The sequence below is a fragment of the Cupriavidus sp. 01T418 genome, from assembly GCF_056398885.1.
This window is the reverse complement of the sequence record NZ_JBFTQG010000005.1, coordinates 171,680-285,952: the sequence shown is the minus strand read 5'-3', so window position 1 is coordinate 285,952 and position 114,273 is coordinate 171,680. Positions and strand designations below refer to the sequence as shown.

103 protein-coding genes and 1 pseudogene (1 of these 104 running past the window's edge) are annotated in these 114,273 nt (G+C 62.9%); 55 read left to right on the top strand and 49 right to left on the bottom strand.

Translation table 11 applies throughout. From position 1 onward, the window contains the following. The first annotated feature begins 151 nt into the window (after positions 1-151). From AC1DQ3_RS08740 to AC1DQ3_RS08720, 5 genes are all read left to right on the top strand, one after another. A complete protein-coding gene (locus tag AC1DQ3_RS08740; protein ID WP_477119780.1) occupies positions 152-1,906 on the top strand; it encodes an FAD-dependent oxidoreductase in 1,755 nt (584 codons plus the stop codon). Positions 1,907-2,112: 206 nt separating this feature from the next. Next, positions 2,113-2,520 carry a DoxX family protein gene (locus AC1DQ3_RS08735; RefSeq protein WP_477119779.1) on the top strand — a complete coding sequence of 136 codons (408 nt, stop codon included), beginning with the start codon at positions 2,113-2,115 and terminating at the stop codon, positions 2,518-2,520. A gap of 25 nt (positions 2,521-2,545) precedes the next feature. Further along, positions 2,546-2,776, top strand: coding sequence for a hypothetical protein (locus tag AC1DQ3_RS08730; protein ID WP_477119778.1), 231 nt, complete (start codon positions 2,546-2,548; stop codon positions 2,774-2,776). A gap of 118 nt (positions 2,777-2,894) precedes the next feature. Next, on the top strand, positions 2,895-5,021 hold the full coding sequence (locus AC1DQ3_RS08725) for an FUSC family protein (RefSeq protein WP_477119777.1): 2,127 nt from the start codon (positions 2,895-2,897) through the stop codon (positions 5,019-5,021). Continuing rightward, on the top strand, positions 5,008-6,510 hold the full coding sequence (locus AC1DQ3_RS08720) for an MdtP family multidrug efflux transporter outer membrane subunit (protein ID WP_477119776.1): 1,503 nt from the start codon (positions 5,008-5,010) through the stop codon (positions 6,508-6,510). The genes AC1DQ3_RS08725 and AC1DQ3_RS08720 overlap by 14 nt, the downstream gene beginning before the upstream one ends. A gap of 68 nt (positions 6,511-6,578) precedes the next feature. On the opposite strand, the gene AC1DQ3_RS08715 is transcribed toward AC1DQ3_RS08720, so the two are convergent. The 3 genes from AC1DQ3_RS08715 to AC1DQ3_RS08705 form a co-directional block, all read right to left on the bottom strand. Beyond that, entirely contained in the window at positions 6,579-7,427 is an 849-nt protein-coding gene (locus tag AC1DQ3_RS08715; protein ID WP_477119775.1) for a helix-turn-helix domain-containing protein, read from the bottom strand. Between the two features lie 37 nt (positions 7,428-7,464). Further along, the gene (locus AC1DQ3_RS08710; protein WP_477119774.1) at positions 7,465-8,022 is read right to left on the bottom strand and encodes a carboxymuconolactone decarboxylase family protein; all 558 of its coding nucleotides are present in this window, start codon (positions 8,020-8,022) and stop codon (positions 7,465-7,467) included. Positions 8,023-8,221: 199 nt separating this feature from the next. After that, positions 8,222-8,908 (bottom strand): MarR family winged helix-turn-helix transcriptional regulator, encoded by a 687-nt coding sequence (locus AC1DQ3_RS08705; RefSeq protein WP_477119773.1) that lies wholly within the window; start codon positions 8,906-8,908, stop codon positions 8,222-8,224. 297 nt (positions 8,909-9,205) lie between these two features. Between AC1DQ3_RS08705 and AC1DQ3_RS08700 the strand changes: the two genes are divergently transcribed. The 3 genes from AC1DQ3_RS08700 to AC1DQ3_RS08690 all read left to right on the top strand — a co-directional run bounded on the left by AC1DQ3_RS08700 (position 9,206) and on the right by AC1DQ3_RS08690 (position 13,047). Then, on the top strand, positions 9,206-10,942 hold the full coding sequence (locus AC1DQ3_RS08700) for an AMP-binding protein (protein ID WP_477119808.1): 1,737 nt from the start codon (positions 9,206-9,208) through the stop codon (positions 10,940-10,942). A gap of 74 nt (positions 10,943-11,016) precedes the next feature. Continuing rightward, the gene (locus AC1DQ3_RS08695) at positions 11,017-11,922 is read left to right on the top strand and encodes a hydroxymethylglutaryl-CoA lyase (RefSeq protein ID WP_477119772.1); all 906 of its coding nucleotides are present in this window, start codon (positions 11,017-11,019) and stop codon (positions 11,920-11,922) included. Positions 11,923-12,042: 120 nt separating this feature from the next. Then, positions 12,043-13,047 (top strand): zinc-binding alcohol dehydrogenase family protein, encoded by a 1,005-nt coding sequence (locus tag AC1DQ3_RS08690; RefSeq protein WP_477119771.1) that lies wholly within the window; start codon positions 12,043-12,045, stop codon positions 13,045-13,047. Between the two features lie 39 nt (positions 13,048-13,086). Here the strand turns inward: AC1DQ3_RS08690 and AC1DQ3_RS08685 are convergent, their stop codons facing one another. Further along, positions 13,087-14,016 carry a LysR family transcriptional regulator gene (locus AC1DQ3_RS08685; RefSeq protein ID WP_477119770.1) on the bottom strand — a complete coding sequence of 310 codons (930 nt, stop codon included), beginning with the start codon at positions 14,014-14,016 and terminating at the stop codon, positions 13,087-13,089. 276 nt (positions 14,017-14,292) lie between these two features. Between AC1DQ3_RS08685 and AC1DQ3_RS08680 the strand changes: the two genes are divergently transcribed. The 3 genes from AC1DQ3_RS08680 to AC1DQ3_RS08670 are packed head-to-tail and all read left to right on the top strand — an operon-like array spanning position 14,293 to position 16,658. Continuing rightward, positions 14,293-15,198 carry an NmrA/HSCARG family protein gene (locus AC1DQ3_RS08680; protein ID WP_477119769.1) on the top strand — a complete coding sequence of 302 codons (906 nt, stop codon included), beginning with the start codon at positions 14,293-14,295 and terminating at the stop codon, positions 15,196-15,198. Further along, a complete protein-coding gene (locus AC1DQ3_RS08675; protein ID WP_477119768.1) occupies positions 15,159-15,758 on the top strand; it encodes a carboxymuconolactone decarboxylase family protein in 600 nt (199 codons plus the stop codon). The genes AC1DQ3_RS08680 and AC1DQ3_RS08675 overlap by 40 nt, the downstream gene beginning before the upstream one ends. A gap of 45 nt (positions 15,759-15,803) precedes the next feature. Then, on the top strand, positions 15,804-16,658 hold the full coding sequence (locus tag AC1DQ3_RS08670; protein ID WP_477119767.1) for a pirin family protein: 855 nt from the start codon (positions 15,804-15,806) through the stop codon (positions 16,656-16,658). A 55-nt stretch (positions 16,659-16,713) separates the two neighbouring features. Here AC1DQ3_RS08670 and AC1DQ3_RS08665 read toward each other — a convergent pair whose 3' ends face one another. From AC1DQ3_RS08665 to AC1DQ3_RS08635, 7 genes are all read right to left on the bottom strand, one after another. Further along, positions 16,714-17,502, bottom strand: a complete 789-nt coding sequence (locus AC1DQ3_RS08665) for an enoyl-CoA hydratase/isomerase family protein (RefSeq protein WP_477119766.1) — start codon at positions 17,500-17,502, stop codon at positions 16,714-16,716. A gap of 79 nt (positions 17,503-17,581) precedes the next feature. After that, positions 17,582-18,526, bottom strand: coding sequence for an alpha/beta hydrolase (locus tag AC1DQ3_RS08660; protein ID WP_477119765.1), 945 nt, complete (start codon positions 18,524-18,526; stop codon positions 17,582-17,584). Between the two features lie 5 nt (positions 18,527-18,531). Then, entirely contained in the window at positions 18,532-19,359 is an 828-nt protein-coding gene (locus AC1DQ3_RS08655) for an SDR family NAD(P)-dependent oxidoreductase (protein WP_477119764.1), read from the bottom strand. An 11-nt stretch (positions 19,360-19,370) separates the two neighbouring features. Then, positions 19,371-20,639, bottom strand: coding sequence for a Rieske 2Fe-2S domain-containing protein (locus AC1DQ3_RS08650; protein ID WP_477119763.1), 1,269 nt, complete (start codon positions 20,637-20,639; stop codon positions 19,371-19,373). Positions 20,640-20,675: 36 nt separating this feature from the next. Further along, entirely contained in the window at positions 20,676-21,965 is a 1,290-nt protein-coding gene (locus AC1DQ3_RS08645) for a Rieske 2Fe-2S domain-containing protein (protein ID WP_477119762.1), read from the bottom strand. Between the two features lie 37 nt (positions 21,966-22,002). Then, positions 22,003-22,965: a PDR/VanB family oxidoreductase gene (locus tag AC1DQ3_RS08640; protein ID WP_477119761.1), complete on the bottom strand. Its 963-nt coding sequence runs from the start codon at positions 22,963-22,965 to the stop codon at positions 22,003-22,005. Between the two features lie 44 nt (positions 22,966-23,009). Beyond that, positions 23,010-23,453, bottom strand: a complete 444-nt coding sequence (locus AC1DQ3_RS08635) for a bacteriohemerythrin (protein ID WP_477119760.1) — start codon at positions 23,451-23,453, stop codon at positions 23,010-23,012. Positions 23,454-23,904: 451 nt separating this feature from the next. Here AC1DQ3_RS08635 and AC1DQ3_RS08630 point away from each other — a divergent pair, with 451 nt between their 5' ends. Then, positions 23,905-25,068: a porin gene (locus AC1DQ3_RS08630; RefSeq protein ID WP_477119759.1), complete on the top strand. Its 1,164-nt coding sequence runs from the start codon at positions 23,905-23,907 to the stop codon at positions 25,066-25,068. Positions 25,069-25,219: 151 nt separating this feature from the next. Continuing rightward, the gene (locus AC1DQ3_RS08625; protein ID WP_477119758.1) at positions 25,220-26,023 is read left to right on the top strand and encodes an enoyl-CoA hydratase/isomerase family protein; all 804 of its coding nucleotides are present in this window, start codon (positions 25,220-25,222) and stop codon (positions 26,021-26,023) included. A 57-nt stretch (positions 26,024-26,080) separates the two neighbouring features. Here AC1DQ3_RS08625 and AC1DQ3_RS08620 read toward each other — a convergent pair whose 3' ends face one another. Next, positions 26,081-26,779 carry a pirin family protein gene (locus AC1DQ3_RS08620; protein WP_477119757.1) on the bottom strand — a complete coding sequence of 233 codons (699 nt, stop codon included), beginning with the start codon at positions 26,777-26,779 and terminating at the stop codon, positions 26,081-26,083. Positions 26,780-26,983: 204 nt separating this feature from the next. Between AC1DQ3_RS08620 and AC1DQ3_RS08615 the strand changes: the two genes are divergently transcribed. Next, the gene (locus tag AC1DQ3_RS08615; RefSeq protein WP_477119756.1) at positions 26,984-27,925 is read left to right on the top strand and encodes a LysR substrate-binding domain-containing protein; all 942 of its coding nucleotides are present in this window, start codon (positions 26,984-26,986) and stop codon (positions 27,923-27,925) included. Between the two features lie 132 nt (positions 27,926-28,057). On the opposite strand, the gene AC1DQ3_RS08610 is transcribed toward AC1DQ3_RS08615, so the two are convergent. Both AC1DQ3_RS08610 and AC1DQ3_RS08605 read right to left on the bottom strand, forming a co-directional pair. Beyond that, positions 28,058-29,077, bottom strand: coding sequence for a Bug family tripartite tricarboxylate transporter substrate binding protein (locus AC1DQ3_RS08610; RefSeq protein WP_477119755.1), 1,020 nt, complete (start codon positions 29,075-29,077; stop codon positions 28,058-28,060). Positions 29,078-29,405: 328 nt separating this feature from the next. Beyond that, entirely contained in the window at positions 29,406-29,921 is a 516-nt protein-coding gene (locus tag AC1DQ3_RS08605; RefSeq protein WP_477119754.1) for a MarR family winged helix-turn-helix transcriptional regulator, read from the bottom strand. A 190-nt stretch (positions 29,922-30,111) separates the two neighbouring features. On the opposite strand from AC1DQ3_RS08605, the gene AC1DQ3_RS08600 reads away from it, so the two are divergent. After that, a complete protein-coding gene (locus tag AC1DQ3_RS08600) occupies positions 30,112-31,083 on the top strand; it encodes an amidohydrolase family protein (RefSeq protein ID WP_477119753.1) in 972 nt (323 codons plus the stop codon). 82 nt (positions 31,084-31,165) lie between these two features. Here the strand turns inward: AC1DQ3_RS08600 and AC1DQ3_RS08595 are convergent, their stop codons facing one another. Further along, complete coding sequence (locus AC1DQ3_RS08595; RefSeq protein WP_477119752.1) at positions 31,166-32,053, bottom strand: LysR family transcriptional regulator; 888 nt, start codon at positions 32,051-32,053, stop codon at positions 31,166-31,168. Between the two features lie 195 nt (positions 32,054-32,248). Here AC1DQ3_RS08595 and AC1DQ3_RS08590 point away from each other — a divergent pair, with 195 nt between their 5' ends. From AC1DQ3_RS08590 to AC1DQ3_RS08570, 5 genes are read left to right on the top strand one after another with little or no spacing between them, the layout of a single operon-like run. Further along, positions 32,249-33,286, top strand: coding sequence for an Atu2307/SP_0267 family LLM class monooxygenase (locus AC1DQ3_RS08590; protein ID WP_477119751.1), 1,038 nt, complete (start codon positions 32,249-32,251; stop codon positions 33,284-33,286). 4 nt (positions 33,287-33,290) lie between these two features. Beyond that, on the top strand, positions 33,291-34,295 hold the full coding sequence (locus AC1DQ3_RS08585) for a glutathione S-transferase family protein (RefSeq protein ID WP_477119750.1): 1,005 nt from the start codon (positions 33,291-33,293) through the stop codon (positions 34,293-34,295). After that, complete coding sequence (locus AC1DQ3_RS08580) at positions 34,276-35,100, top strand: aldo/keto reductase (RefSeq protein WP_477119749.1); 825 nt, start codon at positions 34,276-34,278, stop codon at positions 35,098-35,100. The genes AC1DQ3_RS08585 and AC1DQ3_RS08580 overlap by 20 nt, the downstream gene beginning before the upstream one ends. Positions 35,101-35,156: 56 nt before the next feature. Continuing rightward, on the top strand, positions 35,157-36,245 hold the full coding sequence (locus AC1DQ3_RS08575) for an alkene reductase (protein WP_477119748.1): 1,089 nt from the start codon (positions 35,157-35,159) through the stop codon (positions 36,243-36,245). A gap of 11 nt (positions 36,246-36,256) precedes the next feature. Then, on the top strand, positions 36,257-37,762 hold the full coding sequence (locus AC1DQ3_RS08570) for a DHA2 family efflux MFS transporter permease subunit (protein WP_477119747.1): 1,506 nt from the start codon (positions 36,257-36,259) through the stop codon (positions 37,760-37,762). A 14-nt stretch (positions 37,763-37,776) separates the two neighbouring features. Here the strand turns inward: AC1DQ3_RS08570 and AC1DQ3_RS08565 are convergent, their stop codons facing one another. From AC1DQ3_RS08565 to AC1DQ3_RS08550, 4 genes are all read right to left on the bottom strand, one after another. Beyond that, on the bottom strand, positions 37,777-38,964 hold the full coding sequence (locus tag AC1DQ3_RS08565; RefSeq protein WP_477119746.1) for a thiolase family protein: 1,188 nt from the start codon (positions 38,962-38,964) through the stop codon (positions 37,777-37,779). 245 nt (positions 38,965-39,209) lie between these two features. Continuing rightward, positions 39,210-40,748 carry a DHA2 family efflux MFS transporter permease subunit gene (locus AC1DQ3_RS08560; protein ID WP_477119807.1) on the bottom strand — a complete coding sequence of 513 codons (1,539 nt, stop codon included), beginning with the start codon at positions 40,746-40,748 and terminating at the stop codon, positions 39,210-39,212. A gap of 77 nt (positions 40,749-40,825) precedes the next feature. Then, positions 40,826-41,935, bottom strand: a complete 1,110-nt coding sequence (locus AC1DQ3_RS08555) for an HlyD family secretion protein (protein WP_477119745.1) — start codon at positions 41,933-41,935, stop codon at positions 40,826-40,828. A 15-nt stretch (positions 41,936-41,950) separates the two neighbouring features. Next, complete coding sequence (locus AC1DQ3_RS08550; RefSeq protein WP_477119744.1) at positions 41,951-42,448, bottom strand: winged helix-turn-helix transcriptional regulator; 498 nt, start codon at positions 42,446-42,448, stop codon at positions 41,951-41,953. A gap of 145 nt (positions 42,449-42,593) precedes the next feature. Here AC1DQ3_RS08550 and AC1DQ3_RS08545 point away from each other — a divergent pair, with 145 nt between their 5' ends. Continuing rightward, positions 42,594-44,054, top strand: a complete 1,461-nt coding sequence (locus AC1DQ3_RS08545; RefSeq protein WP_477119743.1) for an efflux transporter outer membrane subunit — start codon at positions 42,594-42,596, stop codon at positions 44,052-44,054. Positions 44,055-44,221: 167 nt separating this feature from the next. On the opposite strand, the gene AC1DQ3_RS08540 is transcribed toward AC1DQ3_RS08545, so the two are convergent. Beyond that, a complete protein-coding gene (locus AC1DQ3_RS08540; protein WP_477119742.1) occupies positions 44,222-45,016 on the bottom strand; it encodes an SDR family NAD(P)-dependent oxidoreductase in 795 nt (264 codons plus the stop codon). A gap of 698 nt (positions 45,017-45,714) precedes the next feature. Here AC1DQ3_RS08540 and AC1DQ3_RS08535 point away from each other — a divergent pair. Beyond that, positions 45,715-46,695 carry a quinone oxidoreductase family protein gene (locus tag AC1DQ3_RS08535; RefSeq protein ID WP_477119741.1) on the top strand — a complete coding sequence of 327 codons (981 nt, stop codon included), beginning with the start codon at positions 45,715-45,717 and terminating at the stop codon, positions 46,693-46,695. Positions 46,696-47,071: 376 nt separating this feature from the next. On the opposite strand, the gene AC1DQ3_RS08530 is transcribed toward AC1DQ3_RS08535, so the two are convergent. Together AC1DQ3_RS08530 and glaH are read right to left on the bottom strand one after the other, a co-directional pair. Beyond that, positions 47,072-48,322: an alpha-hydroxy acid oxidase gene (locus AC1DQ3_RS08530; protein ID WP_477119740.1), complete on the bottom strand. Its 1,251-nt coding sequence runs from the start codon at positions 48,320-48,322 to the stop codon at positions 47,072-47,074. Between the two features lie 63 nt (positions 48,323-48,385). Continuing rightward, on the bottom strand, positions 48,386-49,315 hold the full coding sequence (gene glaH / locus AC1DQ3_RS08525) for a glutarate dioxygenase GlaH (protein ID WP_477119739.1): 930 nt from the start codon (positions 49,313-49,315) through the stop codon (positions 48,386-48,388). Between the two features lie 15 nt (positions 49,316-49,330). Between glaH and AC1DQ3_RS08520 the strand changes: the two genes are divergently transcribed. Continuing rightward, a complete protein-coding gene (locus AC1DQ3_RS08520; protein ID WP_477119738.1) occupies positions 49,331-50,323 on the top strand; it encodes a LysR family transcriptional regulator in 993 nt (330 codons plus the stop codon). Positions 50,324-50,501: 178 nt separating this feature from the next. Here AC1DQ3_RS08520 and AC1DQ3_RS08515 read toward each other — a convergent pair whose 3' ends face one another. After that, a complete protein-coding gene (locus AC1DQ3_RS08515) occupies positions 50,502-51,797 on the bottom strand; it encodes an MFS transporter (RefSeq protein WP_477119737.1) in 1,296 nt (431 codons plus the stop codon). Between the two features lie 80 nt (positions 51,798-51,877). Next, on the bottom strand, positions 51,878-52,144 hold the full coding sequence (locus tag AC1DQ3_RS08510; RefSeq protein WP_477119736.1) for a hypothetical protein: 267 nt from the start codon (positions 52,142-52,144) through the stop codon (positions 51,878-51,880). Positions 52,145-52,412: 268 nt separating this feature from the next. Here AC1DQ3_RS08510 and AC1DQ3_RS08505 point away from each other — a divergent pair, with 268 nt between their 5' ends. Next, positions 52,413-53,408: a Bug family tripartite tricarboxylate transporter substrate binding protein gene (locus AC1DQ3_RS08505; protein WP_477119735.1), complete on the top strand. Its 996-nt coding sequence runs from the start codon at positions 52,413-52,415 to the stop codon at positions 53,406-53,408. A gap of 301 nt (positions 53,409-53,709) precedes the next feature. Here AC1DQ3_RS08505 and AC1DQ3_RS08500 read toward each other — a convergent pair whose 3' ends face one another. Then, on the bottom strand, positions 53,710-54,270 hold the full coding sequence (locus tag AC1DQ3_RS08500) for an RBBP9/YdeN family alpha/beta hydrolase (protein ID WP_477119734.1): 561 nt from the start codon (positions 54,268-54,270) through the stop codon (positions 53,710-53,712). A gap of 9 nt (positions 54,271-54,279) precedes the next feature. After that, positions 54,280-55,131: a TauD/TfdA dioxygenase family protein gene (locus AC1DQ3_RS08495; protein ID WP_477119806.1), complete on the bottom strand. Its 852-nt coding sequence runs from the start codon at positions 55,129-55,131 to the stop codon at positions 54,280-54,282. 198 nt (positions 55,132-55,329) lie between these two features. On the opposite strand from AC1DQ3_RS08495, the gene AC1DQ3_RS08490 reads away from it, so the two are divergent. From AC1DQ3_RS08490 to AC1DQ3_RS08460, 7 genes are all read left to right on the top strand, one after another. Then, positions 55,330-56,373 carry an AraC family transcriptional regulator gene (locus AC1DQ3_RS08490; protein ID WP_477119733.1) on the top strand — a complete coding sequence of 348 codons (1,044 nt, stop codon included), beginning with the start codon at positions 55,330-55,332 and terminating at the stop codon, positions 56,371-56,373. Between the two features lie 547 nt (positions 56,374-56,920). After that, positions 56,921-57,118, top strand: a complete 198-nt coding sequence (locus tag AC1DQ3_RS08485) for a hypothetical protein (RefSeq protein ID WP_477119732.1) — start codon at positions 56,921-56,923, stop codon at positions 57,116-57,118. 101 nt (positions 57,119-57,219) lie between these two features. Then, positions 57,220-58,062 carry a GntR family transcriptional regulator gene (locus AC1DQ3_RS08480; RefSeq protein ID WP_477119731.1) on the top strand — a complete coding sequence of 281 codons (843 nt, stop codon included), beginning with the start codon at positions 57,220-57,222 and terminating at the stop codon, positions 58,060-58,062. Positions 58,063-58,146: 84 nt separating this feature from the next. Then, positions 58,147-60,213 carry an amidohydrolase gene (locus tag AC1DQ3_RS08475; protein ID WP_477119730.1) on the top strand — a complete coding sequence of 689 codons (2,067 nt, stop codon included), beginning with the start codon at positions 58,147-58,149 and terminating at the stop codon, positions 60,211-60,213. A 766-nt stretch (positions 60,214-60,979) separates the two neighbouring features. Further along, positions 60,980-62,215: an ABC transporter substrate-binding protein gene (locus AC1DQ3_RS08470; RefSeq protein WP_477119805.1), complete on the top strand. Its 1,236-nt coding sequence runs from the start codon at positions 60,980-60,982 to the stop codon at positions 62,213-62,215. Further along, on the top strand, positions 62,212-65,157 hold the full coding sequence (locus AC1DQ3_RS08465) for a bifunctional diguanylate cyclase/phosphodiesterase (protein WP_477119729.1): 2,946 nt from the start codon (positions 62,212-62,214) through the stop codon (positions 65,155-65,157). The genes AC1DQ3_RS08470 and AC1DQ3_RS08465 overlap by 4 nt, the downstream gene beginning before the upstream one ends. Positions 65,158-65,397: 240 nt before the next feature. Next, on the top strand, positions 65,398-66,129 hold the full coding sequence (locus AC1DQ3_RS08460) for a sulfite exporter TauE/SafE family protein (RefSeq protein ID WP_477119728.1): 732 nt from the start codon (positions 65,398-65,400) through the stop codon (positions 66,127-66,129). A 37-nt stretch (positions 66,130-66,166) separates the two neighbouring features. Here the strand turns inward: AC1DQ3_RS08460 and AC1DQ3_RS08455 are convergent, their stop codons facing one another. Beyond that, positions 66,167-67,162: a LysR family transcriptional regulator gene (locus AC1DQ3_RS08455; protein WP_477119727.1), complete on the bottom strand. Its 996-nt coding sequence runs from the start codon at positions 67,160-67,162 to the stop codon at positions 66,167-66,169. A gap of 278 nt (positions 67,163-67,440) precedes the next feature. On the opposite strand from AC1DQ3_RS08455, the gene AC1DQ3_RS08450 reads away from it, so the two are divergent. From AC1DQ3_RS08450 to AC1DQ3_RS08420, 7 genes and pseudogenes are all read left to right on the top strand, one after another. Beyond that, positions 67,441-68,418, top strand: a complete 978-nt coding sequence (locus tag AC1DQ3_RS08450; RefSeq protein WP_477119726.1) for a Bug family tripartite tricarboxylate transporter substrate binding protein — start codon at positions 67,441-67,443, stop codon at positions 68,416-68,418. A 25-nt stretch (positions 68,419-68,443) separates the two neighbouring features. Next, the gene (locus AC1DQ3_RS08445; RefSeq protein ID WP_477119725.1) at positions 68,444-69,952 is read left to right on the top strand and encodes a M81 family metallopeptidase; all 1,509 of its coding nucleotides are present in this window, start codon (positions 68,444-68,446) and stop codon (positions 69,950-69,952) included. 26 nt (positions 69,953-69,978) lie between these two features. Next, positions 69,979-70,977 carry a tripartite tricarboxylate transporter substrate-binding protein gene (locus AC1DQ3_RS08440; protein ID WP_477119724.1) on the top strand — a complete coding sequence of 333 codons (999 nt, stop codon included), beginning with the start codon at positions 69,979-69,981 and terminating at the stop codon, positions 70,975-70,977. Between the two features lie 103 nt (positions 70,978-71,080). Next, positions 71,081-71,450: pseudogene (locus AC1DQ3_RS08435) on the top strand (MarR family winged helix-turn-helix transcriptional regulator). Positions 71,451-71,583: 133 nt separating this feature from the next. After that, on the top strand, positions 71,584-71,874 hold the full coding sequence (locus AC1DQ3_RS08430; protein ID WP_477119723.1) for a nucleotidyltransferase family protein: 291 nt from the start codon (positions 71,584-71,586) through the stop codon (positions 71,872-71,874). Beyond that, positions 71,871-72,257, top strand: a complete 387-nt coding sequence (locus AC1DQ3_RS08425; protein ID WP_477119722.1) for a HepT-like ribonuclease domain-containing protein — start codon at positions 71,871-71,873, stop codon at positions 72,255-72,257. The genes AC1DQ3_RS08430 and AC1DQ3_RS08425 overlap by 4 nt, the downstream gene beginning before the upstream one ends. A gap of 129 nt (positions 72,258-72,386) precedes the next feature. Next, a complete protein-coding gene (locus AC1DQ3_RS08420; RefSeq protein WP_477119721.1) occupies positions 72,387-72,956 on the top strand; it encodes a recombinase family protein in 570 nt (189 codons plus the stop codon). Positions 72,957-73,253: 297 nt separating this feature from the next. Here AC1DQ3_RS08420 and AC1DQ3_RS08415 read toward each other — a convergent pair whose 3' ends face one another. The 3 genes from AC1DQ3_RS08415 to AC1DQ3_RS08405 all read right to left on the bottom strand — a co-directional run bounded on the left by AC1DQ3_RS08415 (position 73,254) and on the right by AC1DQ3_RS08405 (position 75,892). Beyond that, positions 73,254-74,315: a beta-keto acid cleavage family enzyme gene (locus AC1DQ3_RS08415; RefSeq protein WP_477119720.1), complete on the bottom strand. Its 1,062-nt coding sequence runs from the start codon at positions 74,313-74,315 to the stop codon at positions 73,254-73,256. Beyond that, the gene (locus tag AC1DQ3_RS08410; RefSeq protein WP_477119719.1) at positions 74,302-74,532 is read right to left on the bottom strand and encodes a hypothetical protein; all 231 of its coding nucleotides are present in this window, start codon (positions 74,530-74,532) and stop codon (positions 74,302-74,304) included. Before AC1DQ3_RS08410 ends, AC1DQ3_RS08415 begins: the two co-directional genes overlap by 14 nt. Before the next feature lie 319 nt (positions 74,533-74,851). Next, positions 74,852-75,892, bottom strand: coding sequence for a PDDEXK nuclease domain-containing protein (locus tag AC1DQ3_RS08405; RefSeq protein ID WP_477119804.1), 1,041 nt, complete (start codon positions 75,890-75,892; stop codon positions 74,852-74,854). Positions 75,893-76,180: 288 nt separating this feature from the next. On the opposite strand from AC1DQ3_RS08405, the gene AC1DQ3_RS08400 reads away from it, so the two are divergent. Further along, the gene (locus AC1DQ3_RS08400; protein WP_477119718.1) at positions 76,181-76,711 is read left to right on the top strand and encodes a MarR family winged helix-turn-helix transcriptional regulator; all 531 of its coding nucleotides are present in this window, start codon (positions 76,181-76,183) and stop codon (positions 76,709-76,711) included. 22 nt (positions 76,712-76,733) lie between these two features. Here the strand turns inward: AC1DQ3_RS08400 and AC1DQ3_RS08395 are convergent, their stop codons facing one another. The 10 genes from AC1DQ3_RS08395 to AC1DQ3_RS08350 form a co-directional block, all read right to left on the bottom strand. Beyond that, on the bottom strand, positions 76,734-77,258 hold the full coding sequence (locus tag AC1DQ3_RS08395; protein ID WP_477119717.1) for an aromatic-ring-hydroxylating dioxygenase subunit beta: 525 nt from the start codon (positions 77,256-77,258) through the stop codon (positions 76,734-76,736). Between the two features lie 17 nt (positions 77,259-77,275). Then, a complete protein-coding gene (locus AC1DQ3_RS08390) occupies positions 77,276-78,565 on the bottom strand; it encodes a Rieske 2Fe-2S domain-containing protein (RefSeq protein ID WP_477119716.1) in 1,290 nt (429 codons plus the stop codon). Positions 78,566-78,598: 33 nt separating this feature from the next. Beyond that, the gene (locus AC1DQ3_RS08385; protein WP_477119715.1) at positions 78,599-79,873 is read right to left on the bottom strand and encodes an NAD(P)/FAD-dependent oxidoreductase; all 1,275 of its coding nucleotides are present in this window, start codon (positions 79,871-79,873) and stop codon (positions 78,599-78,601) included. 9 nt (positions 79,874-79,882) lie between these two features. Continuing rightward, the gene (locus tag AC1DQ3_RS08380) at positions 79,883-80,200 is read right to left on the bottom strand and encodes a non-heme iron oxygenase ferredoxin subunit (RefSeq protein ID WP_477119714.1); all 318 of its coding nucleotides are present in this window, start codon (positions 80,198-80,200) and stop codon (positions 79,883-79,885) included. 74 nt (positions 80,201-80,274) lie between these two features. After that, a complete protein-coding gene (locus tag AC1DQ3_RS08375; protein ID WP_477119803.1) occupies positions 80,275-81,318 on the bottom strand; it encodes a branched-chain amino acid ABC transporter permease in 1,044 nt (347 codons plus the stop codon). Continuing rightward, positions 81,318-82,202, bottom strand: coding sequence for a branched-chain amino acid ABC transporter permease (locus AC1DQ3_RS08370; RefSeq protein ID WP_477119713.1), 885 nt, complete (start codon positions 82,200-82,202; stop codon positions 81,318-81,320). The genes AC1DQ3_RS08375 and AC1DQ3_RS08370 overlap by 1 nt, the downstream gene beginning before the upstream one ends. A gap of 12 nt (positions 82,203-82,214) precedes the next feature. After that, complete coding sequence (locus tag AC1DQ3_RS08365) at positions 82,215-82,946, bottom strand: ABC transporter ATP-binding protein (RefSeq protein WP_477119712.1); 732 nt, start codon at positions 82,944-82,946, stop codon at positions 82,215-82,217. Beyond that, positions 82,943-83,722: an ABC transporter ATP-binding protein gene (locus AC1DQ3_RS08360; RefSeq protein WP_477119711.1), complete on the bottom strand. Its 780-nt coding sequence runs from the start codon at positions 83,720-83,722 to the stop codon at positions 82,943-82,945. The genes AC1DQ3_RS08365 and AC1DQ3_RS08360 overlap by 4 nt, the downstream gene beginning before the upstream one ends. A gap of 44 nt (positions 83,723-83,766) precedes the next feature. Further along, positions 83,767-84,984: an ABC transporter substrate-binding protein gene (locus AC1DQ3_RS08355; protein WP_477119710.1), complete on the bottom strand. Its 1,218-nt coding sequence runs from the start codon at positions 84,982-84,984 to the stop codon at positions 83,767-83,769. A 61-nt stretch (positions 84,985-85,045) separates the two neighbouring features. Continuing rightward, entirely contained in the window at positions 85,046-86,650 is a 1,605-nt protein-coding gene (locus AC1DQ3_RS08350) for an MFS transporter (protein ID WP_477119709.1), read from the bottom strand. A 291-nt stretch (positions 86,651-86,941) separates the two neighbouring features. Here AC1DQ3_RS08350 and AC1DQ3_RS08345 point away from each other — a divergent pair, with 291 nt between their 5' ends. The 8 genes from AC1DQ3_RS08345 to AC1DQ3_RS08310 all read left to right on the top strand — a co-directional run bounded on the left by AC1DQ3_RS08345 (position 86,942) and on the right by AC1DQ3_RS08310 (position 95,887). Continuing rightward, positions 86,942-87,904, top strand: a complete 963-nt coding sequence (locus AC1DQ3_RS08345) for an amidohydrolase family protein (RefSeq protein WP_477119708.1) — start codon at positions 86,942-86,944, stop codon at positions 87,902-87,904. A gap of 23 nt (positions 87,905-87,927) precedes the next feature. Beyond that, the gene (locus tag AC1DQ3_RS08340; RefSeq protein ID WP_477119707.1) at positions 87,928-88,680 is read left to right on the top strand and encodes a maleate cis-trans isomerase family protein; all 753 of its coding nucleotides are present in this window, start codon (positions 87,928-87,930) and stop codon (positions 88,678-88,680) included. Between the two features lie 24 nt (positions 88,681-88,704). Then, on the top strand, positions 88,705-89,556 hold the full coding sequence (locus tag AC1DQ3_RS08335) for an alpha/beta fold hydrolase (RefSeq protein WP_477119706.1): 852 nt from the start codon (positions 88,705-88,707) through the stop codon (positions 89,554-89,556). Positions 89,557-89,579: 23 nt separating this feature from the next. Next, positions 89,580-90,626: a 2,5-dihydroxypyridine 5,6-dioxygenase NicX family protein gene (locus AC1DQ3_RS08330; RefSeq protein WP_477119705.1), complete on the top strand. Its 1,047-nt coding sequence runs from the start codon at positions 89,580-89,582 to the stop codon at positions 90,624-90,626. Beyond that, complete coding sequence (locus AC1DQ3_RS08325) at positions 90,623-91,252, top strand: N-carbamoylsarcosine amidohydrolase (protein ID WP_477119704.1); 630 nt, start codon at positions 90,623-90,625, stop codon at positions 91,250-91,252. Before AC1DQ3_RS08330 ends, AC1DQ3_RS08325 begins: the two co-directional genes overlap by 4 nt. Before the next feature lie 217 nt (positions 91,253-91,469). Continuing rightward, positions 91,470-93,881, top strand: a complete 2,412-nt coding sequence (locus AC1DQ3_RS08320; RefSeq protein ID WP_477119703.1) for a xanthine dehydrogenase family protein molybdopterin-binding subunit — start codon at positions 91,470-91,472, stop codon at positions 93,879-93,881. Between the two features lie 6 nt (positions 93,882-93,887). Further along, positions 93,888-94,715 carry an FAD binding domain-containing protein gene (locus tag AC1DQ3_RS08315; RefSeq protein WP_477119702.1) on the top strand — a complete coding sequence of 276 codons (828 nt, stop codon included), beginning with the start codon at positions 93,888-93,890 and terminating at the stop codon, positions 94,713-94,715. An 8-nt stretch (positions 94,716-94,723) separates the two neighbouring features. Further along, positions 94,724-95,887 carry a xanthine dehydrogenase family Fe-S subunit gene (locus tag AC1DQ3_RS08310; RefSeq protein ID WP_477119701.1) on the top strand — a complete coding sequence of 388 codons (1,164 nt, stop codon included), beginning with the start codon at positions 94,724-94,726 and terminating at the stop codon, positions 95,885-95,887. Positions 95,888-95,978: 91 nt separating this feature from the next. Here the strand turns inward: AC1DQ3_RS08310 and AC1DQ3_RS08305 are convergent, their stop codons facing one another. Beyond that, positions 95,979-96,326, bottom strand: coding sequence for an FKBP-type peptidyl-prolyl cis-trans isomerase (locus AC1DQ3_RS08305; RefSeq protein WP_477119700.1), 348 nt, complete (start codon positions 96,324-96,326; stop codon positions 95,979-95,981). 579 nt (positions 96,327-96,905) lie between these two features. On the opposite strand from AC1DQ3_RS08305, the gene AC1DQ3_RS08300 reads away from it, so the two are divergent. Further along, positions 96,906-97,355: a mobile mystery protein A gene (locus AC1DQ3_RS08300; RefSeq protein WP_477119699.1), complete on the top strand. Its 450-nt coding sequence runs from the start codon at positions 96,906-96,908 to the stop codon at positions 97,353-97,355. Continuing rightward, the gene (locus AC1DQ3_RS08295) at positions 97,343-97,942 is read left to right on the top strand and encodes a mobile mystery protein B (protein ID WP_477119698.1); all 600 of its coding nucleotides are present in this window, start codon (positions 97,343-97,345) and stop codon (positions 97,940-97,942) included. The genes AC1DQ3_RS08300 and AC1DQ3_RS08295 overlap by 13 nt, the downstream gene beginning before the upstream one ends. Before the next feature lie 104 nt (positions 97,943-98,046). Here the strand turns inward: AC1DQ3_RS08295 and AC1DQ3_RS08290 are convergent, their stop codons facing one another. Both AC1DQ3_RS08290 and AC1DQ3_RS08285 read right to left on the bottom strand, forming a co-directional pair. Further along, the gene (locus AC1DQ3_RS08290; protein ID WP_477119697.1) at positions 98,047-99,624 is read right to left on the bottom strand and encodes an MDR family MFS transporter; all 1,578 of its coding nucleotides are present in this window, start codon (positions 99,622-99,624) and stop codon (positions 98,047-98,049) included. After that, a complete protein-coding gene (locus AC1DQ3_RS08285; protein ID WP_477119696.1) occupies positions 99,617-100,768 on the bottom strand; it encodes an HlyD family secretion protein in 1,152 nt (383 codons plus the stop codon). Before AC1DQ3_RS08285 ends, AC1DQ3_RS08290 begins: the two co-directional genes overlap by 8 nt. A 105-nt stretch (positions 100,769-100,873) precedes the next feature. Here AC1DQ3_RS08285 and AC1DQ3_RS08280 point away from each other — a divergent pair, with 105 nt between their 5' ends. Together AC1DQ3_RS08280 and AC1DQ3_RS08275 are read left to right on the top strand one after the other, a co-directional pair. Then, positions 100,874-101,590: a CerR family C-terminal domain-containing protein gene (locus AC1DQ3_RS08280; protein ID WP_477119695.1), complete on the top strand. Its 717-nt coding sequence runs from the start codon at positions 100,874-100,876 to the stop codon at positions 101,588-101,590. A gap of 224 nt (positions 101,591-101,814) precedes the next feature. Continuing rightward, positions 101,815-102,939, top strand: coding sequence for a helix-turn-helix transcriptional regulator (locus AC1DQ3_RS08275; RefSeq protein WP_477119694.1), 1,125 nt, complete (start codon positions 101,815-101,817; stop codon positions 102,937-102,939). Positions 102,940-102,975: 36 nt separating this feature from the next. Here AC1DQ3_RS08275 and AC1DQ3_RS08270 read toward each other — a convergent pair whose 3' ends face one another. From AC1DQ3_RS08270 to AC1DQ3_RS08260, 3 genes are all read right to left on the bottom strand, one after another. After that, positions 102,976-104,094 (bottom strand): aromatic ring-hydroxylating dioxygenase subunit alpha, encoded by a 1,119-nt coding sequence (locus AC1DQ3_RS08270; protein WP_477119693.1) that lies wholly within the window; start codon positions 104,092-104,094, stop codon positions 102,976-102,978. A gap of 168 nt (positions 104,095-104,262) precedes the next feature. After that, positions 104,263-105,168: an SDR family NAD(P)-dependent oxidoreductase gene (locus AC1DQ3_RS08265; RefSeq protein ID WP_477119692.1), complete on the bottom strand. Its 906-nt coding sequence runs from the start codon at positions 105,166-105,168 to the stop codon at positions 104,263-104,265. Between the two features lies 1 nt (position 105,169). Beyond that, positions 105,170-106,531, bottom strand: a complete 1,362-nt coding sequence (locus AC1DQ3_RS08260; protein ID WP_477119691.1) for a spinster family MFS transporter — start codon at positions 106,529-106,531, stop codon at positions 105,170-105,172. A gap of 210 nt (positions 106,532-106,741) precedes the next feature. Here AC1DQ3_RS08260 and AC1DQ3_RS08255 point away from each other — a divergent pair, with 210 nt between their 5' ends. From AC1DQ3_RS08255 to AC1DQ3_RS08245, 3 genes are all read left to right on the top strand, one after another. After that, a complete protein-coding gene (locus tag AC1DQ3_RS08255) occupies positions 106,742-108,184 on the top strand; it encodes a coniferyl aldehyde dehydrogenase (protein WP_477119690.1) in 1,443 nt (480 codons plus the stop codon). Between the two features lie 114 nt (positions 108,185-108,298). Next, positions 108,299-109,072, top strand: coding sequence for an SDR family NAD(P)-dependent oxidoreductase (locus tag AC1DQ3_RS08250; RefSeq protein WP_477119689.1), 774 nt, complete (start codon positions 108,299-108,301; stop codon positions 109,070-109,072). A gap of 184 nt (positions 109,073-109,256) precedes the next feature. Beyond that, a complete protein-coding gene (locus AC1DQ3_RS08245; protein ID WP_477119688.1) occupies positions 109,257-109,751 on the top strand; it encodes a hypothetical protein in 495 nt (164 codons plus the stop codon). Positions 109,752-109,868: 117 nt separating this feature from the next. On the opposite strand, the gene AC1DQ3_RS08240 is transcribed toward AC1DQ3_RS08245, so the two are convergent. Then, on the bottom strand, positions 109,869-110,501 hold the full coding sequence (locus tag AC1DQ3_RS08240) for an IS607 family transposase (RefSeq protein ID WP_477119687.1): 633 nt from the start codon (positions 110,499-110,501) through the stop codon (positions 109,869-109,871). 84 nt (positions 110,502-110,585) lie between these two features. Then, positions 110,586-112,706 carry an oxidoreductase gene (locus AC1DQ3_RS08235; protein ID WP_477119686.1) on the bottom strand — a complete coding sequence of 707 codons (2,121 nt, stop codon included), beginning with the start codon at positions 112,704-112,706 and terminating at the stop codon, positions 110,586-110,588. Positions 112,707-112,896: 190 nt separating this feature from the next. Between AC1DQ3_RS08235 and AC1DQ3_RS08230 the strand changes: the two genes are divergently transcribed. After that, positions 112,897-113,688 (top strand): SDR family oxidoreductase, encoded by a 792-nt coding sequence (locus tag AC1DQ3_RS08230; protein ID WP_477119685.1) that lies wholly within the window; start codon positions 112,897-112,899, stop codon positions 113,686-113,688. A 67-nt stretch (positions 113,689-113,755) separates the two neighbouring features. Here AC1DQ3_RS08230 and AC1DQ3_RS08225 read toward each other — a convergent pair whose 3' ends face one another. After that, on the bottom strand, positions 113,756-114,273 hold the 3' portion of the coding sequence (locus tag AC1DQ3_RS08225; protein WP_477119684.1) for an enoyl-CoA hydratase. It continues 268 nt past the right edge of the window; only the last 518 of its 786 coding nucleotides appear in the window; its start codon lies beyond the right edge, outside the window — the gene reads right to left on this strand; its stop codon occupies positions 113,756-113,758.

The following is a 114,273-nucleotide window of genomic DNA, read 5'->3' as shown; positions in this document are numbered from 1 at the left end:
TGGCGCAGCACATGAGACTGTGGACTCCCTTGCATGTGCTGCCTCTTTTTCACGGACGGACAATAGCGCACCGGTCCCCGACGGCCGGTGAGTCATGTTTGTAGCTGCCCCGGGATAAGGGTGACAGCACTTATATAGTAGGAGATGAAGTATGCCTGAAGTAAAGACAGATGTGCTTATCATTGGAACGGGACCGGCTGGTTCCGCCTGTGCAGCACTGCTCTCGACCTACGGTATCGAGAATATGGTCGTCAACAACTATCGGTGGTTGGCCAACACGCCTCGAGCGCATATCACAAACCTGCGCACCATGGAGGTTCTTCGCGATCTTGGAACGGACGTGGAACAGGAGGCTTACCTGCACGCGACCGATGAGGATCTGATCGGAGGAACAGTATTCTGCGAGAGTCTCGTGGGGGAGGAAATTGGTCGCGTGCCGAGTTGGGGCGCGCATCCACTCTCCAGAGCCGAGCGCAGATTGTCGAGTCCTGCAAGGATGAACGATCTTCCGCAGACTTTCATGGAACCGCTTCTGTTCAAGACGGCTTGCGCCCGCGGTACGCAGGCACGGATGAGTACGGAGTACCTGAGCCATACGCAGACCGACGACGGCGTTGTTACGCTATGCCTCGACAAGTTGACCGGAGAGCAATTTACCGTCCGTTCAAAGTACCTGGTCGGTGCGGACGGAGGGAACTCCAGTGTCGCAAGGAACGCGGGTCTGCCATTCGAAGGGCAGATGGGTGTGCGAGGTTCCATGAACATCTGGTTCCGAGCCGATTTGTCCGAATTTGTCGCGCATCGACCCGCCGTTCTTTATCCGATCATGCAGCCGGGCGCCGAGGTAGGCGGAATCGGCATGGGCCTGATTCGTATGGTCCGACCCTGGAACGAATGGTTGATCGTTTGGGGCTACGACATCAACGAGCCAACCCCTGTAGTCGACGCGGCAAAGGCCACTGCGATCGCGCGCCAGCTGGTAGGAAAGCCGGATCTCGAGATCGAGTTGCTGGGCACCAGTACGTGGACGGTGAACAATATGTATGCGACCCGCATGCAGGATGGGCGCGTATTTTGCATGGGCGATGCCACGCACCGGCACCCACCGTCCGGTGGACTCGGGTCCAATACCTCGATTCAGGACGCATTCAATCTTGCGTGGAAACTTGCGGCAGTGATCAAAGGGCAAGCCGGAGATGCGCTCCTGGAGAGTTATTCAACGGAGCGCGCCCCGATCGCGAAGCAGGTGGTCACGCGCGCAAACCAGTCGATTGCCGAGTTTTTGCCGCTCTATAACGCGCTCGGCATTGCCGACTCGACGGATGCGGAAGCCATGCAGTCCAATATGCATGCTCGTAGTCAGTCGACCAAGGCTGCGGCAAAGCAGCGTGAGGCAATTCGCGAAGCCCTGGCGCTCAAGCGATATGAGCTGGACGCCCAGGGGGTGGAGATGAACCAGCGGTACCAGTCGAGTGCGGTGGCGACTGACGGGAGCAACAAACCGGCCTTCGAGCGCGACCCGGAACTGCATTACCAGTCGACAACATACCCGGGTGCGCGACTGCCACATGCGTGGGTGTTTGACGCACGGGGTCGGCAGCATTCAACGCTGGACCTGACGGGCCACGGTCGTTTCGCCATCCTCACTGGTTTGGGAGGAGAAGCATGGGTGGAGGCTGCCTCGGAGGTGGGCAAGAAGCTGGGCGTACAGATCGATGTACGCATTATCGGCCCGCGCCAGCAGTATGCAGACCACACCGGCGATTGGGCTCGTGCCCGCGAAGTCAGTGACAGTGGCTGCGTGTTGACGCGCCCCGATCATCACGTCGCCTGGCGTAGTCTTGATTTGCCGGCGGACCCCGCCACAGAGCTTCTCCAGGTAATGCTTGGCGTGCTTTCGAGATAGTGGCCGAAGACAGTCAGACTTTGATGAGAAAATAAGGCGGCGTATCGAGATGCAGGGCATGCCCGACCCATCCGGTGCGCCCTGCAGCGTGAAATGACTGCGTTCCGCTCCACCATTCCCTGGTCCGGTTCCATCGTGTCAACCTTGGAGGTACGCAGCCAATCCGCTGGTCGTGCCATTCATTCCGCTGCCTATGGAGGATTTATATGGGAAACACAAGCAAATCGTACGCCGAAACCGCTGCTCGTCTATTGATGTCTGCGCTATTTTTGATCTCGGGTGCTCGCAAACTGATGATGTGGCAAGCGACAACGGCGTACTTTTCCGCAATCGGTCTTCCTTTTAGTGAGATTCTGGTGCCAGCCGTGATTCTTGTTGAGCTCGGTGGCGCAGTCGCTTTGATTTTTGGGTGGCGTGTCCGCGATATTTCGATCATTCTGGCTATCTATACGCTCGGCACCGCATTCGTCGCGCACCGATTTTGGAGCGTGGACGCTGCACAGTTCAATGCGCAGTTGAATAATTTTCTCAAGAATATTGCCATTGTCGGTGGCTTTCTCTTGCTAATGGCAAGTCGGGCAGCGAACGGCCAGGAATCGTCGCGGAGCGCTTGAAGGGTCACGGATCTCGCAGCTCACGATGATGTCGCCAGGCGAAGGCGTCACGACTTCGCCGATGGTGGAGATCCGGCTTGAACGCAACGTCACGCCGACTGCGCCGAACCTCATCGTGTCCGGTGCGCCCATCGGTTTACAAGTGATCAGAAATTCACAATTGTGGAAGAAGCTTGGAGACGAGCGTGTTGTCGCCGAGAATGGACTCTGGCGTTTGGAGAATCCAGTGATTCAGCCGTGGCCTACCTTCCATTGACCATAGAACTCGAGCAAGATGCATAAAGACATTCGGTGGCCTATCCGGCACTCACTACACTGTCCTCCCTTGTTGCCTGGTTGATCCTGTTCCGGCATTGACCCGTCCGGGAAAAATCGTGACAGCAACGGACAGCAAGAAAAAAGAGAGCAACTACTTGCCGGACAGCGTGCTGCGGGCGGGGGCATACCTGCGCAGCCAGCTTGCCCCCTATCCGGGACGCGTCAACATCATGCTGCGCTGCATGCTCACCAGCGCCATCGTGATCGTCGTATCGATGGCGCTGCAGGTCCCTTCCCTGGCGCTCTCGCTGCTCGTGGTGTTCTATGTCACGCAGTCCAACGTCGTGGTCACCCGGCTGGTGGGCGTCATGTTCATAGCGGGATCGACGCTGGCCATCGGCCTTTCGATCCTGCTGCTCAAGCTGACGTTTGACTATCCCCTGCTGCGCATCGTGGCGGCCAGCCTGCTGTTCTTCGGCAGCGTCTACCTGATGCGCATCCTGAAGATTGGCAGCATCTTCTTTCTCGTCGCCATCGTCGTCATCTATGTGCAGACGTTCGTCGATCGCACCGGCGAGGCCGAGCTGCTGATCCGGGCTGTCCTCTGGGTCTGGGTCGCAATCAACTACCCGATTGCGCTGACGCTGCTGATCAACACGTTGCTGCTTCCTGCCGAGCCACAGCGCCAGCTCAAGGCCGAAATCCGCCGGCAGCTGGGCGCGGTCGATGCCCATCTGGCCTGCCTGATCGACGGTACGCCGGTGGCCGAGCCCATCACGCCGCTGGCGATCCAGCAAGGCGCGCTGACGCTGCAGAAGCTCCTCAAGTTCGCCACCATGCGGGACGCGCGCTACCGGCATGACATGCCGCATCAGTTGGCCTGCATTGCCACCGTGTCGCGCCTGTATTGGGCAGCGGCCGACTTGCCGGGCGACATGCCTGCCCGTTCCGCGGCGCCGCTGGTCGCGCTGCGGCAGCTGCGCACGAATTGCCTAGCCCTGGATGCCGCCTTGGCCGCCGACACCCGGTATCAGTACACGCCGCCCGCCGCACCCGCTCGGGACGGTGGCGCGCCCTTGCCGGCCGTCGCGCAAGACATGCAGCGGGCGCTGGTGGCGCTGTCCGATGCGGATTCGGCCGCCGGCGCAGCCGCCAGAGCGCCGGCGGAGCCGCCGATGGTGGTGCCGGATGCCCTGACCAACCCGACATACCTGAGGTTCGCGCTCAAGACCCTGCTCGCCGTCCTGATTTGCTATGTCTTCTATACCGCCGTCGACTGGCAGGGAGCGCACACGATCATGCTGACTTGCGTGATCATCGCCCTGCCCAGCCTCGGCGCGTCGACGCAGCGGGCGCTGCTGCGCGTCGGCGGCGCACTTGCGGGCAGCGCGCTCGCGCTTTTGATGGTGGTGTTTGTCGTTCCGCATCTCGACAGCATCGTGGACCTGCTGCTGATGACGCTTCCGGTGGTAGCGCTCGCCGCATGGATCGCCGCCGGATCGGAGCGGATCGGCTATGCCGGGACCCAGATCCTGTTCACCTTCTCCCTTGCCCTGCTCGAGCGGTTCGGCCCCACCATCGATCTCACGGAAATCCGCGACCGCATGGCCGGCATTCTGCTTGGCGTTGCCATTTCCACCCTGGTGCAGATGTCGCTCTGGCCGGAAGCCGAAGGCGATGCCCTGAGGCAAAAGCTGGCAGGCATGCTGCGCGCGGTCGCCAGGCTGCTGGAGCCTGCCGGGACCGGCACAACGGCGGCCGGGCATCTGACCTCTTCCCAGCAGCAACTGCGGACCTGGGCCGTGTTGGCCGATTGCGAGGACACGCTCGCCCGCGTGGCGCTCGAACCAAACTGGCAGGAAGGAGAACAGGCACTGCCCACGCTGCGTGCGCAGGCAGTGCTTGCGCAGGGACGGGAGATCATGCTGGCGGCCAATGCACTCCACAATGCACTGGAGACCAGCGAGGCTCGCCTGGCCAGCGCGGATAACGACAAGGTGCTGGCGTTCCAGGCGCAGGCAGCCGCGCTGCTCGGGCACTATGCCGACGCCCTGGTTGCCAGCCCCCCCTCGGCGCGGGCGCCGCGGCCCGTCGAGATCCCCGTGCCCGGCGATGCGCACCTTTCGGCGCCGGTGCTCCCGGCGATGCACGACCTGGTTCGTCAATTGTGCGGCCTGCCCGACTGGCAATCGGCGGCGGCACCTTTCTCCATGGTGCTTCGTGAATCCCATGATGCCGGTTGACTGCAGGCCGACCTGCCGGCCTTATTCGCCCAGTCGGCTCGCTGTCAAGCTGTTGGCTGTCGGGCTCCTGCTCGTCGCGGGCGGCTGCGCCCTGATCCACAAAAACGGGGTGCCCGCACCGGAAATCTCCGTGGATCAGATCCGCCTGGCCGACGATATCCGCCTGGCGCGTGATGGCTGGCCAGCGGCGCGCTGGTGGACGCGCTACGATGATCCCCAGCTCGCCGCCCTGATCGAGCGCGCGCTGGCGGATGCGCCGGGCATGGAGGTCGCACGCAGGCGCGTCGCACAGGCTAAAACGGATGTTGAACTGGTCAAGTCAGGTACGAGCCTGCAGGCGGTGGCAATTGGCGCGATCGATCGCGAGCACGTTTCCGCCAACGGATTCCTTGGTCCTTTCGCGAAGAACGAGCCGGCGCTCGGGCTCGACGGCCCCTGGTATACGGAGGGCATCGTCGGGGTCGGCGCCAGTCTCGACATCGACCTCTGGGGTCTGCGCCGCGCGGAAGTTGCCTCGTCGATCGGGCTCAGCAATGCGCGCCTGGCCGAAGCGTACGCTGTCGAGCTGGAACTCTCCACCGATGTGGCGCAGTTGTACTACGGCATCCAGACCAACCACCAGTTGATCGAACTGCTGGAGCAATCCCGAGAGGTGGCTGGCTTCTCGGTGCAGACACACCAGGCTCGCGCAGCACGCGGGTTGGAATCTCGCACCCTCGTCGAGGACGCGCAGGCGCAAGAGTTGGCGGTGGAACGCCAGCTTGTGACGGCGCGCGGCACCGGAAGGCAGTTGCGCGAATCGCTGCGGGCACTGATCGGCGCCGGGCCGAGCGACATGCCGGAGGTCCGGCCAGTGCCGCTGCCCCGGATCAGCGCTGGCGTGCCGGAAACGCTGTCGTATGAGCTGTTGGCGCGTCGTCCGGACCTGCAGGCCTTGCGGTGGTTGGTGCAAGCCTCCTTCGACCGGATCGATGCCGCCAAGGCCGCCTTTTATCCGAACATCGACCTCCGGGCTTTCTTCGGCTTCAATGCCCTTCACCTGTCGGACTTGTTCACCCGCGCGAGCCAGCAGATCAATCTGCTCCCCGGCCTCACCCTGCCGATCTTCGATGGCGGGCGGCTGAACGCGAACCTGGGGGGTGCCCGCACGGCGAGCAACACGCTGATCGCGCAGTACAACCAGGCCGTGCTCAATGCGGTGCGGGACGTGGCCATTACCGGCACACGCCTGGAAGTCCTGGACAACGAGGCACAACTGCAACGACGCAAGGTTCAGGCGGTTTCTTTCGCCAGCGACAGTGCCGAAGCACGGCACCAGCGAGGGCTCGGCAGCCGGTACCTGGCCATGGAAGCGCGCCAGCCGCTGATTGCCGAACAGATTGCGCTGCTGACTGTCGATGGCCAGAAGCTCAGCCAGGAAATCGCGCTGGCCAAGGCGCTTGGCGGCGGCTACCACGCCGATGCGCCAGTTGAACTGAAGCCGCGCTGAGTGCCCGGGTGCCAGCATCTTGCGAAGTCCGCTTGAACGTATCGATCCTGCCCGCCGTTACAAGCCGCTCAGCGTTCCCTCGAATGCGCTGCAAGCAGTTGCTGATGGCGTGCTTCGGTTGCATCGTCGGCGGGGAACATGCATTCCAGGCGTAGTTCCTGCGCGGCAACATTTTGTGGTGTTCCGACGGTCGTGACCATCGAGAAATAGCGAAGTACGACCCCCTCGCTGACGAAACCCATCGGAATGACGGGCATCGCGGGCGCGAGGGCCGGCCCATGATGCGTCGTCTTCCAGTCGCGCGGCACATCTGGATAGGCAAGCAGTTCATCGAGCAGACGCCCGGTGTTGCCGTCAATAACGTGACCGACCGATTCGCGATACACCCGTTGAAGCAGGCTTCGGGAGACATTATCCCAATCGGCCACGAACGGACGCATCCCCCGCGGATCGAAGATCAGATGCAGCATGTTGCGCGGGCCTTCGCGCGACGCCATGTCGATGAAACAGTTGAAGAAGCGCGATGCTGCGTCGTTGGTCATCAGAACGTTCCAGTGGCGGTCCATCACGATCGCCGGAAACGGTTCATGCTGGCGAAGGACCCGTTCGAGAGCGCGGATGACACTATGCATTTCCTGTGCGTTCCACGGCGCCTCCGAATATACGGGAGCGTATCCAGCGGCGAGCAGCAGTGCATTGCGCTCGCGCAGCGGTACGTCGAGCGTCTGCGCAAGGGTCAGCAGCGTGTCCCGACCCGGCACGCTGCGTCCGCTTTCAATGAAGCTGATCTGCCGCTGCGAGACCCCGGCCTCGAGCGACAGATCGAGTTGACTCACGCCACGCACGTCTCGCCAATAGCGCAACAAGCTGCCGAGTTCACTCGGCGGCACTTTCGGGTCGGGACTGGTGACGCTCATCGGATTTCCCTGTTCGAGACGGATGATTATGGCGGACTCAGGGCGCGGGAGCATGCCAGGCAAACTCCTCGAACGGCGTTTCGAGTGCTGGCTGTGTAACGCTACCGGTGTAGTTCGTCATAGTCGATGCGGCGACCACCGCAATGACCTCCAGGATCTGCTCGGAGCGGAACCCGGCTTCGAGGAAGCGTTTCTGGTCCGATTCGGCAAGGCGGCCGCGCTTTTCGATCAGCGTGCGCGCCAGCATGGACAGCGCGGCCAGCTCGGCGTCATCGGGCAGGACGCCGTGTCGGATCGCGTCGACATCGGCGGGATGTACGCCTTGCTTCAACGCGAGCGCCGTGTGAAACGCGACCGGCCATTCGCTGGCGTTCGTGACCGCGTTGGTCAACAGCAGCGTCTGAATCTGTGGCTCCGTCAGACTGCTCGCATGCACGCGCTCGAACAGGCCGATGAACCCATTGATCAGCACCGGTGAAGCGGCCATCTTGGCCGCGATGTTCGGGATCAGGCCGAACGCCTGTTGCAGTTGCCGGAGTACGGACTTCGATTGCGCGGGAGCGGATTCGATGGTGTGAACGGGATAGCTGGACATGGCATCTCCTTGGCGGTGGGCGCTACCGGATTGGTGGCGCGACAGCCAAAGACTAGAGGCGGTCGTTCCGGACGCCAATTACATCGGATGTAATCGCCGGACGGCGAAGCAAGTTGGCGCCGCGTGGACTCGCTCCGTGCGTGCCATGTGCAAGACGACCTGCAATCCGGCGGCGGGGCGGATCTGCTGTACGGAACCCTCAGCGGATGCGCGGAGGCCGTCGGCCTGCCGCCTTGGATCGTGGAGCCGATGGCTCGCTGTCGGTTTCGTCTTCCAGATCCGGAAGCACCAATTCTTCCATCAAAGCCAGCGTCCGAAGGCAGAACTCGTTCCCGGCAGCACGTTCATCCTCTGTGAAGCGCGCCATTGCCGGTGCGATCGACGACTCTTCAGCAAGCTTCACTACCGCTTGCTCGACCGCTTCGAGCCCCTTCTTCGTAAGATGAACGATGAATCCACCGGCGTGGCCGGGATCGATCATGCGCTCTACCATACCGTGACTGGCAAGCCTGTCAATCTTCTTGGTAATTGCCCCGGAGGTCACGATAAGAGCGCGATACAGGTCCGTGGGGCGCTTTGCATAGGGGGGCCCCCCCCGGCGCAGTGCAAGCAACACGCGCATGTCGGAGCCGCTGATGCCCCATAAGCGCTGGCACATCCGGTCAAAAGCGCGTTCTACGAGCGTACCCAGCCGCATGAAATAGATCGCGAGCAGGAAGTTTGAAAGATCGAGATCGCTTCGCTCATGCTGCCACTGCATCGTAATGAGTTCGATGTGACTGCTGCCAGACAAACGTGGCTTTCGCTTCGATTCCGGCGACGTCGCTGATGCCGGCTTCTTGCGCGTTCGGACGGGTGTAGGTTGTTTCGCGACGGCGGCGCTCATCGATTTTGCTTCCTTGGAAGGACGAAGTTTGGTTGCTGCCGCTTGTTACCCAAGCCACGGCTGCGCTCCATTGTACGTAATTTCCCAGACTCGACGAAGCGGCGGTCAAGCGCTGTTGTTCGAACCATAAGCCGCTCCCATCAGCCTCTTCGCGCTGTATCGAGGCAACTCCGTACGAAACAAGCTGACGCTGCAACCGAACATTTGTTGGCACTTTACTTTACGGTCGTATAAGATAGTAATCTACATGGTTAGGGGTTGAGCAGCACGCTCGCCCGCAGCACTCTGGAGACGAGTATGACGATGCAGCCTGGGACGTCCCGGCACGAGACTGACGCGACCCTGCCCGCCAACGGGCTGTCTTATGTGAAGGGTGACACCACCACGACGCTTAGCGAACGGACCATACCGGCTCTGCTGGCGGAAACGGTTAAGCAGCATGGTCAGCGTCCCGCGGTCGTTTTCCGCGAACAGGGCATCCGCTGGAACTGGCAGGAGTTCTCCGACGCCGTGAATGCCATGGCCGCAGGTCTTCACGCACTCGGCCTGCGCCGGGACGATCGTATTGGCATCTGGTCGCCTAATCGCTTTGAGTGGACGGTGACGCAGTTCGCCACGGCCCGCCTTGGCTTGGTATTGGTCAATATCAATCCCGCCTATCGACTGGCCGAACTGGAGTACGCGCTTAACAATGTGGGCTGTAAGGCGATCATCGCACCAGCGTCTTTCAAGGCTTCGCGTTATCTTGAGATGCTGCAGACCCTGGCACCCGAACTCCAGCACTGCGAGCCAGGCGCGTTGCAGGCGGCAAGGCTCCCGGCGCTGCGCTGGGTAATCCGCATGGAGGATGTGCCTACGTCCGGCATGCTGACCTTTCGGGACGTGAATGCGCGCGGGGTGGGGGTGGAAGTCAGCGAGATGGACGCAATATCCGCTCAACTCGATCCCCACGATCCGATCAACATCCAGTTCACCAGCGGCACGACTGGCGCACCAAAGGGTGCCACCCTGACACACCGGAACATCATCAACAATGCACGCTTCGTAGGCATGGCCATGAAGCTGCAGGAGGAGGACCGGTTATGCATCCCGGTGCCGCTGTACCACTGCTTTGGCATGGTGATGTCTGTCCTGGTGTGCACCATCACCGGCGCCTGCATGGTCTTCCCGGGCGAGGCGTTCGACCCGGTGGCGACAATGGCCGCAGTCAGCGAAGAGCGGTGCACCGCTCTTCACGGTGTGCCGACCATGTTCATCGCCCAGCTTGAGCACCCGGACTTCGCTACTTACGATTTCTCCAGCCTGCGCACCGACATCATGGCGGGTGCCCCCTGCCCGATCGAAGTCATGAAGCGGGTGGTGGCCGACATGCATATGACGGAGATCACCATCGCCTACGGCATGACGGAGACGAGCCCGGTCTCTTTCCAAAGCGCCACGGATGATCCGCTCGACAAGCGGGTCGCAACAGTGGGACGGGTGCAGCCGCATCTGGAGTGCAAGGTGGTTGACACGGACGGCAGGATCGTACCGGTCGGCGCTACGGGTGAGCTGTGTACACGCGGCTACTCGGTCATGCTCGGCTATTGGGACGATGAAACACGCACACGTGAATCGATCCGCGACGGCTGGATGCACACTGGTGACCTGGCCACGATCGATGCTGATGGATACTGCAATATCGTTGGCCGGGTCAAGGACATGCTGATCCGCGGCGGCGAGAACGTCTACCCTCGCGAGATCGAGGAATTCCTGTTCCGCCACCCGAAGGTGCAGTCGGTGCAGGTATTCGGCGTGCCCGACCCCAAGTATGGCGAGGAAATCTGCGCATGGATCGTGCTCAAGCAGGGGCAGGGCGCCACCGAGGAGGAGATCCGCGATTTCTGTCGGGACCAGATCGCTCACTACAAGATCCCGCGCCATATCCGGTTCGTGAAGGAAATGCCGATGACTATCACTGGCAAGGTGCAGAAATTCGTCATGCGCGAAAGCATGACCCGTGAACTCAATCTCAGCGAAAGCAAGACCGCCTGACGCCAGGCAAGGCCCCGCATCGAGGAAGAACGCAATCATGACGAACTGCCCGGCCGCAAAACCAGGACATTGACATGCCCCGCAACGTGAAAATCGTCGAAGTTGGTCCCCGCGACGGACTGCAGAACGAAAAGACGCAGGTAGCCACCGACGTCAAGGTCGAACTGGTCAACAGGCTGTCCAACGCGGGCATCGTCAATGTCGAGGCCGCATCGTTCGTGTCGCCGAAGTGGGTGCCGCAGATGGCCGATGGCATCGATGTGATGGCGCGAATCGACAGGCGCCCCGGCACGCTGTACTCGGTACTGACGCCGAACATGAAGGCCTTCGAAAGCGCCATCGCTTCCGGCGCCGACGAGGTGGTGATCTTCGGTGCGGCGAGCGAGGCGTTCTCGCAGAAGAACATCAACTGCTCGATCGCCGAATCCATTGCACGCTTCGAGCCCGTGGCCGCGGCAGCAAAGGAAGCCGGCGTGCGACTGCGCGGCAGCATCTCGTGTTCGCTCGGTTGCCCGTATCAGGGCGAGATTCCGGTCCACGCCGTGGTGGACGTGGTGCGCCGCATGCGCGAACTCGGCTGCGACGAAATCGATATTGCCGATACGATCGGGGTTGGCACGCCGGGCAAGGTACAGGAAGTGATGCGCGCTGCTGCTACCGAGTTTTCGATCGATGGCCTGTCGGGCCATTTCCACGACACCTACGGCCAGGCGCTGTCGAACATCCTGGCCAGCCTCGAAGTCGGCATCGGCATCTTCCACGCATCTGTAGCAGGCCTTGGCGGCTGCCCCTATGCCAAGGGCGCTACCGGCAACGTGGCGACCGAGGACGTGCTGTACATGTTGCACGGCATGGGTCTGCACACCGGTATCGAACTCACTGACGTGGTGCGTGCCGGCGACTATATTTCGCAGGCGATTGGCCGCCCCAACAACTCGCGCGTCGGCAAGGCGCTGCTCACGAAGTGGGCGTCCCGCTAGAGCGAGTCAGCTTGCGTGTAGCGCCGGCCTCGCCGTCGCCTGGCCTTGCCACAGAGACATGCGCACAGGTTCGCCGGAGGCAGCAGTTTTCGGTACCCGGATATGGAATTGGAGAAGCTTATGAAGGCTGTTGGATACAACCTGAAGGGCGGGCTCGAGGTCTTGACCGATATTGAACTTCCCAGACCCGAGCCTGGCCCGCGCGATCTTCTGGTCAGAATAAAGGCGGTCTCGGTGAATCCCGTCGACGTCAAGCGCCGTCGTTGGGAAGATCCTTCCGAGGGCACGCTTTACAGGGTGCTGGGCTATGACGCGGCAGGCATCGTCGAAGCGGTTGGAAGCCGGGTTACCCTCTTCAAGCCTGGCGATGCGGTCTTCCACGCGGGTGCGATGGACCGGCCCGGTACCAACGCGGAATTTCACCTTGTTGATGAGCGGATTGCCGGTCCCAAGCCCAGTTCATTGTCGTTCGCCGAAGCTGCGGCCTTGCCGCTCACTTCCATCACCGCCTGGGAGATGCTTTTCGATCGCATGAAGCTGCCTTACGGCTCCCGAAGGCCGTGCGGAACACTGCTCGTACTGAACGGTGCCGGTGGGGTGGGATCCATGATGATCCAGCTTGCGAGCCGCCTTACCGGCCTGATCGTCATCGCAACGGCGTCTCGCCCGGAGACCGCCGAGTGGGTGCGCAAGCTCGGCGCCACGCATGTGGTAGATCACAGCAAGCCAATTGATGAAGAGATAAGGGCAATTGGTCTTGATGGCGTCGACTATGTCGCGGCAATCACCTCGACGCCAGGGAGCGTTCACAGCATCGTCCGCGCGATGAACCCCCAGGGCCATATCTCGCTGATCGACAACTTTGACGATAGCATCGCGCCCTTCAAGGAGAAGAGCATCACGGTGTCCTGGGAGATGATGTTCACACGCTCCCTGTTCCAGACAGCAGATATGGACGCGCAACATCGGTTGCTATGCGAGGTATCGGCACTGGTCGATGCCGGCGTACTGAAAACGACGCTCACGCACGCAAGCGGTCCTATTAACGCCGAGAAACTCCGCATTGCTCACAAAGCGATCGAGACGGGCAGAGCAATCGGAAAGACGGTGCTCGAAGGCTTCTAGCACCGGCCGCCCCGAAGCCCAGGCGCCGCCGCGAGCCGCTCAGTCTGGTCGGCTGGCATGATTCCGTGAGGGGTTTGTCATCGCTTCGCCCAGTTTCTCCACGAGAAATTCGGCGAAGACCGCTACTGCGGGCGGCACCGGTGGGCGGCTCGTGTAGACGAGTTGCAGACAGAAACCGGAGCTGGCGCGCCGATAGGTCGGCAGCACGCGTACCAGTTTCCCCTGCGCGATGACTGGCTCAACGATTAACTGCGGCAACAGCGCAATACCCAGTCCAGCGATACAAGCCTGCGCCAGCACTCGCATGTCGTTGACCGCGAACAGGCTGTTGATCGACACTTCCTGACTACCACGTGGACCCTGCAGGCGCCACGTGTTGCGACCCTCGCGATTGGAAATCGTCAGACAGTCGTGTCCGGTCAGTTCACGCAGCGTCCGTGGGGCAGCGCGCCGTTCCAGATAGGCCGGACTCGCCGCGAGGATCATTGCACTCGGCGCCAGCCGACGTACCTTGAGGCCGCTTCGGGTCTCGACGCCCATGCGCAAGGCAAGATCGATGCGCTCGGCGATCAGATCGGACGGCGTATCGTCGAGCAGAAAGTCGATGCTGATGCGTGGATGGCGCGCGTAGAACTCGACCAACCATTCCATGCGGAAGAATTCGAACAGGCCGGCCATCGCGGTGACGCGAACCGAGCCGGACGGTGCCCCCTCATCTGCATGGAGTCGCCCGATCTCGAGGATCTGGTCAAGCGCCGGCGCATAGCGCTCGAACAGCGCCTGACCTTCCGTGCTCGGCGCGAGTTTGCGCGTCGAGCGATGCAGCAGACGTGTGCCGAGTTGCCCTTCGAGTTGATCGATGCGCCGGCTCAGCGTATTTGCCGGCATGCGCAGACGCCGCGCCGCCTCGGAAAAGCTGCCGGCACGGACGACCTGGACGAACATCGCCAGGTCATTCAGATCAAGCATGATATTTCTCCATAAATGGATTAATCAAATCCTATTTTACCGTCTAGTGCGAAGCGAATCTAATCTGGATACTTGAGGTGTCACACAGGAGGCGACCATTCGATGCTCAAGCGCGAAGTGTGCGGCGTCGACATGGTGGGCGGATTCGATCGCAGCGACTTCGGCATCCCGACCTTGCGATCACTCGTCTCGACCTTGCCTCGGCGAAGAAAGAGACCGCCGTGAGCGCTGCGTGAGGTAGCACCGCCCTGACAAAATACTCCCCGGAGAACAACCATGTCGAACACTCAGAAGCGCATCGCCGTCGTGGGCGCAACCGGCCAGCAAGGCGGCGCCGTTGTGCGCGCGCTGCAGGCCAGCGGTCAATTCAAAGTGCGCGCGTTGACGCGCAATCCGGCCAAGCATCCGAAGCTGGGTGACGAAGTCGTTCCGGCGGATTTCAATCGTCCGGAAACGCTTGAAGCCGCATTTTCCGGAGCACACGGAGTTTTCCTGGTGACCAACTCCTGGGAAGCGGGTACGGACGAACCCAGGCAGGCACGCGCCGCCGTCAACGCGGCGAAAGACGCCGGCGTACAGCACTTCATCTGGTCGACGCTCCCAAACGTGGAGGCGATCAGCCGCGGCAAGATCGATGTCCCGCATTTCACGGGCAAGGCGAAGGTCGAGCGTATCGTGAGCGAAGCCGGATTTGCCCACCACACGTTTGTGATCGTTTCGTTTTACTATCAAAACCTGCTCGGCGTAATGGCCCCGCAGAAACAAGCCGATGGCACCGCGGGTTGGGCGCTGCCGCTTGATCCCGAGCGGCGGGTCATCCATATGGGCGACATCACCGAACTCGGCCGCATCGTGGTTGGTGCATTCGCGCAGCCGGAACTCGCGGGGCACGGTGAACATTTGCCGCTTGTCGGCGATTTCCTGAGCTTCAACGAGATCATCGCCACCCTGAATCGTCAAGGAAACAAGTTCTCGTTCAAGCAAGTCCCGCGCGAGGTTTTTGCTGGCTCGTTCCCGGGCGCCGAGGCAGTCGCGGCGATGCTCGCCTACTTCGAAGCGCACACGTATCTCGGCTCGGAATCGCGCGACGCGATCGCGCTCGCCAACAAAGTCGCTGGCCAGCAGCCGACGAAATTTGCCGCATGGGCCAAAGCGAACTTCGCGATCCCGGCGGCCACCTGAAAACACATCTCACGAAGGTGCTAATACCCATGAGCCGGATTGCTACCCACACAGTCGAAGACGCACCCGGTGCGTCGCGCCCGCTTCTGCAAAAGATTGCCCGGTCTTCGCCTACGGGACGTCCCCTGAACGTGCATGCCCAGATGGCGCATTCTCCGGCGGTGCTGGCGGCGTACACATCGCTGCGCGCCGTGACCGCCGAGCACGGCACCTTGGATCAGAAGGTGAGCTGGGCGCTGAATCTCGCAACGGCGGCCACGATCGGGAACGACTACATGATTGGCATCGCCAGTCGATTCGCCGGCATGAATGGTTGGACCGAAGCACAGATCGCCGCCCTGCGGACAGGCAAGACGACGGGCGACGCCAAGGTCGACGCGCTCACCCGCGTAGTCAGCGAAGCGACTGCCAATTCGGGAAACGTCACCGACGCCACGTGGAAGGCCGGTCAACAAGCCGGCTGGAGCGATGAGCACCTGACCGAGGCGTTCGCGTTCCTGGGGCTGACGATGTTCACGGGATACTTCCTCAATTACGCGCAAACTGATACCGACATCTGATCAGGCACCTCATCAATGGCAAGTCACATACTTGGAGAACGCCCCATGAATGCCGTCATCCAAACGCCGCCCACCCCCCTCGTCGGTGTCGGCCGTAACGTGATCTTTCGCACGCGTGGTTACGCGCACGGACCGGTCGTCCGCATGGTCAGTCCCTCCGACGTCGGCAAGATGCTCAAGCCGTTCGTATTTCTCGATCTCGTCGATACGCAAGAGGCGCTTGGCCAACAGGGTTTCGGCTGGCATCCGCATTCGGGCATCGCTACGTTGACCTTGGCGGTGGAAGGGCAAGGTCGCTATGTCGAATCCATCGGCCACGAAGGAACGATGATGGCGGGCGACATCGAATGGATGAGCGCCGGTCGCGGCGTCTGGCATTCCGGCTTCGCCGTACCCCCGATCAAGGCCTTCCAGCTGTGGGTCGCCTTGCCGCCAGAGCGCGAACTGGCTCCCGCGTTCAGCCAACATCTTTCGGTCAACGAAATCCCGTCGGACGGCCCGGCCCGCGTGCTGCTCGGCCGTAGCGGCGAGGCGGTCAGCCCGATTGATGCACCTCCGGGGCTCAACTATTTCGTTGTACAGCTCAAGGCCGGCCAGCGCTGGACCTACCAGCCGCCGCGGGGCTACCTGGTCGGTTGGATCGCAATGTTGGACGGTAGCCTGTGCACGCCGGACCCAGTCGACAAAGGTGAGCTGGCCGTATTCGACCAGTCCGATGCGGCGATCGAATTCGAAGCTGTGACCGATGCGCACTTCGTGCTCGGTACGGCAATCCCGCATCCGCACGATCTCCACCTTGGCCACTACTCGGTGCACACCAGCCCCGCGGCGCTGAGCGAGGGCGAGCGCGAAATCGCGCGCATCGGTCGCGAGCTGCGCGCCAAGGGCGTGGTGAGTTGATCCGCCCTTTCGTAGTCGGAACGGGATTTACCCGTTCCGTAGCCCGCGCAGACTCTCAGCGGCCGATAAAAGTGACGGGAGCCGGCTCTGCACCGCGCTTGAATGCTTCCGCGCGTGCGGTGCGCCCCATCCTGGCATCTTCGGTGGTGTGAAGGCCCATGGTGATGTCGTGAAGCAGTGAGTCTGCTCCCGGCACGCCACCTGCCGACCAGGCCTTGAGCAATGCGCGAATGGCGGCGTAGGAGCGGGTAGGGCCGTTGCCGAGTCGACGCGCGAGATCAACGGCGAAGTTCTCGACATCATCCTCGGGCGCCACGAAAGCGGCAACGCCGAGTTGGCCCGCCTGGGCTCCCGACATCGGCTCACTGAGCATCGCATAACGCGCCGCCATGGCTCGGCCGGCTCGCTCAGCCAATCGCTGTACAGCGCCGGCGACGGGCGCCGAGCCCACGGACGCCTCGATACATCTGAAGGTGGCATTTTCCGCTGCGACAATGAAGTCGCAGGCCAACGCCAGTTCGAAAGCGCCGCCGAACGCTGCACCGCGCACCGCTGCAATCGTCGGGATTTGCAGCGCTTCGATGGATCGGTACGCGAGATGGATCTCGGAAATAAAGGTGCGCCAGGAATTGAAGTCCTTGTCAATGAAATCGAGGACATCGCCGCCCTGACTGAAGTTCGGCCCTTCGGCGCGGATCAGCAGTCCGCGAATGTCGGTTTCGCTTGCCTCATGGACAGCATCTCGCAGGCGGTCCGAAAAATCTGTCGCGATCAAATTCGACGGTGGATTTGCCAGGACTATGTGCCCAACGGATTCGTGTCGCTCAAAACGGATGGCTTTCATACGGTCTCCTCATAAAGATGGATGCTTATTTGCGTCGAAGCTAACGACTGGAATTCCCGCGGATGCCTGGCCGACATGACTAGCCGCTTTCAACCGCGGTGCGCAACATGTCGGCCACCTGGCGCTGGGCCAGTGCTGCCGCGTCGAGCTTGCCGCGCATGCTGTAGAACGTGTGCACCATGCCCTGGTACCGTACGCAGGTCGCGGCAACGCCCGCTTCAGCCAGCTTCATGGCATAGGCTTCCCCATCGTCGCGTACGGCATCGCACTCGGCGGTGATCACGATGGCCGGCGGCAGGCCGGCATGGCTGTCGGCAAGCAGTGGCGATAGCTTCCACGCAGACGGAGGCACGCCGTGATTGAGCGCGTATGTACGGAATGCATGCGCCACGTCGTCCTTGCGTTGCATAAATCCTTCTGCGTAGCCGGACAAGGAGTCCGCTTCCTGACGCGCGTCCGTGGCGGGATAGACAAGCGCTTGCGCGAGTAGCGGAGGGTTTGCGTGGTCCCGAGCGAGCAGGCAGACGACGGCGGCAAGGTTGCCGCCCGCCGATTCGCCAAACACTGTCATCCGCGCAGCTTGAAGTCCGTGCTGGTGGCCGTGCCTGGCGACCCAGCAGGTGGCCGCCCAGGCATCGTCCAGCGCTGCGGGGAAGGGATGTTCCGGCGCAAGTCGGTAGTCAACACTAACCACAGCCAGCCCGGAGTCCTTGGCCAGGTTTCGGCACACGGCGTCGAAGCTGTCGAGGTTCCCCATCAGCCATCCGCCGCCGTGAAAGGCCATCGTCACGCCGGCGGCGCCGTCCGGCTGGTAGATGCGCAAGGGGACCTCGCCATGAGGCCCGGGAACCGCCAGATCGAAGACGTTGTCGATGCTCGGACCAGGCACGCGCGCTGCAGTGCGCGCGGCCATGTCGGCACGCGTTTCCTGAACGCTCATCTGCGCCATGCTCGGCTTCGTCGCGGCAGCCAGGGCGATGGGCCGCAGCAACGGATGGATCTGATCTTGGGGAGAAGATGTCATCGTGCTCAGGGAGTCGGGGTTTCCGAGGGGCCGAACGTCACTTTGGGAAACTTGGCCATGACCCCAACGCCACCATCGACTTCAATGATTTCGCCAGCCATATGGGCACTCAGATCGGAAGCCAGGAACAAGAGCGGGCCCGCGATCTCCGCCGGCGTCGCGGGCCGTCCCAGCGGAATCACTTCGCTAATGGCCGCCCATGCCGCTTCGCCGAGGCGCTGGTTCAGTCTTGGCGTCCGAACGAATCCTGGCGACACGGCGTTGATGCGTACGTTGTAGGGGGCGTACTCGGCACCGGCGCACCTCACCAGGTGATGCAAGGCCGCTTTCGAGGTCGCATAGGCTGTCTCATTCGGGATCGCGCGATTGCCAGCAAGGGAGCCGACAAACGCGAAGCTGCCTCCGCCGTCGGCTTTCATCATCTCCCCACCGATCTGGATAGCCAAATACGCGTGGCGCACGACAATGTCAAACTGCCGGTCCCAGGATTCATCATCTACTGCCGAGAAAGGCTTGATGCCTGCGACTCCGATAATGTCGACGACCCCGTGTACGCGACCGAAATGCTCGCGCGCCGTGTCAAAGACACGTTGCACGTCGGCTCGCTTGGTGGCATCGGCTACACAGGGGATACCGCCGACGGCTTCGGCGATGTTTCGGGCAAGCCCCTCATCCTGGTCGACGCAGAGAACGCGCGCACCGGCTTGTGCGAGAGCGTGTACGGTCTGCTCGCCGATACCTTGCCCTGCTCCAAGCACGACGAAGCCGCGCCCATCCAACCGCAGAAGGGACAGGTAATCGGGCGTGTCTTTACTGATGCTATGGTCTGTCATGTTTGCTCTCTTCAGGCTACCGGTGCTTCACGATGGGATGGCAGCAGGTCTTGCCATGCCGCGCCCTCTTCAAGTTGGGTGTCGCAAGCGCTCACACCGCGCAGGTCGAGACCGACCGCACGGAGCGGCCCGTTCTCCATGGCATGCTTGACCGATTCCAGCAGCACGCGTCGGACCCGGATCACAGCCTGGTCGGCCGGCACCAGGTGCTCGCGCGAGCGGTCATAGAGGGGCCCCTGGGAAAGACCGATTGTGGCGTCCTCCACCTCCACGCCGCGCAATCCAGTCCAGTTTTCCCTCATGCGTGCGCGGTCCTGGCCGAAAGAGTCCGCCCAGCTGGCCGTGAACGTGCAAGTCTGCCGGTTGTAGTACTGCGGGTTGTCGAGGCCAAGCAGTTCGATGATCCTGTCTTCATTCACCGGCTCATTCCCGTGCACTACGAGGAAGGTACTCGTATGCGTATCGTCTTCCGGGACTTCAAGGACAGTGAACTGGAATGCCGGCGCAGGAATGATACGTCCGTACGGGACGATGAATGGCACCACGCGAGCGTTCAGGGTCCGCGGCGTATTGGTCTTGCGCAGTGCCACGTAGTGGAAGCCGAATGCCGTGTCCTCGATCTTGAGCGCCGGCTCCAGATCGTTGGAGACGAGTGCCGCCGGGTTGATGGCATCGGGGTTAGGCGTGAATGCGTCATCCTTCCAGCCAGGTCGTGCCATGTTGGTGTGGAGCACACCTACGTGCGAGCTGTCCTCGCCGCCCTCCACGAGTTGCAGGTAGTTGCAGGCAACGTTGACTCGCAAGACTACACGATGTTCGGGATCGGCATCCATGAAGGCATAACGTGAGAACGCGGGCTGCAGTTCCTTGGGACCGACATAGGCCCAGACGATGCCACCTTCCTCCCGCACGGGAAATGCCGGCGCCTTCATACGGGCGGTGTACTTTGGATCCGCGTGGTTCGGTGTCTCCATCACAGCGCCCGCCGCGCTGAACTTCCATCCATGATAGAGGCAGCGGATACCGCCTTCCTCGACGCGTCCGAGTGCAAGCGACGCACCCCGATGCATGCATAGCTCTTCGAGAAAGCCGACCTGGCCATTCGAGTCGCGAAAGGCGACGTAGTCCTCGCCGAGCAGTCGGACGCGCAGCGGAGCGCTGTCGGGCTCCGGCAATTGCGCGGACGTGCATACCGGATGCCAGAAGCGTCTCATCATGGCCCCGCCTGGCGTATCCGGGCCGACACGGCAAAGCAACTCATTTTCTTTTTGGTTCAACATGCGGAACTCCTTGACTAACGATTTCCATTGACTGTATTACGGGCGTGCGCGGAGCGAGGAAGTGATCTGGTGGTGTGGGACCAGCCCGCGCCAGTCCTCATCCAGGCCGATTTCGGCGGACACGCCAATCGCTCGACCTGCCTCTGCACGCAACGCCGGAATCTCCTGTTGGTCGCGACCTGCCCGGGCGGCCGTCAACAGGCATCGATGCAGTCGGCTGATCGCCATGTCCGCACTGCATAGCAGCTCCTGTGACCTGTCGCGAATCGTGCCGCTTGAGATGCTGCATGCAGCGTCTTCCTGCGTGATGCTGTCGAAGCCGGTGAAATGGCCGTTGCGCTGCCGGGCTCGATCCTGCCCGAATCCGTTGGCCAGGGACATCGTGCTCGGTGAGTCACAAGTGTCCTGCGTCATCCCATACTTGCTGAGTGTCGGATCATCGAGCCCAACGAATGTGAGCTGCAGTGTGCGCAACGGCTCGTCTCCTATCCGTTTCTCAGCGTCCCACCAGATGTGGAAGAAGTTGCAACGCTCGTCGTTGACGGGAACTACCGCCAGCAATAGATCGCCGTTTGCATTGGCGATAAAGCACGGGGCAATGAACGATGTCACGCGGGCAATTCGCTTCTCATTGCTTTGCCGAATCGCCACATAATGAAAGCCGAAGTCCGTTTCATCCGCTTCGATGATGGGCGCCGCGTCGAACTGCATGTGCGTCGTCTTCTTCGCGTAGTCGAGATCGGAGTCATTGGTCTTCGACAGTGCCGATCCGTGAAGTACGGTCAGGTGGGACGAGTCGACCAGTCCCTCGATGACCTGAACATAGTTGCAGTTGACGATAGCGCGAACATTGATGCGATTGGAATCCGGCAGATCCATGAACGGCCAGTGGGGGAACGGCGGCTCTTCGCCCCGAGGACCCAGGTAAGCCCAGACGATGCCGCCAGTCTCGCGAACGGGATAGGTTCGGCCTTTGATGCGATCCTTGAACTTGGGGTCGGCAACGTTGGGCGTCTCCAGCACGGTTCCGTCAACCGCAAACTTCCAGCCGTGATAAATGCAGCGCAGTCCATCGCCTTCCGATCTGGCCAACTGCATTGACGCGCCCCGATGCAGACATCCCTCAGCGTAGAGGCCGGGACGCCCCTGCTGGTCACGCCATGCGACAAATCTTTCGCCAAGGACCTCGATGGTCTGAGGCTCCCCGTTTGGTGTAGGCATATCGGATGATTGCGCGACCGGCAACCAGAATCGGCGCATGGCGTTGCCCATGGCAGTGTTTGGGCCGGTGCGGCAAATCAGTTCGTTATCCTGCCTGCTCAGCATGTTGATCCCCTTTCTTCAGTAATGACGACTGGTAGATTCAAAGTTCGACCAGCAGTCGTGTAGTCTTTGCGCGGGAACAGCACGGCATGAAGCAGTCATTGCGCTCGTGTTCCTCGCTCGTGAGATAAAGATCCCGATGGTCCGGCGTGCCGGACAACACCTTTGTCATACAGGTCCCGCAAACACCTTGCTCGCAGGAGAGAGGCAGGTCGAATCCGGCGTCCAACAGTGCGTGGGCGGCGCTCTGGCCTGCGGCGACTTTGATGACCTTCCCGCTGCTCTTGATCTCGATCTCGAATGGAGAGTCGCCCGTGTGGTCGATTGGTCCCGCGGCGAAATACTCGCGATGCAGGTGCGCTTCGTCCCAACCAAGCTCGCCCGCCGTCTGAAGGATGTGGTTCATGAAACCCGCAGGCCCACACACATACAGGTGCTTGTCGGGGGAGGGGGCGCCGATTGCGGAGCGTGCATCAAGTTGTTGCTCAGGGGCTGCATCGTCGATATGCACCTGTACCTGATCGCGAAAGCTTTCGGTTTGTAGACGGTCGACAAAGGACATCCGCGATAACGTGCGGCCGCAATAGTGCATCTCGAAGGCGCGGCCATCGCGTGCGAGCTGCTGCGCCATGCAGAGGATGGGGGTAATGCCAATACCGCCAGCGAAGAGAAGAGAACTGGCCTTCTCGCCATGCAGGGCGAAGTGATTGCGCGGGGGACTGATCTCGAGCATGTCTCCTTCGCCAATCGTATCCACGAGTGTCGCGGAGCCGCCACGTGATTCTGGCTCACGCAGCACGCAGATCCGATAACACGAGGGTTCCGTGGGCAATTCGTACAGGGAGTACTGTCGTACCAGCCCTCCGGGCAAATGCACATCAATGTGCGAACCGGCCTCGAATGCCGGCAGGGATGCTTCCGCTACTGGTGTGAGCTCGTAGCCGGCAATGCCTTGGGCTAGTAACGTCTTCGCGGTGACTTTCACTTGCAGCAAACTATCCATCACAATTCCAATATCTTCCGTGGAAGATTAAAAGGCAAAAAAAATCAGCCGATGGCAGCGCGTCGACGCTGTATGACCACTGGGGAACCGCCCAGTTGGCGCTGGACCAGCCAGCGCGCGAGACCCTGGTCCATAACGCGCACATGTTCCGGAAACCAGTCCACCAGCGCCTGCGCAAAGGAGCGTACTACCTGGGTTCGCCCTTCAGCCAGCATCGCGCGCACTTCGGATGCGGACTTGAGAACCGCCGCGTGCTCGTCGATATGGCATCCCGCTGATCCGTAGACAGTCTCACGCATCGCAACATCCTCTTCGCCGAAATGGCGATGCGCGTGCTCGGTAAAGCTGTTCAGTGCTTGCCCAAGCTGATCGTCCTCGACCGTCAGCAACGCATGCACACATTCGACAAACTCCCGATGCGTTTCGTCCATCGTTCGATGGTCGAGCGAAAAGTCGTCCTGCCAGGTAAAGCCGGGGGATTCGGTCATATGCGTCCTCGATCGCAATCGCATCCAGACAGGCCAACCGACCAATTTGCAAACGATCGGTACTCTGCCATCCGCAAAAGGAAAGCTGGGTGCTCCGCACGGCATTAATCCGCGTGAGACTGACTTTGCTTGCCTCTCCGCTCTGACAGATAGTGCTCTATCCGTCAGCCTTTCGTGAGCGGCATCGATGATGGGTCCATCGGTGGAGCGCGCAAAAAAGGCTTCCATGGAAGAATACGAAGCAAAACGGGATGTGTCGACTTAGGGAAAACACTGACAAGCACGCGATGTTGTGCATTACAAGCGAAAAGCCACGTATTTCCAAGGAAGAGGGGCTGGCGCAGACCGTGACTCAGGGAAACTCTGTAAGCGAGCTTCATTGACTTTGAATCATTCCTCTATCAATCTTCCGTGGAAGATAACATTTCCCACAAATGGAGGAGAGAAGGAGATGAAACTACGGTCAACTCGGCTCAAGCGCCGACTCCGGCGGCCGTTGGCGCGCTGCGGGCTGGCTCTTGCTGCCATGGTCGTCAGCGGTGGTACGCATGCCTACGATGGGGGTGCGCTGGCGCCGGGTCTCACGTTGTACGGTCTTATCGACACGGGCATCGAGTACGTGAGCAATGTGGGCGCGCAGAAGTCGAGCGTGATACGCATGCCGTCCCTTACGTCTTCGTATCCATCACGATGGGGCCTGCGTGGCATCGAAGACCTGGGTGGCAGTTACAAGTCGATTTTTGTTCTGGAATCAGGTTTCTCGCCGAGCCAGGGCACCGCGAACCAGAATGGCCGCCTGTTCGGGAGACAGGCATACGTAGGGCTGATTGGGCCATGGGGAGCAGTTTCCGTAGGCCGCTTGTATTCGCAAATCTACTACTCCTTGATCGGCGACACGTTGGGCCCCAATATTTTTGCGGCCGGTTTGCTCGATACCTATCTGTCGACCGCACGCGTTGACAATGCAATTGACTATACCGTCACATTTTCCGGCTTCACGGTAGGTGCTACCTATTCGTTTGGACGTGACGCCGTGGCACCTGCGGCAGCCGGAGGATGCGCAGGGGAGTCGCCTTCAGACTATCGGGCCTGCAAGGCGATGTCGGCATTGGTGAAGTACGAAGCACCGACCTGGGGTGTGGCCGGGGCCTTCGATCGAAACTATGGCGGCGGTGGTGCCGGTTCCCCACTGCCCAAGAGTTCGCAAACCGATACGCGTCGTCTCATCAATGGCTATGTGAAATTTGGAACCGCAACCGTCGGTGCAGGCTTCCTTCGCCGCAATAACCAGGGCTCTGTCGCGCCGGGCATTCCAGATGCGACCAGCGACTACTGGTGGATCGGCGCGAACTATGTTCCTATTCCACAAGTCTCGCTTGATTTGCAATATGGGCACCTCATGGTGAAGGCCAGTTCTACCGGAGCATCCGTGATTGCAGCACGTGCGACGTACCTCTTGTCCAAGAGGTCGGCGGTGTACGTTACCGCCGGGCGCGTATTCAATCAACGCGACGCAAGCTTCACGATTGATGGTGGCGCCGCGGGAACGGTTTCGACTCCTTTGCCCGGTGTTGACCAGACAGGTTTCCTGGTCGGTATTCGCCAGAAGTTCTGAGAGCATTCCGAGAGCCATCGGTCAGGTAGTCGCCAGCATCCATTTGCAAGACATTTTGCCGAGACCGGAGGAAGTACTTCGGACAGGGCGGGGCGCTGGTATTTTTAAACAACCTCATTGGCCGGTGCAAGGCCGGCGACAGGAGAATCCAATGGAAACCAAGACGAGTTCTTCGGTCATTTCTATCGTGGACAATGGCATAGGCATTGTGACGCTGAATCGGCCTGATACGCTCAATGCCATCAATCATGAGCTCGCGGCTGCGTGGGCGAGTGCGATTGAACGGGTGGTGAATGATACGGCCGTACGCGCGATCCTTCTGCGCGCTGAGGGGAAGGCCTTTAGCGTAGGTGGTGATCTCGCATTCTTCAGCGAGAATCTTGGCCCTGGCCTGGCGCCTCTGCTCGGAGACGTCATTGACCTGCTCAATGCCTCGGTGCAGCAGTTGCGCAACTCGGGCAAGCCAGTTGTCAGTGCTGCCCAGGGTGCGCTGGGCGGCGGTGGCATAGGCCTTGCACTCAGCGCCGACGTGGTTATCTGCGACGCGAGCCTCAAGATGCGTTCCGGCTATGCCGCCATAGGCCTATCGCCAGACGCGGGGGCATCCTGTTTTCTCGCGGAGCGCATCGGTGAAGCGCGGGCGCGCGCACTATTCATGACCAATCGCACGCTAAGCGCGGAAGACTGTGCCGCACTCGGCATCGTTGATCGAATCGTCTCAACCGAATCCCTGCAGGACGAAGCGCTTGACATGGCGCGTCAGCTGGCTGACAGGTCGGAAACCTCAATGGAGGTTATCAAATCGCTCTGCAATACCCTGCGCGGCGACGCGCTTGCCTCGCGACTATCCGCCGAGCGCGACGGCATGATGCGCTGTGCGGCAAGTCTGGATGCAACGGAAGGCATCAGCGCCTTCGTGGCGAAGCGGAAGCCGCTGTTCGGGAAATCCGCTTGACCCAGGTGTATGGCCGCAGGGCTCCACGCTCGAGCGCCGGCGTTTCATCAATGTCGTTTATCCGGCATCGACGAGAACGAATTCGGAATCCTCGATGGCAAGAATCTCGATCGTCTCTTCCTCCGAGATGGCGATCCCATCGCGTTCCTCGACTTGCAGGCCGTTTACCGTGACGGCTCCTTTCGCGACAACAAGATACGCGTACCGTGTCTGCGCTATCGTGTAAGCGATGGTTTGCCCGGCCTGGATCAGTGCGCCTAGTACGCGAGCATTTGCATTGATGCGCACCGCCTCGCGATCGTCAGGAAAGCCACTAGCCAATGGCACGAGTTGGCCGGCCCGATCTGCCCTCGGAAATGGCTTGGATGCCCACCGAGGCTCGATCCCCCGTTGGATCGACCGTAGCCAGATCTGGAAGACCCGTAGCGGTGTGGTGCCAGGGTTATATTCCGAATGGCGTATCCCTCGACCGGCGCTGAAGGCCTGGACGCTGCCTGCGGTGATCTGTCCACGGCTGCCCAAGGTGTCTTGATGCTCAAGTAGCCCCTCCCTGACATAGGTGACGATCTCCATGTCGCGGTGGCCGTGCATCGGGAAGCCGCTTCCCGGAGCGATCTCATCGTCGTTCCACACGATCAGGTCGCCAAGCGCGGTATGTTGGGGGTTCCCTTCGGCGCTGACGGCGAAGTGGTACTTTGCCTTCAGCCAATCCAGATTCGTTCTATCAAGGGATGCCCACGGGCGAAGCTGCAGCATGATTGGCTCCTGTACGCTGGTTGCAAGGTGGAAAGACTTCGGTTCATGAATACGTTGAGGCCCGCCGGTTTTGTCGAAGCCGAAAATCGACGGGCAATCGAGGTCCTTAGGTTATCCCTGGAAGCAACAGCTGGAACAGGTGGCAAGGCAGAACGGATCTTTGCCTACAATAGAACAATCAACTAGTTGCCAATGAGGCACGCCGTGTCCCCCGTCAGTGACCTGAACAACTTGTATTTCTTTGCGAAGGTTGTCGAATGCGGTAGCTATACCGCTGCGGCTGAGGCATTAGGGCTTCAAACATCCAAGCTGAGCCGACGTATCGGGGCGCTGGAGACGGAATTGGGGGTGCGCTTGCTGAACCGGACAACGCGAAGGTTGTCGCTGACCGAGGCTGGCAGGACGTTCCATCGGCACTGCACCGCGCTAATCGCGGAGGCGCAGGCGGCGAAGGACTCGATCACCCAGACCCTGGCCTCTCCTCGTGGATTGGTGCGGGTAAGCTGCCCGACGGGTCTGCTACAGAGCGGGGTCGCAGAGATACTGAACCGATACCTGGAGGCGTGGCCACAAGTTCAGCTCGCATTGGACGCAACCAATCGCCGGGTGGATGTCGTTGAGGAGGGGGTGGACATTGCAATCCGGGTACGCGTTCCGCCGCTGAAGGACTCCGATCTCGCAATGCGGACGCTTTGTCCTACCAGCATGGTTTTGGTGGCCAGCCCTAGCCTTGTGCGGGCTCTGGGGGAGCCGCAATCACTGGATGACATTGGACGAATGCCAACGGTCTCGATGACCAGTGCCGGGGACAGGCATGTATGGCAATTCCGCGATGCGGCCGGGAGGCAATCGGAGTTGGCGCATGAGCCCCGACTGAAGACCGACGATCTCTACACCCTCCGCCAGGCAGCCCTGATCGGGGTGGGCATTGCGTTCCTGCCGGAGATGCTGATTTCCCAGGATATTGCGGATGGCGGGCTTGTCAGGCTACTGCCCGATTGGGGAGCACAGGACGGCATAGTCCATGCCGTATTCCCGTCGAGACGAGGAATGGTACCTGCGATCAGGGAGTTGCTCGATTTCCTGGTTGTCTGCTTTAGTGAGCAGCAGCAATCTGCTTTGGTCGGTATTCGTCATAAATTCTGAACCGGGGCGGTTCGCCCGCATCCATTTGCTCTGAAGGCCGGAGATTCCTTCCGCAAGCGGGCCACATTCGGCCCTGGCGCCGTCAGGCGACGGCGCCTTATTCAATGCAGCTTTATCAGCCGTGGCCAGGCCCTAGTCCACACGCGTGCCAGTCGCATCGATGACCTTCCGATACTTCGTCGTGTCTTCCTTGATTTGTTGGGCGTACTGCTGTTGCGAGCCGGCTCGAATCTCCCAACCCAGCGCTTCGAGCTTCTGTTTGACGTCAGGCGACGCCATGGCCTTGACAAGGCCGTCGTGCAGACGGCTTGCCACGCTCTGCGATGTGCCCGGCGGTAGTACGAAACCAATGCCGACGGCGACGTCATAGCCTGCCACGCCAGATTCCGCCATGCTGGGCACATCCGGCATAACGGTTGCCCGATTCCGCGTGGTGACCGCGATCAGACGGATCCTCCCCGTTGCCAGATAGGGGCGGAGCGAAGACAGTGACGCAGCTGCTACGTTGACCTCGCCCGCTGCCAGTGCCACGGCAGCAGGCGATGCACCCTTGTAGGGAACGTGAGTCAATTTCATCCCGGTTTGCAGCGCCAGCGACTCGACACTCAGGTGATGGACGCTGCCGATCCCAGTACTGCCATATGAGAGAGGATGCGTCTTGGCGTACGCAATCAGTTCCTTGACCGAATGGATCGGCAGCGATGCATTCACTGCCAGGAACAGCGGCGTAGTCACCGCCTCCATGACCGGGACGAATGGCTTGCTGGTATCGTATGGCAGCGTCTTGTAGAGGCTCGGGTTGATTGACAACTGGCCAGTGTCGGCTGCGAAAAGGGTGTAGCCGTCGGGATTGGCGCGCGCGACGAAGCCGGCGGCAACTGCGCCGCCGGCGCCGGGCTTGTTTTCGACCACCACAGGTTGCCCAATCTGGACGGACAATTGTTGTCCGACCAGGCGGGCGATGGTGTCTACGGCACCTCCCGGTGCCATTGGCGCAATCAAGTGAATCGGCTTGTCCGGAAAACTCTGCGCAAATGCGCAGGCCGCGGATAGCGCGATCGCAGCCAAGGCGACACCACCCAAGCCTTTGCTCAACGCGCGGGCCAACAAGCTTCGGGAACGTTTGGCAGGAATTGGATTCATCTTGGACATGTATCTTCAAATGGAGTGGCCCGGCAATGTCGCCCGGATATGGTAAGTAGATACATCGTATGGCTGTATACTAATTGCTGTCAAGCCGCCAGGATGCGATCGGTTGATTGCGGCAGCAGGAGCCGCGTCAGGGTGAACGCCTCGCGGCACGAGAGGTGAAGTCGCGGTATGGAGGGCCGCCGTAGGCCAAGGTACGACCCCTCCACAGTTGCAAGCTCGTGGACAGTAAAGCGCGCGAAGCGACATGTCGAACAGGGTCAGCCAATCTCTGAGGACATGTCAGCCTGAACAGATAGCGGCGGCGATCATGTCGCGCGTCGAGGCGGCGCTACTCCAAATTGTTCCAGACTTTCACCAGCAATTTGCGCAGCGTCGCGCTTTCATCCTTGGTCAAGCCTTTGATCGCCAGCTTTTCGATCTCCGGTGCAATCGGCATGAGTACGGCTTCCAGTGCATGCCCGGGCTTGGTTAGATGGACATTCCAGCGGCGCTTGTCTTCCTCGCAACGTTCTCTACGGATCAGCCCTTTCTTTTCGAGCGACTCCAGCAGTGCCGTCAACGACGCCTTTTCAACGCGGATACGCTGCGCAAGTTCGACCTGACTATAGCCATCCTCTCGCCATAGGGCACGCAACGCCGTCCATTGCCCAGAGGAAATGTCATGCTCCAACAGGCGTTCCGAGAGCACGCGTGCAAATGCACGATGCGCATGCCGGACAAGATAACCCAGGGGTTCGTGCTCAAACTCTGCGTCGACAGGGCTGGCATCGGCGGTTGACTGATCCCCGGTTGCTTCAGGCATTTTTCTGCGCGTGGCAGGCAAGGCGAGCTTGGTCGCGTTCATGATCGTCGGATACGGAAGTGAAGGAGGGTGGCCCGCCAAGGGGCTGTTGCCATACATAGTATATATACATACCGTAAGACGCAAAACCATGTGGTGCGGTAAGATGGCATATGGTATCGTGCCATACGATATCCGGTTATCCAGTCGCTGCTGGACCACAGGTGTGAGCGCCAACATGGCAGGAGGAAGAATGAAGATTGATGTACATGCACACTTGCTGGACAAGGACTACCTTGAGGCGCTGGTGACGCAGATGGGTTTATCAGTGTCACGTAACGGCGAGACCGGGCAAACCTTTCTGCGAAAGGGAAAAACCACGGTCGCATGGTTTCGGGATGCGTTTTTGGATCCGGCCGAGCGGGTGCGCACAATGGACCACCTGGGCATCGACATGCGGATACTCTCTTTATCCAGTCCCAGCGTGTATGACTGGCCTGCGGAGGAACAGGTGATATGGGCTCGCCGCATCAATGACGCCAATGCCCGCATGCGGGACTTGCACCCACAGCGATTCAGAGGGCTGGCAGTGCTGCCGATGGGGGACGTGAAGGCCGCGCTGGACGAGATGAATCGCGCGATCGACGGACTAGGCCTGGTCGGTATCGCGATGGGGTCCAATATAGGTGGTGCTCCGCTGAACCATCCCGACTTCGAGGCGTTGTGGGCGGAAATCGATCGGCGCCGGTTGCCGGTGGTCGAGCATCCGATGCCACCGCTGGGCGCGGACCACATGGATGAGTTCGAACTGCCAATCCGGGTGGGCTTCATTTACGAGACGACCACGGCGCTGACGCGGATGATTTATGCCGGGATCTTCGAGCGCTATCCGAACTTCCCGTTCGTCATCGCGCATACGGGCGGGTCGCTGCTTACGTTGCTGGAGCGGTTGGACAACGGTTATCGGATCTTTCCGGACTGTCGCAAGCACATTACGCGACTTCCCAGTGAATTTGCGCGTCAATTGTATTACGACACCTGCTCGTTCTACGGCCCTGCCATCATGTCTGCGCGCGAGATCGTCGGCCCGGAACGGCTCCTGTGGGGCGCCGACGATCCCTTTATCGGCGCCGACATGTCGCATGTGACGTCCCTGGCGATACCAGAGCAGGAGAAGGATCTGATCCTGGGTGGGAACGCTGCACGGCTGTTCAACCTGGGTTAGCCTTGAGTGAACACGTCACGGAAGCTCCGGGGGCGCCGATCGATTGATCGATTGATCGATTGCGGCGGGGGGCATTCATCGGTCATGCGCGAAGGCGCTCTATGAACCAGCGACCTGCGGGGCCGGGTGGCGACGCCACGGGATAGACAGCCGACATCTGCACGCTGAGCCCTCCCCGCGGCACCTCATCGATCTGCAGCTCGACAAGACGGCCAGCATCGATGTCGTCCCTGACGGTGTGTAGAGGCATCCCGCCCCAACCGAGACCATTGAGCAGGAAGGCATGCTTGGCGAACAGATCTGCCAGGCGCCAGGTCACACCGGAGAAAACGCCAGACTCTATTCCAACCGAGAGGTCTGATCGATCGGTTAGCACGAGCTGGGTATGACGCGCCAAATCCTCTTTTGCTATTGGGCCATGCAATGCAGCTAGTGGGTGGCTCTGCGCAGCCACCATGACGAAGGCGACGCTGGTTAGTCGCTCGGACGCCAGGGTCGATGGCACGGCAGACAGGGAGCCGACCACGCCTACAGATGCCCGGCCATCAAGAACTGGCTGGTATGCACCGCCCAGTGCCTCGACGTAAAGTCGCAGTGGCACCTCCGGAAAGCGCTCTCTGAATTCCTTGGCCGCGTCGGTGATCGCCTGGATTGGGAAGAATACGTCAACAACGACAGAGAGCTCAGGCTCCAGGCCTTTGGCCATTCCCTTGGCGCGGGCTTTCATTCCATTTACCCCTGCCACGATGCTGCGTGCATCAGCGAGCAATACCGTTCCCTCTGCGGTGAGTCTGGGGTATCTACGGCTGCGGTCGAACAACGCCACGCCTGTCTGATCTTCCAGATCAGCGACCAAGCTGCTGACCATGGACTGGGCTCGGTGCAGCTTCCTTGCAGCAGCCGAAAAGCTACCTTCATCGACTGTTGCGATGAACGCCCGGAGTTGATCCAAGGACACACCGTCAAGCATATGGAAACTCGTGAACTATCTCTGATGGAGATGGATAGTATCGGAATATAACATCTATTCAGGGGGTGTCAAGCGTGAGAAATTGTGCGCAAGGATTCAATTAAACCCAGTTCCGTGCGCGGGCGTTCCCGCTGCAAGGGCACGAAGATACGCCAGACTCTCCATGAATTTGGCAGTTAGAAAATGATACTCAACATGGAAATTGGAATTGACAGTTTTGCAGCCGTTTTCCCGGAGTCCGGCTCAGGCCGTTGGACATCGCCCCAGGACCGCATGTCGGCGCTTATCAACGAGGTCGAGATAGCCGATCGAGCCGGGCTCGATATTTTCGGTATTGGCGAGCACCATAGAAAGGAATTCCTGGATGCTGCCCCGGCGGTAATTCTCGCTGCAGCGGCTGCACGGACCAGGAATATCCGGCTGACGAGCGCGGTAACGGTACTGAGTGCCGCCGATCCCGTGCGCGTCTTTCAGGAGATCGCTACGGTCGACCTCATTTCGAATGGGCGTGCGGAGATCGTGGTCGGCCGAGGATCGTTCGTCGAAGCCTATCCTCTCTTTGGTTTGCGGCTGCAGGACTATGACGAGCTATTCAGCGAGAAGCTGGAGCTTCTTCTCGCGCTACGCGAGAACACGCATCCGAAATGGTCTGGCCGATTCCGCGCGTCGCTTGACGGTCAGGGGGTGTTTCCACGACCTGTGCAACCGCGGATGCCAATATGGCTTGGCGTGGGAGGAACACCTCAGTCCTTCGTTCGCGCTGGCTTGCTCGGCCTTCCTCTCATGGTTGCCATCATTGGGGGGAGTTTCGATCGCTTTCGGCCCCTTGTGGATCTCTATCGCCAGGCCGGCGCCCGAGCCGGTCATCCACCGCAGGCTCTGAAAGTCGGGGTCCATGCCATCGGATTTGTCGGCGAGACCACCAAGGCGGCCAGGGACGCATTCTTTCCTGGATGGGCTTACATGTTCAGCGAGATCGGACGCGAGCGTGGCTGGTCCCCCGTGACGAGAGCGCAGTTTGACGCAATGTGCGGCCCCGAAGGGGCGTTCCTGATCGGAGATCCAAAAGAGGTGTCAGCCAGAGTCCTTCAGGTTGGCGAGGCGCTGGGCGGGATCTCGCGCATTACGTTTCAGATGAGTGCTGCGTCGCTGAATCCTTCCGCCATGCAGCGGTCGATTCAGCTTCTTGGTACCGAAGTCGCGCCACGCGTACGCGACGCATATAGAGGGTGACGCCATGGGCGAGCTGATTGGTGGCCAGTGGTACCGTACAGGCATTGAAACATCGATGGTAGACGGTACGATCCAGCGAAAACCGTCCGTATTTCGGGGTTGGGTGACGCAGGACGGCCAGCCGGTTGACGGGGGCCGGGGTTTTAAAGCAGAGCCGAACCGTTATCACCTATACGTCTCGCGTGCATGTCCGTGGGCTCATCGCACTTTGATCATGCGAAGCCTGAAGGGACTCGAAGACGTTGTTAGCCTTTCTGTTGTCCACTGGAAGATGGGCGAAGATGGTTGGACCTTCGATGCAGGGGCGGGCGTGATCGAAGACACAGTCAACGGTGTTGGCAAGCTCCATGAGATTTACACCATCGCTGATTCGACGTGCACCTCACGGGTCACTGTTCCGGTCCTCTGGGATAGGGCAGAACGCACGATCGTATCCAATGAATCTGCCGATATCATTCGAATGTTTAACAGCGCTTTCGATGAGCTCGGTGCGTCCGTCGGCGACTACTATCCCTTGGCGCTTCGCGCCGAGATCGATGCCATCAACGAGCGCACTTATACGGGCCTGAACAATGGTGTCTATCGCACCGGCTTCGCTTCAACCCAGGCCGCCTATGATGCTGCGGTGCTCCAGGTCTTTGCCACCCTGGACTGGCTTGAAGAGCGTCTGGCTGATCGCACCTATCTCGTCGGCGAATTGCTGACGGAGGCTGACATACGGTTGCTTACCACTCTGATTCGCTTCGATGCAGTCTATTTCGGGCACTTCAAATGCAATATGAAGGCATTGGTCGACTATCCGCGCTTGTGGGAGTATACGCGTCGCCTGGCTCGGCATCCCAGGATTCGACCGACCATCGACTTCTCGCATATCAAGGGCCACTACTACACCAGCCATCCCTGGCTCAATCCAAATGGCATCATCCCCGTCGGCCCAAAGCGGGATTTCGATGAACCGATCAGCCCCATGCTCTTTGACAGGACCGTTCATGCAGACCGTCTCCGCTAGTGGCGCCCGCATTCCATCGCTCGGGCTAGGTACTTATGGTATGCGCGGCGAAGCGCTTTCCGGCATCGTCGTGGCTGCCTTGCAGGCGGGGTTCCGCCATATCGATACCGGGCAAATGTATGCCAATGAGGCTGATGTCGGGCAGGGCGTGGCCCAATCCGGCGTGCCGCGGTCGGAAGTCTTCATCACTACCAAAGTCTGGGTCAGCAACTACGCTGCGCACCAGTTCGGTCCGTCGGTCGATGATAGCCTTCGCAAGCTTGGTACCGACTATATTGATCTGTTGCTGTTGCATTGGCCAAGCCATGACGTGCCGCTTGCTGACCAGCTTGGCGCGCTGAGCGAGCTGGTGCGTGTCGGAAAAGTCCGGCACATCGGGGTGAGCAATTTTAATCGGGCACTCATGGCACAGGCCATCGCGCTTTCCGAGAAGCCGCTCGTCACCAACCAGTTTGAGTACCATCCTTATCTCGATCAGCGTCTTCTGGCCGCGGCTACACGCGACGCGGGTCTTGCGATCACTGCGTATTGCGGGCTGGCCGTAGGTCGGGTCTTTTCCGACCCGGTGCTCAAGGACATTGCCGCTCGTCATCGACGTGGGGTCTCCCAGATCGTTCTTCGCTGGCTGGTGCAACAGGATGGCGTGATTGCGTTGTCTCGCACCACCAGGCGCGAGCGGCTGAGCGAGAACGCTGCAATTTTTGATTTCGAGCTGCCGGTGGATGAGATGGCGGCCATCTTTGCCCTGGTCCAACCAGGCAGTCGTATTGTCGACCCGCCGGGCCTGGCACCTGTCTGGGACTAACGTTACCGGGAAGACACGTTTTTGTCGCTCTCACATCTTTGAAAGGGAAATTGATCATGACTAAGAACGCACTTGAACGCCTGCTTCCGCCCGTTCGCCTCGGCAGGCTGGAACTGAAGAACCGCCTGGTCATGGCGCCGATGACCCGCAGCCGTGCCGGCTTCGACGGCACGCCGCGAGCGTTGGCCGCGGAGTACTACGCGCAGCGCGCGAGCCTCGGCCTGATCGTGACTGAAGGGACCCAGCCCTCGGACGATGGCCAGGGTTATCTCGCCACGCCGGGCATCTATTCCGACGCGCATGTCGCCGGTTGGAAGCGGATCACCTCTGCCGTGCATGAGCGCGGTGGCCATCTTTTCATCCAGCTCATGCATGCAGGGCGCATGTCGCACCCGGACAACACGCCGCATCATCGCCAGGGCGTCGCGCCTTCGGCCATCGCGCCCGGTGCGCCGATGTTCACGGCCACGGGGATGCAGGACATTCCCGTGCCGCGTATGCTGACGACCGAGGAGGTGCGCCAGACGGTGGCCGACTTCCGCTTCGCGGCACGCCGCGCGATCGAGGCCGGCGCCGATGGCGTCGAGATCCACGGCGCGAATGGCTACCTGGTCCATCAGTTCCTCGCACCAAGCGCCAATGCCCGCACCGACGAATATGGCGGTTCGATCGAAAACCGCGCCCGCTTTGCCATCGAGGTGGCCACTGCGATTGCCGGGGAAATCGGCGCTGACAGGACGGCCATTCGGCTGTCACCCGGCATGACGCGGTGGGGCATCGACGAAGGCGCAGAGGGACCGGCGCTCTACCACTATCTGGTGGCTGAACTGGACAAGCTCGGTCTGGCGTACCTGCACGTCACGCATCAGGGCAACGAGCCGCTGCTGGCTGACATTCGCAAGCTCTGGACGGGCACGCTGATCCTGAACCGGCCGGGCCGCCCACGTGACAGGATCGGGGCCGATGTGGCCTCGGGGCTCGCCGATCTGGAAGCCTTTGGCCAGATGGTCCTGGCCAACCCGGATTTCGTCACGCGCCTGAAGATCGGTGCACCGATGAACGACGCGAACGCCAATGCCTTCTTCGGCGGTGACGGGCACGGCTATATCGACTATCCGGCGCTGGCCGAAGCCGGGAAACCCTGAGGGATCGCGCCATGACCGATGCTTCCATCCACGGCGACAAACGCTGGCTGGCGCTGATCGTTCTGTGCCTCGGCGTGCTCATGATCGTGCTCGATACGACGATCGTGAACGTTGCATTGCCGTCGATCGCCGCGGACCTCGGCTTTACCGAAACCTCGCTGGTGTGGGTGGTCAATGCGTACATGCTTACCTTCGGCGGCTGCCTTTTGCTTGGCGGGCGGCTGGGCGATCTTTACGGCCACCGCAAGCTGTTCCTCGGCGGCATTACGCTGTTCACGCTGGCGTCGCTCGCATGCGGCATGGCAAATTCGCAAATCCTGCTGGTATGCGCGCGTGCCGTGCAGGGTTTGGGCGGCGCGGTCGTCTCCGCGGTTTCGCTGTCGCTGATCATGAATCTGTTCACCGAGCCCGGCGAACGGGCCAAGGCGATGGGCGTGTACGGCTTTGTCTGCGCGGGGGGCGGCAGCATCGGCGTATTGCTGGGCGGACTGCTGACCAACCTGCTGAGCTGGCATTGGATCTTTCTCGTCAACTTGCCCATTGGCGTCGCCGTCTATGCGCTGTGCGTCGCGCTCCTGCCGTCAGCGCGCGGCCATGCGCATGGCGAACGGCTCGACGTGGCCGGCGCGGTGACGGTGACGGCTTCGCTGATGCTCGCCGTGTACGCAGTCGTGAACGGCAATGAAGCGGGCTGGACCTCGGCGCAGACGCTGGGGCTGCTGTTCGCCGCGCTGGCGCTGTTGGCGGTGTTTCTCGTCATCGAAGCACGCATGCAGCATCCGTTGATGCCGCTCGGACTGTTCCGCTTGCGCAATGTCGCGACTGCCAATGTGGTCGGCGTACTTTGGGCGGCGGCGATGTTCGCGTGGTTCTTCATCTCGGCCTTGTATCTGCAGCGCGTGCTCGGCTACCGGCCCTTCCAGGTCGGGCTGGCGTTTTTGCCGGCCAATCTGATCATGGCGTTCTTTTCGCTGGGCCTGTCGGCGCGCGTGGTGATGCGCTTCGGTCTGCGCCTTCCGCTTGCCGTCGGGCTGCTCGTCGCGGCGTGTGGCCTCGCGCTGTTCGCACGGGCACCGGTGAACGGCAACTTCGTGCTCGACGTGCTGCCCGGCATGACCCTGCTCGGCTTCGGCGCGGGCATCGCATTCAATCCCCTGCTACTGGCTGCCATGAGCGACGTCGATCCGAGCGATTCGGGCCTCGCGTCCGGTATCGTCAATACGTCGTTCATGATGGGGGGCGCACTCGGCCTCGCGGTGCTCGCAAGTCTCGCCGCCGCGCGCAGCGACGCGATGCAGGCTTCCGGAAGCGCCACGGCGGCGCTCAATAGCGGCTATCACGTGGCGTTTCTGTTCGGTGCGATCTTCGCGGCGGCGGCGGGTGTGCTGGGCGGCTTGTTGTTGCGTCCGGGGCAGCCAGGCGGCGCCGGCGCGCGACCGGTTGCTGACAGCCACGGCGTAACGACGGCGGGCCCGGCACCCACAACCGGCAACGCGGCACCGACAGAGCACTACTGACCGAGCAGGAGCCTCTAGGCGAGTGCTTCGATGGCGAGCGCAATGCCCTGGCCACCGCCAATGCAGAGCGTGACGATACCGCGGCGTATTCCGTCGGCACGCATGCCGTGGAGCAGCCGCGTGGTGAGAACCGCGCCGGTCGCGCCGATCGGGTGGCCGTGCGCGATGGCGCCGCCGTCGACGTTGATCATGTCGTGCGGCAAGCCCAGTTCGGCAGCCACGGCGAGCGGGACGGCGGCAAAGGCTTCGTTGATCTCGAAGCGCTCTACGTCACCAAGCGACCAGTGTGCACGCGCCAGTGCCTGCCGGACTGCCGGAACGGGCCCCAGACCGAACATCCCCGGCTCGACAGCGCCCAGTCCATAGGCAACGAGCCGTCCGAGGGGTTGGAGACCATGCTTCTCGGCAACGGCACGATCCGCCACGATCATGGCCGCTGCACCGCTGTTGATGCCCGGTGCGTTGCCGGCGGTAATTGTCCCGTCACGGCGGAACGCCGGCTTCAGTCTGGCGAGTCCATCGAATGTCGTGTCGGGGCGATTCGCTTCATCTTTCGCGAACAGGACTGTACCGGCCTTGCCCTTCACGGTTACGCCGACGATCTGTTCTTCAAACTTGCCCTGCGCCTGGGCAAACGCGAACGCCTGCTGGGAGCGTTCGGCCCAGCGGTCCTGCGCCTCCCGGCTCAGCTGGTAGCGCGTCGCGAGATCTTCGGTATGCCAGCCGGAGTGTTCGTTGGAGAACGCGTCGACCAGACCGTCCATCAGCATGCTGTCATGCAGGACGCTGTCGCCCATGCGCTGCCCCCAACGGCCGGCCGGCATCAGGTAGGGAGCGCGGTCCATGTTCTCCATTCCGCCTGCAATGGCGATGTCGACATAGCCCAGGCGAACTTCGTCCGCCGCCGAGGCGATGGCCTGGGCACCGGACCCGCAAACGCGGTTCACGGTCAGCGCCGGAACGGATTTCGGAATGCCTGCGTTGATCGCCGCCTGGCGCGCCGGGTTCATCTTGTTGCCGGCCTGGACGACGTTGCCGAACACTACGGAGCCGACAAGCTCAGGGTCCAGCCGAGCGCGTTCCACTGCTGCCCGAATCACGGTGGCGCCAAGCTCCGTGGCCGGGATGGTCTTCAGCGAGCCGTTGAATGCGCCGATGGGCGTCCGTACGGGCTGGCACAGCACGACTTCCTTTGTACTCATTGCTACCTCACTAGGTTGATTCAAGCGGGGGACCCGAGGTCGTCGGGATGGCATACTGGCTTGCCGCCTGGATAGATTTCGTCAGCAAGCCTGCAATATTTGTTGTCAGCGAGCGCACAGGTCAGACTGCTATCGTGCGCCGGCGGTCCGGCGGCGTATGCATCCGGAGCCAGGCTTGCGGCGACGATTGCCGATAGGAAGAGCAGGGTTGGATAGTGTCGAATCATGTTCGCCTCCGGTCAGGGTCAATGTGCGTCTGCCGACGGACCCTTCGGCGCCGCGACCTTGCGCATCAGCGGTACCAGCGGCGTCGCAATGACAAAGCACACGAAGATGGCGAGGAACGCATCGGCGTAGGTGAGCGTGTGAGCCTCGCGTATGGTGAGAGCCCAAAGTTGCCTGATGGCGGCGGCATTGCCGTCATTGACCTCGTTACTCAATGTCATCAAGTGGGTGGTCGCATCGTTCAGGAATGCGGCCATGGACTCGTTGCGGATGTTCAGGTGTTCGGCCAGGCGCAGGAAGTGGAGGTTTGTCCGGTCGTTCAGGATCGTGGCGCATGCTGCGATGCCGATAGCACCGCCGAGGTTGCGCATCAGGTTGAACAGGCCGGAGGCGAGCTTCAGTCTCGCGGGCGCCAGGCCGCCCAGCGTCAAGGTCACTGTGGGTGCAACGGCGAACTGTTGTGCCATGCCACGGATGGCCTGGGGCAACAGCAGTTCGGCGCTGYCCCAGTCATGGGTGATGGGCGCGAAGTTCCACATCGACAGGGCGAAGAGCGCGAGGCCGACCATCAACAGCCACCGCAGATCCACCCGGTTCGCGAGGTAAGCATAGAAGGGGATCGACAGCACCTGAAACAGGCCGGTGGAGAATATCGCCAGCCCGGTTTGCAAGGCGCTGAACCCGCGCACCTGCCCCAGGAACAACGGGGTCAGGTAGATCGTCGCGAAGATCCCGATGCCGGTGACGAAAGAGAAGAAGCATCCAAGGGCAAAATTGATGTCCTTCAGCGCCCGTAGATCGACGACCGGATTCTTGTAAGCAAGCGAACGCCATAGGAAACCGATTCCCGAGATCCCCGATATCCACGCGGTGGTCAGGATGGTCTGATCCCCGAGCCAGTCCCAGCGCGGCCCTTCCTCCAGCGTGTACTCGAGGCAGCCGAGAAAGAGCGCCAGCAGAACCATGCCCAGATAGTCGGCACCTTTGACCAGCTTCCAGTCCGGATGATCGATCTTGACGAGCATCGGCACCACGATCGTCACGAACACGCCGGGGGCGAGGTTGATGAAGAAGAGCCAGTGCCAGGAGAAATTGTCCGTGATCCAGCCACCGACGGTGGGCCCGAGCGTCGGTGCCAGCGACGCCAGTCCCCCGATGATGGCGGCTGCCGCCACGCGCTGGCGTCCTTCGAAGAACACGAACACCGTGGTGAAGACCATTGGAATCATCGAGCCACCCAGGAAGCCCTGCGCAGCGCGAAAGGCAATCATGCTCTGAATGTTCCAGGCGATCCCGCAGAGCAGACTGGCTACGGTGAAACCGGCGGCGGAAGCTGCGAACAACCAGCGCGTGGACATGAGCCGGGCAAGCCATCCAGACAGCGGAATGACGATGATCTCCGCGATCAGGTACGCGGTCTGCACCCAAACGGTCTCATCCGCGCCCGCGGAGAGGCCGCCGCCGATATCGCGCAACGATGCGGAGACGATCTGGATGTCAAGCAATGCGATGAACATGCCCACGCACATCGTCGCAAAGGCGAACGCCTTGGTGCGCATCGGCAGGTCGCTGGGTGACAGTAGGGGCGAGGGTCCTGCTGTATGGGATGCACCAGGGTTTGCGGTGACTGCGGTGCTCATGATTTGCTCGCTTGCGTGGCAGCGTGGGTATCGACTTCGGCAACGACCGACAAGCCCGGCCGCAGGATGCCGAGCTTTGCATCTTCTTCGTCGAGGACGATGCGCACGGGGACGCGCTGAACAATCTTGGTGAAGTTGCCGGTGGCGTTTTCGGCCGGCAATACGCTGAACTGGGCGCCAGTGGCTGGCGCGAGGCTTTCAACGCGTCCATGGAACACCTTGCCCGGCATGACATCGGCCACGATCGTGGAGCGCATGCCGGGCTTCATGTGGGCCAGTTGTCCTTCCTTGAAATTGGCATCGACCCAGAGACCCTTGGCAGGCACGATCGATAGCAATTGCCCGCCGTTGGCAGCATAGCTGCCGACGCGTGCGCGGCGATTGCCCACCGTGCCGTCAACGGGCGCACGGAGTTCGGTGTACCCCAGATTGAGGCGTGCGATGTCGCGCTCGGCGATAGCCTGGGTCAGCGATGCTTGTGCCTGCAGTTTCTGCGTGGCGATGACGTCGAGTTGCCGCTGGGCAGCTTCTACGCTTGCGTTGGCTTTCTGGCCATTGGCGAGCGACTGCTTGTAGTCGGCATCGGCTTTCTGCGAGCTTTGAATGGAAACGGCGGACTTTGCGACCAGGCTGGCGTAACGCGCCTGATCGTCGCGCGCCCGAACTGTCTCTGCGTCGACGGCAGCGACGCCTGCCTTAGCCTCCGAGATCACGGCATGCTGGAGCTTATCCCGCGCATCGAGATTGGCGAGAAGTGCTTGTTCCGATGCCACGGCGCCTTCGGCCTTTGCCAGTGCTGCACGATAGTCGCGGTCGTCGATACGTGCCAGCAAGTCCCCGGCGTGCACCTGCTGGTTGTCGGTCACAAGGACTTCGGTGAGGTATCCGGGAACCTTGGCGGCAATCAACGTGACCTCCCCGCCGACGTAAGCGTCATCGGTATCCTCGACGAAGCGCGCGTCGGTCCACCAGTGGTAGCCATATCCTGCTGCGGCCAGAGCAATCAACGCGCCGCTGCCGCGGATCAGTAGTGCCTTCTTGTTCAGTTTGAGCCTGGAAGGGGCGGCCTCCGAGGGGGCGCGATCCACAGTAGTAGTGCTTGTCATGAAATTGCTCCGTATTTAGAAAGCGTCCGTAGCGGACGCAGAGGGGTTCGATTCGAGGGCCTGGGCTTGGGCTGAGCGGTTGAGGCGGTTCCGGAGTCCTTCGCTGGCGGCGGGGCCGGGCGCGAGGTAGTGGCCGGCTTCGGTGATCGGCTCGCCGGTCTCCGCGTCGACAAGCGCAAGACGCACGGGGCGGCCGGAGCGGCGCTCGACCAGCCGTACGGTTTCACCGCCGTGGCCGTAGTGCCGGCTTCCCCACGCCATGAGCGTCAGCAGCACGGGACGAAAGTCCCGGCCGAGGTCGGTGAGCACGTAGTCGTCGCGCGGCGGATGGGCGCTGTACTGCCGCCGGGTCATCAGCCCCTCTTCGACGAGGGTGTTCAGTCGCCGCGTCAGCATGTTGGGAGCAATGCCCAGTCTTTTCTCGAACTCGTCGAAGCGCGTGGCGCCGTAAAAGGCTTCCCGCAGGATCAGGACAGTCCAGGCGTCTCCAACGCGTTCGATGCCGCGTGCCATGGGGCACTGAGCATCCTTGTGTGACTTTCTTAACATTGCAGGCCCTTTTCAAAAAGAGGTTGCTATCACGATGCAAGTTAGTCTAGGCTAGTAACTAGCATCATGCAAGTAAGAATTTGCGTGAGCCTCAATGAAAGGAATCGACATGACGAAGAAAGCACCCTATGGCCTGGTCGGGCGCGCAGTGACGGTTGCCGCATCTGCGGTGGTGGCGTTTGGCCTGGCAGCGTGTGCGGTAGGCCCCGACTACCACACGCCCGCGAGCGAGATGCCGAAGGCATATCAGCACGCTACCGAGCTGGCCCCGATCAACGACTCGCGCGAGCCGGTATCGCTGGACACGTGGTGGAACGGCTTCAACGATCCGGTCCTCACGAAGATCGTTCAACGGGTCCTGGACCAGAACCTCGATATGGCGGCGTCCATTGCGCGTGTGGACCAGGCGCGCGCGGCTGCGAACTTCGCGGGGGCTGAACTGCTGCCGCAAGGGAACGCTTACGGCGCCGTGGGCAAGGAACGCCAGTCGTTGGAAAGCCCATTGGGCAAGATCGGCAGCAATTTGCCCGGCTACAAGCGCGGCCAGACGCTCTATTCGGTTGGCGCGGCGGCAACGTGGGAAATCGATATCGCCGGCGGGCTGCGGCGCGGCGCCGAGGCCGCCGATGCGGAACTGCAGGCCGCCGAAGCCAATCATCTCGGCGTGCGGATTCTGGTCGCCGCCGAAGCGGCCGATGCCTACTTCCGCGTGCGCGGGGCGCAGGCCCGCATCGCCATCGCCCAGCAGCAGGTCCAGACCAACCAGCGTTTGCTGGATCTTGTGCGCCTGCGTTTGGCCGATGGCATTGGTGCCGAGCGTGAGCAGGCGCAGGCCGAAGCCCAGCTTGCCCAGACCCGCGTCACGATCCCGCCGCTGCAGATCGAACTCGAAACGCAGCTCAATCGCCTCGATGTACTGATGGGCGCGCAGCCGGGCTCTTATGCAGCGGAACTGCGCGATTCGAAGAGCGAGATGGTCGTGCCGCAGGTCGCGTTGGCGCAGGGCCCCGCCACTCTGCTGCAGCGTCGCCCTGACGTGATTGCGGCGGAGCGCAGGTTGGCTGCATCGAACGCCCGTATCGGCGTGGCTACCGCCGAGTATTACCCCAAGGTGTCGCTATCGGCGTTGCTTGGCTTCGAAAGCCTCACGGCAAGCAAGCTGTTCACCGCGCAGGCGTTCCAACCCGCCGTTACCGCGGGACTGCGCTGGCGTCTGTTCGACTTCGGACGTGTGGATGCCGAAGTCGCAGGTGCCAAGGGTGCCTTCGCCGAGGCCTTGGCCAACTATCGAAAGTCGATGCTGCAAGCCACGGCGGATGTCGAGGATGCCTTGATCTCGCTTACGCAACTCGAATCGCAAAGCCACGAACTGGGCAACGAGGTTGGTGCGCATGAACGCGCCCGCAACGCTTCCGAGGACGCGTACAAGGGCGGGGCGGTAAGCCTGTATGAAGTGCTCGACGAGGACCGCCAACTGCTCGCTGCCCGCGACCAGCAGGCCAAGGTGCGGGCGGATAATGCGCGTGCCGCAGTATCGACCTTCCGGGCTCTGGGAGGCGGATGGTCCTGACACGCCACGGCTTCCCGAAGCGCGGCGCGGATGTGCTGGAAATGGTGCGCGAAAACTTCCGTTGAACACGGATGGCAGCGTACGTGAAGCCGCTTGTATCGTTAATTCGGCTGGCGGGTTTAACGATCCTCAACAGCAGCGTCACGAAATGGCGGGAGAGGCTGGACTTAGCCGATGCTGAAGCGTTGGCCATCATCCACGGCGAGCGTCGAGCCGGTCATGAATGCGCCGGCCGGCGAAGCGAGCATCAGCAGCGCGGCATCGAGCGCCTCGGGCGTGCCGAGGCGCCGGCGAGGCATGCCCTCGACGATCTTCCTGCCCGCGGGGGTCTGGAACATGGCGCGGTTGATGTCAGTCTCGATGTAGCCGGGATTGATAGCGTTGACGTTGATACCGTGGGCCGCCCATTCATGGGCCATCGTGCGGGTCAGATGCTCCAGCGCCGCCTTGCTGGCGCCGTAGATGCCGAGTTGCGGCGAGTGCGTATGCGCGGCGAGAGAGCATATGTTGATGATGCGTCCCGGCAGTTGCCCGTCGATGAGCCGGCGTGCGAAGGCGGTAGCCATCAACAACGCGGCCTTCGTGTTCACGTCGAATACCCGGTCGAACATCTTCTCGTCCACGTCGATCAGCGCCGCGCGCCCTCCGACGCCCGCATTGTTCACAAGCGCCCATAGCGGCGGCATGCTTTGCTGGATATCATCCAAGGCAAGGCGCACGGCTTCCTGGTCGGCAACATCGACGGGAAAAGTCCGCGCTGTACCACCGGCTTGTGCGATCAGTTCCGCGGTTTCCTGCAGCGGCTCCGGCCGCCTGCCCAGCAGGGCGATATGCGCGCCGGCGGCGGCCAGCGTCCTTGCCGCCTGCCGCCCAAGTCCCGAGCCGGCGCCGGTGACGATTGCCGTCAGCCCGCGCAGGCCGAAGCGCTCGGCGAAAAACTCCGTGTCAAAGCCATTGCTCATCTTCATTCCTTCCCTTGATTTCGTTTCATTGGGGCAATGCCGCGCCGTTAGTGGCGGCCACGGGTTCAGTCCAGCTTGATGCCGAAGCCCTGCACGATTTCGCTGTTCGATTCGGACTGTGCGTGCAGGTCGCGCTGCTGCTCATTTCATCCTGCCATCCAGCGTTCTGTCGCTTTCTGCCGGGCGCAGGCTCGCGTCCCGGCGAACGCAGCTTTTCGCGATCCGCTGCGGCGTGCCAGACGACCCTCACTTCGTCATGAATGCGCCCGGTGGTCGTTTCGCCGTGCGGCCTGGGCACTCAAATCAGTATATCTGCGTTTCGGCGAGGTTTGTACGTCAGGCAGCAGGAGCGACCGCTCGTTGCCCGCTTTCACGAAAGTCAGTATGACTCCCCTGGGGCGGAGGGCAGAATGCACAGCGGGTTGCACATGTGATGCAGTTTTGTCTTGCGTCGCCGTCCGGATCGGAGCTACGGTGGTAGTCGATGATCCGGTGCGCTTGCGTCAGCGGATGACTGTCATAAATAGGCAAGTTCAAGGCGTGCAAGGTAAAGCAGGAAGAGGCGCCAGGCCAGATGATTCACTCGTCACGAAGAACTTTGCCACCATATTGATTCGCTCTTTGGCGAGCTCAAGCGTGAAGCAAGGGCTGGCAAGCCGCAGGCGAACTGTAATATTTGATTCAGAACAGGAGTTAACATGGCGAAAGTCGTTAAGTTTTACGAAACGGGCGGACCCGAGGTCCTTCGTCTTGAGGACGTTGGCGTTGGTGAACCGGGACCGGGAGAGGTCCGCGTCCGCCACGTGGCCGTGGGCCTGAATTTTGCCGACACCTACTTCCGCGGCGGTACCTACAAGGTTCCGCTGCCCAGCGGCCTCGGCAACGAGGCAGCCGGCGTGGTCGAGGCCGTCGGTGCCGGCGTGACCCAATTGGCGGTCGGCGACCGTGTGACCTACACGGGCTTTATCAACACGCTGGGCGCCTACAGCACTGAGCGGCTGATTTCTGCCGAACTGCTGATCAAGCTGCCGGAGGCCATCAGCTGCGAAGCCGCGGCGGCCATGACCATGCGGGGTTTGTCCGCCGCCTACCTGGTGCGCCGAATCTACCCGTTCAAGGCGGGCGACGCCGTGCTGCTGCATGCCGCAGCAGGCGGTGTTGGCCTGATCGTTTCGCAATGGGCCAAATTGCTCGGGCTGACGGTGATTGGCACGGTTTCGACCGATGCCAAGGCCGAAGTGGCGCGTGCCCACGGCTGTGACCACACGATCAACTACAGCCATGAGGATGTGGCCAAGCGCGTGCGGGAACTGACGGACGGAGTGGGTGTGTCCGTGGTCTTCGACAGCGTGGGCAAGGCCACCTTCATGTCCTCGCTGGACTCCCTCAAGCGCCGCGGGCTGATGGTCTGCGTCGGTACCGCCTCCGGCACAATTCCGCCGTTCGATCCGCAGATCCTGGCGCGCAAGGGCTCGCTGTACCTGACCCGCCCGGGCCTGGCCGACTACATCGCCGATCCGGCCGAAAAGGCGGAACTGGTCGATGAGCTATTCGGCCACGTAGCGGCAGGCCGCATCCGCATCGAGATCAATCAGCGCTATGCCCTGGAGGACGCCGAGCAGGCACATCGGGACCTGGAAGCACGAAAGACCACGGGCTCGTCCATTTTCGTGATTTGAGTGTTCCCCTTCCTGGGAGACTTGGTTCGTCAGGCCGGTCCGGTCTGCAACACGTAACCTAGTGATCTGGCAGTCGGGTCAGGTTGTTCAGGACCCGCTGTCGGCAGCGCTCTTCGTTGTACGCGTTGGGATCCACCTATTCCACGCCATCGTGCAGTGTGTCGTAGAAGAGCGCCGCGACCGCATCAGTCTCTGAAATACAAAATGCCCGATGAGGTTCATCGGGCATTTTCTTTTATGACAGGACTTGACAGCTTCGCGGCTTCCGACAGGCAGCAAGGCCGGTCGGAATGTCGCACACACCTACGCATTGGACCGGGTTGGCCGGATTGGCCGGGTTGGCTTACCCAGACGCAATTCGGCCGGTCTTGCGACCCTAGACGATGACGCTATTGTTCACGTCTGCGAGGGTCTTCGCGCCAAGCATGGCCATGTTCCGATCCACCTCATCGCGCAAGAGAGTGATGGCGTGGCGAACGCCTTCGGATCCCCCAACGGCCGCAGCGTAAACAAAAGGGCGCCCCAGGAAGACAAAGCGGGCTCCCAGTGCCAACGCTTTCAGAACATCGCCGCCTCGCCGGATACCGCTGTCCATCATGACGGCTGTCTTGTGCGCGACTGCATCACAAATCTCCGGCAATACAGCAAGCGGCTCGACGGCACCGTCCAATTGGCGCCCACCGTGATTCGAGACAATGATGCCGTCGGCGCCCAGGGCGACAGCGCGCTCGGCGTCGGACGAATGCAAAATGCCCTTTATGACCAGGTTGCCGCGCCATCTTTGCCGGATGCGCTCGATATCCGTCCAACTCAGGTGATCGCGCCCCGTCGTATCGCGAATAGCGGAGGCCGACAGGATCGGTGCGCCGCGAGACGCAAAAGAATTCTCAAAATGCGGCATCCCGCTTGAAATGAGCGTTTTGGCGAAGGTCCCGGCCAGCCAACGCGGCCGAGACACGCCATCGAATGCCAAACGGACAGATGGGCGCAAAGGCAAGGAGAAGCCAGTACGGACGTTATTCTCCCGGTTGGCCCAAACGGGAATATCAACCGTAAGGACAAGCGTAGCGTACCCGGCTGCTGCAATCCGCTCGATCAGGGCGTCCCTGCGCGTGGCGTCACCTGGCAGGTACGCCTGGAACCACGTGCCTGGCGCGGCCGCGTGAACGGTTTCCATCGGAATCAAGGATGTGCCGCTCATGATTGCGGGTATCTGCTCTTCCCGCGCCGTTTGCGCGAGGACCACATCGCCGCGGTAAGCGGCAATCGCACTGATTCCAACGGGCGCCACGCCAAAGGGAGAAGCGTAACGTTGCCCAAAGATCTCAGTCGCTTGCGACCTTCCCGACACGTCGACAAGGACTTTGGGACGAAACTTGACCTCGTCGAATACCGTCCTGTTCGCGGCAAGCGACTTTTCATCCTCCGCGGCGCCGGCAATATAGCCAAAGATCGGACGCGGAAGCACCTTCTTTGCCGCGACTTCAAAATCGGCAAGCGAGAGGATCGACCGTAGTCGTCGAGGAATCTGCTTGTTGACGCCATAGGCAGCCTTGGCAGGCTTGGCAGGCGTTCCGGTGCTCGGAAGGGCTTGGCTTTCTGCAACTTCTGTTTGAGATGTCATCATGATTTGAAGCGTCCATCAGGCCCAACCGCTGTCACTATCAGCCACGCCGGATCACATTGATAATTAGGCGAAGGTGCCTCGCTGGCGCATCAGCTCACGGTGCAGCGCCTCATTTTTCTCGAACGGAGCACGCCCGTGGAGGTAGAAGTAGTTGTTCAGGACAACCAGATCGCCGACGGGCAGCGACACTTCCTTGGTTCCCGGCGAAGCCTCCATGGAAGTCGACAGGGCGTTGAGAAATGCAGCCTCCTCGCGATTGCGCGGCTGTACGAACTGATCGATGAAGGACATCGACAAGCCGAACTCGTTCTGGAAGAAGAGCGGACGCTCGACCTTATCGCCGACATTCTTGGACCCCGGCGCCTTGTAGAGGAAAGGCTGCGTCCCGAGACGGTGGTTGACAAACCGGTCGCGCCCTTCCCAATCGTCCAGATGCAGGAATCGGGACTCGCCGCCGACTGCATTCTCTTCTGCAAACTTCATCATCAACAGCCAGTCCGTCGCTTCGGTAACGAAGGTGCCATCGGTGTGCATCGTGAAGAGTCGATAGGCTTGGCGCAAATAGGAGTCGCTATCGTCCGTGTGCTTGACCACGAAGCGAGCATAGTAATTGCCCGACATCGCATCGTGGTTGCTGGGGCCCATGAGGTGCCCAATGGCAGTGCCGAAGCGGACGAAATCGTCGGCGTCCGTCGTCAGTCCCTGGAGGCCTACCGTAAAGCCACCGTGCCGCCGATCCTTCACAATACCGTTGATGGTCGTAGCGAAGTCCTCGCCGACATGCTTCGCGAGTACATCCGCGAGCTCGTAGCGCACGAAGGGAACGTACTCGAGGTTCTGAATATCGACCTTGCGTACGTCATGCAGGAACCCAAGAAGGGCATCGCGCTCAACGGTCACATGCAGGATGCGATGGTGTTCCGGGTGGGCAGACAATTGGAAACGGGACTCGTCATGGCTGGCAAGCATTGCCGATGGAAGCGGGGCATTCATCGTTAGGACTCCGGGATGTGGTATGGCTCTATTTCATCTGGTTTCTTTGATATGATCCAGATGGCAGACAGTAATCTTTGTTCCGGAGTTGAGATTAAAACGATGATTGACGTTCGGCAGTTGCAGTGCTTCCTCGCCGTGTCGGAAGAGCTTCACTTTGCGAAGGCGGCAGATCGCCTGGGTGTCGCACAATCAGGGCTCAGTACCCAAATCCAACGCCTTGAACAAGATTTGGGGGTTACGCTCCTGAACCGCAACAAAAGGAAGCCGGTTTCACTTACCGACGCGGGGCACCTGTTCCATGCCGAGGCTGTCGCTGCGTTGCGGCACATTGAGCGAGCCGACCAGGTGGGACGCCTGGCTGCCCGAGGGCTGGCTGGCGTCATCCGTGTCGGCTATGTCGCATCTGGCGCAAGCAGCGGCCTTTTGTCCATGATGCTGAGCGAGTTTCGGAAATCACACGAGATGGTCCGGATCGAAGTCGTGCCAATGGAGTCGCCAAGGCAGCTCGAAGCGATCAGCGATGGCCAGATTGATGTGGGAATTGTCAGGCCAAGACGGCTCTATCCGGCTGGCGTTATCACGAAGGTCGTACAGACCGAACGTCTGCTGGCTGCAATGACAGGAAGCCATCCCCTGGCAAGGCGAGGGGGTGTTTCAGCGCGCGCACTGGCAGATCAATCGTTCATCGTCCCTCAGTTTGCAGACGAGGAAGGATTCTTGTCTGCGTTATCCGCCCTGGGCGAAGTCGGAGGGTTCACGCCGCATCTGGAATATCGCGTCCAGGATTTCATCTCCGCCATTTGCCTCGCGTCTGCGGGATACGGCGTGGCCATCGTGCCTGAGTCGATGCAGAATTTCTCCCAGCCAGGTATCTTCTACACACAGATCGCCGACTTTGAATTCTCGGTGCACCTGGCGCTAGCGCATAGGCGTCGGGAAATATCGCCAGCGGTACGCGCATTTGTGCAACTCGTAACCGAGAAATTCAAGGGCCGTGCATCCTAGACGCGCCATTTGATGCCGAAGGAAAGCCCATGAGGGTAAGCGTCCCGCTCGTCCATCTTGTATCGATCGACGGGATCTGCATCGTCCCCGCGATGGAGAATCGTGGGGACGATGGATTGCGTGCCATCAGCCATTGAGCGGCCGCGCTGCAGAGAGTAGTGCCGCCAGGGTCGTGTGCTCAGCCGCGTCGCGTTTCCGCGATGTAACACCATCTGCCAATGAGGAACACGGTGAAGGGCAGAACTGCCGCGAGCGGTAGCCAGCGCAGGGCGACTTGCAGACCAACCGCGTCCGCTACCATACCGGTGATAAAGGGGCCTGCTGCGAGGCCTAATATATTGTTAAACAACGTCAGTGTGGCAAATGCCGAGCCATGAATCGCTGGCGGTGTGGCGCCGGCAATGATCGCGCTACATGTGCCGAACGAGCTGGCAAGGAAGAACACCCCGGGGATAAGGAGCGCGAGTTGCAGATTACCCGCTGGCAAGCGGAAGGCGAACGCCAGCAGCGTGCCTAACAGCAGGCAATAGCCAATGGCCATGTTCCACCTCTTGAGCGACGATTCCCTGCTGATGCGATCGGTCATCACACCGCACATGAGTTGGCCCAGGCCGCTGACAAGGACAAGGCCGGCCGCCAATACGGCCGCTTGGCTGACAGGCATGCCCCAATAGCGATTCAGGTAGCTGGGCAGCCACACGAAAAGAGTGCCCTGGACGAAGATCTGCAGGGCGCAGCCGAGATACGCGCAAAAGACGGAACGGGACGGAAACAGGCCAGAGAAAAACGCACGCGGTGCCAGTTTCACATGTCCGTGCACCGGAGTTCCTTGCGCATTGTCCGGTTGCACCCTTGCGATTTTTTCTTCCGTGACCACGAAGTAATAAATGATCACCAGCACAAAGCCAATGATCGCCATCAGACCCATCGACCAGCGCCAGCCGAAGTGCGTCGCAATGATGCCGGAAAGCGAAACACCGAGCACGGAGCCAAAAGCAGCGGCAGACGTAAAGCCACCGGCAATGGTAGACCGCATATGCTTCGGAAAGACGCTCACGAGCATCGCGAATCCGACACTGCCGTAGGCAGCCTCGCCGACACCGACGAACAAGCGCGCGATGAACATCTCGTGGTAGGTACTGGCAATGGCGCACCCGAGCGTGGCAACACTCCACACCGCAACCATCAGTGCAATGCTTTTGACACGTCCCCAGCGGTCCGCGATGATGGAGAATGGGAGCGTCAGAATGCCGACCGTCAACGGCACCACACTGCTGATCGAACCGAGCTGTGTATCGGAAATCTGCCACTGCACTTTCAATAGCGGAAACAAGGCATTGATCGCCTGCCGCGACATGTAGTCAGACAGCAGCAGGCAAAACATCAATGCAAATACCACCCACGCGTAGGGTCGGGCGCCAGTGGGAGCCGCGGCCGACGCTGCCGGTATCGCGGTACTCGTATATGTGTTCAATTCTGTCTCCTCGAATGATTCTCGAAACTCATGACTGATAGTGCCGCCTGCTGTCGTGTGACCCGTGTGAAGCCTGGCCTTCAGGCCAGGGCCGGCAGTGGTTTCTGCTGGCCGTCAGCATCGCCGGGCGCATTCTTTGTGTCGCCGTGCGCGCTTTGGAATTTGACGCTCATAAGGACTTCTCGCAGCGGATCATCAAGCCTGGCGCTACTTCCCGCTTTACCTTGCACGCCTTGAACTTGGCCTTTTGTGACAGCAATCCGCTGACGCAGGGAACACTGGATCACCATGGGCGCCAGATTCAGCACATCTTGAAGAGTCGCTTGTCCCCCGCAGCGTTGCAGCACGGTGTTGCCGGCTAACGCTGATGAGGGAGTGCAAGATGGCGCAAGAGACGTCTTTGAAAGTGCGCCCGCTATATCTTGCTAGGGTTTTCCCTCTGTTTGCGCGAGTTGGCAACAACTTGTCGCGATCGGTCAAGCCGGTTGACCCGGTGTGATCCCAGAATAAACAAAGAAGATCGCCGGCCTGCAGGTTAAGTGCAGCATAGATATCATTTGCATTGGCGACCAGTCTTTCTAAACACGCAAAGCGCAGCAATCAAAAGGTATAGACATGAAGAAGCAGACCAATAACTTCTGGTGGCGCGGTTACGCCTTGGCGATCGGTGTTGGTGTCGCCGGTGGGATGCCCGTGGCTCAGGCCCAGGAGGCCTGGCCCAGCAAGCCGATCCGTCTGGTGGTGGCGGGGCCTGCCGGCGGCAGTGCCGACGCATTGGCGCGGCTGCTGGCGCAAGGCCTGCAGCAAAAATTGGGCAAGCCGGTCATCGTGGAAAACAAGCCCGGTGCCGCCGGCGCGCTGGCGATCAGCGATTTGCAGTCCACCGGCAAGGATGGACATACCCTCCTGGTCATCCAGGGCGGCGTCGTGAGCGAAGCGCCGTTGGCCTACAAGGTCCACTACAAACCCTTTACGGACCTGAAGCCCCTGGCCCAGATCAGTCGCACGGGGTTGGTGCTGGTTGCCAACAAGGATGTGCCCGTCTCCAATCTGAAGCAGTTGGTGGACTACGGCAAAGCGCAAAAGGATGGACTCGTTTTCGCTTCTTACGCCGCGGGATTGAAGGGCCACACCTCGGGCATACTGCTCGGGCAACTCACGCATGTGCCAATGCGGCATGTGGGCTACAAAGGCTCGCCCCCGGCATTGAACGACCTGATGGGCGGCCATGTGCCCCTGATGTTCGATGGGGTGACTACCTCGTTGCCGCTGATCAAAGCGGGAAAGATCAAAGCGATTGCGGTGAACTATCCGACGCGGATCGCCGGATTGCCGGATGTGCCTACTTTCAAGGAGCTCGGTTACCCGCAGCTGGCGCAAGCAGGCTGGTTCGCCGTGTGGTCGCGCCCGGATGTTGCTCCGGCAATCCAGCAAAAAGTCCGCGAGGCGACGCTGGCGTATTTCAAGCAACCGGAAGTGCAGAACCACGTCAAGGACATTGGCATGGAGCAGGGGGCTGCCGCCACCTCGGAAGAGATGATGGCGGACCTGAAGCAGGCATACCAGCAACAGGCCGCGCTGCTGAAGTCCATTAACTACCAGCCAGATTGAGCGTATACGGCATCGTTGACCTGGCGATTTCCTCTTTCCTCTTTCCTCTTATCGGGGGGAGGGGGCTGGTTCTCGCCCCCTGCTGACTTCTGGCAGGGATCAGGCCAGCCGCCTTGCACTGGATGCATGGGCAGGGGTCGCCATGGTTTTCATGCTTTTTGCGTGACGCGGCCAGGCATACGGATCGTGATCGTTGAGCTTGGCCGGTCGTCCTTAGTGGGTACTGTCGGGCACTGTCGTTTTCAAATCCCGCAGGCCCGGTCCCTTTTTTCCCGGCCGGTGGCACTCGGCCACGGTTCGGTCAGGAGAGTTCGCGAATGAACGCTTCGGCCTGCGGCCACTCGCCATAGCCTGAAGCCGGATTCAGATGCCCGACCTCGCCGAGTTCGACGAAGCGGCTGCCCCATGCCTGCGCCAGGTCACGGGCGCGATCGAGACGCGTCAGAGGATCGTTGCTGCTTGCCGCAAGGATGCTCGGAAATGGCAATGTGCCGCGAGGGATCGGCAGCCAGCCGTGGTCGCCCAGTGTGTCGGTCGTCGGGTAGCCTGCCGGCATGGGCGTCTCGAGGTCCGCGGGCGCTGCCAGCAGTGCGCCGAGGATCTCGCGTGTGGCGCCTCGGGCCGCCCAATGGGCGACCATCATCGCGCCTGCGCTGTGCGCCACGATGATCACGGGCCCCTCGATGGTGGCCAGAGCGCGATCGATGGCGTCGATGCGGGCAGCGCAACTCAGCTTGTCTTGCTCAAGCGGGGCGACGCTGACTACGCGAGGCAGTTTCGCCGCCAGCAGGGTCTGCCAGTGTTCCGGCACATGGTCACGCAGGCCAGGGACGATGAGAACGGTCGGAGTCGTAGCGGTCATATCGATCTTTCAGTAAGGCGCGTCACCGATGATGGCGGTGCGTTCCATCTTTCGGTGGCACGGGGGGTAATCCATCACTGCGTAGTGCTGGGTTGAGCGGTTGTCCCAGAACGCAACACTGTTCTTCTTCCAGCGAAAACGCACCTGGTATTCGGGGATGGTGGCCTGGCTGACCAGGTAGCTAAGCAAATTGGCAGCACCCGGCGCCTTGTCTATCCCGTAGCGGACGTTGGCCGGCACATTGTAATTTGTGAAGTGCGTCGTAAAACTTCCGTTGACGAATAGCACTTTCTCCCCGGTTTCGGGATGAATGCGCACAACCGGATGCTCGGCGTCCGGGTATTGCGCCTTCAGTGCAAGACGCTTTTCGATCGGCATCGCGGCGCCAAAGCTCGCCTCGATGCTGTGGCGCGCGCGCAATGAAGCGATCTTTATCTTGATATCCTCGGGCAACTGGTTGTAGGCCTCGACCATGTTGACCCACATCGTGTCGCCACCCACCGGCGGGCATTCGATACAGCGCAGCACGCAGCCTAACGGAGGCTCTTCGCGCCAGGTGGCATCGGTATGCCAGGAATTCTCGTTGCGTTCGGGCGGGCTGTCCGGGGTCTTGTAGATCTGAACCAGTCCGGGGTAATCAGGATGGCTGCCCACCACCGGATGGTCCTCCAGCTGGCCAAAGCGGCGCGCAAAGGCCACGTGCTGTGCGCGGGTGATGTCCTGGTCGCGGAAGAACAGCACGCGATGCTTCAAGAGCAGGGCCCGGATTTCCGCCATCAGCTGGTCGTCTTCGGCAGCCGCCCCCAGGTTGACATTGCTGAGCTCTGCACCGATCGTGCAGGTGACTGGCTCGACCCGGATCGCGTTGCCCAGAGAGGTTGCGCGGACCACTTCGGGGGCCGCATTGAGGCTTTGATTCATGAACGTTTGTCTCCCATTGCCGATTGGTGCCGATTGGCCGTTCGATCCTAGCGAGTTTGGGTGTAGCGGGTATCTCCCGCTTGACAATACATGACAAGCATTTATCATTCTATGTCAATCTTCTAGCCAGTTCCCCCGATGTCGTCACTTGTCCGCGCCGCGGCCCTCACGAACTACAGCGAGGTCGCTCGTGCCGCCGGACTGGATCCGGTGCGGATGCTCTTTGACGCAGGGCTAAGTCCGAGCGTGCTGCGCGAGCCGGACCTCATGATTCCAGTCGAGCGTGTCGGACGCCTGCTCCAGGCGTCGGCAACCATGTCAGGTAACGAGAGTTTCGGGCTGTGCATGGCCGAGTCGCGCCTGTTGTCCAATCTTGGTGCGGTAGGATTGCTGATCCGCGACCAGGCGACGCTGCGCGACTCGCTTGGCATGCTGATGCGCTACCAGGCGATGCTCAACGGAGCGCTGTCGCTGGCCGTCGAGGAATGCGGCGGACTGGTCATTATTCGCGAAGCGGTGATGGCCGGCAATGCACATCAGCCAACGCGCCAAAGGGTTGAACTGGCGCTGGGGGTAATGGTGCGCTTGATACGCCAGCTCCTCAAGCCCGACTGGGAGCCGCGGCGCGTTTGCTTCGAGCACCCGGCGCCGCGCGACCTGAGTACGCACCAACGGTTTTTTGGCGCTCACGTCGAGTTCAACTATGACTTCAACTGCATCATCTGCGCGAAGGCCGATCTCGACGCACGCAACCCGTCGGCGGATCCGGCCATGGTGCGCTACGCGCAGCAGTTGATAGACGCATCTGCCATGTCGCAGCAGGCGACAATGCTTGAGGACGTGCGGCGCACGATCCTGCTGCTGTTGCCCAGTGGGCGCTGCAGCATCGAGCAGGTGGCCGAGCACCTGGGCGTGGTGTGCCGCACGGTCCAGCGCCGGCTGGCGGAACAGGGGCACAGCTTCTCGTCGATCATTAACGACATCCGCACGGAACTCGCGATGCGTCATGTCCTCGAGAGCGATCGTCCGTTGACCGAGGTGGCGACCCTGCTCGGCTTTTCCGCGCCAAGCGGATTCTCGCGCTGGTATCACGCGCAATTCGGTTGCAGCCCCAGGGAGAGCCGAGCCACACGCGGCACCGCGCGCCGACAGACGGCACCTCCGCGGGCGCTGTCGAGTTGAGTCACTGGCCGCGATATCGGCAGGCGGCGTCGGGATCTGGAAGGCAGCGGATGGGTTTTGGATGAGGCCGGTGAAAAGAGGCCACGCATCGAACCCCGCGGCTTGACCTGCGCGCGCTCGGGGATCCCGGCCTCGGCGGCCGGATAGCGACGCGCAGCGATTTAACGCGACCGCCTCGGCAACATGACAATGCCGTCGGCTCGCCTCATCGGGTTGAGGTCGCCCCACGCCCTTCATCTGCTGTCCTCTCCATACTTGTGCATCGACGCATCGAGCCAGAAGCCAATGATTGAAGTGTCGCACTTAAATTTATTGGTGTCGACAATAATATGCCTGGTGTACAATCTGGACGCAAGCTTACAGGCCATATCTGCCGGGTGCGGCCGATGCAAGCCGGCCGGCGGAGCGCGAGCCTGAGCTGTATTTCCCGCTCTTCAGGTCCGCGCCCCGACTCCGACCGACCTGGCCGAGACGAATGAGGGCTCGGTGCTGGTCGGCATGCCAACGATCTTGCTGTGCTCACTCGCGAGATCATACGGAGCAACGCATGCGAAGATCCGACAAGTCTGCCGAAGTGGGAATGCTCTCGAAGGCTTTCGGTGCATTGCGACAGCTTGGCAACTTTCTCAGCTACGCCGGGACGGCGATTCTTCTCTCGGATTTCATCGCCTGGGATGCAGACGGGACTATCGTCCGACACTATCTGCAAGCAGGGGACCCGACCAAGGACGAGGATCGACACTAGTCACTTCGTGGCATCATGGGCGGTGCTGAGAAAAGTGCTACAAATTGAAAATGGATTGCCAATGCTAGCCGCGGCCAGGCAGTCCACCGAGATTCGACACCATGAGCAGAAACAAGACGCAAAACCTTCCAGACCTCTCCGCGCTTCTCGCGCCCAAGAACCAGCTCATGCTGGCGGTTGAACAGGCGGTGCTGCGTGGGCAGGACTGGGAGCGTGCCTCGGCGCCGATTGCCGACCAGATCGCCGCCCGGCTGGCGGGGGTGATTACGCTTGGCCTGGTTCAGTCTGGCCAGCGTTTGCTGGAAAAGGATATCAGCGAAGTGCTGCACGTCAGTCGTGCTCCCGTGAGAGAGGCGATGCGCATCCTGGAGCGCGACCGGCTGGTTGAGTTTCAGGCCCGGCGCGGAGCCATCGTCACCAATCCTGACGAAACGGAAATTCGCGACATCTTCAAGGTGCGCAACGTGCTCTATGTCACGCTGCTGGAGCAAGTGGTGCGAGAAAATCCTGACGAACTCGAGCAGGTGTTCAACGAACACATGCCCAGACTTGTCAAAGCTGCCGGCGAATCGGCAGATGCGTTTTCCGTTGAGAACTTTCTGCTGAATTTCGCGCTTGTCGACCTGTGCGGCAACAAGCTGCTTGTTGACATGCTGCAGTCCATTTCGCTGCGGACTTTGCGTTATGTACGGCTGGGACGGGTTGCTGCGCCCCAGACCATTGCCGGATCGCTGAAGACCTGGCGGGGAATGCACGCTGCCATCGTCAAGCGCGATGACGACTTGATCCTCTCCATCGCCAGAATGCGAATGGACGACGCGAGAGATGCCGCGATCCGCGCGGTTGCAATGGAATCCCTGGCCAAATCGACGCCTGGCGCTACCAAAGTGCCAACTTCGCGCCAAGACGCCAGGAAAACGGGCAAGCAACGGATGACCGCCTGAGACGAACTCTCTCGTTCGTCGCAGATTCTTGCTGCTTCCCCCGCGAGAATCGTTGCTGGAGCCCGATCAAGAAGGGCTGGCGCCATGGATTCCGGGGAACTGGCCCTATGCAAGTTCTCGCCCGGACGCTATGTTCAGGCGCGTGATTCGCGCGACGCCTTGCGACATCACCTGGATCTTGAGGCCCTTCCCTGCGGCAGCGCAGGTTGGCGGGGCACTTGCCCTCGAGCACATGTTCAGCGGAACCGATCGCCAAGCACTGGCCACCGATGGGCCCGGCCGGACCAGGGTATTGCCTGCAACGAAAACGAAACATGGTGGAGACCCCAAGACATGCAAGCCAGAGCAATCAGAACCGTACGATCCATCCCAAGTGCCATGGCTCTTGTGCTTGGCACGGCCAGCCTTTTCTGCACGTCACTTTGCAACGCAGCGCAGGCACCCGATGCCATTTACATCCATGGCGCCGTGCTCACCGTCGATAAGCAAAACCGGACGGCAGAGGCAGTCGCGGTCAAGGACGGTCGGATCCAGGCAGTCGGCCGCACCAGCGAGATCAAGGCGCTTGCCGGGGCAGATACGCAGGTGGTCGAGCTCGACGGGAAAACCGTGATTCCCGGTTTTGTCGACGCGCACAGCCATTTTCTCTCCACCGGCTCGGGCGAAGCCTTTTCAGTGGCACTGCAAAGCGCGCCGGCCGGCACCGTCAAGAGCATTGACGAGATGGTCGCGCGCCTGAAGCACAAGGCCGAAAGCACGCCCGCTGGCGAATGGGTGACAGGCTACGGCTATGACGACACCTTGGTTACGGAAAAGCGGCATCCGACGAGATTCGATCTCGACAAGGCATCCACCGATCACCCGATCTTTATCCGCCACGTATCGGGCCACTTCGCCGTCGCAAACAGCAAGGCATTGCAGATCGCGCAGATCACCAGGGACACCCCGTCCCCCCAGGGTGGGGAATTCCGGCATGACCCTGCCACTGGAGAACCAAACGGTGTGCTGGAAGAAACCGCGCTGTATCCGGTCGCCGGCAAGATTCCGCCCCTGACCCCCGAGCAGAATCTCGATGCGATTCGCAAGGCCACCGAGATCTATGCGGCCAAGGGCGTCACCACCGCGCAGGACGGCGCATTCAGCAATCCCAAGATACTCGGGGTGATTCAGGACGCTGCCGCGCGGCGGCAACTTTCGATCCGTCTGGTCATCTGGCCGACGCTCCCGGTCGCCAGGGCGCTGATCGCGGGCAAGGCCGAGTTCCACTCGCTGGACCCAGATCTGGTCAGGATCGGCGCAACCAAGATGTTCGACGATGGCTCGATCCAGGGCTACACCGGGTATCTGAGCGAGCCCTACCACATCCACGCGCCGGGCAAGAAGGAGGATTACCGCGGCTATCCGACCATGCCGCGCGAGCAGCTCGCCGCCCTGGTGCTGGAGCAGCACAAGGCGGGCCGGCAGATTGCCATCCACGGCAACGGCGATGCGGCCATCGACGACATCCTCTTCGCGTTCGAGCAGGCCCAGAAGGCCTTTCCGCGCAATGATGCGCGCCACGTGATCGTGCATGCGCAGACCGCGCGGGAAGACCAGCTGGACCGGATGAAGGCGCTCGGCATCATCCCCTCCTTCTTCGTCCTCCATACCTACTACTGGGGCGACCGGCACCGCGACATCTTCCTCGGGCCAGAGCGCGCCGCGCGGATCAGCCCGGCCGAATCGGCCGTCAAACGCGGTCTGCGCTTCACGATCCACACCGACACGCCTGTCGTGCCGATGGACCCGCTGCGTCTGATGTGGTCAGCGGTCAACCGCGTTTCCAGCAGCGGCAAGGTAATTGGTGAAGCGCAACGCATCAGCCCGACGCAGGCGCTGCGAGCCGTGACCATCGATCCGGCATGGCAGTCGTTCGAGGAGAAGAGCCGTGGCTCGATCGAACCGGGCAAGCTCGCGGATCTCGTTATCCTGTCCGACAGCCCGCTACGCAAGCCGGAGCAGATCAAGGACATCCAGGTGCTGGAGACCATTGTCGGAGGCAAGACGATTTACCGCCGGCAGTACCGACGCGTACGCCGGACAGCCGCGGCCCCTCGCCGGGGCGCTGCCGGCGGGTTTGTCGCAGCAGGCGTCCGGCAGAATTGCCCGTAGCCGGCCACCAGTTTTTGTCGTAGACGTCGCGCGGACAGCACGGGTCAGAGCAGTGAGTTCCAACAGGCGCAGGCGGATGAGCAGCCCACCGAAAGGTTGGGTCTTTCGTGCTGCGACGCAGCAAGGCCTGGCGTGCGAGAGCCGGAGGCGGCCTTGCTGCTACGTGACCGGGTTGTTGAAGTGCTTCAGGGCGGGACCAGGTATCGCAATCGTCCATGTGCCGAATTCGCCGCAGGCGCAGCGCCTGGCCGCTCGATGCGTACGGCACGCCATTGCAAAGGATAGATTTTGCCGTCCGCTTCGCTGAAAGAGACGGCGGGAACACCGGTCAGCGGCGGCCATTCGGCTATGATGCTGACGCCGGCGATGCCGGCAGCCACTCGTCATGGCGAGGAACCTAGGGTTTACCCCGGTAAAGTATTTGCGCTCATTGTCGATATGCAGTGTAGGCACCGCCCCCTCAATTCGCCCGATGTGCTGTCATGGCCAAACATACGCATCCCAGCCGTCGTATGCGTTTCCCGATGCGGGTTGGCTGCGCATTCATGCTTCTCGATGCCGTTGCAAGCTATCGCGGCCCTGACGCCACCGTGGCTTGCCTTCGGTGCTTTCGCGATGCAAGTTCCAGCGGTCCGCTTTCCGGCACATCAAAAGTACCTGATGAAGCACTGCTAATTCATCCTGAAACCGCAAAGTGAACCAGCAAGCGCGACGCATTGGGCTTGCCCGCCTGCTCACTGGCCTGGTCAGCCTCTTTTTATTGCTCCTGTGCGGTTGTCAACAGCGAGACAACGCTTCGTCGGGTGCGGCCGTGCCGGCCAGGACCTCTATTACCGCGTTGATATGGGCGCCAGACTGGCCGGAGGAGATGCTCCAGATTGCTGCTGAATTCAGCAAACTCAATCCGGACGTCCACGTGAATGTGCAGTTCATGATCGGCAATTCGGTCGAAGAGAATATCAAGCCCCGGATCGCCTCTGGCAACCTGCCGGATCTGGTGAGTGTCAACCCGAACGCCTATGCGGCCGAATTGGCCGATCAGGGCATCCTGACGGACGTGAGCGCGACATCGGCATGGAACAACATGCTCGGCCCGCTCAAGGGGGACTGGACCAGTCGCCAGTCCAAGCGTTTTGGCATATCCGGCGGCGTGGCGACAACGCTGATCTATTACAACAAGGAACTGTTCGCCAAGGCCGGGATCAGGGAACTGCCAACCAATTTCCAGGAGTTCCTGCTGGTTTGCGAGCAGCTCAAGCTTGCGGGCTTTACACCCATCATGTGGAACGGTGGCTTCCCGAACATGCTCGGCAACGGCCCCTTCAGCTTCGGCTTTGCCAACAATGTGGTGGCGCGCGAGCCGGCCTGGAAGCAGAAGATCGCCGATGGCACGCTGGATCTGAACACGCCTCAGGTAGCGGATATTTTTTCCTGGATGGCGCTGATACCGCGACGTGGTTACGTACAAGACGCGTACATGGCGACGGATTACGATGAAGGCATCCGACTGTTCAAGCAAGGCAAGACCGCGATGGCTTTTCACGGCAGTTGGGCGGCCGGCCATTTGCTGCACGGCAACCCTTTCGAGGTCGGCGTGTTCATTCCGCCCTGGAACGCGCCCGGCAAGCGGGTGGTGCCTGTGATCGGCAGCGAAACCGGGTTTGCGGTGTGCGAGACGCCCAACAAGGCCGCAGCCATGCGTTTTCTCGAATTCATTGCCGGGAAGGGGTTCTCCATTCTCCAAAGAAAACGCCAGAACATCCCCCCATTCAAGCAAGCCGCGGGATCGCTCGTGAGCGATCGGAGGATGGTCGACTACACAGACATGGTCAGCCGCTATCCGGTGACCGCCAGCCCATACTATTCGGTTCTACCCTCCAACTCGATCGAGCAGCTCCATCGTTTGATGCAGGAAGTGCTGAGCAGGAAGATCACGCCCAAACAGGCAGCCAAACTCCTCGACGCATCTGTCAAGAATGAAGCAAAGATGCATTACAAATGAGCTCGATCATATGTTCGCTGCGAAGCGCCTTCGCCTATCTCTCGCTGAACCTGCTGCGCCGTGTCGAGATTCGTTACCGGCTGATGACCGCGTTCATCCTGCTGTCGCTGATACCGATACTGATTTCGGGCTACATATCGTATGTGGAGTCGACCGCCGCGATCAAGCAGAAGGCGGAGATATTCTCCAAGGAGATGGTCAAGCAGGTAGCCAAGAACATCGCGCTGCGGATGGAGCAGGTCGAGACGGAGAGCAGCCTTCTTGTACTGTCTGATCACGTTCAAGGCGCGCTGACAAACGTTGTCAATGGCAGCGCAAAGGAGCAGAACGAGGCGCGCCAGGATATGACCCGGCTGCTCCTGCAGCACTACGGATCGGTTGACTTCATCAACCAGAAGTATCTGCTCGACAAGAACAACCGAATCATGGACACCCAGGCGTTCGCGCAACTGACTCAGGGTGTGATGCGTCTGGTCAGGCAGGCCCCCGATCGGAATGGCCGGCCTTACTGGGGCAGCTACGACAACGGTGTCGGGCAGCAAAACCTCGGCATGGTGCGTGCCATCATCGGCAAGAGCAACAATCGGCGGATCGGCAATCTGGTCCTGGTCATTCGCCCCGAACAATTCTCGACAATCTTCAATGACGTCGCCCTGGGGAGCGAAACGGAAATCTACGTGCTCGATGCCAGCAGCAACAAGCTGGTTGTCCGCACCGACGGCATCTCCACGAACACCGACGGGACGGCCGAGCCTGACCTGATCAAGAAGATCGCGAACAACGATCTAAACGGGGAGCCGAGCGGTTTTGTCGACTTCGAGGGCAAGCGCAAGGGGCGCTACCTGGCCGCGTACACGGGCATTCCCGGCACGACATGGATCGTGGTCAGCACAATCCCTGAAAAGAAGCTGACGGCGGAGGCACAGTCCGTGCGCAATCAGATCGTACTGGTTGGCATCTCGGGCTTCCTGCTTTCGATCTTCCTGGCCTACTTCATTTCCCACAGCATTTCGGCACCGCTCAACGATCTGGTGCGAAAGATGCACGACGCTGGCAACGATGCGGGCGGCGAGGCGCAGGCGCTTGCGCGCACCGATGCCGGCGGCAGGGATGAACTAGGCCGGCTCGCGCAGCGTTTTGAAAGGATGAGTGGGGCGATCAAGCAGAAGATCCAGAAGATCAACGAGATCAACGCCTCCCTTGAGCAGACCGTCGACGAGCGAACAGCGGAACTCGTCACCAGGGAGCAGGAGTCGCGAACGTTGATTGAGAACTCTCCGGACACGATTACCCGCTACGACCGGGACCTCCGCCGCACTTACGCCAATCCCGCCTTCTGTAACTCGTCAGGGTGCAGCCTCGCCGAGTCGCTCGGCAAGCGGCCCTCGGAAGTCCCTGGTGGCGCCAATGCGCTGATCTATGAGGAGAAGATAGGCGAAACCATTGCAAGCGGAAAAAGTGGGCAATTCGAGCTGAGATGGCTCAGCAGGGATGGACAGGAACATTGCACCCATATCCGCCTGACGCCAGAGATTGACCGGTCGGGCAAGGTGAACTCGGTGCTGGCCGTGGGCCGCGATCTATCGGACCGGATGGCATTCGAGGCGACAATCTGGAAACAGGCCAATTTCGATGCGCTGACCCATCTTCCGAATCGCCAGATGTTTCACAGCCGTCTCGAGCACGAAGCCAGCATCGCGCATCGCTCCCGGCAGCGCATGGCCTTGATGCTGATTGACCTGGATCGCTTCAAGGAGGTCAATGACTCCTTGGGACACGACACAGGAGACATCCTGCTGATCGAGGCGGCCAGGCGCATCATTTCGTGCGTGCGCGAGTCGGACATCGTCGCTCGCCTTGGCGGAGACGAGTTCACCGTCATTCTGCCCAACACGGACGATATCGAAAGCATTGAACGGATCGCAAAGGCCATCATCCACAAGCTGGCCGAGCCCTTCGAACTCGGCGCGGATGAGGCTTTCATTTCCGCCAGCGTCGGCGTCACACTTTACCCCGACGACACCAGTGAACTGGATGTCCTTTTCAAGAATGCCGACCAGGCCATGTATGCGGCCAAGAACGCTGGGCGCAACCGTTTCAGCTACTTCACGCCCGACTTGCGCGTAGCGGCGGAAAAGCGCCTGCGTCTCACCAGCGATCTGCGCGCTGCCCTGCCTGGCGAGCAGTTCCAGGTCTACTACCAGCCCATCGTTGACCTGGCGACCGGGGAAATCCGCAAAGCCGAGGCACTGATCCGCTGGTTGCACCCCGATCGCGGCACGATCAGTCCGCTGGATTTCATTCCCCTGGCCGAAGACACGGGACTCATCGTGCCAATCGGGGATTGGGTGTTCAAGCAGGCCGTGCAGCAGGCCCGTCAATGGCGCGGCCGATTCCATCCGTCTTTCCAGATCAGTGTCAACATGTCACCGATGCAGATTCGGCAAGACAGCCAGGTTTGCATGCAATGGTCCGAATATCTCATTCGGGAAGGGATGCCGGGGCAGAGCATGGTGGTTGAAATCACCGAGGGCCTGTTGCTGGACGCCGAATTGAACAAGAAGCTGTTGACCTTCCGCGATGCGGGAATCGGCATCTCGATCGACGACTTTGGCACCGGTTACTCGTCGCTGGCCTATCTCAAGCGCTTTGACATCGATTACCTCAAGATCGACCGTTCATTCGTACAGAACCTCGGCTCCGACGGCGACAATCAAGCGCTTTGCGAGGCAATGGTCATGCTGGCTCACAAGCTGGGATTGAAAGTGATCGCCGAGGGAGTGGAGACAACAGAGCAACGCGATTTTCTCATCGCCGTGGGTTGTGATTTTGCCCAGGGCTATTTGTATTCCGAGCCGGTTCCACCTGATCGGTTTGAACGGCTGGTATGGCCGAACTTCGAGGAAGCGTCTGGCAGCCAGGCCTGCGCCACGCTTCAGTGACGAAAGGGAGCCAGCCCGCCTGAACCTGCAGCATTTGGGCTTCACCCGGAGCGGCGGCGATTTTTGAAGCGTCCCCGGCTGGCACCATCGAAATGACGCCTCTGGCACTATACGTGCGCCAGGAATGCTGAGAACATTCTGGCCCTTCCCATGGAGGTATGTCGTCTTGCGTGTCCGGTAGCGATCGATTTTGCCTTCATATTTTCTTGTCTACCGCGACTACCGCGAATAAAGCGACTCATGAGTTTTGTCGATTCCCCTGCCGTACTGGGATGTCTTGCGTTGATCTGCATGGTGGCCGGCATGGCCAAAGGCATGACCGGATTTGGCGGTGCGCTCGTCATGGCACCTTTGTTCGGACTGCTGATCCCGGCACCTGAAGTCGGCGTCCTGATCGTGCTGATACATTTGGCGACATCGCTGCAGGGCGTGCGGAACTGGGCCGGCGCGGCGCGCTGGCGCACTGTGATTCCGCTCGCGTTGATCGCAACGGGTTGCGCCGCGGTGACGACGCGTTGGTTGGTGAACGAGAGCCCGGTCGATCTGCGTCGGATCGTAGCGGTCGCGGTCCTCCTGTCCACGTTGATGCACATCAGGGGCTGGCGCTGGCTTCACGATAGCGGGTGGCGCCCCACCTTTACCGCCGGCGCCATAAGCGGCGCGCTGACTGCATTAGGGGGCATCGGTGGTCCACCGGTCGTCTACTATCTCAATGGCATCGGGAAGGGCGCCACACTGCGCGCGAATCTCCTCGCTTATTTCGCGGTGCTGTATGTGGGCGTGGTGGCTTTGTTTGTGCTCGAGCGTCAGGTCCACACATCACAGCTCTATTCGACAGCGCTGCTTGTGCCTGTGTTCGCCTTTGGCGTCTTTGTCGGGGAGCGGCTATGCAAGCGGCTACCCGCGCGTGGGCTCGAGCACGTTGTGAGCGCTTTGCTACTGACTTCCGGGCTGGTCGCACTGCTGGTGTGAAGCCCTGTGTTGTCGTGGCGGGAGATCTCCCTTCACCTTACACCGGCTTCATCATTCCCACATTCGCCAGCCATGCTGACGAATCCGCTGGCATCGCCTCGGCGCGGCTCAGGATGGAGTCGCGAAAGACCCGTGCCGGGGCGCGCGGCGCCAGCGCGCCGTTCCACACCATGACCACCGGCTCGACCTGGCTTGCCAGCTTGAACGGCAGTACCCGGGCCACGTTTGCCGCCGCGAACTGGGCGGCAATGCGCTCGGGATACACGGCCAGGAAGTGCGCGGCCTGAAGCAGATTGACCGTCATGGTCACATCGCTGGTTCGGATGCCGCGCTCCGGTGGCGGTATGTTCAGCGCACGGAATGCGGTGTGCAAGTGGTGCAACATGCGCGCGCCATGCGCGGGGATGCACCATTGCTGGTCGACCAGGTCCTGCGCGGTGATGTGTCTCTGCCGCAGCAGCGGATGCGTCATGCTGGCGACGATGACCAGTTTCTGTGCCGGAATGATGGGCGCGTGGCGCAAGTCCTTGCGCTCCAGGCGTGGATCCTCGTAGGCAAACAACAGATCGAGTTCGCCTTCGTCGAGCTGGTTGACCAGATCCATGATCCCGCCCTCGATCACGCTGATATCCACACCTGGATTGCCTGCCTGGAATGCGCAGAGCAACTGCGCCAGCACAGGCTGGACCGAGGTGGTCCGGTAGGCGATGCTCATCCGCCCCCGCGCGCCCTCGCGCACGGCTTGCAAGGTCTCGGCCAGGCGGCTCAGTTGCGCCGTTACCAGGGCCGCGCCCTCGATCATCTCCCGGCCGATGTCGGTGGCGCGCATGCCGCGGCGTCCGCGCTCGAACAAGGGCATGCCGATGATGGCCTCCACTTCCGCCAAGGTCTTCGACACCGCCGCCGGGCTGATATGGAACCGTGCCGCGACTTCGGCGGCACTCTCCAGTTCGTCGAGCGCAAGGATGACGCGCAGATGCCGGAACTTGAGGCGGGCGAGGAGGGCATGAACGGGGTGGACGGCGGACGACATGAAGCGGATTCCTGGGGCAATCTACAGTGATTTGCGGCGACCTACAGTGATCTGTGTTGATTCATGGCGATTCATCACGATGGATAGCGTGCCACAGCATTAACCAAATGATCAACTACTGTCAATTTTAATTCGCTTTTGGTTGATATGGTGCTCCTTTATAGTGGTCTCCGGGCTGCCGCCACGAGCAGTCCCTTCCGGTACAGGCGAGCGCCATGCCGCGCCGCCGTCCCTGCGACACCGGGAAGCACAAAGACCCAAGGTCAGGAGATGACAACGTGAGGAAGTTCGGTGCGGTATTCAGGGCGGCCATCTTCGGCGCCAGTCTTTGCTCCGCAAGTTTTGCGGTCCATGCAGCCTGGCCGGAGCGGCCGTTACGGCTGGTCGTGCCATTCCCCGCGGGCGGATCCTACGACATCGTCGCGCGTATTCTTTCCCGGAAGCTGGAGAAGAGGCTTGGGCAACCCGTCGTGGTCGAGAACATCGCGGGTGGCGCCACTGTGCCCGGCGTCATGTCGGCCCTGAAGGACAAGGCGGAGGGCTATACCCTGCTGCTCGCCAGCGATGGCTCGCTCACCATCAACCCGCATGTCATCAAGGGCCTGCGCTACAACCCCGATGCCGACCTGACGCCCGTCACCATCCTGACCACGGTGCCACACTGGATCGTCACGCGCGCCGACCGCAAGGAAGGGAACCTGACCGATCTGAAGGCCTATATCCGGGGTAATCCCGGCAAGGTCTCGATCAGTATCAATACCGTGGGCGGCGCGGCTCACCTGGGGCTGGCGAGCTGGAAACAGAGGAACGGCCTGGACTTCACCATCGTCCCCTATCGCGGTTCGCCGCCGGCAATGGCCGATCTCATCGGCGGCCAGACCAACGCACACGTCGACGTGATCGGTTCTTCGGTGGCCTACGTCACCGACGGCAAGGTCAAGCCCCTGGCAACCCTGCAGGACCACACCGTCACGCAATACCCGAAGCTGGAGACGCAAAAGGCCGATAGCCAGGATGCACTGCTGGTGCGCGCCAATCTGGCGTTGGTGGTGAAGACAGGCACGTCCCAACCCATCATCGAGCGGCTGTACAACGAGGTGAAGAGCAGTGTGGAAGAGCCCGACTTCATCGCTCGCCTGCAGTCGCTGGCTTACGAGCCTGTGCTGACCCCGCCCGCGCAGACTCGCAAATTTCTCCAGGCCGAGTCCGCCCGCTATGGGGCGATCGCGAAGGCAGTCAACCTCGATGCCAACTGAAGTCAATCACGCCAAGGATAAGAAGATGCGCTTTGTCATTGCCCAGATGCGGCATGAAACCAATACGTTCTCGCCGATCGCGACGCCGCTGTCGTCATTCTGCCGGGGCACGGGCGTGGACGGGCCGACTTCCGGCGAGGCTGCGATCCGCGCCTGCGAAGGCACCAACAATGCCGCCGCGGCCTTTATCGACATGGTGCGCAGCCAGGGCGACGAGTTCGTCATGCCGCTGCTGGCCAGTGCCGTGCCCAGCGGCATCGTGACCGCACAGGCGTTCGAATTGATGTGCGCGTCCATCGTGACGGCGGTTCGCGAGGGATGCGACGCGGTCATGCTCGACCTGCACGGTGCGATGGTGGCGCAGGGCTATCCCGATGCCGAGGGCGAACTGCTCCGGCGCATCCGTGCGGTGGCACCGGACATGCCCATTGCGGTAGCGCTGGATTTTCACGCCAACTTCAGCGACGACCTGGTAGGCAATGCAACGGCCATCGCAGGCTACTGCACCTATCCCCACATTGACATCTACGAGACCGGCGCGCGCGCCGCGCGCACGCTGATGGCCGCCCTGCGGGGCGAGGCCCGGCCGGTCATCCTGTCGCGCACCTTGCCGATGCTCACGCATATGCTGCGGCAGACCCCGCAGGAGCAGCCCATGAAGGACATCATGGAGCGCGCCATGGCGGCGGAACGAGACGGCGAAGTACTGAATGCCTCGGTGTTCGGCGGATTTCCCCTCGCCGATATCCCCCACGTTGGCCTGACCGTGGTGATCGTGGCCGATGCCGGGCGCGAGCAGGCTGCCCGGCAGTTGCTGGACGAACTAACGTCGATGGCCTGGGCGCGCCGCGCTGACTTCGTGTTCCCGATCGAGCCGATGGCGGAGTCGGTGGCGCGCGCCAGGACGCTGGACGGCGGCCCCGTGGTGCTGGTGGACCATGGCGACAATTGCGGCGCCGGCGGCCCCACCGACCAGATGAGCGTGCTGGCCGAAGTGATGCGCCAGGGCCTGGATGATGTCGTGGCCGGCCCGTACTGGGACCCGGCCGCAGTGGCGCAGATGATCGAGGCAGGCGTCGGCCAGCAGATCACGGTCGCGGTGGGCGGCAGGACCGATATGCCCGCATTGGATCTCAAGGGCCAGCCCCTGACGCTGACCGGGCGGGTGAAGTGCATCACCGATGGCAACTACCAGGTGACCGGCCCGATGTTTACCGGCGTACGGCTCAGCCTTGGCCGGGTCGCGGTGCTGGATGTGGGCGGCGTGCTGGTGATGGTGTGCGAGAAGCCGCAGGAGCCGTTCGATACGGGTGTGTTCACGCATGCGGGCATCGACCTGACGCGCAAGAAGTACATCCTGATCAAGTCGCGCCAGCACTTCCGCGCCGGGTTCGGCCCGATAGCCCGGCATATCGTGCTGGTAGCCGGACCGGGGGTCTGCAGTTCGGACTACAGCCTGTTTCCATTCAAGAACCTCAGGCGGCCGATTTATCCGCTGGAGCTGGACACCACGCTGACGCCGGCCGCGGCGTAGGCCAACAAACAACTCAGGACTCAGTCATGCACAATCGCTTCTCCTTGCGTAAGCTGGCAACCGCGCTCACCGCCGCCGTTGCCGTCGTCGCGGCGGCCGTACCGGCCGCAGCCGGTGCCGCCAGCGCCGACACCCCCACGCGCATCGTCGTGGGGTTTGCACCGGGCGGCGCACTGGACGTATTCGCGCGCACGCTCGCGGAAAAATTGCGCGTCTCGCTCGGCGAGACCATATTGGTCGAGAACCGGCCCGGGGCTTCCGCCCGGCTGGCACTCGAATTCGTGAAGCGCGCCGCGCCGGATGGAAAAACCATCCTCATCTCGCCCGCGCCCCCGTTCACCATCTTCCCGCTGACCTATAAACGGCTGCCCTACGATCCCGACAAGGATCTCATGCCAGTCGCCTATCTGGCCGACGTGCCCCTGGTCGCCTCTGCCAGCATCAACCAGCCTTACAAGACGATGGCGGAATACATCGCGTGGGTGAAACGCAATCCGGCCTCCACCGGATTTGGCCTGGTTACGCTAGGCGGTACCGTTCACTTCGGCGTGCTTACGCTGCGCAAAACCATCGATGTGCCGCTGACCCCAACGGCCTACCGTGGCGCGGCGATGATGTTGACGGACGAGATCGGGGGCACGCTGCCCATCGGCGTCGACGCGATCGGCGGCCAGATGGAGTTGCAAAAGGCGGGGAAGATTCGCTTTCTCGGCGTGACCGGCACCAGGCGTTCGGCATTGCTTCCCGATGTACCGACGCTGCGTGAGGCTGGCGTACCGGGCTTTGACATGGCTTCGGGCTGGTATTCCGCGTTCGTGCCCGCGGGCACGCCTGCCGCGACGGCCGCACGTCTGGAGAAGGCATTCCTGGACGCGGCGAAGGAACCCGACGTGCGCGCCAAGATGGCGGCGCTCGGCATGGAGATGGCGGGACAGCCCGGCGCGCAAGCCCGCAAGACCATCAAGGCGCAGCGCGCGCAGTGGAAGCCCATCGTGGAGGCTTCCGGCTTTACGGCAGACGATTGAGCGCAGGAGGGCATGGAACCCGGCATCTGCCTGCCACCTGCCGCCGCGATGAACGCCCGCGGTCGTAGGCGTAAGGAGGGCTTCAAAGCAGAACTTCGAAGCCCTGTCCGAGTTCGGCCATGCGCTGCGCCGCTACCCGCGATTCTCCGAAATAGCGGCGCGCGCGGAGGGCATCACGCTTGCAGTACTTGCTGCTTCTACATATCAAGGGCTTCCACGACCGCGATTGGGCCACCATTGGCGAATTGGCGGAACGCTGGCAAGCCGCGCCAAACGGTGTGGGCGCCCTTGTGTCGCGTTGTGAGGCCGCGCGGTTGGTGATCCGTTTGCAGAGTGACGCGGATCGCCGTCAGGTGGAAGTGCATCTGCGAGCGCCAGGAGAGCACTGCCTGGTGCATGTGGCAACGCTTCACAAAGTCGGACTCAAGTCATTGGATTCGATTTTCAAGATAGCCAAACTGTCGATACCCTAGCTCTGACTACAGGCCCGCCAGTGCGTCCGGCGCAGCACGGGAAATCAAGGCATTGCGATTCTCGAAAATGCTTCTTGAAACTACATTCTTGATTGAATATCATCTCAATGAGTTTCGATAAGAAAGGATGCCCATGCGACCGTCCGTTGTGCTCGAGTTGAAGCGCAGCGCCGTGCGCGAAGCGACAAGCCGCTTCCGCGCGGCGAACCCGCGCGTGTTCGGCTCGGTGCTACACGGCACCGACCGGGACGGCAGCGACCTCGATCTGTTGGTCGATGCGCTGCCCGGTGCGACGCTGTTCGACCTGGGTGGCTTGCAGGACGAACTGGAAGCGCTACTCGGTGTCCATGTCGATCTGCTGACCCCGGCCGACCTGCCGCCGAAGTTCCGGGCCAAGGTGCTTGCGGAGGCGCAACCGGTATGAGCGAGAACCGCCTGCCCGACTACCTCGACCACATGCAGCAAGCCGCAACCGATGCGTGCAGCTTCGTGGAGGGGCTGGCCAAGGCTGACTTCCTTGAGGACAAGCGCACCCGGCAGGCCGTCATCATGAGCCTCATCATCATTGGCGAGGCCGCCACGAAGGTAATGGACGGCTATGCCGACTTCGCGCAGGCGCACCCTGAAGTGCCGTGGCGCAGCATGCGCGGCATGCGCAACCGCATCGCTCACGGCTACTTCGATATCAACCTCGATGTGGTGTGGGACACCGTGCAAACGGCGCTACCGGAGCTATTGAAACAACTTCCCACCGCGTGCCAGGAGGCCGAAGATGACGACCGCAATGACGATGGGATGGAGCCATGACCGAGAATCCAAAGGAACGCGCGGCCCTGAGCTATCGGTTGAGCGCGGCTGTGGTCTGGAACCCGGCCTGATCGAGGATAATCGTGCGAAGACGATTGTTGAACCGTTTCACCGGATTGCCCCCTTGTCATGTTGATCGGTTACGCACGCGTTTCGACGCAAGACCAGAATCTTGATCTTCAGCGCGAAGCGTTGACCAAGGCCGGATGCCAAAAGGTCTTTGAGGACAAGGTGAGCGGCACGCGGGCCGACCGTCCCGGCTTGGGCAAGGCCCTCGAAATGCTGCGCGAGGGCGACACCCTGGCCGTGTGGAAACTGGATCGCCTGGGTCGCAGCGTCAAGCAACTGGTTGATCTGGTTGGCGAGCTGCACAAGCGAGRCATCCAGTTCAAGAGTTTCACCGACTCCATCGACACCGACACTCCGTCGGGCCGGTTCTTCTTCCACGTCATGGCTAGCCTCGCCGAGATGGAGCGCGAGCTGACCGTGGAGCGCACGCGCGCCGGGCTGGAAGTCGCCCGGCAGCTCGGCCGCAAAGGCGGCCGCAAGCCCAAGATGACCGACAGCAAGATCGCGTCGGCCAAGAAGCTGCTGGCCAGCGGCGTCCCGCCCAAGGACGTGGCCAAAAACCTAGGCGTGTCCGTCCCTACACTGTATCGCTGGGTGCCAGCTTCAGAATGGATGACCGTCTCCACGTAGAGAGCCGGCTGCCAACCGGGTAGCACGTTCATGCATTGTGGAGCGCGCTTGTCTCGTTGCAATGGCAGACCACGTGGCCATGTTTTTTGAGGAATGAAAAGCGGCGAGCGTCACGCCGCTGCACTACGCCATCCTGACGGTACTGTAGTCCGCCCGTAAAGGGCGAGTGTGGGGCGAATGTGGGGCGAGCGCCCCGCCAACACACCCCATTTGGGAGGCGCGGCGGGGCGTATTTCCCGACTGAACACTTTTTATCGGTCTGAACGCCTCAATACACTTGGCTTGTTCTGCGTAACCTTAGTAGGCCGGCTTGCGCAGGAAGCCCTGGTTGCCACCCTTACGATTGGGCGCGAAGCCATTGGCCTGGAGCGTTTCTTCCGCCGTATCGTAGAAGACCCCGATCTGCATGATCTCTCGTGCCTGTTTCGCTGTCGCGATGGGGCGACCAAATTCGCCGGAGATACGCACCAATTGCTTGATCTGCTCGACGGAGGTGGCCTTGYCCGTGCGGGTCTGGTTCCAGAGGACATCCTCGATGCCGCAGCGCACATGCAGGCCCAAAGCGATGCCGATCATATTCACGGGCAGCACATTCAGCACCGAACTCTCCACCGTAATCACCGCGCCGTCCGGCGCAGCACGCAGGAAGTTGGCCAGGTTGTAGATGTTCGCCTGATCCATGCCGCCGCTGATAGCGACCCAGTTCATCACCAGTGGCCCCTTGTAGACGCCGCGGCGAATCATCCGCTCAATCGTTTCAAAGCTGTTGATGTTGTAGCACTGGAACTCACTCTGGATTCCGGCGGCTGTCAGGCGTCGGATGTGTTCCTCGACCCAGCTGGGATTCGAGGGCACGATCATGTCCTTGTAGGTTCCATAGAGGTGCGGGAATCCCCGCGAAACTCCCCTGAAGTCATCCTCACCAGCGTGCTCCGTCACATTCATCTGCGTGGTGTTGACGGTCACCGTCACCTGGTCGGGCTTCGGATCGAGTTCGGCCAGCATATGCCGCGTGTCGTCGGAGAGCCATTTGGCCGCAGAGCCATCGTCCTCGGGCGCAAAGCTGATCGAGCCACCCACCTGGATGACCATCTCGGGCACGGCCTTGCGCACCCCGGCGATCAGCTCATTGAACATGGACAGGCGCTTGCTGCCCCTGCCATCGAGTTCGCGCACGTGCAGGTGCAGCACGGTGGCACCGGCTTCATAGCAATCCACCGCCTTCTGGATCTGCTCCTCCATCGTAATTGGGATATCTTCCGGGAAGTCCGAAGGAATCCAGCCCGGCGCGTAGGGAGCGGCTGTGATGATCAGGGGCTGCTGGTTCTCGGGATACAGGTGGCCGTCAAGGAAGTTCATGATGTGGGATCTCCAGATTGAAATGTGAATATTTAGAATGTCGAACTAGATGAGAAAGCTTTAGCACCCCATTTGCAGCACTATCTTCGGCAGGGCCGGTGCGCAGGCGATTCAGTATTTCGTCGAACATGAACATGCGCTTGGAGCCCGTCACTGGCACATCGTCCGAATCGCCGGGCAGCCATTGCAGTCCGTAGGGCGCGGCCTGAATGATCATAGGCTGTGATTTTCAGGCCGCAAAGATACGTCGATGAGGTGCATGGAAGTCTCCTTAAAGCGTTGATGTCCACGGTCCAGGACAATGAGTGAATCATCTGGCCTGGCACCGCTTCCCGCTTTACATTGGATGTCTCGAACTTAACTTCTCATGACAACGACGCGGCCCTGTCCATTGAGCCACCGTCAAGGCACATACGCCCGTCAACCTGGAAGACGGCGTACGCGAGCAGAATGGAAGCTCTGGTGCATCTCAGTAAATAGCGATGTCGAGTTGGTCGTGCCGGGGTGAACGAATTGAGAGCCGACGCCTCGCAGGCTTAATCGCCCCCATTACCCCTGGCTTCAGGCTCCAATTCCTGAGTCAGCGCTTCCACGCTCGGCAGACTTTCCTGCAGTTCGGCCGGCAGCTCTGCCACCAGCTGATACTGGGCCACGCCAATCGGATTTCCCATGCCGCGCAGTGCGTACTCGACAACCAGCCGATTGTGCTCCTGGCATAGCAGCAGCCCGATAGTGGGATTGTCGGCCGCTGTCTTCATCTCGGCATCGACCGCCGACAGGTAGAAACTGATCTGTCCCGCATACTCCGGCTTGAAAGCGCCTGTCTTCAGTTCGATTACGATGTAACAGCGCAGCTTTAGGTGGTAGAAGAGTAGATCGAGATAGAAGTCCTCGCCCCCCACTTCGAGATGGACCTGGCGGCCAACATAGGCAAAACCGGCCCCAAGTTCGAGCAGAAAACGGGTAATGTGATCGACTAGCGCTGTCTCCAGGTCTCGCTCCGTCGCATCGGCACGCAAGCTCAGGAAGTCGAAGACGTAGGGATCCTTGAGTGTGGCCCGCGCCAAGTCCGACTGCGGCGACGGCAACTGGGCGGCGAAGTTGTTTGGCGCCTGTGCCGCCCGGTCGACCAGGCGAGTTTCGATCTGCGCCACCAGTACGGCGCGGGACCAGCCGTGCGCGGCCGCTTGCTGTGCGTACCACTGGCGCTGCTCGACCGATTTGAGCTTCTGCAACAGCGCCTGGTTGTGCCCCCAGGGCAATTGTCCAACAAGCTGTTGGACAATTGCTGCATCGGGCCACGCTTCGGCGAATGCGCGCATCGCCATTAGGTTGGAGCGCGAGAGCCCTCTCATGTCGGGAAACTCCTGCCGCAGATCCTGCGCTAAGCGCTCGATTACCTTGGCACCCCACCCCTGCTTAGCCTGCCGCTCAAGGATCTCCTTGCCGATATCCCAGTACAGCGTGACCAAGGTCTGGTTGAGGGCAGTCGCCGCGCGTTGCTGCGCACGCCCGATGCGGGATTTGAGTGAGGCAAGCCAATCAGCATAGTCGGGAGGCAGCGGCACGGAAACCATGGCAGGGAGGCAGAGAAGATACATTACGAGCAGTATAGAGCACGCAACGGCTACGCCTTGCCATACACCGGGCCGTCGGTTTTCATTTGCCATCGAGCGTGATGGTCTTCGGCGGGCTGGCTCAAAGTGATGGCCTGCAAACAGCTTGTCCAGGCTCTTGCACTTGCTCATCGTCGGCTCTCAATCGCTAGCCAATTCGACATCGCTATTTGCACCCGAGCCCGTTCTGGCCCCATGCCGGGGCGAGTCGTCTATACTTGTCAGTATGCTAACAATTTGGTGAGTGGAATGTCCACCGAGAAACGTCAAACGGCGCACACCGCGCCCCCGGTCGAGGATCAAGCGCAATCCGAAGCGGACCCGGCCAAGGAACTTCTCTGGGCCCGGCCAGGTTTTCTCGTGCGCCGCCTGCACCAGATCCACGTGGCCATGTTTTTCGAGGAATGCAAGTCGGCGAGCATCACGCCGGTGCAGTACGCCATCCTGACGGTACTGTCGGTGCTGCCGGGGCTGGACCAGACTTCGCTGGGGCAGGAAGTGGGCTTCGACCGCACCACCACGGCCGACGTGGTGCGGCGGCTGGAAGAGCGCGGCCTGGTCGAGCGCAAGGATAATCCGGCCGACCGGCGCACGCGTCACGTGCACCTGACCAAGGAAGGCCAGAAGGTGGTGGCGTCGCTGCGCGCCGATATGGAGCGCGCGCAGGAGCGCATGCTGGCGCCGCTGCGCCCGGCGCAGCGCAAGGTGTTCATGGACCTGCTGGCGACGCTGGTGGAGGCCAACAACGACTACAGCCGCACGGTGCTGCGCATCATTTGATGCGCAGCACCGTGCGCGCGGGTTACACCGGGTAGACCAGGTCGTTGGCGATGATGGTGGTGTCGTACACGACCTGGCGCTCGGCCAGCAGCAGCTGGCCCTGGGTGCGGGCAAAACGGTCGTGATAGGTGCCCGCCATGTGGATGGTGGTGGGACCTTCGACCAGCGTTTGCAGCAGCAGGAAGCTGGCTTGCGCATGGATCTCGCCATACGCGGTTTCCTCGGTGACGCGGGTGTTGGTGACGAGATGCAGCATATGGCGCGGCGCGAACATCTGGGTGCGTGCGATCGCCACCGCGCGGTCGTGCATCATGCCGCGGCCTTCGGCGTAGACCAGTCCCACGGGCATGCCGAGTTCCACGTTCTCCCTTGCCGTGACGCGGTAGATGCAATCCTCGGTAAAAAAATCCGGCCACGATTCCACCAGGCCGGCATCGAGCACGGCGCAGTATTCGGCGTGGAAGGCATCGATCTCCATGCGCAGCGCCTGTGCGCGCGCGGGCTCCAGCTTGCAGGGACGGTAGAGGGTATGAGCCGTCGGTGTCATGGTTGGTGTCATGCTGTTCAGAACCCCATCACGCTGCGATAGTATTGGTACATGGCGCGGATCGCGGATTCCGAGATCAGCGAGTTGGCGGTGCCGACGTGGCCGGGGTCCAGCTTCAGCACGTTGCGGTCGGTGCTGGAGCGGCGCACGCCTTCCTGCACGAACTTCATCGCTTCGTTGTCTTCCAGCCCGAGGAAGCCGGCCGGTCCCATCAGGTTGCCCTGGCGCAGGCGGTGCCGCGTCATCTCCTCGCTGTCGTCCTCATAGCCGAACATGGTCCATTGCATCAGCATGCTGTCCGGGCCGTTGGGCACGATCTGGCGCACGCCCAGCGTATTCATCTCGCGCTGCACGATCAGGTTTGGCCAGATGGTCTGCATGGTGACGGACCACGGCGAGTCGAACTCCTTGATGTATTCCAGGAAGCGGTCGTCCTGCAGGCGCATGCCCTCGTGGAAGGAGCGCATTTCCTTCTTGTTCTCTTCGCTCACCGCGGCGTACTTGTCTTCCTTCTTGGCCGAGGCCATGGTGCCGTGGCGGCCGTGCACCGGGTCGGCGATCATGGCGGAGTCGTTGCCGGCCACCAGCAGGCCGAACACCACCAGGAAGGAATGCAGCAACGTGGCGTGGTAGGGGTCTTTCAGGTTCTCGTGGTACATCTTCCAGTTGCACGGCAACTCATTCTTGTAGTACCCGAGGATCTTGAGCGGCTTGCCGTTGAACACCACGTCGAAATCCTTGAGGATCTCGGGCGTGAGGTACGCCTCCAGGCTCTCCATATCGCTGGCGTAGGAGGCGAAGATCACGCCGTTGCGCGTGGCCACCTGCAGCTTCAACAGGCCGTGGTCTTCGTTGCGGAAGTCCTTGGGCATGCCGCCGGCGCGGTTGACGCCGCGCTTGAACGGGACGCCCTGCAGGTTGCCCTTGAGATCGTAAGACCACTGGTGATAGGGGCAGACGAACTCCGTGGTATTGCCCTGGCCGTGCCGGCAGAACTCCGCGCCGCGGTGGGCGCAGCGGTTCTCGAAGACATTGATCGAGCCGTCCTCGGCGCGCGCCACGACGACTGGCGTGGACCCGACATAGGATCGCTTGAAGTCGCCGGAGTTGGGGATCTCGGCCTCCAGCGCGACGAAGTTCCACGAGCGGCCGCGGAAGATCTTTTCCAGCTCCATGTCGTACACGGCGTTGCTGGTGTACACCCAGTCAGGGATGAAATGCAGGGCGTCCTGCGGCCACTGGCAGGCGGCCAGTTCGGCATCCTTGGCGCGCGGCGTGCGGTTGATGACCGCGTGGGTCTGGTACATGTCGGTTCCTCGTTCGGGATCGTTCGGGATCGTTCAGGATTCGGTCTGGCCCGCGAGCGCGGCGGCGGCCTCGCGTACCGCTTGCTTCAGGGGCCGGGCGGTGTTGCAGAGCAGGCCGATGTCGCAGGCGGTGCGCTGTTCGATCAGGTTGCGGAGCTGGCGCAGGTCGCCGCCCGCATTGACGGCGATAGCGTGGCGCAGTTGCGCGCCGGCCATGCCAAGCAGCAGGAATCGGGGGGCGTCGCCGTCCGCCGTGCCGCGCAGGGTGTAACACAGGGTCGGGTCCACCGCGCCCAGCATCTGGATGTTGCAGCCGAGCTGGTCGGTCCAGAACCAGGGCACGGCGGCCGGTGCCGTCTCCACGCCGAGCATGGCGGCGGCGGCGATGCGGGCCTGCTCGTTGGCGTTCTGCCACGACTCCAGCCGGACTTCCTGGCCAAACAGCGGCTGGTACTGGCTGGTGCAATCGCCGGCGGCGAACACGCCCGGCGCGCTGGTGCGGCAGTGCGCATCGACCTGGATGCCGCCGTTGCCCGGATGGAGCGCCAGCCCGGCGGCCTGCGCCAGGCCAACATCGGGATGCAGCCCGATGGCGACCACTGCCAGCGGTGCGTGCAAGGCGGAGCCGTCCGTCAGCGTGACGGCAACCCTGTTCGTGGCCGGCGGGATCGAGGCGATCCCGCAGCCCAGGCGCAGGTCGATGCCGAGGCTGCGCACGCGCTGCGCCAGCCAGTCGGAAAACACGGCAGGCACGGCGCGCTGCAGCAACCGCGGCGCAGCTTCGATCACCGTGACCTCCAGTCCCGCCGCGCGGGCGGTGGAGGCCGTTTCCAGGCCCAGGAAGCCGCCGCCGATCACCAGCACGGAGCGCTCCCGGCGCAGGGCGGCGCGCAGGCCGCGCGCATCGCCCAGCGAGCGCAGGTAGTGCACGCGCGCCATGCCTTCCGGCAAGGCGGGCAGGGTGCGGGCACGCCCGCCGGTGGCCAGCAGGCAGCGGCTGAAGGCAATCGCCTGGCCATCGGCGCAGCGGGCCGTGCCACTGGTGGGATCGAGCGACGTCACGGTCGTGCCCAGACGCAGGTCGATGCCTTGCTCGGCATAAAAGCCCGCCGCGTGCACGCCGATGCGTTCGTCCTGCTGCTCGTCCGCCAGCACGGCCTTGGACAGCGGCGGGCGCTCATAGGGCGCATGGGCCTCGCCGCCGACCATGACGATGCCGCCGTCATGGCCTAGCGAGCGCAGCGCGGCTGCGGCGGTGGCGCCGGCCTGGCCGGCGCCGATGATCAGGATGGGGGCGTCTTGTGGCATGGCGGGGGCTCAGGCGGTGACCATGACGTCGACCATCACGTCGCTGTCGACGATCCTGACCGGATAGACGCGGATGCCCTGGGTGGCAGGCGCGCACATGGCTTTCCCGGTGCGGATGTCGAAACGCGCCTGGTGCAGCGGGCATTCGATGCAGCCGTCTTCCAGGTAGCCGTCCGACAGCAACGCGTACTGATGCGTGCAGACATTGTCGGTGACGAAGTATTCCCCTTCGCTGCGGTACAGCGCCAGCTGCGCGTCCCCGAGCGTGAGCGGCATTACTTCATCGTCCTGAAGCTGGCCGGTAGTGGCGATCTTGGTCCAAGCCATGATGCATCTCCATTAATCAGTATGCTGAGTATTAATGATCAGTGTACTGATTTAAATTGCCGACTGAATCAGCGTTAACCCTTGGCTGTGGTCGAGGTGGCGGAATGGCCGTGGAAGGCGGGCCCAGGCCGCGCCGGCGCCTCCCGGCGGGCCCGCAGCACCTGCACCTCGCCCATGATCCCGCGCCGCAAGGTAAGCACGCAGACCACAAAGATCAGGCCCGTGACCATGCTGACCGATTCGCCCAGCGTGTTGAACCAGTCGACGCCCGTCAGCGCGGCCAGGCTGCTGCCAACATCACCCAGCTTGTTTTCCACCGCGACGATCACCAACGCGCCCATGATGGGCCCGGAGAGGGTGCCCATGCCCCCCACCAGCGTCATCAGGATGACCGATCCGGACATGGCCCAGTGCACGTCGGTGAGCGTCGCGAAGCCGAGCACCAGCGTCTTCAGGGCGCCCGCCAGCCCGGCCAGCGCCGACGACAGCACGAAGGCCAGCAGCTTGAAGCGGTCGGTGTCGTAGCCTAGCGAAATGGCGCGCGGCTCGTTCTCCTTGATCGCCCGCAGCACCTGCCCGAACGGCGAGTTGACCACGCGCGCGATCAACAGTAGCGCGGCCCCCGTCACGGCCGCCGCCACGTAATACATGGTCAGGTCGCTCTCCAGCGGAACCAGTCCGAGCAGGGCGCCGCGCGGCACCGCTTGCAAGCCGTCCTCGCCGCCGGTGACGGGCGCCTGCAGGCAGAAGAAGTAGAACATCTGGGCCAGCGCCAGCGTGACCATGGCGAAGTAGATGCCCTGGCGCCGGATCGCCAGCGCGCCGAAGGCCAGGCCGAGCAGCGCGCCGAAGGCTGTGCCGGCCAGCAGGCCCAGCTCCGGCGTCGCGTGCAGCGATTTCATCACGTAGCCGCAGGCATAGGCCGCGCCGCCGAAGAAGGCGGCATGGCCGAAGGACAGCAGGCCGGTAAAGCCCAGCAGCAGGTTGAAGGCACAGGCAAACAGGGCAAAGCACATCAGCTTCATCGCCAGCACCGGGTAGGCGCCGAGGAAGGGCGCCAGCGCGACGGCCGCCGCCAGCAGGGCGATAATCAGGCGCGCGCGTGAGTCGTTGATCATCATTTTTCCTTTCCGAACAAGCCGGCGGGGCGCACCATCAGCACGCACACCATGGCCACGAAGACGACGGTCGCCGAGGCTTCCGGGTAGAACACCTTGGTCATGCCCTCGAATACCCCCAGGCCGAGGCCGGTGAAGATGGAGCCGAGGATGGATCCCATCCCGCCGATCACCACCACCGCGAACACGGTGATGATCAGGTTCTGCCCCATCAGCGGCGAGATCTGCATCACCGGCGCGGCCAGCACGCCGGCAAAGGCGGCCAGCCCCACGCCGAAGGCATAGGTCAGCGTGACCAGCAGGGGCACGTTGATGCCGAATGCTTCCACCATGCGGGGGTTCTCGGTGCCGGCGCGCAGGTAGGCGCCGAGCCTTGTCTTCTCGATTACGTACCAGGTCACGAAGCACACCGTGAGCGAGGCCACGACGACCCAGGCGCGGTAATTGGGCAACACCATGAAGCCCACGCTGGTGGCGCCGCTCAGCGCTTCGGGCGTGGCATAGGACATGCCGGACACACCGTAGGCCGAGCGCAGCAGGCCTTCGATCAGCAAGCAGATGCCCAGCGTCAGCAACAGCCCGTAGAGGTGGTCGAAGCGGTAGAGGCGGCGCAGCATGGTGCGTTCCAGCACCACGCCCAGCGCGCCGGTAACCAACGGCGCGAGCAGCAGCATCAGCCAGTAGTCAAGGCCGAGGTAGCTCATGCCCATCCATGCCAGCACGGCACCCAGCATGAACAGGGCGCCATGGGCGAAGTTGATGACGTTGAGCAGGCCGAAGATGACCGCCAGGCCGAGACTGAGGATGGCGTAGAACGAGCCGTTGACGAGGCCGAGCAGCAACTGGCTCAGCAGGGCGGACACAGGTATGCCAATAAAATCCATTGCGATGGTTCCTTACACGCCGAGCAGGGCGTTGAGCGTGGGCATCTTGTGCCCGAGCGCGCCGGCGTCGAAGCTCTCCACCATGCGGCCGTGCTCCATCACATAGAAGCGGTCGGCCAGAGGCGCGGCGAAGCGGAAGTTCTGCTCCACCATCACGATGGTGTAGCCGCGCTTCTTCAGGGTGGTGATCATTCTTGCCAGTGTTTGTACGATGACGGGCGCGAGGCCTTCGGAGATTTCATCAAGCAGCAGCACGCTGGCGCGGGTGCGCAGGATGCGCGCGACCGCCAGCATCTGCTGCTCGCCGCCCGACATCCGGGTGCCCTGGCTCTTGCGGCGCTCCCACAGGTTGGGGAACATCGCATAGATCTCGTCCAGCGGCATCGGCTCGCGGCCCGCCGTTGCGCCATCCGGCTTGAACACCGGCGGCAGCATCAGGTTCTCCTCGCACGACAGGCTGGAGAAGATGGCGCGTTCCTCGGGGCAATAGCCAAGCCCCAGCGGCGCGATGCGGTGCGTCTTCATGCCGATGGTCTCGGTGCCGTTGACGCGGATCGAGCCTTTGCGGGCGCCGACGAGCCCCATGATCGCGCGCATGGTCGTGGTGCGGCCCGCGCCATTGCGGCCGAGCACCGTGACCACTTCGCCCGGATTGACGCTCAGGTCCACCCCGTGGAGGATGTGGGACTCGCCATACCAGGCGTGCAGGTCCTTGATCTGCAGGGCAGGGGTCGGGTGGGTCATGGCGTTGCCTCCGTCAGTGCGGCATCGGCCGTGCCCATGTACGCTTCCATCACCTGCGGGTTCCGCGCCATTTCCTCGTAAGGCCCTTCGGCCAGGATGGCGCCGCGCTGGAGCACGGTGATGCGGTCCGCGATGGATGACACCACGCTCATATTGTGTTCTACCATCAGCACGGTGCGTCCCGCTGAAACCTGCTTGATCAAGGCGGTGACTACCTCCACGTCTTCATGCCCCATGCCTTGCGTGGGTTCGTCGAGCAGCATCAGCTCCGGGTCCATGGCGAGCGTGGTGGCGATTTCCAGCGCGCGCTTGCGCCCGTACGCCAGTTCGGCGGTGGGCAGGTCGGCAAAGCCTTCCAGGCCAACGGCCTTCAGCAGCGATATCGAGCGGTCATTGAGCGCATCGAGGGAGCGCTTGCTTTTCCAGAAGTGATACGCGGTGCCCAGCTTGCGCTGAAGCGCCACGCGTACGTTTTCCATCACCGTGAGTTGCGGGAACACCGCCGAGATCTGGAAGGAGCGGATCACGCCCTTGCGGGCGATCTGGGCCGGGCGCTCCCGCGTGATGTCCTCGCCGTTGAACAGGATGGCGCCGGCGGAGGGCGTGTGGAACTTGGTCAGCAGGTTGAAGCAGGTGGTCTTGCCGGCGCCATTGGGCCCGATCAGGGCGTGGATGGCGCCGCGCCGTACCCGCAAATCGACCCTGCTGACGGCGGTGAAGCCCTTGAACTCCTTGGTGAGTCCGCGGGTTTCAAGGATGACGTCAGCCTGGCTCATGCGCGCTCCGCGTTGGTGTCATTGCATCGTGTCGCCATCGCGCCTCACTTCTTCACGAGCGCGCATTCGCTTGCGGACAGCGGGCGGAACGCCGCGTCGCCGGGAATGGTGCCGAGGTATTTGACGAGATCCCACGGGCCCTTCGACTCCGTCGGCGACTTGGCCTGCGCCAGGTACATGTCATGCACCATCCGGCCATCCGCGCGCACCTTGCCGCCATGCACGAAGTCATCGTCGACCACCAGGGCGCGCATCTTTTCCGCCACGGCCGGCCCATCCACCGTCTTGGCCGCCTCGATCGCCTTGAGGTAATGCAGCACGCCGGAGTAGACGCCGATCTGGCCATGCGTCGGGTAGGCCTTCTGCTTGGCGAAGAAGCGCTCGACGAAGGCCTTCGACCTGGCGTCGAGATCCAGCTTGAACGGGTCCACATAGGTCAGACCCTGCGCCACGCTGGGCCCCAGGCTCTTCAGGTCGGTGATGAAGGTCGAGGGCGTAATCACGGTCTGGCCGCCTTTGATCAGGCCGAATTCGCCGGCCGCCTTGACGCCGTTGATCATGTCATTGCCCGCGTTGGCCAGCACTACCACCTTGGCCTTGGACGCGGACGCCGCCACGATGGGGCTGCTGAAGTCGCTGGCATTGAGCGGGTGTTTGGTGCTGCCGACATTCTTGCCGCCGCTGGCATCCACCTCTTTGCGGAAATCCGATTCCAGAGACTGGCCGAATGCGTAGTCCACGGTGATGTAGTACCAGCTGCTCTTGCCGTCGGCGATCAGACGCTTGACCAGCGGCGCCGATACCGAGTAGGTATCCCAGCCCCAGTGGAAGCCGGTGGGCGAGCAGTTCTGGTTGGTCAGCGCCATGGCGCCGCCCGTCGAGACGATATTGATCTTCTGCTTTTGCCTGGCGATTTCCTGTACGGCCAGCGCGGTGGAGGAGTTGGGGAAGTCGATCACCATGTCCACGCCATCGGTATCGAACCAGCGGCGCGCCAGCGACGAGGCGATATCCGCCTTGTTCTGGTGGTCGCCCGACAGCACCGTGACCGGCTTGCCGAGCACTTTGCCGCCGAATTCCTCCACCGCCATCTGCGCTGCGAGCACCGAGCCGCGGCCCGAGAGATCGGCGTAGGAGCCGGACATGTCGGTAATCACGCCAACCTTGACACCGCTGGCATCCGCCAGGGCGGCGGTGCCATATATCAGGGCAATCAGGGCAGGCACCAGGGCGATGCGTTGGGTTTTGTGCAGAGACTTCATTGGGGCGCTCCAGACAGGGTGGATGAAAAACGGAAAGCAGGAAGAGGGGGCACGGCCCGGCTCAGGCATCCAGGTCGCGGCCCCGCGTTTCGGGCACGAACAGCATGCCGATCACAAACGCGAAGGCGGCGATCGAGACCGGATACCACAGGCCGAAGTAGACGCTGCCACTGGATACGTTCATCGCCGTCACCACGAAGGACAGCATGCCGCCGACCCAGCCGGCGCCAAGGTGGAAGGGCAGGGACAGCGAGGTGTAGCGGATGCGCGCCGGGAACAACTCCACCATGAACGCCGCCAGCGGGCCGTACACCATGGCGAGGAAGAGGATGGGAATCAGCAGCATCAGGAACAGCATCGGGCGGTTGATGGCGGCCGGGTCGGCGCGCTCGGGCCAGCCAGCGGCAAGCAGGGCCTGCTTGATTGCCTTGCTGTCGAAACCCTGCAGCGTGGCGTTGCCGATGCGCAGTTCGGGCTGCGGGCGGCGCTCGTCCTGGATGAATTCGTAGCCCACGCCGAGATCCGTCAGGTAGCCCTTGGCCTTGTCGCACGCGGATGCCGGCTCGGCAAACAGGCGGAAGTGGCAATCGCCGGCGCGCAGCTGCACGGTGTTGCGCTGCTGGAACTGTTCGAGCGCCGGATTGGCGTAATGCGTCAGCGCCTTGAAGATGGGCTGCGTGGTGAGGGCGGCCAGCAGGCAGGCGGCCATCATGATGTGCTTGCGGCCAATCCGGTCGGACAGCCAGCCGAAGAACAGGTAGCAGGGCGTGGCGATCACCAGCGCGATGCCGATCAGCAGATGCACCAGTTCCAGCGGCACGTGCAGCGTCTTGTTGACGAAAAACATCGTGTAGAAATGCCCGGTCCCGAAGATGGCCCCGAGCCCCGCGGCCACCACGAACAGCAGCAGCACATATTTCAGGTTGGCCCAGTGCGTGAAGCTGTCCAGGATGGGCGATTTCGACGTGTTGTTGCCGGCCTTCATGCGCGCGAAGATCGGCGACTCGTGCAGCTTGCCGCGGATATAGACCGATACCACCAGCATCAGGAAGGACACCAGGAAGGGCAGGCGCCAGCCCCATTCGCGAAACTGCGCCTCGCTCAGGAAGGTCTTGAGCAGGTACACCACCAGCAGCGAGGAGAGCAAGCCGAGGGTGGCCGTGGTCTGCAGCGAACTGGTGTAGAGGCCGCGCTTTTCGACCGGCGAATGCTCGGCGACGTAGGTCACCGCGCCGCCCACCTCGCCGCCCAGCGCCAGCCCTTGCAGCAGGCGCAACAGCACCAGCAGGATGGTCGCCGTGATGCCGATCTGGCCATACGTAGGCAGCAATCCGACGCCCACGGTGGCGATTCCCATCAGCAGGATCGTCACCAGGAAAGTGTACTTGCGGCCGATCAGGTCGCCCAGCCGGCCGAACAGCAAGGCGCCGATGGGGCGCACCAGGAAGCCCGCGCCGAAGGTGGCCAGGCTGGCCAGGAAAGCGGTGGTCTCGTTGCCGGGCGGGAAGAACAATGCACCAAAGTAGACAGCGAGCGCCGCGTAGATATAAAAGTCGTACCACTCCATCAGCGCCCCGAAAGACGACGCAAGGATCACCTTGCGCTCTTCCCTTGTCATGCCTTGCTTGCGCGCGGCGGCACTGTCACTGGTCAGGCTGATTGTCATGGCCGTATTTCTCCTTGGGGGCGTCCCAGCTAGTGCGTGTGTGTGCGCCACACTGTCAGTATGCTGAGTAATTTCAATCAGTGTACTGAGCAGAATTTGGAAGTGTTATGGGGGTTAACCCTTTTGACTCCGGCTAGACATTCCACAACCTCGTTGCTATATTAAAAATGCTCAGCATACTGAACAATTAAACGGGCAAGGCTTCGCAAGGACAACGGCACGCACCTTCGCCGTCCCCGTCTCATGGCCTGTCTCGAAGCACGCCCCCACCACATCAGGAGTCGCCACAGCATGACGAGAATACGGAAAATTGCCCTGGAGGAACACTTCATGGCCCCCGGTTTCCAGGCCTATTCGAAGGGATATCTCCAGCATATCGATGCGGCGGTGATGGCCGATCTCGCGAAGCGCCTCGCCGATTTCGACGACATCCGCATCGGCGAGATGGACCGTGCCGGCATCGATTTCACCGTGCTCTCGCAGACCGGTCCCGGCGTGCAGGGCGAAACGGACCGTGCCGCCGCCATCGGCCGCGCCCGCGAGAACAACGATTTCCTGGCCGCGCAAGTGGCCCGCCATCCCACCCGCTTCGCTGGCTTTGCCGCGCTGCCGATGCACGATCCCGTGACGGCGGCGGACGAACTGGAGCGCGCGGTGAAGCAGCTCGGCTTCAAGGGGGCGCTGGTCAACGGCCACACCCAGGGCATGTACTACGACGACCCCGCATACGACGCGTTCTGGGAGCGCATGCAGGAGCTGGACGTGCCGATGTACCTGCATCCGACCGACGCCTATGTGATGCCGCATGTGTACGCCGGGCATCCCGAGATCAGCGGCGCGGCCTGGGGCTGGGGCGTGGAAACGGCCAGCCATGCGCTGCGCCTTGTATTCAGCGGCGTGTTCGACCGCTTCCCCCGGCTCAAGATCATTCTTGGCCATATGGGCGAAGGACTGCCGTTCCAGCGCTGGCGTTTCGACAGCCGTTTCGCTGTGTACTCGCACGGCATCAGGCTGGCGAAGAAGCCTTCCGAATACATCGGCAGCAATATTGTGATCACCACCTCCGGCGTGTGCTCGCCGGCCGCGCTGAGCGGCGCCATTGCCGAGATGGGCGCCGAGGCCGTGCTGTTCTCGGTCGACTATCCCTACGAATCCACCGCGATCGCCGCGGACTTTATCGAGCAGGCACCGATGGACGACGCGACCCGAAGCCTCGTCTGCCATGGCAACGCCGAACGTATTCTCAAGCTTTGAACCCCGAAATAACGGAGCGCCCCGTGCAAAAGACCTTCCGGATCGGCCAGATCGTGCCGAGCTCGAACACCACGATGGAAACCGAAATCCCCGCGATGCTGCTGGCGCGCCAGCAGGTGCGGCCCGAGCGGTTCACCTTTCACTCCAGCCGCATGCGCATGAAGAAGGTGGTCAAGGAGGAACTGGCGGCGATGGACGCCGAGTCCGACCGCTGCGCGCTTGAACTCAGCGACGCCCGCGTCGACGTGCTGGGCTACGCCTGCCTGGTAGCGATCATGGCGATGGGCCACGGCTACCACCGCGTCTCGGAGAAACGCCTGCAGGCCCATACCGCCGCGAATGGCGCGGACGCGCCGGTGGTCACCAGCGCCGGGGCACTGATCGATGCGCTCAAGGTGATCGGCGCCAGGCGCATCGCCGTGGTCGCGCCCTATATGAAGCCGCTGACGGAGCTGGTGGTGGACTACATCCGCAACGAGGGCTTCGAAGTGGTGGACTGGCGCGCGCTGGAAATCCCCGACAACCTCGAAGTGGGCCGTCATGATCCCGCCAGGCTGCCCGGCATCGTCGCGCAGATGAACACCAGGGACGTCGACGCCATCGTGCTGTCGGCCTGCGTGCAGATGCCTTCGCTGCCGGCCGTGGCCAAGGTGGAAGCGATGACCGGCAAGCCCGTGATCACCGCGGCCATCGCCACCACCTACGCCATCCTCAAGCAGCTCGACCTGGAGCCGGTCGTGCCCGGCGCCGGCGCTTTGCTGTCCGGCGCTTACTGAGCGCCCCGGCCAAGGAGCGATGACATGAGTACCTTTGTTTGCGGCGGCAACGTTTACGCCAACGGCATCCGGCAGCACTACCTGCGCTATGGCGGCAATGCCGGTGCGCGCGCCACGCGCGAACCGGTGATCCTGGTGCCGGGCATCACCAGCCCCGCCATCACCTGGGGCTTCGTCGGCGAGCGCCTGGGCGAGCAGTTCGACACCTATGTGCTGGACGTGCGCGGACGCGGCTTGTCCAGCGCGTCGGATACGCTGGACTACAGCCTGGATGCGCAGGCCGCCGATGTGCTGGCCTTCGCGCAGGCCCTGGGCCTGCAACGCTACAGCGTGGTCGGACATTCGATGGGCGCGCGCATTGGCATCCGTGCCGCGCGCAGCCGGCCGTCGGGGCTGGCGCGGCTGGTCATGGTCGATCCGCCGGTCTCCGGCCCGGGCCGCCGTGCCTACCCCGCGCAACTCGCCTGGTATGTGGATTCCATGGCGGTGGCGCGGCACGGCGTGGATATCGAGACCATGCGGCGCTTCTGTCCCACCTGGACCGACGCGCAACTGGCCCTGCGTGCCGAATGGCTGCACACCTGCGACGAACGCGCCGTGCTGGCCAGTTTCCAGGGCTTCCATTCCGACGACGTGCATGCCGACCTGCTGCATGTCGCGGTACCGGCCTTGCTGATGGTGGCCGGCCGCGGGGATGTGGTGCGTCCCGAGGATATTGACGAGATCCGTGGTCTGTTGCCGCAGACCGAAGTCAGCCACGTGCCGGGCGCCGGCCACATGATCCCCTGGGATGACGAGGCCGGCTTCTATCGCGCGCTGGGTGGCTTCCTCGGCGCTGAAGTTGTCCCACGCCCACGGCAACAGGCTGCGGCCTGAGCCGCCGCTCACCAGGAAAGAACATGCCAGTCAGCGATCACGCCCTGATCCAGGCCTGGAAACAGGTCCTCACGCTGTCCCGCCTCGCGCCCGGGCAGACCGTCACCATCCTCACCAGCGCCGCCACCCATCCGCAGACGCTGTCGTGCGCGCTGGTCGCCACGCAGGCGATGGGTGCCATCGTCAACCGCCTGGACCTGCCGCCCGTCAATGGCGACAAGGCCCTGAGCCGCGACCCGCTGGCTTACCTCGGCACCACGGCGCTTACCGGCAACCGCGCCGCCATCGCTGCGCTCAAGGAGAGCGACCTGGTGCTGGACCTGATGACCTTGCTGTTCTCGCCCGAACAGCACGACATCCTGAAAACCGGTACCAGGATCCTGCTGGCGGTGGAGCCGCCGGAAGTCCTGGTGCGCATGGTGCCGACCGAAGCCGACCGCGAGCGCGTGACAAGCGCCAACGCGCGGCTGTCGCGGGCCAGGGAAATGCATGTGACATCCGCTGCGGGCACCGACCTGCGTTGCCCGCTCGGCGAGTTTCCCGCCATCAGCGAGTACGGTTTCGTCGACGAGCCGGGACGCTGGGACCACTGGCCCAGCGGCTTCGTCCTGACGTGGCCGAACGAAGGCGGCGCCAGCGGGCGCATCGTGCTGGACCGCGGCGACATCCTGCTGCCGCAGAAGGGCTACGTGGCGGACCGCGTCGAGCTGACGGTGGAAAACGGCTATGCCACGCGCATCGAAGGCGGGCTGGATGCCGAGCTGCTGAACGACTACATGGCCTCCTTCAAGGACCCGGAAGCCTATGCCATCTCGCATATCGGCTGGGGCCTGCAGCCGCGCGCACGCTGGTCGACGCTGGGCCTGTACGACCGCGAAGCCTCCATCGGCATGGACGCGCGCGCCTACGAGGGCAATTTCCTGTTCTCGCTCGGCCCCAACAACGAAGCGGGTGGCAGCCGCACCACCGCCTGTCATATCGATATCCCGCTGCGCAACTGCACGGTGCGCCTGGATGGCGAGGACGTGGTCAGGCAAGGCAAGGTACTGGACGGTTGGAGCAGCCAATGACGAGACATACTGAACTCCCCACTTACGAGCGCCAGGGCTTCGGCACGCCGCTGCCGCTGCAAGCCCCCGTGGGCCTGCTGATCGTCGATTTCGTCAACGGTTTCGCCGATCCGGCGATGTTCGGCGGCGGCAATATCGCGCAGGCCATTGCCAACACCGTGCCGCTGCTGGCAGCAGCCCGCGGGCAAGGCTGGGCCGTGGCGCACAGCCGCATCGTGTTTGCCGACGACGACGGCGACCACAACATTTTCACGCTGAAGGTGCCCGGCATGCTGACGCTGAAGGAGCACGGGCCGGCCAGCGCGATTGTGCCGCAGCTTGCGCCGGGCGAGGGCGAGCTGGTGGTGCGCAAGACCGTGCCGTCTGCTTTTTTCGGTACCTCGCTGGCGGCCTGGTTGACRCAGCGCGGCGTGCGCACGCTGGTGGTGGCCGGTGCGGTCACCAGCGGCTGCGTGCGCGCCAGCGTGGTCGATGCCATGTCGCACGGCTTCCGCCCGCTGGTGGTCTCGGACTGCGTGGGCGACCGCGCGATCCAGCCGCACGAGGCCAACCTGTTCGACATGGAGCAGAAATACGCCGCCGTGATGCCCCGCGAGCAGGCACTCGCGGCATTGAGGCGTCTCTGAGCGCGCTCGCGCGCCGCATCACGCACTGTATTGGCTAAAGCCCCAATTGACCGTTGCCGGACCTTTCGCCAATCTGGCGACAGGTTCGGTGCACCGAATATGTGCGGCATGCAAGTGCATGGAAATGGCTTATCGACCAGCCGGTTGCCGAGATGACCGCGATCCACGAACCCCCAAGGCAGTCTCGGACAGCGGCAAGCCCGGACTGGAGAAATGTATGGACAAAGACCACATCGAGAAGGAAGGCGGCCAGGGCGTAGGCGCCCGCGTGGCGCGCAAGGAAGACGCGCGCCACCTGCATGGCAAGGGCCGCTTCGTGGCCGACATCGCCATGCCGGGCCTGCAGGAGGTTGCCTTCCTGCGCAGCCCCATGGCGCATGCGCGGCTGCTGGCGCTGCACAAACCCGAAGGGCTGGAGCACGCGGTAATCGGGCGCGGCGACATGCATGGCGCGCTCGACATCGTGGCGGACTCGGCCTTTCCCTCTTACCAGCCCTCGGCGCAGCCGCCGCTGGCCAGCGGCAAGGTCCGCTTTGTCGGCGAGCCGATTGCCATGGCCTTCGCGCCGACCCGCGCGCAGGCCGAGGACATTGCCGAGCGCATCGTCGCGGACCTGGACGAACTGCCCGCGCTCACCGACGTGGACGGCGCCAGGCAGGCCAGCGGCACCACGCGTGTCCATGAGCACTGGAAGGATAACCACTTCCTCACACTTGCCGCCGACAAGAATTTCGACGCGCTCAGCAGGACCGCCGCGGTGGTGGTCACCCGCAAGATCGACCTGGCTCGCCAGTGCATGGTGCCGATGGAAGGAAAGGCCGTGCTGGCCTACTGGGATCACCAGTTCGACCAGCTGATCGTCTACAGCGCCACCCAGGTGCCGCACATGATCCGCACGGTGCTGAGCCACTGCCTGGGCCTGGAGCAGGAGAAGGTCCGCGTGATCTCGCCCGACGTGGGCGGCGCCTTCGGCTACAAGTGCGTGCTGCAGCAGGAGGAGCTGTGCATCGCGTGGCTCGCCATGACGTACCGCAAGCCGTTCCGCTTTATCGAGGACCGTCGCGAGCACCTGACCGCGGGTGCCAACTCGCGCGAGCACCATTACGAGGTCACGGCCTACGCCGACGCGCGCGGCCGGCTGCTGGCCCTCGACGCAAAGATCGCCATCGATGGCGGCGCCTATTCCGTGTGGCCCTTCACCATCGGCCTTGAGCCGGGCCAGGCGATCGGCAACCTGCCCGGGCCGTATGCCTTCGACGGCTACCGCTGCATCACCGAATGCGTCGCCACCAACAAGCCCGGCTTCGTGCCATACCGTGGCGTGGCGCGCACCGGCGTGTGCTTCGCCATGGAACTGCTGATCGACGCGCTGGCGCGCGCTGTCAGGCGCGAGCCGTGGGAGATCCGCTGCGAGAACCTGGTGCAACCCGAGGCCATGCCCTACGTCAACGTCACCAACAAGCATTTCGACGGCGGCGACTATCCCGCCAGCGTGCGCAAGGCAGCGGAGATGATCGGGCTGGCGCGCATCCGCGCGCAGCAGCGTGAACGGCACGGCGATGCCTCGGCGGAATCGCGCTACCTTGGCGTGGGCTTCGGCACTTACACGGAGCAATCGGCGCATGGCACCTCGGTGTTTGCCGCCTGGGGCACGCCAGTGATTCCCGGCTTCGATTCCGCCACCGTGCGCATCACGCCGGACGGCGGGCTTGAGGTGCGCGTGGGCGTGCACTCGCATGGCCAGGGCATGGAGACCACCTTCGCCCAGATCGCGCACGAGATCCTCGGCATCGACGTGGCGCGGATCAAGGTGGTGCATGGCGACACCGGCGTGACGCCGTTCTCCACCGGCACCTACGCCTCGCGCTCGCTGGTGATGTCCGGCGGCGCGGTGTCGCGCGCCTGCAAGGCGCTGGTGCCGCGCCTGCTGAAGATCGGCGCGCATATGCTGCAGCGCCCGGAGGGCGGGGCGGCGCTGGAAGCAGGGGCGGTGAAAGCGGGTGACGCCGCCGTGCCCATCGCCGACATCGCCAACGCCTGGTATATCAATCCGCAGAAACTGCCCGCCGATGTGGATCCCGCGGGACTGGAAACCACGATGGGCTACAAGCCCAATGTGGATACCGGCAGCTTCACGTACTCCACCCACGCCGCGCTGGTGGAAGTGGACACCGATTCCGGCCACGTCGAGATCCTCGACTACGTGGTGGTGGAAGACTGCGGCACCATGGTCAATCCCATGGTGGTGGAAGGGCAGACCTACGGCGGCGTTGCGCAGGGCATCGGCACCGCCATGTTCGAGGAAATGCGCTACGACGGCAACGGCCAGCCGCTGGCCTCCACGCTGGCCGACTACATGCTGCCGAGGCCCACCGAGATTCCCGCGATCCGCATCCACCATTTCGAGACGCCGTCGCCGCACACCGAGTTCGGCGCCAAGGGCATGGGCGAGGGTGGCGCCATCGCGCCCCCGGCCGCCATCTTCAACGCCGTCAACGATGCGCTGGCGCAGTTCGGCGTGGAGTTGCTCGAGACTCCCCTTACGCCGCGCAAGGTGCTCGAAGCACTGGCCCGCGCAGAACAAGCGCGAAGCGAGCCGCAGACCACGCAAACCAGAGAGGCGGCCTGAACCATCATGAAAGCAGCTGCATTCATCTATCACGCGGCGCCCACGCTGGCCGCGACCTGCGCCGCGCTGGCGGAACGCACCGACAACGCCAAGGTCATGGGCGGCGGCCAGTCGCTGGGCCCCATGCTCAACCTGCGCCTGACGCGGCCCGATGCCGTCTACGATTTGTCCAAGCTGGCCGAGCTGCGCACGGTCAGTGTGGGGCAGGACCGCGTGCGCATCGGCGCCGCCGTCACCCACGCGCAGATCGAGGACGGCGAGTTCCCGGCGTTGCGCGGCACCATGCTGCAGTCCGTGGCCCACGGCATCGCCTACCGCGCCATCCGCAACCGCGGCACCATCGGCGGCAGCCTGGCGCATGCCGATCCCGCGGCGGACTGGGTGGTGGCGCTGACCGCTGTCGGCGCCGAGATTGAACTCGCGTCGAAGGCCGGCACGCGCCGGGTACCCATGACGCAGTTCATGCTGGGCGCCTATACCACTGCGCTGACGGAGGGCGAAGTGATCGCGGCCGTCCATGTGCCGCGCCACAACGACGCCGTGCGCTGGGGCTACCACAAGCTCTGCCGCAAGACGGGAGAGTTCGCCGAGGCAAGCTGCGCCGCCTACTTCGATCCGTCCGCGCGCTTCGCGCACATCGTGCTGGGCGCGCTCGACGGCGCACCGGCGCTGCTGCACGGCCTGGCCAGCGGCATTGCGGCGGGCGGCCCCGCCGCGCTCACTCCGCAAGCCGTCCTGGCAGCCGTGACGCAAGCCACGCCCGGCAAGGATGCGATCGACCGCAAACTCTATTGCACCGCCGCCACGCGCTGCATCGAACAACTTTTTAACTGAGGGCCGCAGTGGAAACCATCGCACTGACGATCAATGGCCGCGCCGCCGCCGGTCCCTGCGCGCACCGCACGCACCTGGGAGATTTCCTGCGGGACGGGCAGGGCCTGACTGGCACCCACCTTGGTTGCGAACACGGCGTTTGCGGTGCCTGCACCGTGCTGGTCGACGACAAGCCCGTACGCTCCTGCATCACGTTCGCCAGCGCCTGCGCCGGCAGCAAGGTGGTGACCATCGAAGGCTATGATGAGGATCCCGTGATGTTCGCGTTGCGCGCCGCGTTCAACAAGCACCACGCGCTGCAATGCGGCTATTGCACGCCCGGCATGCTCGCCACCGCGCGCGACATCGTGCTGCGGCTGCCGGATGCCGACGAAGCCACCATCCGCCACGAACTTTCCGGCAACCTCTGCCGCTGCACCGGCTATATGGGCATCGTGGCCGCGATCCGCTCGGTGCTGGAACAACGGCGGCCGCAAGGCGGCGGCACCGCGCAGGCAACCGCGCCGGCGCCGCGCCCGTTCGTCTGCTTCACGCCTGCCGCCGATAGCACCGGCCAGGCGCAAGCCGTTGCTGCGGCCACGGAGGAGACCGAGCGCAGCGCCGACAAGAAAGGCTGGTCGCGCATCGATGGCGGCTTCAAGGTGCCGTTTCCGGTCGATGACGTCTGGCGCTTCATGGCCGACCTGCCCGCGGTGGCCAGTTGCCTGCCGGGTGCCGCGCTGACCGAGCAGGACGGCGACCGCGTCAAGGGCCACGTCGCGATCAAATTCGGGCCGATGGCGGCGCGCTTCAACGGCGCGGCGCGGCTGGAACGGGACGACCAGAACCGGCGTGGCGTGCTCAAGGGCGCGGGCCAGGACTCGCTGAGCAACTCCAAGGCTGCGGGCGATATCACCTACGTGCTTCAGGCGGTATCGGCGGGCGAGACCGAAGTGCTGATCGACTTGCAGTATTCCCTGCAAGGCCCGCTGGCGCAGTTCTCCCGCTCCGGGCTGGTGCGCGATTTTGTCCGTCGCATGATGGCCGATTTCGGCAAGAACGTGACGCGCAAGATGGACCCATCGCTCTCGGAGAGTGAACGCAGCCAGGTCACGCAGATGAATCCGGTGTCGATGATGCTGGGCGTGCTCTGGGAGCGGGTGAAGCGGGTGTTTGGGGGTGGGCGGAATTAAGGCCCCGGGGCAGGGATATGGGGTGGCGGCCGCATCCCATTGCGGCATCCCTGCCTCCCCGCCGCACTGACCCTGAAGGGAAAGGACGTAATCAGGCCTTGGGGGCGGAATCCGCAACAGCGAGCAGGACAATCCGTAGCTCGATCAAGGCATCGGCCGGAATCACGCCTGGGACGCCGAGCGCCCCGTAGGCTAGCTGCGGGCCGGCCCGGACGCGCCTCTCACCGCCCACACGCATGCCCTCCACGCCATACTCAAGCGCAGCAATGACACGGCGCTCGCCGAGCTGGAATCTGCATGGCTGATTCTCCTGCACCTGTTCACCATGGTTGAGCCAGAGGCTGTAGCGCAGCTCGACTACCGATCCGCGCCGGGCCATGTCACCCTGGCCCACATTCAAGTCGTCGAATGTGATACCGCCGCAGTCGCCTCGCTTCATGGGCGGCCAGCAGCCGTGGAATCTCGAAGAACCCCAGGGTCTTGGCCATCTCGCGCGAGGTTTTACAGTCAATGCCCGTCCGGCAAGTCGGGTCCGCGCCGGCCGCAAGCAGCATCCCTACCGCCGGCGCAGAAGGCAACATGGGTCTTCTCGAACTGCCATACCCCTCGCATCGCTTGATGTCTGGCTTCATCATTTCGTGCCGTCTGATCGCGCCTCATTGTAGCTTTCCGGAGTGAGCGTCGGGGCGAGGAACAAAAGCGGTCCGTCTGTGATTCGTCTTTTGGCGGTGCGCAGATGTGACGCCAGGGGATGGAACAGCTTTGCGCTCTGTCCTGACGGGCACATACAGCGCATCTTGAATGCTCATAGGTGTTCAAAGCCCTAGGCGCCTGATCGCTTAAAATCGTTCACAACGAGAAAAAATGATCGACTATACTGGCTCAACGGTATGCCCTATGATGCATTATGATAGATCACCGATTCTTGTATAGATCGATGTTAGTCGATCGGCAGTTGACCATTTGATCTATCATAGTAGATCATCGGTGGGAACATTTAGCGGGCTCAATCGTTCACATGGACTTCAAAAGACTACAACTGGAGCAGCTCAGCGCGACGCTGAAGGTCGCGCATGTTCCGCATCGTCCCCGCACTGGATGGATACACGCGATCCGAACGACCTTGGGTATGACAACCCGCCAGCTCGCTGAGAGACTGGGTGTCGGGCAAAGCACGGCCGTCGCGCTCGAAAAATCGGAGGCGAACGACCGCATTACCCTGCAGAGTCTGAGGCGGGCTGCCGAAGCCTTGGACTGTGAACTGCACTATGTACTCGTTCCGCGTCGGCCCCTCACGGAACTGGTCGAGCAGCGCGCAGGCTATATTGCGAAAAAGGCTGTCAGTAGTGTGATGCACACGATGAGTCTGGAAGATCAGACCCCGTCATCGGAGCGCGCCAAAAAAATGACGCAGACGGAAATAGAGAACGCGCTTGCGGGGCGCTGGAGCAGGTTGTGGGAGCGATAGGCAGCGTCCATGCACCCGGTGCGACGCCGACCGATCCGGATGAGGTAGCTGGTCTGATTCCGGCACATATTACGTTGCAAAGCCAACTTAACGAGTGGGAGGCAGAGAACATCCGCGCAGGTCAGGGTTGGGCTCTGGGACGCCCCCACAAAGGGAGCAATGTCCTGTCGGAAGACTATGTCCGCAAGCTGCACCGACACATGTTTAACAAGACGTGGAGGTGGGCGGCGACATTTCGTACGACAGAGAAGTCGATCGGGGTTGCGCCGGAACGGATCGCGGTGAGCTTGCACAACCTGCTCGAGGATGTGAAAGCTCAGCTAGAGTTCGAAACTTTCGGACTGGACGAGATTGCAGCACGATTGCACCACCGGTTGGCGTTGATCCACCCTTTCCCAAATGGAAATGGACGGCATGCGCGGCTCTTTTCCGACATGTTCCTACGCAGTCAGGGCGGGCAAGTTTTTTCGTGGGGCAGCGGTGCCAATCTGACGAACCAGTCCGCCACACGTGCAGCCTATATCAGCGCCCTTCAAGCGGCCGATGCAAAAGCCATCGCGCCCTTGCTGGCATTCGTTCGGTCCTGACGGCCAGGCCTGGCCGAGACTTCCCTCGATGATAAAAATGCAATTAATCGCCTGGATTTCCGCCCAACCTCAAACTGGGGTTTGGCAGCGCAGGCCTCCCATGGTCAATGCTCGAAGGAAACGGGTGCGCCCGTACGGGCCGGCTTGAGCAGCAGGGCCAGGGGCACGCAGCAGAGCAGGGCCACGCCCAGTACGAAAAAGGTATCGGAGAATGTCATCACGGCAGCCTGGCGTGCGATCTCCCGGCTAAGCTGCATGACTGCCTGCAGGCTGGCATGCGCGTGGTCGGCGCCCTGCGCCATGAAGCCGGCAATGGTCGACGCCATATGGTCCTGCCCGATCGCGCTGTTGGCCGTGACCGATTCGCGGATGACGGCATCATGGTACGCATTGCGACGTTCGATCAGGATCCCCAGAAGCGCGAGGCCAACCGAGCCTCCCAGGTTGCGCGCCATGTTGTAGAGGCCCGCCGCATCGCCAGCTTCCTCCGTGGCGACGGCCGCCATCGAGGCCTGGTTCAGCGGCATCATCGCCAGCAACTGGCCGACGCCGCGCAGCAACTGTGAGACGGTGAAGTCATGCCCTGCGCTGTTGGCGGTCAGCTGGATGTCCAGCATGCAGCTGCCAAAGAAACAGAGCAGTCCGCTGATTACCAGCCAGCGCCCGTCGCACTTGCCAAGCAGGTAGGGAAGAACGGGCATCAGCAGGAACGCAGGCAGGCCGGACAGCAGCATGATGCCGCCCGCCTGCGCGGCGTTGTAGCCCGCAATGGTGGCGAGGAACTGCGGCAGCAGGTACGACACTCCGTACAAGCCTGCGCCGACCGTCGAGACGATCAGGATCACACTGGCATAGGTTTTGTTCATCAACAGGCGCAGCCGCACGATTGGTGTACTGGCCGTGCGTTGCCCAAGCAAGACCAGGCCAATGCCGAGCAGCGCCAGCGCCAGGAGGTATACGATCAACGGCGATTCGAGCCAGTGTTCGCGTTGCCCTTCCTCCAGCACGATGGTCAGCGAACTGAGCCCGATGGACAGGCCGGCGATGCCAAGCCAGTCCGCCTTCGCGAGAGCCGCCAGGTCGGCGCGCTCCGGCCTGAGGCCGAAATACAGCAGCGGCACCAGCACGGCGGTGATCGGAACATTCAGGAAGAAGCACCAGCGCCAGTTGACATTCTCAGCGAGCCAGCCGCCGAGGACAGGGCCGAGCAGCGGTCCGACCAGCACGATCAGGCCGAACATCGTCATGCCGAGCGGCATCTGATGCCGTGGCAGCCGGGTGCGCACGATGGTCTGTGCCGTCGGGATCATCGCGCCGCCGGTGAGGCCCTGTCCGATGCGGCCGATCACCATGGCCATCAGCGAGTGCGACATCGCGCACGCAAGGGAAAACCCGGTGAACAGCAGCGCGTTCCACATCAGGAAGCGGCGCAACCCGAACACGCGCGTCAGCCACGCGGTGAGGGGGATGATGACGATTTCGGCCATCAGGTAGCCGGTAGACACCCATGTACCTTCGGTTCCTGCCGCGTTGATCGCGCCCTGGATCTGCGGCAGGGCCGAGTTGGTGATGGAAATGTCGAGCGTGGCCAGCAACGCCCCGAGCGAGCCGGCGGCCACCGCGATCCAGTCGCTCGTGCCCGCATTGACTGGCCTGCCATGCACCGGGTTGGCGTCAGCCACGGTGGGCTCCGGAGTGGGCTTGCGCGCTGACCGGCTTCAGCTCACGTGTGTCGACATCCACCACGACCGACAACCCCGGGATCAGCACGGTCCTGGCTTCCGGGACGATATCGACGCGGATTCGCACAGGCACGCGCTGGACGATCTTGGTGAAGTTGCCGGTGGCATTCTGGGCAGGCAGCAGTGCGAACTGCGAACCCGTCCCTGGACAGAGGCTTTCCACGACGCCGCTCAGCGTGTGGCCGGGCAGGGCATCGACATGCATCACCACCGGCTGGCCCGGACGCATGCGGCCTACCTGTGTCTCCTTGAAATTGGCGACGAGATACAGGACCTGCACCGGCACCACGGTGAGCAATCGCGTCCCTGTCTGCGCGAGTTGGCCAACGCGCACGCTGCGGTCGGCCACGCGGCCCGCCGTGGTGGCGCGGACCGCGGTGTCTTCCAGGTCAAGCCTTGCCTTGACCGCGCTGGCCTGCGCCAGCTCGAGCTGAGCGCGGGCCTGCTGCAGGCGCGTCTGCAGGGTGACGACCTGGGCCTGCTCGACGCGCAGCGCGGCTTCATTGGCAGTCAGCGCGGTGTGGGCGCGGATACTGGCATTGCGCAGGTCGGCGACGCGCTCCTCGCTCTCGGCACCGGACCGGACCAGCGGCGCGTAGCGATCCACCTGGGACGCAGCATGGCGCATGTTGGCACGCGCGCCTTCCGCTTCCGCCGAGGCCTGGGCGATCCGTGCCTTCTGTTGCGCGAGGTCGGCATCGGCACGCGCCACGTCGGCCTGGCGGGACGCCACATTGGCTTGCGCCTCGTCACAGGCGGCCTGGTACTGACGGCTGTCGAGCCGCACCAGCGGCTGGCCCGCCGTGACCTCCTGGTTGTCCTGCACGAGGACTTCGGCGACATAGCCGCTGACCTTGGGCGCCACGTTCACACTGTCGGTCTGCAGGTAGGCATCATCGGTGGTCTCGATAAAGCGGCCGACTTGCCACCAGCGCAGGCCCAGCGCCAGCGCGCCAAGCAGCACCAGGGCGCCGGCGGCGACAAGAATCGTGCGCAGGCGTGCCGCGTGGGAGACGGATCCCGGGCTTGCCGGGAAGCTTGTCGCGGCATCGGCAGCGGACGCGGCGTTGATGTGGGGGGGCATGGGGGCGCAAGCTCGGTCAGGGATAACATCGATAAAATATTCCAATTGGAAAAAATGTGTCAAGTGATATATTTTTGCCTGGCTCAATAAATGGGGGAAAGCAACATGGCGCGACACAGGCCTGCTGCCGAAGGTGGCTACCAGCGTGGCGAGGAGACTCGCGCCCGCATCGTCGAGGCGGCCCTGCGACTGTTCGGCGCGCATGGCTTTGACGGTGCTTCGACCCGTGACATCGCGCGCGAGGCCGGGGTCAACGCGCCGGCGTTGCAGTATTACTTCGACAACAAGGAGGGCGTGTACCTGGCGTGTATCGACTGTTTCGTCGAGCGCGTCTGGGCCGTCCTGGAAGACGCGGTGGGTGCGGCGGAGGGTGTGGTGGCCCGGGCGGATGCCACGGATGCAGAGCTGGTGGACGCCTATCTGGCGCTGCAGGCGCGTTTTGCCTCCTTCCTCTACGAACGGCCCGATGACGACCACTGGCGCCAGCTGATGGCCCGCGAACGCGCCGGGCAGGGACCGGCGATGGCATTCGAGCGCATCGATACAGGCATCAATCGCCGCGTCTTCGCGCTCACCTCATCGATCATCGGCCGCCTGACAGGGCGCCCCGCCACGGATGAGGAGACCCGCATCCGAACCATCGTGATCGACAGCCAGATCAGCGCCCTCAAGCTGATGCGGCGGCATGTGGTCGCCGCACTGGGCTGGGAGACATTCGGCATGCGTGAAACTGAGCGCGTGCACGAAGTGATCCAGAACCAGACCCGCATCCTGCTCGAGGGACTGGTCGCGCAGCGCGCTCCGGCCAGGCGCAGCCGCTAAGCTGCCGGCGGCAATCGCAGAGGCCGGCATTGTGCGTCGCCAGTCCTTCAGACGCCGTGTTTTACATGGCCGGCAGCGCGTCATCGTCCGTTTGAGCTAAGGGCAATGCCCATGTCCGCGCTGTATCAAAAAGTCCATCGCCTGCAGTAAGATGCAATGCATAAATCAATAGACAGGTGGGGACAGTTGTGGAGGCAGCATGTGATGCCGGCCAGACGCCGGCGATGACGATCGATCGGTTCAGCGCTTTGCTGGGCCTGATTTATGACGCTGCCGTTGCGCCTGAGCGATGGCCCCGGTGCTTCGAGGAAATCTGCAGCGCGTTCTCCGCCAACTATGTTTCCCTGATCGTGCGCGCCGGCAAGGCAGGGGCGACCGGCCTGATCTACTCGGGAGCGGACGACCGCCGCAATGTCGCCAATCACCATCCCTACCCGGCCCTCAGTCCGTTCACCGGCCTGCCGCTGGACAAAGTGGCGACCATCGGCGACCTCCTGACCGAGGCGGAGTGGCGGGCCTCGGCCTACTACGCCGACTGGTGCGCGCCGCACAAAGTCTTCCACGTGATGGCGGTGGATTTTGCCGCGGAGGATCAATCGGTGTACGGGTTTCGCCTGACGCGCCCCGAGCATGCCCCCGCTTTCTCCGCCAGCGACCGCCAGTTATGCGAGCGCCTGGTGTCGCATCTGAAGCGCGCGCTTAACGTCTATCAGCGGGTGCACCAGGACCGCCAGATCGGTTCGCTCTACAGTCAGGCCATGGCCCAGATGATGGTGGGCGTGCTGGTGCTCGACGAGGCCGGCCTCGTGCTCGACGTGAACCGGATCGCCAAGGGCATGCTGGAGCAGGCGGATGGGCTCAAGATCACCGGCAATCAACTGACCTCCAGCTACCCCAACGATAACCACAAGCTGCAGCGCATGGTGCGGGAAATGCTGCGCGCGCCCGCCAGGCTTGGGGTGGTCGAAGCCATGTCGATCAGCCGGCCCTCGGGCAAGGCCAGCTGGAGCCTGGTCGTGCGTGCGTTGTCGCCGGATGAATGGGCCGAAGGCAAGCGGCGGCCTACGATCGCCGTCTTCGTGCGCGACCCGGAAGAGGCATCGCAACCGCCGCTGCGCCTGGCGCAGCAACTGTTCGACCTGACGCCGGCGGAGACGTCCCTCGCGATCCAGCTGGCCAATGGCAATACGCTGGAGGAAGCGGCGGAAGCGCTCAATATCCGCCGCAACACGGCCCGCGCCCATCTGCGTTCGATCTTTTCCAAGACCGGCGTGCGCCGGCAGACTGAACTGGTGCGCATGTTCCTCAACAGCGCGGTGCTGCTCGGTTCGCGGCTGCAGGCCGAATAGGCGCCGGGCGCGCCATGCGCCCGGCGTCATGACCGATCACTCGCCCTGGGCAGGGCCGCGCCGCGGATCCGAATAGGCTACCGCGCCGCGCGGCACATACACCCCTTCGCACTCATCGAGGAATTCCCGCCGGCGCGCGCGCGGATTGTAGAACTGCTTGTACCACTGGCGTGCCTTCATAAAGGGTCCGTCGCTGGGCAGGAACATGCCGTTCAGGCACGGCGCCTTGTTGGTCCAGACCTCGAAGTCCTGCATGAAGGCGAGACGGCTGGCCTCCTGGAACTGGCGCGCGGCGACGGAATCCGGCACGGTCGCCACCGCGTTATTGCCCGGCGACTTGACCAGCACGGCGTGCCAGACCTTGATCACGCCGTCGTCGACCGGCGTGTGCGTGATCAGCAGGACCGAGTCATAGAGTCCGGTCAGTTCCGACAGCAGGACGCCAGGGCCATGGTAGGACGTGACCGTGTGCAGGATCGGGCTGACGCCGTCCGCCCCCACCAGCGTGCGGTGCGGCCCGCATTGCCGCTGGGTGGCGATATGTCCGCGCAGTTCGTTTTCATACCGTTGCACGGTCGAGCCGTGGATCGGACCCAGGTGGCCGTTGTCGCAGATATTGTCGATGACCTCTTGCGGGTGCTGCCGCAGCTCGCCCAGATGATCGAATTTCCAGCGCACCCAGGACGGATCGTCCCACTGCGGCAGCGAAGGGTGTTCCCATTCCGGCTCGCCGCCTTCCGGATCGTGCCAGACCCAGATCGCACCGAGGCTTTCAACGACCGTCCACGACTTGACGCATGCGGCCGCCGGAATCGCGCCCTGGTGATAGGGGATGTCGTCGCACTTGCCGTCAGGGCCGAAGCGCCAGGCATGGTAGGGGCAGCGGATGCCATCGCCTTCCACGTTGCTGCCACCCCCGTCGATGACCACATAGGAGGTATTGTTGGGCGCTGCCAGGTGGGTCTTCATATGCGGGCAGTACGCGTCGAGCAAGACAACGCGGCCGGTGGCGCGGCCGCGGTACAGCGCAAAGTCCTTGCCGAAGAAGCGCACCGCCAGCGGCTTGTGGGTGTCCAGTTCGGCGGCGTCGGCGATCATGAACCAGCCGCGCGGGAAGGTGAAATCACCAAGTCGATAGTCTTTTGTGGTTGCCATGAGGTCTCCTGGATCGATGGGGAGCCATGCCGCCGCCATGAAGGATGGATGCGGTCCGGCACGGCTCGGCGCCGGACCTATTTTTCGCCGCGCCAGCCACTCCCGCATACCTCGTTCGGACGATAGCCCGTGCCTCGCACGCGCGCGCTGCGCCCGCGGCCAGGACGCTCAGTCGTTTCCGGCGAGTCCGTATGCGCGCGCCAGGTCCTGCAGGTCGATCATGTCCGGCGAGGCCGCCAGTGCCGCTGCGCGCGCGTCGGTGGCCAGCCATAGCAGCGCAGCTGCGATCGCGGCCGGCTTCATGGCGCCGACGCGCCGCTCCAGCCAGCCGCCGTCGCCCAGCGTGGCGGTGACTGCCTCGGTGGTGACCACGCCGGGGTTGACGCTGAAGGCAAGGATGCCCTGGCCACCGTGCTCACGGTTCAGGCATCCCGCCAGGCGCGCCAGTGCCGCCTTGGATGCGCCATAGGGGAAGCCCCAGCCGCCCTGGTCGGCCGGCACGGGCGGATCCTTCTTGCCGGCGCCGGAGCAGACATTGATGACGGTCCCGCGGCCCTGGGCCAGCATGGCGGGCAGCAGCCTGCGGGTCAGGCGGAAGGGCGCGATCACATTGCCGAGCAGGGTCCGCTCGAGCGCCGCATCGTCGGTGTCGAGCAGCAGGCCATTCATTTCGCGATCCTGATAGACCGCGTTGTTGATCAGCAGGTCAATGCGGCCGTAGTGCGCGAGCACGGCATCGGCGGCGCGGTCCAGCGACGCGGTATCCATCAGGTCCATCGGATGCGAGAACACCTGCGCGCCGCAGTCGCGCAGCGATTGTTCGGTGGTGGCGAGACTACCCGCCAGCAGCGTGCCGTCGGGACGCCGCAGCTGGTGCGCGTGGGCCTGGCCCGCGCTCTGGGTGCGGGCGCTGATGGCTACGCGCCAGCCGGCCCGGCCAAAGGCCTGCGCAGCGGCGGCGCCGATGCCGCGGCTGGCGCCGGTCACGAGCACGACCGGTGCCGCAGCAGGGGAAGACCCGGCGCGAGCAGGATCGGAAAAAGTGGCGGGAAAAGTAGTGGAAGACAGCGTCAAGTCAGCTCCTTGCAGCAGCGAAAACAGGGAGGGCGGGTTCAGGCGGGATGGGCATCGCCAGCACCGCGAGGCGCCGGCGATAGGGATTCAGCGCAAGCCCGTACAGCATCACGGTCAGGCACAGCAGGCTCATCGCCGCCACCAGCGCGTAGCGCAGCGCCTGCGGGCCGTACAGCGGGCTGAGAACGTCGCTGAGGAAGCCGGTGACCAGCGGGCCCAGCCCCACGCCGAACAATGTGATGAAGAGATTCAGCAATGCAGCCGCGATGCTGCGCTCATGTGCCGGCACGATCTGGCTGGTGGCGGCGTAGGACAGCGCGGGAAACCAGCTTGCGAAGAAGCCAAAGGCGAACGCAAACACCAGCGCATGCGGAACCCTGACCGTGCCAGCCAGCCAGTGGCCGGCAGCAGGCCACAACAGGAAGGCGAGCGCCGCGGGGATGGCCAGTGCCACGCCGACCATCGGCAGCGCCAGCTGCCAGCGGCTGTCGCGCCGTACCAGCCGGTCGCACAGCCAGCCGCTGAACATGGCGCCGGCCATCGAGCCGATGCCGCTGGTGACACCGAACAACAGGCCGGCCTGTGCCAGGGACATGCCATGGATGCGCACCAGGAAGCTGGGCACCCACACGCCGTAGCCATAGCTGGAAACCCCGGCGACGCCGCAAGCCAGGCACAGGTAACGCAGCGCCGGGATGGCCCACAGGTGCCGCAGTTGCTGCCAGAGCGGGCGGGCGGGTGCGGTGGTGCCGCCCGGCAATGCGTCGAAGCCGCCCCGTTTCGGCTCGCGGACCAGGCACAGCACCAGCGCGCCCAGCACGACGCCGGGCAGGCCAAACCAGAGGAATGTGGCGCGCCAGCCGTATTGCTGGGCGATCCATGCGCCCACTGCCAGCCCGACCAGCACCCCGACATTCGGGCCCATCATGAACAGGCTGATTGCCAGCGAGCGGTGCTTGCGCGGGTACAGGTCGGAGACCAGCGAGATCGAAGGCGCCATGCCGCCCGCCTCGCCGATTGCCACGCCCATGCGTGCCAGCAGCAGGACCCAGAATTGCCCCGCGAGCCCGCACGCCACGGTGGCCACGCTCCACAGGATCGCGCATACGCCAACCACGTTGCGCCGCACGCCGCGGTCGGCCAGCCTGCCGATGGGCACCCCCAGCCCCGCGTACAGCAAGCCGAAAGCGAGTCCGGTGAGCATGCCGATGGCCGTATCGGATAACCCGAACTCGTGCTTGATCGGTTCTATCAGCACGGCAATCGCCTGGCGGTCGATATAGGAAAAGACGTAGACGAGCGCCAGCAGCGCGAGGCTGAGATGCGTGCGTGCCGTCACAGCCGGTTCGTGGGGATTGCGCATTGGGAGTATTCCGGGTTGGGTGGAAGAGCGTCCTGGCGGACAATCCTTGCCGCTCGCCGGGGTCGCGGCATCGTCCCTTTGGACGAGGAGCATGACGCCGTCCGGCGTTACGTTAGCTCCGGTGTTCCATGACACTTCACCCCGTGGCGTCAAGGGAAGCCCCCGCCGGATGCGATCCGGCCAAACCGATTGACAGAGGAGACAACCAGCATGCCGAGCCACACCCCCGAACCAGGGACGATCAGTGCCGCCAGCCTCGCGCTGGTTGCCCAGCGCGAGGCCTTCGTCGTGGCCGGGCCGGTCAGCGCAGCAACGCGCAAGGCCAGGCTGCAGCGCGTGATCGACATGCTGGTCAGCCATAGCGACGCGCTGTGCCAGGCCATGGACGAGGATTTCGGCGGGCGGCCCGCGGTGTTCTCGCTCGGCAATGACATCCTGGGCTCGCTCGGTTCGCTCAAGCATGCGCGCGATCACCTGCAAGCCTGGCTGGACGACCAGCCGCGTGCCGCGGTTGCGCCGTTCGACGGCTTTGGGGCCACCGCTTGGGTGCGTTACCAGCCCAAGGGCGTGGTGGGCATCATCGGCACCTGGAATGCGCCGCTGTTCACGCTGTTTTCACCGCTGGCCTGCGTGCTGGCAGCCGGCAACCGCGCCGTGCTCAAGCCTTCCGAGATCACACCGCGCACCGCCGCGGCCGTGGCGCGCGCCGTGGCGGAATTCTTTACGCCGGAGGAGCTGGCCGTCGTGACCGGCGGCCCCGAAGTGGCGGCCGCATTCAGCGCGCTGCCGTGGGATCACCTGGTCTTTACCGGATCCACCGCGATCGGCAAGGAAGTCATGAAAGCTGCCGCCGCCAACCTGGTGCCGGTGACGCTCGAACTGGGCGGAAAATCGCCGGTGCTCATCGGGCGTAGCGCCGGCATCGCCAATGCCGCGGAGCGCATCGTGGTGGGCAAGAGCCTGAACGGCGGGCAACTGTGCGTGGCGCCGGATGTGGTGTGGGTGCCGCATGAGCGGCTGGAGGAATTCCTGGCGCAAGCCCGTGCGGTCTGGCAGGGTCTCTTTCCCACCGAGGCCGGCAATGGCGACGTGGTGGCCGTGGTCAACCAGCGCCATCTGGAGCGGATCGAGGGCTACCTGGCCGATGCGGCAGCACGCGGCGTGCGAATCGAATCACTCGGCGCCGGCGCGCGGGCCGGCGCAGGAGAGCGGCGGCTGCCGTTGCGGGTAGCGGTCAATCCGCCGCCGGAGAGCGCGATCGCACAGCATGAAATCTTCGGGCCGGCCATGGTCGTGCACGCCTACCGCGAGATCGCCGAGGCGGTGACGGCCATCAATGCCGGTGCGCGCCCGCTCGCGCTCTACTACTTCGGTACCGACGCTGCGGAGCAGGACTGGGTGCTCGACCATACCTTGTCGGGCGGCGTCTCCATCAACGACGTAGCCATGCATCCCGCGCTGCACGATGCGCCGTTCGGCGGTGTCGGCGCCTCGGGCATCGGGCACTACCATGGCCGCGAGGGCTTCCTGGCCTTCAGCCATGCGCGCGCGGTGTACAAGGCGGGCGACCACGACCCTCGCCGCGAGTGGGGCATGCTGCCACCATACCGGCCGCAGTTCGTGGAAATGGTGCGCGGCGCCGTCACGCCGTGAGCAGGGCTAGTCCGCGCTGAACAAAACCTGCCCCTGCCTCGTCCGTTTGCGGGTGTTGCCGCCGCGGCGGACGGGCCACCATGTTCGTTCCCATCCAATCTCCCGAGGAAAGCCATGACAGATGTTCCCGCTTTGTTCTCGCTGCACGGCCAGGTTGCCATCGTCACCGGGGCCGGCAAAGGTATCGGCCGTGCCTGCGCACTGGCATTCGCGCAGGCCGGCGCTGATGTCGCGCTCGCGGCGCGCACCCAGTCCGATCTCGACGCCGTGGCCGGACAAATCCGTGCAATGGGGCGGCGCGCCATCACCGTGGCCTGCGATGTCGGCGACGACGCCGCGCTCGATGCACTGGTGGGCCGCACGCTGGCCGAACTCGGCAAAATCACCTTGCTGGTGAACAATGCCGGCGGGGCCGGGCCCAACGATCCGCTCAGGATGCACCCGCATGACTTCAGCCGCGTGCTGAACTGGAACGTGACGCCGGCCTATGCGTTGATCCAGAAGGTGGCGGGACCGATGCGCGAGGCCGGGGGCGGGGCGGTGGTCAATATCTCCTCCACGGCGGCGCGCTACGCGCAGAAGCATTTCAGTGCCTATGGCGCGGCCAAGGCCGCCCTCAACCAGATGACGCGCAACCTCGCGCAGGACCTGGCGCCGCATGTGCGCATCAACGCCATCGAGCCCGGCACCATCATGACCGACGCGCTGGCGCCGCACCTGACGCCGGAGCGCAAGGCCAACATGCTGCGCCTGACGCCGATGGGGAACCTCGGACAGCCGGAGGACATCGCGGCGGCGGCCGTCTTCCTCGTGTCACCGGCGGCACGCTGGATCACCGGCAAGATCCTCGGCGTGGACGGCGGAGCGGAAACCACGACCTGGTGCTGACACGGCGCGCCTGAGGCCATCGGCGCGCTGGCTGCATCCTCACGCCGGAAACAAAACGGCCGTGACGGCAATTGCCGTCACGGCCGTTTTGTTTCGGGACTGCCGCGAATCCCTGGGCTTTTGCCCGGGGTGACCTAGAGTGAGAGGATCTCAAGGCCTTCCGATACGGCAGGAGGTATGTGTCATGAAAACTGGATACGGGCTGATAATGGGCGCGATGTCGGCGTGCATCGCGGGGTGCGCGACCAGCGCCGGAAATGGCCAGGCGCGCGAGGTGGTCAATGTCCCGCTGGCCGCCGCGCCGCAAAACACGGGCAGGGCCGCCATGGCCTCCATGGTCAGGCACGGCAACGGCACGGGCTTCATGATCTCGGTCGGCGGCGTGTCGCCGGTATTGAGGACGATTCCCGTGCGTCTCTACACGTACATCTACCCGGGATCCTGCGGGAACCTGGGCACGCAGCCGGCGTACCAGATGAACCGGAGCCTGCGTTCCGACGAGATCACGGTGAACGGCCCCTGGACGCTGTACAACACGGCGCCTGTCAGCTTCGAGCAGATCCGCTCGGGCGACTACGCCCTGGTTGTCCGGTCCGCCCCCTGGAACGGCAGCGTCGACCTCTTCTGCGGCAATCTCAAGGCCCAGCAACCACCGGCCGCCCGGTCCCTGGATGGCTGACGGGCAGCAGTAGTGTTGACCGGCACGGTTACCGCGGCCGCCGTTTCCTGCCAGACTTGCGCATTCCTGCGCAGACCTGAACACGGCGGCCACTTTCCACGCGCCTTCCCGCGGCCTTCAGCCTGACCGGGAATTCTCCACGGCCTGGCGCATGCCATCCAGCAGCATCTGGCTCTTGTGCGAGCGGCTGCCATAGAGGCGGGCACTGAACAGGGCGACGATCTCCAGGACATCATTGGCCAGTTCTTCCTCGCAGGCCGGCTCCTCGCCCTGGTTGAGGATGACCACCTCGACGTTGCGTGCCTCGCAGAGGGCGAACACCAGCTCCGCGCCAAGGCGCAGCAACCGGTCCCTGCGGGTGATCACCAGCCGCCCGACCCGCCCTTCGATGATGCCGTCGAGCAGGCGCTTCAGGCCTTTTCTCCGGTAATCCATGCCCGGGCCAAGATCGGCGATCACCTCGAAGGTCCAGGCCTGCCGGGTGCAGTAGCGTTCGAGTGCCTGCTTCTGCTGCTCGAGATCGTCGTTGGGGTTGTCGCCCGACACGCGGGCATAGCCCACTGTGCGGCGCGCGTCCTGCGCGGCGCGGAACTGTTCGGGCCGCAGCCGCGACAGGTCATAGCGGCGGCGCCCGCCAAGCGTGCGCTCGTCCGGGATCAGCCTGCCCTCGCGCTCCCAGCGTCGCAGCGTTTGCGCCGCGACGCCCAGGAACGCGGCGGCTTCCTGAATGCCGACCAGCTTGCGTGACATGCGCCCCCTGTCCAGGATCGAGCAGGAATGCTCAACTGCGGCCTGAATGGTTCAGGCCCGGCATCGCCATGAAAGGCTGAGCGCCTACACCAGCCGCCCCACCCGGTAGCCATCGTGCATGGCGCCTTCGATATAGCCGACCGTGCGGCAATCCCCCACGGTGTGCACCGGCAGGTCCAGGTCTGCCAGCAGTTGAGCCAGGCGAGTGTCGGGTTCCGCGCCGCTGGCCAGCACCACGGAGTCGGCCGGCGTGCTGCGCGGCTGGCCTTCAGCATCGGTCCACAATACCTCCCGCGCGGTGATCTCGCGCACCTGCGCGCGGCGATGCAGGCCGGCGTGCGCTTCAACGGCTTCGAGCACACGCCAGCGGCGTACGATCGACAGCTCGCGCCCTGGCTTGTCGCTGGCTTCCAGCACCGTGACCTCGCGGCCGCGCGCGATCAGGAACTCGGCCAGTTCCAGGCCGACCAGGCCGCCGCCGACGATCACCACGCGCTTGCCAAGCGGCATCCACAGCCTGGACAAGCCCTGCAGCGCCTGCGTACTGTCGGTCACGCGCAGCACGCCGCCGGCCTTGAACAGGGCGCGCTCGGCCAGGTTCAGCTTGGCCCGGGCGATCGGCTCCGCGTCGTCGTTGGTCATCAGCCGGCGCAGTTCGTCGCCGCTCCAGACATGGGACTGGCCCGCGCCCGCGATGGCCGGGGCCGGGCGGCGCGCCCCGCTTGCCACCACAATGGCATCCGGTTCAAGCGCGGCGATCAGCGCCGTGGTAGCAGGCGTTGACAGGCGCACTTCGATGCGTTCATGCCGCATCTGCGCGACCAGGTAGTCGAGCAGGCGGCCATTTTCCGGATAGGCGAGGGCAGCGAAGAACAGCGTGCCGCCCAGGCGGTCGCTGCGCTCGAGCAGGGTCACCCGGTGCCCGCGCTGCGCTGCCACGCGCGCGGCCTCCATGCCGCCGGGCCCGCCGCCTACCACCACCACATGGCGCGGCTGCGCGGGCGTCAGCGGCAGCTCGAATTCATGCCCGGTGGCGGCATTGACTGCGCACTTGACGCGCTGGTTGATGAAGATTTCGCTCACGCAGGCATAGCAGTAGATGCACGGGCGGATGTCCTGCGGGCGGTTCTCGGCGAGCTTGCGCGGCAGATCGGGGTCGGCCAGCATCTTGCGCGCCATGGCGACGAAATCGAACTTGCCGCGCGCAATGCCCGCCGCTGCCACCTCCGGCTCGATGCGGCCGGCGGCGATGACCGGCACCTTGACGGCGGCGCGCACCGCGGCCGCATAGTCGATGAATGCGCCAGGCTGCTGCGGCAGCGGCGCATCGGTGAAGTCCGAGCCACGGTGGATGGTGGCATAAGCCGAGACGCTGAACGCATCCGCCCCGGCCTGCTCGGCCAGCCGGGCGGTGGCGACCGCGTCAGCCAGCACGATCCCGCCCGGCGTGTGCAGTTCGGCGCCATCGAGGCGCAGCCAGACCGGGAAGTCAGTGCCGGTGCGCGCCTTGACCGCGCGGATGGTCTCGAGCAGCAGGCGGGCGCGGTTCTCCAGCGGGCCGCCGTACTCATCATCGCGCTGGTTGTAGCAGGGCGAGAGGAAGCCCGCCAGGATATAGCTGTGCCCCGCGTGCAACTCCACGCCATCGAAGCCGGCCTCCCGGGCGCGCGCCGCGGCGGCGGCGAAGTATTCAATCATCTGCGCGATGTCGGCGCGGTCCATCACGCGCATGCGCGGCTTCTGGCGGCCCACGCTGCTGACGAATTTCGCCATCTCCTCATCCGTGAGCGCGCCGAAGATGTCGCGCGAGGCGGCCGGCGGCAGCGACGGCACCCAGAGCTCGCGGCCCTCGGCCAGGTCGCGCACGGCGGTCTTGCCGGCGTGCTGCAGCTGCATGGCGATCCTGGCGCCGTGGCGATGCACCCGGCTGGCGACGGCGGCCAGGCCCGGAATGAAGTCATCGCGCGATACCCCCACCTGGTAGGGCTCGGCCGTCCCGTGCGGATACGCCACCGCGCATACCCCCATGGTCAGCATGCCGGCACCGCCGTTGGCGCGCGCCTCATAGTAGGCCTGGATCCGTTCGCCGCAGTGTCCGTCGCTTTCCGCGAAATTGGACCCCATCGGCGCCATCACGATACGGTTGCGCAGTTCGAGCTTGCCGATGCGGCCCGGTTCAAGCAGGGGAGCGTAGGGATTGGTCATCTTGCTGATAGGGAGAGGCCGATGGCGGTGGCGCAATGGGCTGCGACAAGTGGATGATGGCAGCGGACAGTGGGATTGTTGCCCCTGGCGCGAGCGCCTCAATCGTCCGTTTGGACGTATCCGGTGGCCCCGGCCCACGGCACATTCGACGGATAACCCGCACCACGCCATGTATAGAGGAGATTCTGCCATGCCCATCACAGCAGTCACAGGGGCCGCCTCCGGCATCGGCGCCGCCGCCTGCGCCACGCTGGAGGCCGCCGGCCACCAGCTGATCCGGATCGACCTGCACGGCACCGAGATCCAGGCCGACCTGTCCACGCCCGCTGGCCGCGCGCGTGCCATCGATGGCGTGCTGGCCCGCTGCGGCGGCAAGCTCGACCGGCTGCTGCTGTGCGCCGGCCTCGGGCCGCAAGTGGAGCCGGCCGCACGCATCGTGGCGGTCAACTACCTGGGCGCGGTGGCCCTGCTGGACGGGCTGCTGCCGGCGCTGGCCAAGGGCAGCGACCCCGCCGCCGTGGTGGTGTCCTCGGTGGCTTCGATGCAGCTGACCTGGGAGCGCAACCCCTTGCGCAGCTTGCTCGAGGCCAGCCCCGACGGCAGCCAATACGATGAGGCCGAACTGGCCGCCGTACTTGCCGCGGCTGGCCCGCAATGCGGCCAGCTTGCCTATGCCGGTTCCAAGAACGCGGTGACGGTGGCGGTGCGCCGGCGCGTGCGTCAGTGGGGCGCCGCGGGCGTGCGCCTGAACAGCGTGGCGCCTGGCGCCGTGGAGACACCGCTGCTGCAGAAGGGGCTGGAGGATCCGCGCTATGGCCAGGCCATCCGGGACTTCGTCGCGCCCATCCCGCGCCGCGCGCAGCCGCAGGAGATTGCCGCGATGATTGCCTTCCTGCTGGGGCCGCAGGCGGCTTTCGTCCATGGCGCGCAGTTCGTTGTCGATGGCGGCGTGGATGCGATGATGCGACCGACCGCGTTCTGAGCAACGCCAGGCATGGCGGCAGCGGCCGCCATGCGTCTGGCTGCCGAAAATCGGCTTACCTCCCGGCTTACCTCCCCTCGAAGCTGGCGCGTCGTTTCTCGATGAACGCCTGCATGCCCTCCTTCTGGTCGCGCGTGGCAAACAGGAGCTGGTTCGCCTTGCGCTCCAGCATCAGCGCCGCGGGCAGCGACGCGTCCATGCCCGCCAGCACGACTTCCTTGATCTGCATCGCGGCCAGCGGCGGCATTGCCGCGATCAGGCGTGCCATGCGGATGGCTTCAGGGATCACCTCGGCATCCGCGACCAGGCTGCTGACCAGCCCCATCCGATGTGCCTCGGGCGCGCTCACCGGGCGTCCCGTCAGCAGGATCTGCATGGCATTGAATTTCCCCACGGCGCGCACCAGTCGCTGGGTGCCGCCAATGCCCGGCATGATACCGATGCGGATTTCGGGCTGGGCAAAGCTGGCACTCTCGCCGGCGACGATGATGTCGCAGTGCATCGCCAGCTCGGAGCCCCCGCCGAAGGCATAACCGCACACGGCCGCGATCACGGGCTTGGGGCACTGCTCCAGCGGTGCCCAGA

Coding starts and splice junctions, on each gene's coding strand:
- AC1DQ3_RS08715 (WP_477119775.1), bottom strand. CDS start 7,427: ATGAGCGTCACCAGTCCCGACCCGAAAGTGCCGCCGAGTGAACTCGGC.
- AC1DQ3_RS08370 (WP_477119713.1), bottom strand. CDS start 82,202: ATGGATTTTATTGGCATACCTGTGTCCGCCCTGCTGAGCCAGTTGCTG.
- AC1DQ3_RS08505 (WP_477119735.1), top strand. CDS start 52,413: ATGAAGAAGCAGACCAATAACTTCTGGTGGCGCGGTTACGCCTTGGCG.
- AC1DQ3_RS08720 (WP_477119776.1), top strand. CDS start 5,008: ATGATGCCGGTTGACTGCAGGCCGACCTGCCGGCCTTATTCGCCCAGT.
- AC1DQ3_RS08245 (WP_477119688.1), top strand. CDS start 109,257: ATGAAAACTGGATACGGGCTGATAATGGGCGCGATGTCGGCGTGCATC.
- AC1DQ3_RS08410 (WP_477119719.1), bottom strand. CDS start 74,532: ATGATCATTCAGGCCGCGCCCTACGGACTGCAATGGCTGCCCGGCGAT.
- AC1DQ3_RS08595 (WP_477119752.1), bottom strand. CDS start 32,053: ATGCTTGACGGTGTGTCCTTGGATCAACTCCGGGCGTTCATCGCAACA.
- AC1DQ3_RS08580 (WP_477119749.1), top strand. CDS start 34,276: ATGCAGACCGTCTCCGCTAGTGGCGCCCGCATTCCATCGCTCGGGCTA.
- AC1DQ3_RS08635 (WP_477119760.1), bottom strand. CDS start 23,453: ATGACCGAATCCCCCGGCTTTACCTGGCAGGACGACTTTTCGCTCGAC.
- AC1DQ3_RS08660 (WP_477119765.1), bottom strand. CDS start 18,526: ATGACATCTTCTCCCCAAGATCAGATCCATCCGTTGCTGCGGCCCATC.
- AC1DQ3_RS08700 (WP_477119808.1), top strand. CDS start 9,206: ATGACGATGCAGCCTGGGACGTCCCGGCACGAGACTGACGCGACCCTG.
- AC1DQ3_RS08740 (WP_477119780.1), top strand. CDS start 152: ATGCCTGAAGTAAAGACAGATGTGCTTATCATTGGAACGGGACCGGCT.
- AC1DQ3_RS08270 (WP_477119693.1), bottom strand. CDS start 104,094: ATGGCAACCACAAAAGACTATCGACTTGGTGATTTCACCTTCCCGCGC.
- AC1DQ3_RS08300 (WP_477119699.1), top strand. CDS start 96,906: ATGGACTTCAAAAGACTACAACTGGAGCAGCTCAGCGCGACGCTGAAG.
- AC1DQ3_RS08490 (WP_477119733.1), top strand. CDS start 55,330: ATGTCGTCACTTGTCCGCGCCGCGGCCCTCACGAACTACAGCGAGGTC.
- AC1DQ3_RS08600 (WP_477119753.1), top strand. CDS start 30,112: ATGAAGATTGATGTACATGCACACTTGCTGGACAAGGACTACCTTGAG.
- AC1DQ3_RS08695 (WP_477119772.1), top strand. CDS start 11,017: ATGCCCCGCAACGTGAAAATCGTCGAAGTTGGTCCCCGCGACGGACTG.
- AC1DQ3_RS08520 (WP_477119738.1), top strand. CDS start 49,331: ATGTGGTATGGCTCTATTTCATCTGGTTTCTTTGATATGATCCAGATG.
- AC1DQ3_RS08565 (WP_477119746.1), bottom strand. CDS start 38,964: ATGAGTACAAAGGAAGTCGTGCTGTGCCAGCCCGTACGGACGCCCATC.
- AC1DQ3_RS08590 (WP_477119751.1), top strand. CDS start 32,249: ATGGAAATTGGAATTGACAGTTTTGCAGCCGTTTTCCCGGAGTCCGGC.
- AC1DQ3_RS08630 (WP_477119759.1), top strand. CDS start 23,905: ATGAAACTACGGTCAACTCGGCTCAAGCGCCGACTCCGGCGGCCGTTG.
- AC1DQ3_RS08465 (WP_477119729.1), top strand. CDS start 62,212: ATGAGCTCGATCATATGTTCGCTGCGAAGCGCCTTCGCCTATCTCTCG.
- AC1DQ3_RS08275 (WP_477119694.1), top strand. CDS start 101,815: ATGACGATCGATCGGTTCAGCGCTTTGCTGGGCCTGATTTATGACGCT.
- AC1DQ3_RS08390 (WP_477119716.1), bottom strand. CDS start 78,565: ATGTACCAGACCCACGCGGTCATCAACCGCACGCCGCGCGCCAAGGAT.
- AC1DQ3_RS08440 (WP_477119724.1), top strand. CDS start 69,979: ATGCACAATCGCTTCTCCTTGCGTAAGCTGGCAACCGCGCTCACCGCC.
- AC1DQ3_RS08545 (WP_477119743.1), top strand. CDS start 42,594: ATGACGAAGAAAGCACCCTATGGCCTGGTCGGGCGCGCAGTGACGGTT.
- AC1DQ3_RS08570 (WP_477119747.1), top strand. CDS start 36,257: ATGACCGATGCTTCCATCCACGGCGACAAACGCTGGCTGGCGCTGATC.
- AC1DQ3_RS08230 (WP_477119685.1), top strand. CDS start 112,897: ATGCCCATCACAGCAGTCACAGGGGCCGCCTCCGGCATCGGCGCCGCC.
- AC1DQ3_RS08620 (WP_477119757.1), bottom strand. CDS start 26,779: ATGCTGCAGCTTCGCCCGTGGGCATCCCTTGATAGAACGAATCTGGAT.
- AC1DQ3_RS08345 (WP_477119708.1), top strand. CDS start 86,942: ATGACGAGAATACGGAAAATTGCCCTGGAGGAACACTTCATGGCCCCC.
- AC1DQ3_RS08665 (WP_477119766.1), bottom strand. CDS start 17,502: ATGAAAGCCATCCGTTTTGAGCGACACGAATCCGTTGGGCACATAGTC.
- AC1DQ3_RS08675 (WP_477119768.1), top strand. CDS start 15,159: ATGGGCCAAAGCGAACTTCGCGATCCCGGCGGCCACCTGAAAACACAT.
- AC1DQ3_RS08250 (WP_477119689.1), top strand. CDS start 108,299: ATGACAGATGTTCCCGCTTTGTTCTCGCTGCACGGCCAGGTTGCCATC.
- AC1DQ3_RS08240 (WP_477119687.1), bottom strand. CDS start 110,501: ATGTCACGCAAGCTGGTCGGCATTCAGGAAGCCGCCGCGTTCCTGGGC.
- AC1DQ3_RS08255 (WP_477119690.1), top strand. CDS start 106,742: ATGCCGAGCCACACCCCCGAACCAGGGACGATCAGTGCCGCCAGCCTC.
- AC1DQ3_RS08585 (WP_477119750.1), top strand. CDS start 33,291: ATGGGCGAGCTGATTGGTGGCCAGTGGTACCGTACAGGCATTGAAACA.
- AC1DQ3_RS08575 (WP_477119748.1), top strand. CDS start 35,157: ATGACTAAGAACGCACTTGAACGCCTGCTTCCGCCCGTTCGCCTCGGC.
- AC1DQ3_RS08305 (WP_477119700.1), bottom strand. CDS start 96,326: ATGAAGCGAGGCGACTGCGGCGGTATCACATTCGACGACTTGAATGTG.
- AC1DQ3_RS08285 (WP_477119696.1), bottom strand. CDS start 100,768: ATGCCCCCCCACATCAACGCCGCGTCCGCTGCCGATGCCGCGACAAGC.
- AC1DQ3_RS08330 (WP_477119705.1), top strand. CDS start 89,580: ATGCCAGTCAGCGATCACGCCCTGATCCAGGCCTGGAAACAGGTCCTC.
- AC1DQ3_RS08550 (WP_477119744.1), bottom strand. CDS start 42,448: ATGGCACGCGGCATCGAACGCGTTGGAGACGCCTGGACTGTCCTGATC.
- AC1DQ3_RS08540 (WP_477119742.1), bottom strand. CDS start 45,016: ATGAGCAATGGCTTTGACACGGAGTTTTTCGCCGAGCGCTTCGGCCTG.
- glaH (WP_477119739.1), bottom strand. CDS start 49,315: ATGAATGCCCCGCTTCCATCGGCAATGCTTGCCAGCCATGACGAGTCC.
- AC1DQ3_RS08380 (WP_477119714.1), bottom strand. CDS start 80,200: ATGGCTTGGACCAAGATCGCCACTACCGGCCAGCTTCAGGACGATGAA.
- AC1DQ3_RS08500 (WP_477119734.1), bottom strand. CDS start 54,270: ATGACCGCTACGACTCCGACCGTTCTCATCGTCCCTGGCCTGCGTGAC.
- AC1DQ3_RS08350 (WP_477119709.1), bottom strand. CDS start 86,650: ATGACAATCAGCCTGACCAGTGACAGTGCCGCCGCGCGCAAGCAAGGC.
- AC1DQ3_RS08530 (WP_477119740.1), bottom strand. CDS start 48,322: ATGATGACATCTCAAACAGAAGTTGCAGAAAGCCAAGCCCTTCCGAGC.
- AC1DQ3_RS08605 (WP_477119754.1), bottom strand. CDS start 29,921: ATGAACGCGACCAAGCTCGCCTTGCCTGCCACGCGCAGAAAAATGCCT.
- AC1DQ3_RS08485 (WP_477119732.1), top strand. CDS start 56,921: ATGCGAAGATCCGACAAGTCTGCCGAAGTGGGAATGCTCTCGAAGGCT.
- AC1DQ3_RS08480 (WP_477119731.1), top strand. CDS start 57,220: ATGAGCAGAAACAAGACGCAAAACCTTCCAGACCTCTCCGCGCTTCTC.
- AC1DQ3_RS08670 (WP_477119767.1), top strand. CDS start 15,804: ATGAATGCCGTCATCCAAACGCCGCCCACCCCCCTCGTCGGTGTCGGC.
- AC1DQ3_RS08705 (WP_477119773.1), bottom strand. CDS start 8,908: ATGAGCGCCGCCGTCGCGAAACAACCTACACCCGTCCGAACGCGCAAG.
- AC1DQ3_RS08235 (WP_477119686.1), bottom strand. CDS start 112,706: ATGACCAATCCCTACGCTCCCCTGCTTGAACCGGGCCGCATCGGCAAG.
- AC1DQ3_RS08400 (WP_477119718.1), top strand. CDS start 76,181: ATGTCCACCGAGAAACGTCAAACGGCGCACACCGCGCCCCCGGTCGAG.
- AC1DQ3_RS08395 (WP_477119717.1), bottom strand. CDS start 77,258: ATGACACCGACGGCTCATACCCTCTACCGTCCCTGCAAGCTGGAGCCC.
- AC1DQ3_RS08680 (WP_477119769.1), top strand. CDS start 14,293: ATGTCGAACACTCAGAAGCGCATCGCCGTCGTGGGCGCAACCGGCCAG.
- AC1DQ3_RS08320 (WP_477119703.1), top strand. CDS start 91,470: ATGGACAAAGACCACATCGAGAAGGAAGGCGGCCAGGGCGTAGGCGCC.
- AC1DQ3_RS08475 (WP_477119730.1), top strand. CDS start 58,147: ATGGATTCCGGGGAACTGGCCCTATGCAAGTTCTCGCCCGGACGCTAT.
- AC1DQ3_RS08735 (WP_477119779.1), top strand. CDS start 2,113: ATGGGAAACACAAGCAAATCGTACGCCGAAACCGCTGCTCGTCTATTG.
- AC1DQ3_RS08455 (WP_477119727.1), bottom strand. CDS start 67,162: ATGTCGTCCGCCGTCCACCCCGTTCATGCCCTCCTCGCCCGCCTCAAG.
- AC1DQ3_RS08730 (WP_477119778.1), top strand. CDS start 2,546: ATGATGTCGCCAGGCGAAGGCGTCACGACTTCGCCGATGGTGGAGATC.
- AC1DQ3_RS08375 (WP_477119803.1), bottom strand. CDS start 81,318: ATGATCAACGACTCACGCGCGCGCCTGATTATCGCCCTGCTGGCGGCG.
- AC1DQ3_RS08625 (WP_477119758.1), top strand. CDS start 25,220: ATGGAAACCAAGACGAGTTCTTCGGTCATTTCTATCGTGGACAATGGC.
- AC1DQ3_RS08645 (WP_477119762.1), bottom strand. CDS start 21,965: ATGCTGAGCAGGCAGGATAACGAACTGATTTGCCGCACCGGCCCAAAC.
- AC1DQ3_RS08445 (WP_477119725.1), top strand. CDS start 68,444: ATGCGCTTTGTCATTGCCCAGATGCGGCATGAAACCAATACGTTCTCG.
- AC1DQ3_RS08710 (WP_477119774.1), bottom strand. CDS start 8,022: ATGTCCAGCTATCCCGTTCACACCATCGAATCCGCTCCCGCGCAATCG.
- AC1DQ3_RS08360 (WP_477119711.1), bottom strand. CDS start 83,722: ATGAGCCAGGCTGACGTCATCCTTGAAACCCGCGGACTCACCAAGGAG.
- AC1DQ3_RS08385 (WP_477119715.1), bottom strand. CDS start 79,873: ATGCCACAAGACGCCCCCATCCTGATCATCGGCGCCGGCCAGGCCGGC.
- AC1DQ3_RS08315 (WP_477119702.1), top strand. CDS start 93,888: ATGAAAGCAGCTGCATTCATCTATCACGCGGCGCCCACGCTGGCCGCG.
- AC1DQ3_RS08650 (WP_477119763.1), bottom strand. CDS start 20,639: ATGTTGAACCAAAAAGAAAATGAGTTGCTTTGCCGTGTCGGCCCGGAT.
- AC1DQ3_RS08640 (WP_477119761.1), bottom strand. CDS start 22,965: ATGGATAGTTTGCTGCAAGTGAAAGTCACCGCGAAGACGTTACTAGCC.
- AC1DQ3_RS08425 (WP_477119722.1), top strand. CDS start 71,871: ATGAGCGAGAACCGCCTGCCCGACTACCTCGACCACATGCAGCAAGCC.
- AC1DQ3_RS08535 (WP_477119741.1), top strand. CDS start 45,715: ATGGCGAAAGTCGTTAAGTTTTACGAAACGGGCGGACCCGAGGTCCTT.
- AC1DQ3_RS08260 (WP_477119691.1), bottom strand. CDS start 106,531: ATGCGCAATCCCCACGAACCGGCTGTGACGGCACGCACGCATCTCAGC.
- AC1DQ3_RS08335 (WP_477119706.1), top strand. CDS start 88,705: ATGAGTACCTTTGTTTGCGGCGGCAACGTTTACGCCAACGGCATCCGG.
- AC1DQ3_RS08365 (WP_477119712.1), bottom strand. CDS start 82,946: ATGACCCACCCGACCCCTGCCCTGCAGATCAAGGACCTGCACGCCTGG.
- AC1DQ3_RS08655 (WP_477119764.1), bottom strand. CDS start 19,359: ATGACAGACCATAGCATCAGTAAAGACACGCCCGATTACCTGTCCCTT.
- AC1DQ3_RS08405 (WP_477119804.1), bottom strand. CDS start 75,892: ATGGTTTCCGTGCCGCTGCCTCCCGACTATGCTGATTGGCTTGCCTCA.
- AC1DQ3_RS08690 (WP_477119771.1), top strand. CDS start 12,043: ATGAAGGCTGTTGGATACAACCTGAAGGGCGGGCTCGAGGTCTTGACC.
- AC1DQ3_RS08355 (WP_477119710.1), bottom strand. CDS start 84,984: ATGAAGTCTCTGCACAAAACCCAACGCATCGCCCTGGTGCCTGCCCTG.
- AC1DQ3_RS08610 (WP_477119755.1), bottom strand. CDS start 29,077: ATGTCCAAGATGAATCCAATTCCTGCCAAACGTTCCCGAAGCTTGTTG.
- AC1DQ3_RS08460 (WP_477119728.1), top strand. CDS start 65,398: ATGAGTTTTGTCGATTCCCCTGCCGTACTGGGATGTCTTGCGTTGATC.
- AC1DQ3_RS08430 (WP_477119723.1), top strand. CDS start 71,584: ATGCGACCGTCCGTTGTGCTCGAGTTGAAGCGCAGCGCCGTGCGCGAA.
- AC1DQ3_RS08685 (WP_477119770.1), bottom strand. CDS start 14,016: ATGCTTGATCTGAATGACCTGGCGATGTTCGTCCAGGTCGTCCGTGCC.
- AC1DQ3_RS08555 (WP_477119745.1), bottom strand. CDS start 41,935: ATGACAAGCACTACTACTGTGGATCGCGCCCCCTCGGAGGCCGCCCCT.
- AC1DQ3_RS08280 (WP_477119695.1), top strand. CDS start 100,874: ATGGCGCGACACAGGCCTGCTGCCGAAGGTGGCTACCAGCGTGGCGAG.